This is a genomic window from Mesorhizobium sp. f-mel, assembly GCF_053850215.1.
Map to the genome: position 1 here is coordinate 801,502 of NZ_JBSPTO010000001.1, position 82,337 is coordinate 883,838.

Below are 82,337 nucleotides of genomic sequence, written 5' to 3' on the forward strand. Positions count from 1 at the left end.
GCCGCCGCCTCCCGCAACCAGATCGAACGAACGCTGCGCGACACCGCTGAGCGCCGCGACCGTTTCGCCCGCCAGCTCGCCGATGTCGACCGGGAATTGTCCGACATCGCTTCGAGGGTCGCCGGCCTGCCCGATCCCGCCGAGAAGCGGCTGCTGGTCGAACAGGCCGTGGCGCTGCTCGAGGAGACCGAAGCCGCAGCGATTGCCGCCGAACAGGCTGTCGCCGAGGAGCGCGCGGCGGAAAGTGCTTCCCGCCCGCCGGTTCAGGATGCAAAGGCCGAGCTGGCGCGGATTGAAACTGAGGCCCGTACACTGGCCAAGATCCTGAATGCCGCGAGCGGCGACCTCTTCCCCTCTGTCCTGGAGCAGATCAGCGTCGAACGCGGCTACGAGACGGCGCTGGGCGCCGCCCTTGGCGAGGATCTCGACGTGCCGCTCGACCGCAGCGCGCCGGTGCATTGGGGGCAAAGCGAGATCCAGCCCGGCGACGCCGCTCTACCCGAAGGCATCAAGAGCCTTGCCAGCGTGGTGCGCGCGCCGGCGCAACTGGCCCGCCGATTGGCGCAGATCGGCATCGTCGAGACCGGCGACGGAAAGCGGCTGCAGGCGCTGCTTGCTCCCGGGCAACGGCTGGTCAGCCGCGAAGGGGCGCTTTGGCGTTGGGATGGGTTCACCGCCAGCGCCGACGCGCCGACCGCGGCCGCGCAGCGGTTGGCGCAGAAAAACCGGCTGGCCGAGCTCGACGCCGAGGCGGTCCACGCGACCCGCATCCTGCGCCAGGCCGAAGAGGCTCTTGCCCATGCCGAGCAGGCGCTTGCCCGGGCGAGCGAGGCCGAGCGCTACGCCCGTCAAGCCGGGCGTGATGCCCAGCATGGGCTGGACGCCGCCCGCAACGCGCTGGCCGAGGCCGAGAAGGCCGGCGGCGAGCTGTCGAGCCGACGCGCCGCACTTGACGAGGCCCGCGCGCGTATCGTCGACAGCCATGAAGAGACGGCGGCAGCATTCGTCGAGGCGGAGATGCTGCTGCAAAGCGCTCCCGACCTCGGTGATCTGCAGTTGCAGCTCGAACAGTCGGCCGCCAACGTCGCTCGCGACCGCGCCACCCTTGCCGATGCCCGCGCCGTCCATGAAGGCTTGAGGCGGGAAGCCGAAGCGCGAACGCGCCGCCTCGACGCCATCGGCCAGGAACGCCGCAACTGGCTGGAGCGCGCCGAAAACGCCTCGACGCAGATCGCGGCACTCGGCGAACGCAAGGCCGAGGCCGAGGCCGAGCGCGAAAGACTGGCCGACGCACCCGACGAGATCGACGCCAAGCGGCGCGCCTTGCTGTCGCAGCTTGCCGAAGCCGAAAGCCTGCGCCAGGCAGCCGGCGACCGGTTGCAGGAGGCGGAGAACAAGCAGTCCGACCTGGACAAGGCCGCGACATCAGCAATCCAGTCGTTGGCCGAGGCGCGCGAAACGCGCGTCCGCGCCGAAGAGCGGCTGACCGCTGCCGACGAAAGACGGCTGGAGGTCGAGGCGCGCATTCAGGAAACGCTGAACACGCCGCCGCATCTGGTCATCCGCCACACCGGCCTGGAGGCCGACAGCCCGATGCCGGAGATGACTGAGATCGAGCGTCAGCTCGACCGGCTGAAGATCGAGCGCGAGCGCCTGGGCGCCGTCAATCTGCGCGCCGAGGAAGAGCAGAAGGAATTGTCCGATCGGCTGGAGACCATCGTTTCCGAACGCGAGGACATCATCGAGGCCATCCGCAAGCTGCGGCAGGCGATCCAGAGCCTGAACCGCGAAGGCCGCGAACGGCTGCTGGCTGCCTTCGACGTGGTCAACGGTCATTTCCAGCGGCTGTTTTCGCATCTGTTCGGCGGCGGGACGGCGGAACTGCAACTGATCGAGTCCGACGATCCGCTCGAGGCCGGTCTCGAAATCCTTGCGCGGCCGCCCGGCAAGAAGCCGCAGACGATGACGCTGCTTTCCGGCGGCGAACAGGCGTTGACGGCGATGTCTCTGATCTTCGCCGTGTTCCTGACCAATCCCGCGCCGATCTGCGTGCTCGACGAAGTCGACGCACCGCTCGACGATCACAATGTCGAGCGTTTCTGCAATCTGATGGACGAAATGGCCGCCACCACCGAGACACGCTTTGTCATCATCACGCACAACCCGATTACCATGGCCCGCATGGACCGGCTGTTCGGAGTGACCATGGCCGAGCAGGGCGTCAGCCAGCTCGTGTCGGTCGACCTGCAGGCGGCCGAGGCCCTGCGCGAGGCAAGCTGATGCGTCGACAGCACAGCTTGTCGGTGGCGCCTATTGGCTGTAGCACGAGCTGAGACGGTCCTTCATTCGGATGTAGCATTTCGATGTTGCGCATGATCCTTTCGAAAATCGATCTCTATTTCGCGATCACGTGCCAGCATATGCATGGAGAACCTTGGTGCCCATACTTGTCACCGGAGCCGCAGGATTCATCGGCAGTCATGTTTGCCATCATCTCCTGAGCAGGGGAGAGGCGGTCGTCGGCGTCGACAATATGAACGACTACTACGACCTGGCGCTCAAAAAGGGGCGTCTCGCCCGCTTGCAGCCTCACAAGGATTTTTCATTTCATGAGATCGAGATCGCCGAACAGGGCGCGCTCGCTACCGCTTTGGCCGGACAAGGCATAACCAGGATTGTCCATCTCGCCGCGCAGGCAGGTGTGCGCCATTCACTCGACAATCCGAGGCTTTATATCCGTTCCAACGTCGTCGGCCATCTCGAAGTGCTCGAATTCTGTCGCGCGCAGCCCGCATTCGAGCATCTGGTCTATGCCTCGTCGAGTTCGGTCTATGGCGGCAACCGCAAGGTGCCATTCAGCGAGACCGATCAGGTCGACAGGCCCGTCTCGCTCTACGCCGCCACCAAGAAGTCAGATGAATTGATGAGCCACACCTACGCCCATCTCTTCGGCGTTCCGCAGACTGGACTGCGGTTTTTCACCGTCTACGGCCCTTGGGGCCGGCCCGACATGGCCTATTGGATATTCACCAAGGCGATGCTCGAGGGCAAGCCGATCCGAGTGTTCAATAATGGCGAGATGTGGCGGGATTTCACCTATGTTGACGATGTGGTGCGGGCGGTCGTTGCCGTGCTCGACAAGCCGCCCATGGCCGAGGCCCCACCCAGCAGGATTTACAATGTCGGCAACAACCGGCCGGTGCGGCTGGGCGATTTCATCGACACTCTGGAAAGACTGCTCGGTGTAAAGGCGATCCGCCACAGCGAGCCGATGCAGAGCAGCGACGTCGAGCGGACCTATGCCGACATGACGGCACTGGAGCGCGATTTCGGCTTCAAGCCGAGCGTTTCGATCGAAGATGGTCTGAAGAAATTCGTCGACTGGTACCGGTCCGAATGGGTTGCAGGATCAACGACAAGGTGACTGCGGCCTGAGTGTCGTCGTTGCCTGTTGGCATCCGCGTTTGCGGCCCCGCGACTTCGCTCCGGCCACTAACAGAATGGCATCATTGCCGCTCGATCATCGCCTTAGCCCGGCCATGAAGGTCTTTACTCTGGCAGGGTCGACCTGGTTCCACCAGACGCCGTCATGCTTCAGTGCACTGGCGACGATGACGCCATCGACGATGCCAAGGATATCGTTAGCATTGTCGGGCGTCACGCCGCTGCCGACCAGCGTCGGTAGGCCGGCGGCCTCCTTGATCATGCGGATGTAGCTCAGATCCGCAGCGTGCCCGGTGCGCTGACCGGTCGCAATGATGGCGTCGGCGTCGAAGAAGACCAGATCCTTGACCAGTTCCTCCACTGGCCGGTCGGCAACGATGGCGTGTGCGCCATGCTTGACATGAGCATCGGCGAAAACGCGGATGCCGTTGGCGCGAAGCTTGGCGCGGTAGCGCGCCGCGCGACCCGACTCGCCCTCGACAAAACCCTCGTTGGCGACATAGGCGTTCGCCCATTGATTGACGCGGATGAAACCCGCGCCGGCGGCACTGGCGATCGCAAGGGCAGGGATCGCGGCGTTAGCGAGCACATTGATGCCGACCGGCTTGCCGAGTTCGCGGCGGATACGGTCGGAAACGACCGCCATATAGGCCGCTGTCTCCGGTCCGATATCGTCAGGTTTTGCAAAGGGGATGTCGCCATGATTCTCGACGATCACGCCGTCACATCCGCCGTCGAGATAGGACCTCGCATCATCGAGACCCCGCTGATAGATCGCCTCGACCGCCTCGCCGTCAAAGCGCGGCGAGCCAGGAAGCGGCGCAAGATGAACGACACCGATCACCACCTTGGTGCGGCCGAAAAGTTCTACGAGCGCGTCGGCGCCTGATTGGCCGAGTTGGGTCATGAGAGCTCCGTTTCATCGATGAGCGCCGCCATTTCAGGCGCGGAAGGACAGGATATCAATGTGCCCGGGCGAGTCACCGCAATTGCCGCGGCCGCGAGCGCGAACTTCAGCGCTGAGGTAACCGACATTCCTTTGGAAAGCCCGCCGGCCAGACAGCCGCAAAACACATCGCCGGCGCCGCTGGTGTCGAGCGCTTCGATGCGGGGCGCCGGCAAACGAAGCGGTGCTTCCTGGTCCGGGCCAAGCACGAGACAACCTTCCGCGCCAAGTGTGATCACGACTGTTCCGGCGCCTTTGGCCGCGAGCGCGTCGGCCGCAGCTGCCATATCACCCTCGCCGGTCAGTGCTTTCGCCTCGGATTGGTTCACGACCAACAGCTGCGCCAGACCGAAGTCAGGCAAAGCCGCCGCATTGATAGGACTGGCGTTCAGGACGGTGCGCGCGCCATTTTCCTGTGCTGCCCGCAGGCAGGCATTTATCGCGGCGCCTCGCAGGTTTCCCTGACAGACGACGATGTCGCCGAACGAGATCCGTCGCGCAAGTGCCGTTTGCGCGATCGGATCGAACGCTTCGCTGCAGGCGACACCGCTGACGATGAAGTTCTCGCCGCCGGCCTCAATGACGATGGTCGAGCGGTCGCTCGGCAGGTCGAATTCGCTCACCTCGAGGTCGGACAACTCCCTGTCGAGAGAGGCTCGGATCCATGCGCCTGCGCGGTCCTTGCCGAGCGCCGTCCAAAACGTCACCGCAGCACCCGTGCGCGCGGCCGCAACGGCCTGGTTTGCGCCTTTGCCGCCGAGGCCGTCGGCGTAGCTGCTGGCGTTCAAAGTCTCGCCGGCGGCGGGGAAGCGGCCGACGCGAAACATCGTGTCTACGCAGGCATTGCCCAAGACATGGACATGCATCGCTCAGCTCTCACCGGTCGCCCAGCTCAGCATCTGTTCGAACAGGGTTTTGTAGCCTTTCCAGGCGATGAACTCCGGTGGCAGCCAATGCGGCCCGACATCGGATGTCCAGGCCACAGTGCGGCCCTTGCCATAGTGGCCGGCGACGAGCAGCGGCAGCGATCCGTAATCCGATGACACGGTTGCCAGAACTTCCGCCCCGTCTTTCAGCGTCACCTCGTTGAAGCCGAGCAGGATTGGCCAAGCCGAACCGAGACCCTTCAAGATCGGGTGGTCCGAGGAGCCTTTCAGAACAGGCGAAAACCCTTCCGGCACCTCGACGCGGTCGTCGAAGGCGAGGCAGTTCACCGGCAGCACCTCCTCGACCGGCGTCTTGCGATAGCGCGCGCCGCCATTAATGCCCTGGAAGCTATAATAGCCGCCAAACATCAAAAGCCCGCCGCCGTCGCGCACATAATCGCGCAGCAGGCGCAAACGGTTCGGCGTCGGCTTCGAGTGAACCCAAGTGTCGGGATGCAGAAGCAGCGTGTTGGCGCCGATGTCGGAGAGCACCACCGCATCATAGGCCGAAAGCGCCTCCATTGTTTGCGGAAAGCTGCGCTGCGCCTCATGCGCCGGCATGAAGGTCACATCGAAGTCGGTCGCCTTCAGCGCCGTCAGCAATTCGTCGGCGCCGGTGTGGTAGGTGACCGTCGGAAACTGGTCGAAGCCTTTGATATGGGTCGCGGTCGACACCCAGGATTCACCGGCTAGCAGAATCTTTTTCTTGGACATTTGAACTCCGTCGTAAGTCAGTTCCGCCGCGAGAACACAGCCCTCGGATTGGCGACCAGCATGCGGTCGATGGCCGGTTGCTCGACGCCATGCCGTTTCAGGCGCGGCACGAAATGCTTGAGGATATAGCCGTAGCCGAAACCGCCGAAGCGGGTCAGCATGATCTTGAGGAACACATCCTGCGACAGCAGCAGCCGGTCGCCGAAGCCGGCGTCGATAAGTGCCGCAATTGCCCGTGCATTCTCTTCATCGGAGGGCGATTGCGCGTCCTGATCGGCATAATAATAGTCCATGCCGATCATGTCGTATTCCAGGAAAGCGCCGCGCCGGGCGAGGCTTGTCTGATAGTCGAGATCGTTGTGGCTGGGGTTCATATGGCAGAGCACGGTGTGGCGAAGGTCGGCGCCCTCTGCCTCGACGACATCGAGCACCTCGTGCGCCAGCCGCTCCCAGCCGGGCAAATGGATCGACAGCGGCACGCCCGTGATGCGCGAGGCCCGCGCCGAAGCTCGCAGTGACTTTCGTTCCTCGGAGGTGAAGTCCTTGCTGACGCCGACCTCGCCGATCAGACCGGCCAGGATCGTCGGCTGCATCTCGCCGCCGCCGACATCGTTGACGATGAATTCGGTCACCGCGTCGACATCCATGGTCTTCAGCCATTCGGGATGGGTGTGCTCCAGATAGAAGCCGGTGCCCATGACGATCTTCAGGCCGGACATGCGGCTGATGCGGGCGAGCTTTTCCGCTTCACGGCCGATGCCGATATTGGTCGCGTCGACGACGGTGTGGCCGCCGAGCGCGCGATAGCGTTGCAGCTCAGACAGCGCCAGGTCGCTGTCGTCGAGCGAAACATTGTCACGGTTGACGTAAGGGTTCATGCGCAGTTCGCCGATGATCTCGATGTTCACGGGCTGCTCGGCGAGCGCCATGTCGTCGGGATGACAGGGGCATTTCCAGGTGCGCGCGCCGTCGAGCAGGATGTGCTCGTGCATCAGCGTAACGCCCATTTCTTCGACCGGAACGGGGCCGAGCACGGTCATCACCTGGCCGGATTCAACGCCGATCGCCAGCCGCTGCCTGGGAGCTGCGTCATCGAAGAGATCACTCATAGGCTCAACGGCTCCGTACGGCGCCGCGGAACAGGCGGAAGTTCAGCCAGATGGCGACCAGGATGATCGTTCCGGTCACGATCGGCGTCAGGAAGGGCGACAGATGCGCCAGGATCAGGCCGTTGCCGATGACGGCCACGGTAAGCGCGCCGAGCACCGTGCCGATAATCGTTCCGCGGCCGCCGAACAGGCTGGTGCCGCCAAGCACGACCGCAGCGATCACTTCGAGCTCAAAGCCTTGCCCGGCGTTCGACGATCCGGATCCGAGCCGGGCCGCAATGACGATCCCCGCAAGCGCTGCCGCGGCGGCGGAAATCACGTAAACGAAAAGCGTCGTCAGCCGCGTGTTGACGCCGGCGCGCCTGACCGCTTCGGCGTTGGCTCCGATGCCGGTCACGTAGCGGCCGAACGGCGTCTCGTTGAAGGCGATATAGGCGATCGCAAGGATCGCCAGCGCGATCAGCGCAGGCGCCGGCACGCCAAGAAACCAGGCGCGGCCCAGCACCGTGAAAGAGCTTCCCGGCTCGATCGGGATCGAGTAGCCGCCGGTGATCAGCAGCGCCACGCCACGGATCACCGAAAGCCCGGCAAGCGTGACGATGAAGGCCGGGATGCCCTCATAAGCAACGAAATAGCCTTGCACCGCGCCAAGCAAGGCACCCAGCGCAAGCATGGCCAGGATGACCGCCGGCCATGGCAGGCCCAGCTGCAGCATTGTCGCCGACAACGTTGCCACCAGCGCCAGCACGGAGCCGACAGAAAGGTCGATGCCACCCGTGGTGATGACGAAGGTCATCGCTGCGGCGACGATCAGCAGCGGGGCCGACTGCCGTAGGATGTTCAGCAGATTGGGCGACGTCAGAAAGGCGTCCGTCGTCACCGAGAAGATGACGCAAACCACAAGAAAGAACAACGCGATCGACACGACACTGCCATTGGCGAGCACCGCATCTCGCCATGTGCCTTCGCGAACCCTTCGAGACTGAGCGGAGTGGGTCGAACTCACGTCGCTCATGCTGGCGCTCCATCGCGATAGGCGCTGGTGGCCGAACGAGCGCTGAATTTGCGGCCCACGATCAGGTTGACGACATCTTCGATATTGGTTTCGCCGATCAGCCGCTCGGCGACGTTGCGTCCTTCGTACATGACCTGAATGCGGTCGCATACGAGGAACAGATCCTGAAGGCGGTGGGTGATCAGAATAACGCTGACGCCGCGGGCGCTCACGGCGCGGATCAGGTCGAGCACAGCCTCGACCTCGGCGACGGCAAGCGCTGCCGTCGGCTCATCCATAATCAGCACGGACGGCTCGAACGAGGCGGCGCGGCCGATCGCGATCGACTGTCGCTGTCCGCCGGACAGGTTCTCGACCTTGAGCCGCGTGTCGGCGATAACGATGCCGAGTCGATCGAGCATCTGGCGCGTCTGTTCGTGCATGCGCTTCTTGTCGAGAAAGGAAATGCCGGCGATGCGGCGGCGCGGCTCGCGGCCGAGAAAGAGATTGCCGGCGACATCGACCGTGTCGCAGAGCGACAGATCCTGATAGACCATCTCGACGCGCGCTGCACGCGAATCCGCCGGCGAGTTGAAGGTCACCGGCATGCCATCGATCTCGATCGTGCCGGCATCGGGAACCACCGCCCCCGACAGCACCTTGCTCAATGTCGACTTTCCCGCGCCATTGTCGCCGACCAGTCCCAGGACCTCGCCCGGCTTCAGCACCAGCGACACATCATCGAGCGTCTGGATGGCGTTGTAGCGCTTTGAGATGCCGCTCATCCGCACCCGATAGGTCTCGCTACTGCTCATCTTGGATCCCACGGGATTTGCAAAGCGTCCGCGGCGTAGCCTCAAGCGGCGCCGCGGACCGGCCATCGACGCAGTTTACTGGAACATCGCGCGGTATTGCTCGACATTCTCCTTGGTCACGATCGTCACCGGAATATTGATGATCGGCTCGACCGTTTCGCCCTTCTTGAGCTTGGTCAATGCTTCGACAGCGGCCTTGCCTTCGCCGGCAGGGTCCTGCTGGACGACGGCCACCACCCAACCATCGTCAATGCCCTGAATAACCTGCTTGGTCAGGTCCCAGCCGAACACCTTGACGTCGCCGGTGCGGCCTTGGCTGGTTACGGCCGAAACAGCGCCGAGCAACGCCGGCTCGCCGGTCGCATATAGCGTCGTCATGTCCGGATTGGCGGTCATCAAATTCTCCGAAGCGCTCATTGCGGTCTCCTGAACATTCTGGCCGTCGACCGTGTCGAGGAAGGTGATCGCCAAGCCGCTGTCAGTGACCGCCTTCTTGAAACCGTCGAGCCGCTGGTTCTGGATGAACGAATTAAGCGCGCCGACAATGCCGATCTTGGCAGTGCCGCCCATCTCCGACTTGACATAGTCCGCGTAGAATTTGCCGATATCCTCGCCAGCCTTGGCGTTGTCGACACCGATGAACGCAACGTTGTCGCCGTCGGGAATCTGCGCGTCGATGGCGATCACGGGGATGCCGGCCGCCTTCGCGGCGGTGATTGCAGGCTTGACGCCGTTCACGTCGATGGCGACTAAAATGATGCCGTCGACTTTCTGTGTGATGTAGTTCTCGATCGCGTCATTTTGCGCGCTCGGCACGTTGTTGGCATTGAAGATGACCAGCTTGGCGCCTGCGGCGTCGGCGGCCTTCTGCGCGCCCTCATTGATCTGGTTGAAGAACAGGGCCTGCTGGTTGATGTTGACGAGAGCGAACGTATCGGCGAACGCCGATCCCATCGCGGTCGAGCAAATGGCGATGACGGCGGCGCAACGGAAGAGAAGTTTGAACGGACGCATTTACGGTTCCCCTTGCTTGCGGGCCAAACCTGTTCGGCTGGTCCCATCGGTGCTTAGGCACGAGGCAAACATTCAAGAGACTTGAATATTTGTCAACGAATTTGATCTCTGAGCGCCGTCAGAACGTCGCCGGCGTGTTGACCCAGAAAATGCTGGCTCTCTCCTTGCCGATGTTGCGGTAATGGTGCGGCAGCTCCGACCTGAACACGAACGCATCGCCAGTGGCGAGATCATGGCTCTTGCCATCGACGATCAGCGTGATCCGGCCAGCGAGCACATAGCCGACTTCCTCGCCGACATGCTGGATGGGACCTTCGCTCTCGCCGTCCGCCTCGATATGATGGATATTGCACTGTAGCAGGTGACCGGGCGAATACGGAATGATGCGCTCAAGCGAAATGCCCTCGCCGCGCCTCAGCGCGTCGAGCGAGATCAATGGCCGCGCGCCTGCGCGGAACACGATCGCCTCGTCGTCGTCGACCTGTTCGAACATCCAGCCGATATTGGTCCCCAGAACTTCGACCAGGCGGTGAAGCATGGGCAGGGATGGCGAAGCCTTGCCGTTCTCGATCTTGGACAATAGGCTTTCAGAGCAGTTCGCAGCTGTCGCCAGCGTCTTCAGCGTCATGCCCCGTATCTGCCGGGCGAGGCGCAACCGCGTTCCAAGCCGCGCGGCATTTACGGTGGCGTCCGCTTCAGACTCTGGCCGTCGCCGATCGATTTTGTTCATCCGTTCGCCAACCATTCAACAGTCATGGGACAACTGTCGCGCGAGCAAAAGACAGCGGCGACCGATTTGCAAGCAATGATTTGTCAATTTCGACGCTGCAGTGCCTCGACCAGTCTTGATAGCACGGATAAAGCAACTCAGCGTCAAACACTCGCCTTCTATGGCGACATCGGCCGTCCCCCGATCAACCCAGCGCTGACTGGAACAAAAAGCGTTCCTGCGTTGTTCTCCAACCGTCCTGATGTTCGACGGCTGGTTCATACGCCGGCCAGGGGCAATCCTCGCGGCAGGCGCTTGGCCGGCACTCGAAGAAGGGATGGCGATGGATCCTGACGATCTCAACACGGAACGGATCGCCACTGTGTTCGGCGGAACAGGCTTTCTCGGGCGCAGGATCGTGAAGCGGCTCCTTGAAAGAGGCTTCACGGTCCGCGCCGCATCCCGCCACCCGGCTCGTGTGGGCCCGGTCTTTTCTTCGACTGCAAGGATGCCCGAAGCCGTCGAGGCGGATATATTGGATGCGTCCTCGATCGGCTCGGCCATTGCCGGATCACAGGCGATCGTGAATGCTGTCAGTCTTTATGTCGAGCAGGGTGCGCAGACGTTTGAACGCGTGCATGTGAAAGCTGCCGCTGATCTCGCCGCTGCGTCGCGCGATGGCGGGGTAGACCGGTTCGTCCAGATTTCGGGGATCGGCTCCGATCCTCAATCGGATTCGAAATATATTGGGGCACGTGGTCGCGGAGAAGAGGCGGTGGCGAGCGCATTTCCCGGCGCCTTCATTGTTCGTCCCGCCGTCATGACAGGACCTGACGACGTTTTCCTCACGACGATTGTGAGGCTGATACGTCTCCTGCCGGTCTATCCGCTATTCGGCGATGGTGGCACACGGCTTCAGCCGGTCTATGTGGCAGACGTCGCAGAAGCAGTGGGCCGGCTTATCGACGGGCGAAACCACAAGGGCTCATTTACACTCGAATTCGGTGGCCCGCGCATCTACACCTATAAGGAACTGCTGCGGGAGATCGCCCGACAGCTCGGTACCCACATCAGGCTGATGCCGGTGCCGTTTGCGGCGTGGGGCGCCTTGGCCGGCGTCGCGGAACTCCTTCCGGCCGTGCCCATAACGCGCAACCAGGTCGATCTTATGCGGCACGACAATGTGGCAGCAATCGGCGCGCCTGGCCTGAAGGAACTCGACATCGAGCCGCGGGGCATCGAGGAGGTGATCCGCTTGATCGATCGGCGCGCGTGACGCCGGCTCGCGCTCGTCTCCTGCTTAATGACTCTACGATCCTGACGGGAACCTGTCGCCATGCGGCGGGTTGGTCGAGCTTGAGCCAATGAAGAAGAAGGAAAGAACTATGGCCAGATGCGATCAATGCGGGAATGACTACGACAAGGCTTTCGAAGTGAAGCTAGCTGAGGAAACCTATACGTTCGACAGCTTCGAATGCGCGATCCACAAACTTGCGCCGCTCTGCCCGCATTGCGGGTGCCGGATCATCGGACATGGCGTCGAACAAGGTGACATTATCTACTGCTGCGCACATTGCGCCGCGGAGGAAGGTGCAAGCGCACTGACCGATCGCGCGCCTTGATGCAACACTACCAGGATGGCCCCCAAGAGGCAGGACCATCGCCGACACGGGCTTGTTCGCAAGCATGGAAGCTCAGCATTAAGAACCGTGTTAGCAAAACCGTGATCAGCGAAGGCAACAAAAGGGCGGTTTGGCCGTTCTGATCAGCCGCATTAGCGGCGGAGCATCCGAAGACATGACTACGCCGCAAATTCTGTCGTTCGCCGTCATCTTCGTGATGATGGCGGCGCTCGTTTGGGGTCGATATCGATATGATCTGGTCGCAGCCGCGGCACTGTTGCTTGCACTCGCGGTTGGCATCGTGCCTTTTGGCGAGGCCTTCAGCGGGTTCAGCGACGATATCGTGGTCATTGTCGGCAGTGCCCTGCTGGTGAGCGCAGGCATAGCCCGCTCGGGCATCATGGAAATCGCCATCAAGCGCTTTGTTCCCAACCTATCGGGCGTTCGGTCGCAATTGGCGCTGCTGGTGATCGTGGTCACGATCCTGTCTGCCTTTGTAAAGAATATCGGTGCGCTCGCTATCATGATTCCGATCGCCTTCCAGTTCGCGCGCCGGTCGAGCGTTTCACCCTCGATATTCCTGATGCCTATGGCGTTCGGATCACTGCTCGGCGGGCTCATGACGCAGGTGGGAACATCTCCCAATATCGTTGTGTCCCGTGTGCGGGAGGAGCTGACCGGCACCGCCTTCACAATGTTCGACTTTACACCTGTTGGAGCCGCCCTAGCCGCCGCCGGAACGATCTTCCTGCTGCTTTTCTATTGGCTGTTACCGGTGCGCGAAAAGCTCGGCGGTTCGCTGAATGAAGCCATCGCCATCAAGAATTACCTGACAGAGGCCCGAATTGTCAGCGAATCCACGGTACTCGGGAAAACCGTCGCTGACCTCATCAAGCTATCGGGCGGCGATGCTATCGTGACGTCGATCCTGCGCAACCGGACTATGCGGATGACACCACTGCCCGATGTTGTCCTCAAAGCGAACGACATCCTGCTGCTCGAGGGCGACCCAGAGGCGCTGGATCGCCTTGTCTCGCAGGGCAAGCTCAGCGTCACGGGCGATAGGGTCGGCAGTGACGACACGGCCAGCGAGATGATCGCTATCGAAGCCGTGATCGGTGAAAGCTCCCCTTTGATCGGCTGGTCAGCCCAGCGCCTTGCCCTTTACGACCGCTTCAATGTCAACCTCCTGGCTGTCAGCCGTCACGGCGAGCGCCTCGACCGTAGGCTGGCCGAAATCCAGCTAAGGCTCGGTGATGTCATCGTGTTGCAGGGCAATGCAGCGACGATACCCGAGATACTGCGTGAACTCGGCTGCCTGCCGCTGGCAGAACGGGCTATCCTGCTTGGTAGCGTGCGCAAGGGTATCGTGCCGGTCACGATCCTTGCTCTCGCTATGTTGGCGACTGCGTTTGGGCTGCTCCCCGTCTCCGTCGCGTTCTTTGCGGCCGCGGTCGGAATGGTGCTTTTCAGGGTCATTCCGGTCCGGGACGTATACCAATCGCTGGATGGGCCAATCCTCATCATGCTCGCCCTTCTCATTCCAGTGAGCGATTCGCTGCGCAGTACAGGGGCCACAGGAGTAATAGCCGGCGAGCTTGCCAGACTGGGCACCGTTCTTCCGGCGCCCGGCGCATTGATGCTCATCCTTGTCGCTGCCATGGCCGTTACACCATTCCTCAACAATGCCGCCACCGTTCTGGTCATGGCGCCTATCGCCGCCGAGTTCGCCCGCGATCTCGGCTACAGGCCGGAAGCATTTCTGATGGCGGTCGCCATTGGCGCCGGTTGCGATTTTCTCACCCCGATAGGCCACCAGTGCAACACACTCGTCATGGGGCCTGGCGGCTACCGTTTCAGCGATTATCCACGCCTGGGACTGCCGCTATCGTTCCTCGTCATCATCGTTGCTGTGCCGATGCTAATGATCGTATGGCCAATGCACCAATAGCCGATACACGGATCAATCCTGCTCGAGCTTTAGCTACCGATTTCGAGAAGGATAAGCCGCGATAGCGCCTCCGCATATAGGCCGCCGGGGTCGCCGCCGACAGTGATCTGCCCTTAGGCGCGGACAGCGGCTCCATGTCCGTGCTACGATTGCGTCGGTCGAACGACGCGTTGGGGAAGCATATGGCGAGCGAATATTGGGTAAGGAGGGGTGCCTGTTTGTGCTCGGGGTGGAAGCAGGACGGCGCTCCGAACATGCGCTCACCGGTCTAAGCCCACATGCAGTCGGACGCCCTCCTCTTGGCGGTTTTTGGAGCAATCGTGCTCGTTACCGCCTGGCTACCCCTGTTTCTCAGGAAGCTTCCGCTTTCGCTGCCAATGGTTTGCATCGGGATCGGGGTTCTTTTGGTTTGGTCGCCATTCTCTCCGCTCGTCGGGGTGAACCCACTCGAGAACCGGATACTAACCGAGCGCCTCACAGAGTTGGTTATCATCGTCGCCCTTATGGGGGCAGGCCTGAAGCTGGACCGGCCACTGAGTTGGCGGGGTTGGGAGTCGTCATGGCGCCTCCTCGGCATCGCCATGCCTCTGACGATCGCAGGAATTGCATTTCTCGGCTGGTCAATTCTCGGCCTTGGCCTTGCCGCTGCACTTCTGCTTGGGGCTGCTCTGGCGCCAACTGATCCTGTTCTGGCAAGCGACATACAGGTAGGTCCACCTCAATCTGGCAAGGAGGATGACGTGCGCTTTGCTCTTACTTCCGAGGCCGGCCTCAATGATGGAGCGGCGTTTCCGTTCGTCTTCCTTGCCATCGCGATTGCGCTGTCCAGTGCGTCCGGCGAGCCTTTCTTCACACGCTGGCTCGTCGTTGATGTTCTCTGGAAGATTTCCGCAGGCGTTGGCATCGGATGGCTGGGCGGTAAAGCTATGGGCTACCTGACGTTTCATCTGCCAAAACGGTCGGGTTTGTCAGAGACAAGAGACGGCTTTGTTGCGCTCGGTATCACCTGCCTTGCGTACGGCTCGACTGAAATGCTGCACGGCTACGGCTTCCTTGCAGTCTTCGTCGCGGCCGTGGCGCTACGGTCTGTCGAACGCCAGCACGAGTATCATGAGAGCTTGCACGACTTCGCGGAGCAGATTGAGCGATTGCTGATGATGGTCCTGCTGGTCTGCTTTGGGGCAGCCATCGCAGAAGGGTCGATTTTTGGCGCCTTGAGTTGGCAGGTGATCGTCACGACCGCCTTGGTGCTTTTCGTTGTGCGCCCGCTCGCGGCGTGGGTTGGGCTAATCGGATTTCAGACGTCATCACGCGAAAAGGCCGTGATTGCTTTTTTTGGAATACGCGGCCTTGGATCGTTCTACTACCTCGCATTTGCACTTGGGCAGGCTGAATTCGAGGGTGCGACAATTCTTTGGGTAACCGTCTGCTTCGCCGTTCTGAGTTCAATTGTTATGCATGGCGTTATGGTGACCCCGGTCATGCACCAGTTGGACCGCGGCCGACCACGCTCTTGGCTGAGGATGCCCCGAACTCGGCCCAGGTAGGCCAGACGCGAGCGGCAGATGGATCAGTGGCACCAAGTCAGTTGTGACGATCCAAGCATCTAAAATAGTCGACCTGAGTTGAATGGCCGTTGCCGATGCGCTGGCGGAGAGAGCGCTGGAATCACCGCAGGGACGGCGCAATGAGATTTATTCTTTTGGCAGCTACAGACGCTGTCGAAATAATGGGACTATCTCGACAACTGCACTGCACGGTTGTCCTAAAGGGTGAACTAAGCTGTTGGTTTCATTATAAGATGACTGGCTGGGGCGCCAGGATTCGAACCTGGGATTGTCGGTACCAAAAACCGATGCCTTACCACTTGGCTACGCCCCAACAGCGGGAACATGCCCGCTGTGCGCGGCCTTATAGGACGAGCCGACGGAAAGCTCAATGCCGAGAATAGCAAGTGCGCGGGACTGATCCACCGGTTCGCGCAGATTGGCGTTTGCATATCATCGTCTGCTGTCGGGCGATGGCGTCTATTCACCCCAGACGGCCATTTCATTGCCGGCCGGATCGACGAAATGAAACCGCCTGCCACCAGGGAATGAGAAAATCGGCTTGACGATCGTGCCGCCGGCATTTTCGACGGCGCCCAGGGTTTCTTCCAAATCCTCGGAATAAACCACGGGAAGCGGCTTGGCGGGCGCTTCGCCGGCATCAGCCTGGAACCCACCGTCAAGACCTTCCGAAAAGGCCGAATAGGTCGGCCCGTAGTCGGTGAACGACCAGCAAAAGGCGGCGCTGTAGAAAGCCTTGAGCCTATCCAGCGTTCCACCAGTTGCCGGCATTTCCAGATAATCGAGTTTTCCGGTCAGTTTCACGGTGTTACCCAGGGTTCCCGTTATGTTCTACTCAAATGGCCGCCGAGCCGCAAGTCTTTTCGCCATCGCTTTTTCTTAATCGATTGTAGAAGCCGGCCGGCTTTGGCGACGCCTTGCCTTTCGCACTGCAGCATCATATCGCTCGGATGGGACACGGCGAAATTTCGGCTTCGCCAATCTTTTCAATCTCCTGCAACCGGAGAGCAAGCATGACCAAATGGGTCTACACCTTTGGCGACGGCGCTGCGGAAGGCCGTGCCGGCGATAGGAACCTCCTGGGCGGCAAGGGCGCCAATCTGGCCGAAATGTGCAGCCTGGGTCTGCCCGTGCCGCCGGGGTTCACCATCACCACCGAGGTCTGCAACGCCTACTACGCCAACGGCCGCACGTACCCGGCCTCGCTGGAGGCGGACGTCGCGGTTGCGCTCGACCACATCGGCCGGCTGACCGGGCGCCGTTTCGGCGATCCCTCGAAACTGCTTTTGGTGTCGGTGCGTTCCGGTGCCCGCGCTTCGATGCCCGGCATGATGGACACAGTGCTCAACCTCGGTCTGAACGACGAGACGGTCGAGGCGCTGGCCGCCGATTCGGGCGATGCGCGCTTTGCTTATGACAGCTACCGGCGTTTCATTCAGATGTATTCCGATGTCGTCATGGGCCTCGACCATGAGGTGTTCGAAGAAATCCTCGAAGACCAGAAGGGCGGGCTCGGCCACGAGCTCGATACCGAACTGACGGCCATCGAATGGCAGGGCGTGATCGCACTCTACAAGGCCAAGGTCGAGGAGGAACTCGGCAAACCGTTTCCGCAAGATCCGCACGAGCAGCTCTGGGGGGCGATCGGCGCCGTGTTTTCGAGTTGGATGAACAACCGCGCCATCACGTATCGGCGCCTGCACGACATTCCCGAAAGCTGGGGCACTGCGGTCAACGTCCAGGCCATGGTCTTCGGCAATATGGGCGAGACCTCGGCCACCGGCGTCGCCTTCACCCGCAATCCTTCCACCGGCGAAAAGATGCTCTATGGCGAGTTCCTGGTGAATGCGCAGGGCGAGGATGTCGTCGCCGGCATCCGCACGCCGCAAAACATCACCGAGGCGGCGCGCATTGCCGCCGGCTCCGACAAGCCGTCGCTGCAGAAGCTGATGCCGGAAGCCTTCCAGTCTTTCGTCACCATCTCCGACCGTCTTGAAAAGCACTACCGCGACATGCAGGATCTCGAATTCACCATTGAGCGCGGCAAATTGTGGATGCTGCAGACGAGGTCCGGCAAGCGTACCGCCAAGGCGGCGCTCAAAATCGCCGTCGACATGGCGCGCGACAAGCTCATCTCAAAGGAGGAGGCCGTCGCCCGCATCGATCCGGCCTCGCTCGACCAGTTGCTGCATCCGACCATCGATCCGAAGGCGGCGCGCGATGTGATCGGCATCGGTCTGCCCGCGTCTCCGGGTGCAGCCACCGGCGAGATCGTCTTTTCCTCCAACGACGCCGAGGAGCTTAAGACGCAAGGCCGCAAGGCGATCCTCGTACGCATCGAGACCAGTCCCGAGGACATCCACGGTATGCATGCGGCCGAAGGCATCCTGACCACGCGTGGCGGCATGACCAGCCACGCCGCTGTGGTGGCGCGCGGCATGGGGAAGCCTTGTGTGTCGGGCGCGGGCTCGCTGCGCGTCGACTACAGAGCCGGCACGCTGATGGCGATGGGGTCGACGTTCCGCAAGGGCGACATCATTACCATCGATGGCGGTAACGGCCAGGTGCTGAAGGGCGCCGTACCGATGCTGCAGCCGGAACTCTCGGGCGATTTCGCCGCCATCATGGAATGGGCCGATGCCGTGCGTCGCATGAAGGTGCGCACCAACGCCGAGACGCCGCTCGACGCGCGCATGGCGCGTTCCTTCGGCGCCGAGGGCATCGGACTTTGCCGCACCGAGCACATGTTCTTCGAGGGCGACCGTATCGTTGCCATGCGCGAGATGATCCTGGCCGACACGGAAAAGGGCCGGCGAACGGCGCTCGCAAAACTCTTGCCCATGCAGCGCTCGGATTTCCTCGAATTGTTCGAGATCATGGCCGGCCTGCCGGTGACGATCCGCTTGCTTGATCCGCCGCTGCACGAATTCCTGCCCAAGACCGAGGAAGAGGTGGCCGAAGTCGCTGCTGCCATGAAGGTGTCGCCCGACAAGCTCAGGCAGCGCACCGAAGCCCTGCACGAATTCAACCCGATGCTTGGCCATCGCGGCTGCCGGCTTGCGGTTTCCTATCCCGAAATCGCAGAGATGCAGGCGCGCGCCATTTTCGAGGCCGCCGTCGAGGCCGGCAGGAAGGCCGGCGCGCTGGTGGTTCCGGAAATCATGGTGCCGCTGGTCGGTCTGGTGAAGGAGCTCGACTATGTCAAGGCGCGGATCGACGCCGTCGCCAAGAGCGTAATGGAGGAGACCGGCGTCAAGATCGATTATCTTACCGGCACGATGATCGAACTGCCGCGCGCCGCGCTCCGCGCCCATGTCATTGCCGAGGCGGCCGAATTCTTCTCTTTCGGCACTAACGATCTGACCCAGACCACCTTCGGCATCTCACGCGACGATGCGGCCTCATTCCTGGAGACCTATCGCCAGAAGGGCGTCATCGAGCAGGATCCGTTCGTGTCGCTCGACATTGAGGGCGTCGGCGAACTGGTGCGGATGGCAGCCGAAAAAGGCAGGGCGACGCGGCCGGAGATCAAGCTCGGCATTTGCGGCGAACATGGCGGCGATCCGGCATCGATCCATTTCTGCGAGGACGTCGGCCTCGATTACGTGTCGTGCTCGCCCTACCGCGTGCCTATCGCCAGGCTGGCTGCCGCGCAGGCGGCGGTACAGGCTGCAAAGAACGGTCGCGGGTAAAGGGGCACGACGCTGGCCGTGACCGTCCCACCGGATGATCGGTAAGGACAGGTCTCGAGCCGTCCCCGCTCAGGCTGGTTTGGCTTCGATCGTCACCTTGTTGGGATAGAACGCGCCGTGATCGCGGATTTCGATCATCTCGTCGAAAGGCTGCTCATAGGCCCACATCGCATCCTTGCCTGCTTCCGCGGCAGGCAGCACGCTCCAATAGCTCGCATCGCCCTTGTATGGGCAATGAGTCGACAATTCCGTCTTGCGAAGCTGGTCGAAATCGATGTCTTCGAATGGAATGTAGAGGACCCGGGGGTAGGGGGATTCGGTCAACACCTTGGCCCTCTTAGACGAGGCGATGACCGCGTCGCCGGCGCGTACGGTCACAGTTCCGATGTAGGGCTCGACAGTGATCACTTTACCCGGGTTGCTTTGAAAGCCGGGTGACGGATTGGCGATCTGGTCCATGAGGGGTTCTCCTTGCACGACCTAATGCATGTCGCCCAAAAGTGCGCAGCGGTTTGGGATAACGACAGGAATAAAAATAAGAACTTAAAGCGCGTCGCGTGAAGTCCTTTTGACGCGACGCGCTTTAAGGTGTGTCCGGCGTGCGCGCCGCGCAAGGCCCCCGTCGAATACGGGACTCAAAAACCATCGCCTTCGGCGTTGGCAGATCTCTCGTCAAACGACCTTGCCGTTGACCGATCAGGCGGCAGCCTGAAACGCATCCAACAGCCCGGCATAGGCGGCGGCGATACCGGCAACCGGATTGGTGCTTCTCGACGCGGTTTCGACCTTGAGTGCACCACCGCCGGTCGGCAAGGTAAGGAGCAGGAACTGGCGGTTGCCGCCATCGCCGACGCAAGCCGCGGCGACGTGCTGGCCTTCGCCTTCGTTCTGAACGCACATCTTGAACAGCAGCGTGCCGCCGACCGCCTCAAGCGCGCCGCCGACAACTTCGACGAATTCGTCTTCGGAAACGGTTTTGGCGTCCGGCACCAGATCGGTCAGGCTTTCGGCGAGCGTATCTTCGAGAGTTTTGTCTTCGAGCTGCGCGTCCATGCGAACCTCTTTCATTCGCCAATCGCACCCCTGCCCAATTAATCAAAGTTAACGCCGACGATGGCCGGATTGTGGCGGTTTTTCCCTGTCTTTTCGACCAATGCGCTGCTTCTGCCCGGTCATGGCTGGACAATATGCTTGTTCGTCCCACAATGGAACGAAAAACCAATGGGAGGAAAGAATGCTCGGACTGATGCAGGAATGGCCGCTGCTTTGCCACAAGCTCATCGACAACGCAGCCAGGCAGCACGGCGAACGCGAGATCGTGTCGCGCTCGATCGAGGGCCCTATCGTCCGGACCACTTACGCCGAAATTCATCGCCGCGCCCTGCGGGTCGCTGAGCGGCTCGAGCGTGATGGCTTTGGACTCGGCGACCGCATCGCCACTTTGGCCTGGAATACGGCGCGCCACATCGAAGCCTGGTACGGCATCATGGGTGTCGGCGCGATCTATCACACGCTCAATCCGCGCCTGTTTCCCGAGCAGATCGTCTGGATCATGAACAATGCCGAAGACAAGGCGATCTTCGTCGATCTGACATTCATGCCGCTGCTTGAAAAGATCGCCGGCGCGGTCAAATCGCTGAAGCAGGTGATCGTGCTGACCGACAAGGCGCACATGCCGCAAACGGTGCTGCCGAACGTCGTTGCCTATGAGGAATGGCTTGGCGAAGCCGACGGCGCCTTCACCTGGAAGACGTTCGATGAAAACACCGCCGCCGGCATGTGCTACACCTCGGGCACGACAGGCGATCCGAAAGGCGTCCTCTACAGCCATCGCTCGAACGTGCTGCACGCCATGATCGCCGCGATGCCCGACGCGATGGGGCTCTCGTCGCGCGACACAATACTGCCGGTCGTGCCGATGTTCCACGCCAACGCCTGGGGTCTTGGCCAGAGCGCGCCGATGATCGGCGCCAAGCTGGTCATGCCTGGCTGCAAGATGGACGGCGCCTCGATCTATGAGTTGCTCGACACCGAAAGGGTGACGTTCAGCGCCGCTGTGCCGACAGTGTGGCTGATGCTGCTTCAGCATCTGGAGGAGACCGGCAAACAACTTCCCTATCTGAAGAAGGTCGTGATCGGCGGCTCGTCCTGCCCGCGTGCGATCACAACGAAGTTCCAGGACAATTATGATGTTGAGGTCATCCATGCATGGGGCATGACCGAAATGTCGCCGCTCGGCACGCTGTGTACAATGAAGCCGGACTATGCCGGGCTTGAAGGCGAAGCCCGGCTCGACGTCCAGAGCAAGCAGGGCTATCCGCCCTTCGGCGTCGAAATGAAGGTGACCGACGACGACAACAACGCGCTGCCATGGGACGGCAAGACATTCGGACGCTTGAAGGTCCGCGGACCGGCTGTCGCGCGCGCCTACTATGGCGGCATCGGATCCGAACAGTTCGATGAAGAAGGCTGGTTTGATACCGGTGATGTCGCCCATATCGACCCGAGCGGCTACATGCAGATCACCGATCGCGCCAAGGACGTCATCAAGTCGGGCGGCGAATGGATCTCGACCATCGAGCTCGAGAATCTCGCGGTCGGTCATCCGGATGTGGCGGAGGCGGCCGCCATCGGCATCCAGCATTCGAAATGGGGCGAACGGCCGTTGCTTGTAGTCGTCCGCAAGCCGGGCCGGGAGCCGACCAGGACGGATATCCTCGCTTTCATGAACGGCAAGGTGGCGAAGTGGTGGATGCCGGATGACGTCGCCTTTGTCGACGAAATTCCCCACACCGCCACCGGCAAGATCCAGAAGACCACCTTGCGCCGGCAATTCAGGGACTATCGTCTGCCGACGGATTGACTGAGATGCTGTCTTTCTCCTTCCAGCCGCCGCTAAACGGCGCTAAACGCTCGTTCGGGTGGAGCAGTGCAGAAAACAATGGACATTCCCGAGCGACAGACGTCGAAGGCGGCCGGCTGGTCGCGGCGGACAGGCGCTTTTTCGGCGGTCCTGCTCCTGACCGTCTTCGTCGGCCACCGATATGAGCTTGTTGAAACGCCGGCCTTCCTTTGGGTGCTCGGTATTGTCGCGCTGCTTGCCGCCTTTGCGCTGTTGTTCGCCGGATTTGCCTTTTCGAGACTGTGGAATTTCGGCGACCGTGGCGGTCGCGATCTCACCGTCGGCACGGTGCTGGCACTGATGGTGCTTGCTCCCTTTGGTATCGCTGCCTACTGGGCAGCGACTTCTCCGCCACTCAGGGACATCTCGACGGATTTCGACGATCCGCCGGTGCTCGACACCAGCACCCGGACCGGGGACATGAACGCGCTTTCGCCACCGACCCCGGGCGAGCAGCGCCTGCAGACCGGGACCTATCCGCTTGTCACCGGACGCAGCTACAACCTGCCTTTCGATCGGGTTCTGGAGGCAGTCGAAACCGTGCTCGATCGTCGGGATTGGCAGCTAACGGCGCCGTTTCCCCATGCGATCGGGCAAAGCGAGGTGACGATCAGCGCCCTGGCCAAGAGCTTCATCCTCAGCCTTCCCGCCGACGTCGCCATCCGTGTGACCGACGATGGCGATACGGTCATCGTCGACATGCGTTCGGCCTCGCGTTACGGCCGCTACGACCTTGGCGACAATGCGGCCCGCATCGTGGATTTCCTCGCCGAGCTGGATCGGGAAGTCGCCGGCCAGGTCGGCACGGCCCCGGTCGAGTGATGTCCAGAGCATCTTGCAGCCAAGCGGTATCGCTCGGCGCCACAGAAACGCGGCTAATACAATCACGGGTTGCCGGAGACTATTCGACTTGTCTCGCCAGTCGCCTTGCATACATGGGCCGCCCCCCTGCAGTCGAAACGTACGTGCTCCGCTCGACGGGACGGTTGCGGGATTGCGGCGATCGGTTGCGCCGTGAAGCAGACTACTCGCCAGGGTCGAAGTCACCCTTTAGCAGGATTGTCTCCACCGGCCCCAGCGGATTAATGATCCGGCTCTCCAGGACTTCGATGAGTTTGCGTCCGACCCCCGCCATGTCCACGGAATGAACTCCAATCTTCGCCGGCAGGAAGCGTGCCAGCTGCGTGCTGTCACGCGTGACAATGTGGACGTCGCTCCCCGGCGCAAGGCCTCTTCTGCCAAGAGCGTGTAGCGCCCCTAGAAGGCCCAGTTCGTTGGCGCATGCCAAGCCTGTCGGTGGATCTGAACAAGCCAGCAAGCGATCGAACCAGGCTGCGCTCGATTCCATGGTGAACATGCCATGGCCGATCAGCGATTGGTCGATCGGAATACCGGCCTCGGCCATTGCCCTTCCATACCCGGCAAGACGCATGGCACTCGCCTGATCCTCCGGAACCAGCAGTTGCAGTGCAATGCGTCGACAGCCCTTATCCATGAGCCGTCGGGTTGCCTCGTAGGCAATCTGTTCGTTGTCGACATCGACATAGGGATACGGGGCATCCAGGTCGGTTCTTCCAAACGCGACGAATGGCATGCGTCTATCCAGCAGCAGCGTGACGCGCGGATCACCCGACACCAACCGCGTGATGATCAGGCCGTCCGTGCTTCGCGCCTGAAGCTGCCGCTGCACACTCTCGACGGGATCGTCGTCGGGAGTGGTGGAATAGATGGACAGACTATACCCGGCCTGCCGCGCCGCCAGCGTCATGCCTTCGATCAAAGGAAGCTTCAACAGATCGGACAGATGGTCTCGTGTCTCCATCGGGAGTATTGCCGTCAGCGTCAGCGTTCGACCGGTTTTGAGCGCACGACCATGATGATTTGGTAGATAGCCGACCCGCTTAGCCGCCTCCTTGACGCGGGCTATCGTCGAGGGCTGCACTTCCGGCCCATCCTTCAGAGCGCGGGACACCGTGGTCACCGACAGGGAAAGTTCCGCCGCGATCTGCTTTAGATTGGCCATTGTTCGCCCGACTTCATTTGCGAAAGCGCCGGCTGATTTGCTGACCGCCATAACGTTACCGGATTCGACATCCCGGTCAATCCAAACTGCCATAGGAAGCAGCTTGACTCCAGCGCATTCAGATGCAATCGTAACGTTACGATTACAAATAAAAGGCCATTTCGAGCAACATTTGATAAAAGTTGGGGAGGAGAACCTATGTCTTGGCTACGCATTTCCCTTGCAGCATTCGCAATCTCGGCTGCCTTGCCCGTCCATGCGCAAACAGTCACCATCACGACCGCAGGTGGCGATTATGGCAACGCCATGAAAGAGGCCATGTGGGGCCCGGCTGCAAAAGAGCTCGGATATGATGTCCGCGAGGAGACCCAGAGCGACGGCCTGGCCGCGTTGAAGATGCAGGTCACTTCGGGTGCGGTCGCGACCGACGTCATTCACCTGGGCTCACCGGAAGGCGCCCAGGCGGCCGCTCAGTCGCTGCTGGAGCCACTCGACTACATGATCATCGATCCCAAATCCGTGCCGGACGGCGCAAAGTCCGACTACTGCTATCCGTTCGATTCCTATGGCACCGTCATGTCGTGGAACACCAAGACCTATGGCGAGAACCCGCCCAAGACCTGGGCGGAATTCTGGGACGTTGCCAAATTCTCGGGCCGCCGCGCGTTGCGCGCCAATGCGCAGGACTCGATCGAGATCGCGCTTCTCTCCGATGGCGTGGCGCCGGCGGACGTCTATTCCGTGCTCAGCACGCCGGAAGGTCTGGAGCGCGCCATCAAGCGGCTTGAAGCAATCAAACCACATGTCGCCGTGTGGTGGACCTCGGGAGCTCAGTCCGCCCAGTTGCTGAAAGACGGTGAGGCGGATCTGGTCGTCACCTGGAACGGACGGGCAGAGACTGTGAAAGCAGATGGCGGCGCGGCTGACTACACGTTCAAGGGGTCGGTCATCGGCACGGACTGCCTTGGAGTGCCGAAGGGAGCGCCGAACAAGGAAGCCGCCATGAAGCTCATCGCAGCGATGACGCAGCCCGCGCGAGTTGCGAAGCTGACCGATTTCATTGCCTATGGCCCGGTCAATCCTGCGGCATATGAGGGTGGCCTCATTCCCGAGGATCGCCTGAAGACGCTTGCGACCGCGCCCGAAAATGCCGGCACTTCGGTGTTTTCGAATTCAGAATGGTGGGTCAAGAACGGCGAGGCTGCCCAAAAAGCCTTCGATGAGATGATGAGCCGCTGAGTCTCAGCTGCAAGGCTGGAGCAGATGATGAAGTCGCTCCCGATCACCATCGACAGCGTCAGCAGGGCTTACGGGTCCTACGTCGCACTGGATGATGTTTCGCTCGACATTCAAGCTGGCGAATTCCTCACGCTGCTCGGGCCATCGGGATCGGGCAAGACCACGTTACTGATGGCTCTGGCCGGTTTTGTCCGGCCGGATTCCGGTAAACTCTTGTTGGGCGATCGGGACATCACTCGCCTGGCGCCCAACAAACGGGACATCGGCATAGTGTTCCAGAATTACGCTTTGTTTCCCCACATGAATGTCCTGGCGAATGTCGCCTATCCGCTGGCGCTGCGCAAGACGCCCAGAGCGGAGGCGCGTCAGCGGGCGCTTGCCGCCTTGGCCCGCGTGAAGCTGGATGGTCTGGCGGAGCGCAATGTTGCCGCACTGTCCGGCGGCCAGCGCCAACGGGTGGCATTGGCGCGGGCAATCGTCTTCGAACCGCGCGTGATGCTGATGGACGAGCCGCTGTCGGCGCTTGACAAGAATCTGCGCGAAACCATGCAGTATGAGATCCGGCGCCTGCACGATGATCTGGCGATCACCACAATCTACGTGACCCACGATCAGCGCGAAGCGCTGATTATGTCTGACCGGATTGCGGTGATGAACTCCGGCCGCATCCAGCAGATCGATACGCCGCAGCGGATCTATGATCGTCCATCGACCCGCTTCGTCGCGGAGTTCATGGGCGAGGCTAACATTGTGGCGCCAGGCTCGGTGCGCAGGATCGACCGCGCCGAAGCGTCACGCGAAACTCTGATGATTCGCGCCGAAAGCTTCCATCTTGATGCGAAGCTCGTCGGGGAAGACGGAGTGGCTCTCGAAGGAATACTGCGCGCCAAAGCGTTCCGCGGCGAGAACTGGCTTTTGACGCTGGCGCTCGACGGTGGGCAAGAGGTTCTTGTCTGCATTCCGGCAGCGCTGGCCGGCGGCTGCGCCGAGCTTGCCGCCGGTCAGCGGATGACCGCATATGCACCAGCGGCGAAGGTTCACGCGATACCGGGAGCGATGGCGTGACCGTCACTCCGGATCCAGCGCTCGTGGCGGATGCGCGCCGCGAGCGGCGGTTTTTTCTTTCGCTTTCGCTCCCGGCGCTGTTCATCGTTGGACTGGCGGCGATACTGCCCATCCTTTGGATCATCCGGCAATCTTTCCTGACCACAGGGGGTGAGTACACTGTCGGCAACTACGCGAAGGTACTTTCGAGCGGACTGACATGGTCGGCGCTCGTCACAACCCTTGAACTGTCCCTCGGTACGCTGGCGATCTGCATTCTTCTAGGCACCCCGCTGGCACTCGCTTTGGCCAGCGCCAGACCAAGGGTGGCCAACGTACTGATGGCCTTCGTCATGCTGCCATTGTGGACCGCTATCCTGGTGCGCACCTATGGCTGGCTCGTGCTCTTGCGGCGTGATGGCCTGATCAACGCGGCTTTGACTGGTTCGGGCCTGACAGCGGAGCCTTTGCCGCTGGTCTATAACTTCACCGGAACGCTCATCGGCATGGTTCACTACATGCTGCCGCTTTTTCTGCTGCCCGTTTATGCCGCGATGCGCGATATCGACCCAAACCTCATTCGCGCGGCAGCGAGCATGGGAGCCACACTCGGGCAGGTCATCCGCACCGTCATAATGCCACTTTCGGCCGGCGGCATCTTCTCGGGTTCGATCATCGTCCTCATCTATTCCATAGGTTTTTTCATCACGCCGGCAGTGCTTGGCGGCGGCAAGGTAAATCCTCTCTCTACCCGGATCGAGCGTACGCTATCGACCTTTCAGGATTGGGGGTCGGCGAGCGTCCTTGGCATTCTGCTCCTCGTTCTCATGGCGCTGATCGGTGTGATGCTGCTGGCGGCACGCCGCCTGCTGGCCCAGAACACGGTGGAAACCTCCGCCCATGCTTGAAGCCTATCCGCAAAACAGGCTCGCCCGCATTGTCCTCTGGAGCTTTGCCGCTCTTGTCATGGCATTTCTGATGTTGCCGACGCTCGTGGTGGTGCCGCTTTCCTTCTCGGCTTCGAATCTTCTCGAGTTTCCGCCGCACGCCTACTCGTTGCGCTGGTACGAGAACTTCTTCGGCTCGGCGACGTGGATGGCTGCACTCAGGACGAGCCTCATCCTTGGGACATTGACGGCGCTGATCGCGGTGCCTTTCGCGCTGCTCGCCTGCATCTCAATGAATCGGCTGGGCGGGAAGACCGCTGCGACCATCCAGAGCGTCCTGCTCACCCCCTCGATCACCCCAGGAATCCTGCTTGCGATCGGCCTCTTTTTCGTGCTGGCGGCACAACGTCTGGTCGGAACGTTGTTCGGTGTGCTGGTCGGACATGTGGTGCTGGCCGTTCCGGTGGCGTGCATTGTGCTGTTGCCCGCCCTGGCTCGCTTTGACTGGAACCAGGTTCAGGCGGCGCGTAGCCTCGGTGCGAACTGGGCCAGAGCTATTGGCGGAATAATCGTTCCGCAACTTCGGATCAGTTTGTTGTCGGCGACATTGATGGCCTTCCTGACGTCGCTCGACGAGTCTGTGATTTCGATCTTCATCGCAAGTGGTCGCAACAGCACGATGCCGAAGCTCATGTTCGTGTCGCTGCGCGATCAGATCGATCCGACCATTGCGGCGATCTCGACATTGTGGACCGTCATCGTCGTGGCCGTCGTCCTGATTGTGACCCTTCGACAAAAATCCTGACCGAGCCAAAAATCCTGACCGAGATTGGAAGCATGCCTACAAATCATCACGCGGCCGGTGCTCCGGTGGATCAGTCAACTGACATACCTCAGGTAGGGTTGGCCATCATCACCGGGTCGGCAAACTGGGGGCTTGCCTTCCCGGAAGATGTCGAATTCGATGGCGTGCGCACGTTGCGGCGCGACATGAGTTTTGAAACGCCTTTCGGTCGTACCGACAACTGGAAGCTGCTCGAGTTCGATGCCTCGATTACAGCCGAAGGGAGAGCGAAGCGGGCGCTGTGCATGTATTCGCACGGCAATCCCCGCGACCATATCGACCATTCCTGCCATCGCCGCGCGTTCTGGGTATTGATGAAAGCGGGTGTACGGCAAGTTCTCGCCTGCTCGACCGTTGGCGCCGTCAACAAGGCGATCCAGCCCGGCGACATGGTGGTGAACGCCGATATCATCGAACTGACGCAGACCCCGTTTTCACTGCTTCCTGACCGCCAGAGCTTCGACTGTTCGGGCAAGCAGATCGTATGTCCCAGATGTGCGGCGGTTCTGGTCGAAACGGCCCGCCGCCATTGGCCAGCCGAATGCCGCGTTCATGGCATCGAACAGCAGTTGGTGGCTGCCCATTGTTATGGGCCGCGACTGACAACCCCAGCCGAAGCCTTGGCGTATCGGGGAATGGGGGCGGATGTGCTCAACCATTCCATCGCTCCTGAGGCCACCTTGGCGCGCGAGATCGGCGCTTGCTTCGTGCCCTGTGCGTTCGTCACGGCGGGCTTCAACGACTATATGGACCGCAATCGCCAGAAATTGCTGCAGGAGGACGTGCTGCCCAATCTCTCCATGACAGCCTCGCGGGTCGCGCTGGAGACCGCCGCGCGACTTCCGGCCAGTCCGGAATGCTCTTGCCAGGGTCTGAAGTCGCCTCAACCAGAAGAGCGTTCCAGCCGGTTCTGAGCTTTCAGGAACGTAGTGCATGTCGCGCAAAAGTGTGCAGCGGTTTTGCGATAACGACATGCATAAAACAACAACCTAAAGCGCGTCGCGTGAGCCGGTCAAATGCGACGCGCTTTAGTGCGAGTTCGTGGCGGCCTCTTAGCCAGGCAGCCTGAATATGCCGTCGATCGCCGGGTCGCCGTCGGTGGTGATGAGGCCGCGGGCCACCAGGTCCTCGAGATGGGCAAGCACCGACAGGCCGGCAGCGCCGTGCAGGCGCGGGTCGGTATCTCTGTAGATCGCGGCGACCATCTCCTTGATCGTCCGGTCGCCGCTTCTGATCCGCTCCAGGATCGCGCGTTCGCGCATTCGGCGATGCGTCTTCAACTCGCGCATGAAACTGCGCGGCGCTGTCACCGGCCCGCCATGGCCGGGCAGCAGCACGCGGTCGTCGCGCTCGATCAGCCGATCCAGCGAGGCCATATAGTCGGCCATGGCGCCGTCCGGCGGCGCAACGATGGAGGTCGACCAACCCATGACGTGATCGGCCGAGAACAGGATACCGGTTCCTTCCAGCGCAAAAGCCGCGTGATTGGCAGCGTGACCCGGCGTCAGTACCGTTCTGATCGCCCAACCGTCGCCCTTGACCATCGTATCGTCGGGAAGCGCGATATTCGGATAAAAGGCGGTGTCGGCGCTGGCGTCGAGCGGATTGACCTCGCCTATGCGCAGTGGCCTGGCCGGCCGATGCGGACCTTCGGCCAATACAATTGCCCCGGTGTGCTGCTTCAGCCGCGCTGCCAGCGGAGAATGGTCGCGATGCGTGTGGCTGACGAATATGTGGCTGACCGACCTGCCTCCGATCACCTCGAGCAGTGTCTTGAGATGCGCATCGTCATCTGGCCCCGGATCGATCACCGCCAGCGTCTTGCGTCCGACGATGTAGCTGTTGGTGCCGTGAAAGGTGAACGGGCTGGGATTTTTCGCGGTAATCCGAAGCACGTCGGGCGCAACGGTCACGCCCTGGCCGTAGGACGGGTCGAAGTCTGTGTCGAATTTCAGCGCCATGGCGAATGTCGTTCAGCTCTGTTCTGGAGACGGCAAAACCGATTGCCGCATAACACGGAAGCCAATATAGGAAAACGCAAGGCCGCGATCTGCGGCAGTCGGATATGAGGAAGACCATGGCAATTGCAACGACGATGCGTCCGCTTGTTTCTCTCGCTCTGCCTGAAAAGGGCGCGGCCCGCCTGGCGATGCAGCTTTTGCTGGCGATCGTTGGAACGCTGGTGCTGACCTTGTCGGCCAAGACCAGAGTTTTGCTCGGGCCGGTCGACATCTCGATGCAGACCTTAGCCGTCTTTCTGATCGCCGCAGCATTCGGCATGCGCCTCGGCGTCGCCACGCTGCTTCTCTACATGGCGGAGGGCGCCATGGGTCTTCCGGTCTTCCAGGGCACGCCGGAAAAGGGCATCGGCGTCGCTTACATGCTCGGCTCTACCGGCGGCTATCTTGCTGGCTTCGTGGTCATGGCGGCGATCGTCGGTTGGGCCGCTGATCGCGGTTGGGATCGCCATCCGATCAAGCTCTTCAACGCGATTCTGGTTGCCGAAATCGTCATGATGGCGATGGGTTTTGCCTGGCTGGCGCTACTCATCGGCCCGGAAAAGTCATGGCAGTTCGGCGTCGTGCCCTTCATCGTCGGCGACCTGATCAAGGTCGGCCTGGCGGCGAGCCTTGTGCCAGCCGTCTGGTCGCTGCTGAAGCGCTCCTGAACTCTGGTCGATGGATCGGACGCGGCACTGATCGGCAACCACAGGGATGTGATTGCGTGGAATGGTCCCTGTTTCAGCGAGGGCCTGTCGAAACTTCTCGCCAACGCAAGCCGGCGCCAATTGGTCGGCATCTGCTTCGCAACACTTTGCTAACGATACCGTCACACAATGGTCAAATCGACCGATTAAGGACCAGAACAGCCAGCGATTCGTCGCGAGCCAGCGTAACCAAGCAGCTACACATCGACGTAACTGCCCGAAATCGATTCTCGCATAGCAAAAAAGAAAGCGGCTCGATCATCTATTAGGCACGGCTAAGGTTAATGGATCATTCGCGGGACTTTTTTAGACGAATCGCCTTGATTCTCGCGAGATAGCTGCTTGCTGGTACCTTCACGCTGTCGTAACCCTTGACATTGACCATGCCGAAAACCGCCGAAAGAGACGCGTGATTAGCCCGAAAGAAACAACGAGTAAGGCTGTTAAATCGTTGCGACGGCCCGCAGCCGGCACCGCAGCACGCTGGTATGCCGCCAGCGTATTTCCGGGAAAAGAAGACGTCGCCGAACGGCATCTCCGGATGCAGGGGTTTCACCCGTTTACGCCTCGCCGCGAAAAGACCACACGTCATGCCCGGCGCATCGAGACTCGACCGGCGGCATATTTTCCAGGTTACATGTTCATCGCCCTCGATGTCGCGCTGCAGCGGTGGCGCTCGGTCAATGGAACGTTCGGCGTGCGCTCACTCATCATGCAGGGCGAACGGCCCTTGCCGGTCCCGTCGGGGTTGGTGGAGCGGTTCATAGCTCTGACTGGCCGGGACGGCCTGCTTGATTTCAGCGGAGGCCTCGCTGCGGGCGCATCGGTTCGGATTCTTTCAGGTCCTTTCGCGGAGATGATCGGTCGCCTTGACCGGCTCGATCCAGCCGGAAGGGCGCGAGTGCTGGTTGCCATCATGAATGGCGAGATCCCTGTTGACATGGACTCAAGGGAACTCGTCGCGATCGCATAGCCGTAATCGACGCTCGGTTATGCGATGCAAGCTGTTGCAAGGTCGGCTCTCGGGTTTCACCCGGGAGTGCGGTAGCCATTGTTGGAGCCGAAGCATACCGGTAGAGCGAATGGCGTTGCCGCAGCTTGGTGTTGATTCACGCGCTGGGCCAGATCGTGGTTTGTCAAGCTGCCTATCGCGCGAGTGGAATACGGAGCCTGACAATCAATCTCAGCGGTTTGCGTTGAACATCTGAGAGTTCCTGGCTTATTTATCGGCGGACCCAGAGAGCGACCTGACGAACTTGAACACCACCACCATCACCCTTCCTAATCAAAGGCATCTTCTGCTTCGGATGCGCTTTCAGTTGCTTGGTGGGCTGACCTTCGCGATCTTGGTCCCCGCGCTGGTCCGCATGTCGTTCGACCAACAAGTAATCTTGCAATCAAATATGCAGGTTACAATTGTCGCGGCATTCATCGCTCATGCGGCGGGTTATTTACTTTACAAGCGCATCGGCAATTTTCCGGGTGTGGCGGCGGCTGGTTACATCTTACCCACCTTCGCCCTGACCTATGGCCTCGTGTTCGTCACCATCTTTTTCTTCAGGTTCGACTATAGCCGGTTCCAGGCCGCCGCGAGTTTTTTTCAGTCGACATTGTGGTATTTTGGGCTGAGTTTGGCCACGCGACGGCTCGACCCATACCGGTTGGCAGTAATTCCAGGCGGGGATGTCGATAGGCTGGAAAGCATACCAGGCGTCAGTTGGCACCGGATTCATTCGCCCGAGACGATTGTCGAATATGCGAGCGGTGTGGTGGCCGATCTTCGAGCCGACCTTTCGGATGAATGGGAACGGTATATCGCCGACCGCGCGCTCTCGGGAACGCCAGTCTACCACGTCAAACAAATCAGCGAGTCGCTCACAGGTCGAGTGGAAATAGAACATCTCTCCGAAAATACGCTGGGATCCTTGAATCCAAACCAGGCTTATTTGAAAATAAAGCAGGCTATTGATTGGTTTTCCGCGCTGTTTATCCTTGTCGTCTTCTCGCCGCTGCTCTTATTTGTGGCGATAGCAGTAAAGCTCGACTCCGCCGGGCCAGCCTTGTTTAAGCAAAAAAGAATGGGATACCGAGGAAATATTTACGAGGTCTACAAATTTCGGACGATGAAACTCAGTGCCGTTGCTGGCGATGAAAAGGACGAGGCCATCACAAAGGCCGGCGATACGCGGATCACTCGCTTAGGACAGTTCTTGAGAAAATCCAGGATCGATGAGTTGCCGCAAGCGATCAACATCTTGCGCGGCGAAATGAGCTGGATCGGACCGCGGCCGGAGGCACTCGTGCTGTCGAAATGGTACGAGGCTGAGCTGCCATTCTACCGATATCGGCACATCGTCCGGCCTGGCATTACCGGATGGGCGCAAGTCAATCAGGGCCATGTTGCGGCGGTGGACGACGTTCTGGAAAAACTTCACTACGACTTCTACTACATCAAGAATTTTTCGCCTTGGCTCGACGTGCTGATTGTGTTTCGTACGATCCGAACCATGCTGACAGGATTTGGTGCTCGGTAGAGCCGAAGAGGCTTACTGATTGCGGGAGGATCATATTATTCGCTTGGCAGACACTCACAATCGCGTTCCAGAAATCGCCGGAGAAGCACAATGACCAGGAAGATCGCACTCATAACCGGTATCACTGGCCAGGATGGCGCCTATCTGGCGGAGCTTCTGCTGGCAAAGGGCTATCACGTCCACGGCATCAAGCGGCGTTCGTCGTCATTCAACACCGGTCGCATCGATAATCTCTACCAGGATCCGCATGAGAAGGACGTAAGGCTGTCGCTGCATTATGGCGACATGACTGATGCCACGAACCTCATCCGCATCGTCCAGGAAGTGCAGCCAGACGAGATCTACAATCTCGCAGCACAATCGCATGTTCAGGTGAGCTTCGAGACCGCCGAATATACGGCGAATGCAGACGCGATAGGCACGCTACGCCTTCTCGAGGCCATCCGGCTGCTCGGCCTGACTAAGAAGACGCGTTTCTATCAGGCATCGACATCCGAACTCTACGGGAAGGTGCAGGAGATCCCGCAAAAGGAAACGACGCCCTTCTATCCGCGATCGCCTTATGCGGCAGCAAAGATCTATGCCTACTGGATTGCGGTAAATTACCGCGAAGCCTATGGCATTCACGCTTCCAACGGCATCCTGTTCAATCACGAGAGTCCGATGCGCGGCGAGACATTTGTGACGCGTAAGATCACGCGCGCAGCTGCCGCGATCAGCCTGGGCCTTCAGGACAAACTCTACCTCGGCAATCTGTCTGCCGAGCGAGATTGGGGTCATGCCCGCGACTATGTCGAGGGCATGTGGAGGATCCTTCAGCAGGACGTGCCCGACGATTATGTCCTAGCAACCGGAGTAAAGAACTCGGTCCGCCGTTTTGTCGAGCTTGCATTCAGCGAAGTTGGGACCGAGATCCAATGGGTCGGTTCCGGCATCGACGAAAAAGGCATCGATGCAAGATCCGGCGCTGTTCTGGTCGAGGTGGATCCGCGGTACTTCAGGCCGACCGAAGTAGAGCTTCTGATCGGCGACCCCTCGAAAGCGGAGCGCGTTCTCGGGTGGAAGGCAACAACCTCCCTGGCCACAATGGTCCAGGAAATGGTCCAGTCCGATCTCGAAACGGTAAGACGGGAATCCGAGCACCGGCGCTTGGACGAGGATCGCATTCGGGTTGCGGCACAGTAAGGAACGTTGGACCGAGTTGACATGAGAATCTCGGTTTTGACGGTCTGCTGGAACTCGGCCGCAACAATCAGGCATACGGTCGATAGCTTCTTTGCCCAGGATCATCAGGACAAAGAGTTGGTGGTCGTCGATGGCGGGTCATCGGACGAAACGCTGACAATCGTCCGGTCCTATCCGCAGGACCGGATTCAGTTGGTCAGCGAGCCCGATCGTGGAATGTATGATGCACTCAATAAGGGGCTGCGCCTCTATACTGGAGACGCAGTTGGCGTGCTGAATTCCGACGATTGTTTCCATGACCATACTGTGCTGACGCGAATTTCGGCAGAACTTGAAAAGGCCGACATCGTGCACGGCGATTTGGATTTTGTTGAAAATCATTTCAACAAGCGGGTCATCCGGCGTTGGCGTGCCGCCCCCAGACCCGCCAAGGGTTTCCGGACTGGTTGGATGCCGGCCCATCCAACATTTTACGTCAGGCGGAAGGTGGCGGAGACGGTCGGCACGTTCGACCTCAGTCTCAAAGTGGCATCGGATTACGATTGGATGCTGAGAGCGGTTGAGCTTCATGGGTTCGGGTCCGCTACCACCAACCATGTGTTGGTAGATATGATGGTTGGCGGGGCCAGCACACGGAGCCTCGGCTCCTATATCGGGCACAATTTTGAGGCCCTGCGGTCGCGGCGCCAATGGCTGCGCTCCGGTCCAATCGACTACGCGCTTGTTGCGAAGCCAATGCGCAAGCTGGGGCAGTTTTTCGGCATCAACAGTGCCGGAACCGCGAAGCAAAGCCGGCATGGAGTACGCTGAATAGTGGCTTCGGTAGGTGATATCCAGGCTTCGAAGGTCGGCCCAGAGGTGAAGCGCAACTACGTTCACGTGTCTGCGCCCGGTGGTCACCGCCAATTCTACCAGGATCTCTTTGCCGGCCTATTTGACCTCGAACCGGCAATGGGACGCATTGGACCTCGACTGTGGCTTGACCTGATTCGGGCTCGCCACCTCCTGTTCGCCACCATCGACGATGATTACGCTGGTTTTATAGCAGTTGCGTTGGCAAGATCGCTGATTGGGCGGCGGACGGTTGGGCTCTTTCTCAGGCCGTCCAAATGCTTCGAGAGCGGAAAGCTCGTTTATCGCCTCAAGAGATGGGCTTTCCGGTGCTTGCGGCATTTACCTCACCTGTCGCTCTTTACGATTCTGCCGTTCAAATTTGATCGCCGATTTGCTGAGGTCGCGCACGGGTGGGTACACGACCCTCAGATGTGGGACATGCATGACGGCGCGGCGCTTATCGAAACTAGCCAACTGTCACGCGAGGTGCTGACCGCAGCCGGCGGGCGCGCCATTTTGTGTTTCCTGGGCAGCGTGAGAAAGTCGAAGGGCTTCGAATTCTTGGCTGACATCGTCTCTGACCACCCAGATCTCGCGAAAGATGTTTTTGTGGTGGCTGTCGGGCGCGTCGACCCAGCCTGTGGCGACGACTGCGCTCGCCTGATTTCTGCCGGAGGAATGGTGGTCGACCGGTTCGTGTCGGACGACGAACTTCTGAGCTTGTACAAAACCTGCGATTTCGCCTGGTGCTGTTACGAGCCGGACTACGACCAGGCCTCCGGCATATTCGGACGAAGCGTACAACTGGGCACACGTCCGATCATCCGCAAGGGCGCGTATCTCGAGAAATATGCGCAAGAAGGCGCAGTTGCACCGGTGTGTCTGGTTTACGGCGATACGCGTGACGCTGCAGCCAATATCGCAGCCGCAGCAGCCAATCGATCCGACAAGCCCGGGCGGCTGGGCGAAATCGTCGGCAACTGGCGGGCCGATTTTGTGCAGAAAATCCGAGCGGCCCTTTGACCCGCGGGCGCATATGCGTCAACGCCGCTGAGCCGGGTATTTGGCTGCCTGCCATTTAAGTTCTGAGGATCGAGATAAAGGCTGATCATGTTACAATTCTTGGGTCCCAAGGCGAAGATATCATTGCGTGACGTGGGGCGGCGGTTCGGGTTTGACGTGCGCCTGAATGGCATCAATTCGCGCGATGACTTGCGTCTTGTGCATTTTCTTCACATGCACGAAATCGATCTCGTAATCGACGTTGGTGCCAACAAAGGCCAGTTCGGCACGATGCTGTTTGCGGCGGGGTTTCAAGGCTCGATGATTTCGTTCGAACCGCTCCCAGATGCGCATTCCGAACTCATGCGCACAGCAAACGCATTCGACCAGCGCTGGACGGTAGGACCAGCTGTTGCGCTAAGCGACACTAGTGGGTCGGCGACGTTCCATGTTACGGAAGCGTCGACGAGCAGTTCGTTGCACGAGCCACGTGAGTCGTTCGTGGAACATACTCCCCGCGTGGCCGTCGCCAAGCGGATCGAGGTCAAGACAGAGCGGCTTGATGCCCTCGCGAACACGATCGGCCTCGCTGGCAAGCGAGCATTCCTGAAACTTGACGTGCAGGGCGCTGAAGCGGCTGTTCTCGCAGGTGCTTCCGCCGTCCTGCCGCAACTGCGAGGCGTCCTAACCGAACTGTCGCTGGTCGAGCTCTATACAGGGCAGGCGACCGCGCTGGAGGTGCATCAACTCATTGGCGGCAGTGGGTTCGAATTGTGGGATGTCTGGCAAGGGTATAGAAACCCGCAGACGCAGCGACTAACACAGATTGATGCATTGTATTTTCGTCCAAGCCAGGCCTGAGACTTTGAACAATGAGCCGGCTGGTTCGAGAGTGAGCCCAGCTCCAATCAGGAGCTTTCCGACGACCCAAGCAACGAATGGAACGGTTGCCGCACGGATTGTCCTAACACCATGAACGTCGTTCAGATTGTTGGCTGCGCGCTCAATACTGGTGCGGGTCGAGGAATCCGCGCCGTGCACGAAGCCTTATTGGACGCAGGAATCCATTCACGCGTCCTAGGGAGGGTTGAGCGGGACCTCCCAGAGGACTTGTTCGCCAGAAGAGTTCCCTTGCTGCAACGTCTGCCTGTCGGCGTTAAGAACCGTGTCTACATGTGGCATTTGACGCGGCAATTCGGCGTGATCCCGCCGAATTTTCATCCCATCTCTCACGGCCTCCGCCTTCACAATACGCCGGAATATCGGAAAGCTGACGTTATCCATGTGCAGTGGGCCCACGCGCCCACGCTTGGGCCAGCATTCTGGCGTGCGATTAAGCGCGAAAAACGTCCGGTGGTCTGGACGCTTCGCGACATGTGGCCGTTCACCGGCGGCTGTCATTTCTCTGGTTCGTGCGAGAAATATGCCTGCGGGTGCGGCCAATGCCCTCTCCTGGGTGGAAAGGACGAGAGGATCACATCCGACGATGTTGCATTCAAGGCCGAGCACTACGGGCCGCAATCGGTATTCGTCGCGATCAGCAACATGATTGCCGAGCAGGCCCGAAGGAGTGTGGCCCTGGGTGAGCGACAAATACATGTAATCCCAAACAGTGTTCAAATGAGCCAGCTTCGCGCAGTGGACAAGGCGCAGGCGCGTAGCGCATTGGGACTCCCAGCGCACAAATTCGTAATCGCCTCCGGTGCTTTGAATCTGGCTGATCCGCGCAAAGGCGCGGATATCATGCGTCACCTGCTGAATGTTTACCGAGATAACAAAAACGTTCACTGGTGTTTGTTTGGCAAGGGACTTGCAGAACTGGCCGATCCGGTGCCTGAAAACTGCACAGGTTTTGGCCTCATCCGCGATGAAGTCACTCTTAACCAGATATATTCGGCGGCCGATGTGTTCGTGATGCCCTCACTTCAGGAATCATTCGGCAAGGTCACGGTCGAGGCGATGGCATGCGGAACTCCTGTCATCGGGCTCTTAAAAACGCCAGCCGAGGAGATCATCAGCCACGGGCAGACCGGATGGTTGGTAAAGCACGGTGACGCTGATGCAGTAGTGGCCGCTATCGAGACAGCACGGGCCCTGCCAATTCCAGCATTAAGGAATTTTGGAGTGAGCGCACGCGCCGCCGTGATCGACAGATACTCACCAGAGGCTATCGCCCGTCTCTATATCGACCTGTATGAATCATTGTTGACTGGCGATCAGGCATGACTCGCGCACCACGATATAGCGGCCCTGAAGGGGTGAGGATTGACGCGCACTCCGTCATCCCGGCCGGGAGCGTCGTTCACCTCCGACATCCCGCTAGATTGCCTGGCTGGCCGCGTACCATGCAAGGTCATGCGTTCTCCGGCACCCACGCATGTCGCGTCCGGCTACGCTCTGGTCGCCATGGCGCTCATGATGTTCAGAGTCCCAACCGACAAGAGCGCGGTGGAATGCTGTGAGGAAGGCGTCCGGTCGTTCCGATACAGGCTCGGTGCTAAGCAGTGAGCATCTGACGCGGGATCTCGGGAGACGCACGGCATCTGGAGGGTTCATAGCCCTTAGCGCCCAGGCTTTGATCCTTCTCACACAATTCGGCTACATGGCGCTGATGGCGCGGTTGCTCCAACCCGATGACTTCGGCCTTGTGGCCATGGCGGCGTCCGTTACGGCGTTTGTTGGAGTCTTCGCCGACTTGGGCCTCTCCATGGTGACCATCCAGCGCAAGGAGGTTGATCACGATACCACCAGCGCGCTGTTTTTCGTCAATCTTGCGGTCGGCTTCGCTCTCATGCCGCTGGTGTGGCTGACGGCGCCGGTCGCCACCTGGCTTTTCAATGATCCTCGCGTTTTTAACCTTGTCCTAGTTCTGGCGATTGCCATTCCGATCACTGCGGCCGGTGCGCAGCATAAGGCGCTATTGATTCGCAACATGCGTTGGATGTCGTTGCACGGTGTGAATCTCGGCAGCCTCTTGTGTGGATTTGCTGTCGGTATCGCTATGGCATGGGGCGGGGACTTCAAATATTGGTCACTCGCTGCCGCGACGCTCACAACGGCTCTTGTCGGCACGATTGGCCAGTGGGTGCTGTCACCGTGGCGTCCGACCAAGGTCGCCGATTGGAAGAATGCACGATCGGCCATTGGTTTTGGGATCAATTACAGTGGATCCCAGTTCACAAACTACATTAACCGCCAATCCGACAACGTGCTCGTCGGCTGGAAATCCGGTCCCCACGAACTCGGATTCTACACCCGCGCCTACGCACTGTTCATGTTGCCGGTTACGCTCGTCAGCGGGCCAATTGGCTCGGTTATCATTCCAATGCTGAGCCGCCTCCAAACCCAGCCTGACAAATGGGCGAGAACCTATCTCAGCGCCATGCGGCTTACACTCATGATAAACACAATATTGTGTATCCTCATCACAATAAATGCACAAGAGATCGTGGCGATTGCCTACGGGGAGAAGTGGTCAAAATCCGGCACTATTTTGATGATATTGTCGCTTTCTCTAATCACGAGCGTTTCAGGTCAGTTCGGTGGTTGGATGCTGGTCTCTGTGGGCCGGGTGCGCGAGTTGTTCGTGTTTTCAGTATTCTCATCACTTATCCGATTTGTATCCTTCCTATTTGCCATTCAATGGGGAGCCTTCGGAGTTGCTGTTGCATGGTCCATAACATCTTGGGTATTCACCCCGGCGCTTTGGCTTTATGCAACAAGAAATACCGAACTGAGATTCAAGGATCATCTGAAAGCGGCAGCGCCCTTCTTTAGTGCTTATATCGTGGTCGTCGCCTTGTTTCATGTTGGGACCTCATTTGCCGTCCTGTCTCTACTGGCTGAGGGCGGCCTCGTATTAAAGTCTGCCATCGCGGTGGTGGTCTATGGGGTCTTTGTTGTTGCTCCGTATCGTTTTGCCGGTCCCATGTTAGGCGACATGCGGCTCTTTCTGGACAAAGATGTACACTCAGAGGACGTAAAGCATTGAAAATCATCGTCGAAACCACCGTTTTCTTGAACGGCGGAGATGCTGCGATCCAGGTTGCAACAAAACGGATTCTTAAAGGCGCGTTCGGAGACGACACTGAGATCGTTTTTGCTGACATGGACGCTCAAGTTGCCGAGCGGTATTATCCCGACAACACCTTTATTTGCTTTCCCTCCGCACAGATTCTCAAGAGCAGAATCGTTCGATTGGTGAACAGGCTGACCAAGGGGTGGCTACAGTTCAATTTGATTTACTCCATTCTGATCGCCGTGATTTTTGTGGAGAGGCATTTTGGATGGTTGAAATACCCTGGGCATGGAGGCGCGATTGCCAAGGCCTTGCGTGAGTACATCGCGGCAGATCTTATTATTTCGACCGGCGGCACGTACCTTTCAAAGAAACATCGGGGGTCGGTTGCCCATCGTCTGCCAGAATATGAGAGAGACATTTATCTTGGAAAGCCGCCCATTTTTTTCACGCAATCGATGGGTCCATTCGGCGATGATCGCATCTTCCGCCGACTTGCGGGCGTTCTGAGAAAAAGCCCCCTCATATTGGTCAGAGACCGAAAATCCATGGCTTTTGCGAAGGAGCTTATCGGACACGCAGATAATATTGAGGACGTGGCAGACAGCGTGTTCATTTTGACCGATCAGGACAAGATCGAGAGACGGCGCGCAGCATCCCGGGTTGCGAGGCCGGGGCGGCGGCCGCGGATCGCCGTTTCGGTGCGACCCTGGGCGGATTTCGGGGAGCGAGACCGGGAGGTCGGCCGAGCGAAATACCACCAATCGGTAGCTCAAGCGGCCACATGGCTCGTGGAGGAGGCCGGGGCCGAAGTGACATTTGTTTCGACTTGCCAAGGGATTCCCGAGTATCGTTTCAGCGACTCGGACACGGCGCGCGATGTCTTGATGTATCTGCCGGACCACGTTCGCGACAGTGTCGTCGTTGATTCGCAGTTCAGGGACACTGAAGCATTGCTTCGCAAGATCGACGAATTCGACGGCGCCATCTGCACACGCATGCACATGTGCATTCTGTGTCTGTGTCGAGGCCTTCCGGTCTTGCCGATATGCTACGAGAGGAAAACGGCAGATCTTTTTCGATCGCTCGGTTTGGAGGAATACGTTACTTTCATCGATAAGATTGACCCGAATAGTTTTCGGAATCTTGTTGAGCGCTGGTGGCAAAACCAGGAATCGATAGCGGAAAAATCGTCGCAGGGGACGATCGCGTTGCGTGACAGTGCTCTATCCACGGTCGGTATTCTCAAAAACAGATTTGCGCCGACGGAGTTGCAGCCGGAGGCGGTGTCCTCATGATTGCCATCATTTCGCAATTCTTCAACACGCCTTCCGAGACATTCATTCGAGATCATGTCCGCTACCTTGCGCCCGGCAAGACTGTGCTCATCTGCCAAGAGCCGGATGGCGCCAATCAGTTCAATTATCCGGTTCTTTCCGGGATTCCGGGGACGTCACTGCTTAGCCAGCTGCCCAGCCTCATTGCCATTCCGGCACGCCTGTTCTGGCTAGCGTACGTCCGTGACGGAATCAGCAGGAGCGACGAGGACAGAGTTGTCGAATTTTTCAAGGCTCACAACGTGGAGGCCGCCCTTGTCGAGTATCTTACGATAGGTGCACTGTTTGCTCGCGCTTGTCGCCGCGCCGGCGTGCGATTGTACGTCCACGCCCATGGGGCGGATTCTACCGTGATGCCCAGGAAACAGACATGGCGACGTCGTTACCGGCGTCTCTTCGCCAGCGCTCGCGGGATCATCACGCCATCACGTTTCATCGCCGATCGTCTGGTTCAAATCGGCTGTCCGCATGAGAAACTCCACGTCAGTCCATGCGGAATTTTGCCCGAGCACTTCACCCCATCGAAGCGCGAAAGCGGTCGGCTTCTTGTCGTTGGGCGGTTCGTTGAAAAGAAATCACCGCACCTCGCGATCGAGGCGTTTGCCCGTATCGCTTCAAGGTTTCCCGAGGCACGACTTGATCTGGTTGGGGACGGGCCCTTGATGGCGCGATCTAAGGCATTGGTGGAGCAGGAGAACCTATCGGACCGTGTCATTTTTCACGGCTATCGAAGCACGGAATTTGTTCAGGGCATGATGCAGAACGCTGCAATCTTTGTGCAACATTCAGTGACGGCCCGCAACGGAGATATGGAAGGTCTGCCGGTATCGATCCTGGAGGCAATGGCGAGCGCACTTCCCATTGTGGCGACACGTCACAGCGGTATTCCAGAGGCCGTTGTCGATGGTGAGACCGGCGTCCTCGTAGAAGAGCACGATATAGAAAGCACGGCAAAGGCGCTTGCTAGGCTCCTGTCAGATCCGCAGCGTGCTGCCAGGATGGGGGATGCCGGGCGGCAGCGTGTGCTGGATCATTTCACGCAACAGCACACACGCGATCGCCTTCGACGTGCCATGATGCTGCCGGCCCTAGTGGAACCTCTCGACATCGCAGAGCGCCAAGTTCAATGAAGAATGCCGACCAATGGAAGCCCACCAAGTTCGTGCGGACCAGCAAGGGTGTTTGGCGCTCGAACCGCAATGAGGTACCGGCGCGATCGCGGTTGATCGCCGATCGATTGGCGTCCGTCTATGCCGCTGCGATCGCTACTCATGCCAAGGGCCGTCTCGCCGATCTGGGCTGTGGTGCCGTTCCGCTTTACGGGATCTACCGCGACTTTGTCAGTGAGGTGTTCTGCGTCGATTGGCCGGGCAGCACACATGGCGCCGCCTACGTCGACCTGTTCGCAGACCTCAACGAGCAGTTGGTCCTGGAGCAAGGGACTTTCGACACGGTCATCGCCAGCGATGTTATCGAACATCTGCATACGCCGCAGGCTTTGTTCGACAGTGCAGCCCGGGCCTTGAGGCCTGGAGGTAAATTGATAATCGGCGTGCCGTTTTTTTACTGGCTGCACGAGATTCCCCACGATTATCATCGCTACACCCGCTTTGCATTGGAGCGGATGACGACGAAGGCGGGACTAAGCACAATCGAGTTGTCATCCTACGGCGGCGTCACAGATGTTCTTTCCGATCTTGCCACGAAGGCGGTGGCGTCTCGGCCCTGGCTTGCCAGTTCGATCCATTGGCTGACCACGCTGATGCGTGCATTGCCGCCTATCAAGAAATTGGGGCTTGCGACTCGCGAGAGCATGCCGATGGGTTATCTTCTAGTGGCTGAAAAAGTATCAGCGCCACCGTCTGCGGGGGGAGGCTAAATATGCAGAGCCGCGAATTACTGCGCCTCCAACCAGTGTCGTCGAGAGCTATCGTGCCGAAAAGTTTTGATACGGTGGCGGCTGCCGTGAGGTTCGACTAGTCTCATGACTCAGAGAGCCAATATTCATTACGATACATCGGCCGATTTCGCTCCAGGAGGAACTGGTGGCCGATTTGCGCATTTGAGAGGTTACGTCGACCGGCGCATTTGGTTTTCTCCTGCAGCGGCCTTCGCGCTCGCGATCTGTGGCGTGTACGCTTTTGCCGGTCTGGTAAACAAGTTTGATCCAGAAGGAAATACCGGGTCGATCCTGGTAAGGTTAGCCATTGTTCTGATAACTCTCGGCTCATATGTACTTCTTCCAGCAAAGTTGAAGTCGTCAACGGCCGCGCTTATTCCAATGAAGTTATTTTTCATACTGTATACATGTAGACTCGTGGAGAATATTTATATATCTTCTATAAGTATATCTCCAGGAGCAATGATGGTATTTAGTGTTTTCTTAGTGACCGGTGTCGGGGCTACACTTGTTATAGCATCGATGGACAGGGCGATAAGAAATACAGATCTGATTTTTGTTATGAATGCCCTTTGTGTGATTTTTCTCTTTGGACTTTACTTAAACAGGGACGTTCTGTTCGTGAGTCAGGACGAAAGAATGACTCTCGACAAAATCAACCCGATAGCAATGGGGCACACGGCATTCGCATTTTTGATATACTTTTTCCTTGTCTTGGGAAAGACAAAAAAATTGACGATTCAATCCGCGATACTTGGTCCGATGCTATTGTTGGTTGTTGTGTTTTCCCGGTCTCGCGGTGCATACATTGCCGGCGCGGGGGCACTATTGGTCTACATATTGTTGCTTAAAGGCTCGAAAAGAGTGTTCGCCATATTGGGAGCATTGGTTGTCGCCATGGCAATTTTGGCGACCAGCGGCGTGGAACTCATCGACGTTGTCATTGCGAGACTTCAGACGATCAACGTGGATGCCGATCAATCGACGATGATACGCAGTCAATTGTTCGCTGGAGCCTGGTCGCAGTTTCTAGAAAGCCCGGTGTTCGGGCGTTACGCGGTCGAGATGCGGTTCAATTTCTATCCTCACAACATCTATCTTGAATCCCTGATGGCGGTTGGGGCGCTGGGATCATTGCCGTTTGCGGCTCACATAGTGTTGGCACTCAGATCGACGGTCGGTATCATTCGGTCCGGCAAATTCCCGCTCGCTGCGGTGCTGGCTGCGGTGCTATTTATCAGGGAAGCGATCGCCGGCCTGGCAAGCGGCAGCCTATGGGGAAATTCGCTCTTCTGGGTCACCTCCGCTCTGACAATATCGTTTTGGTATGGATACCAGGGATTTCTTGCCAAAAACCGCAATCCAGAAATTAAGGCTTACTAGGAGGCGGGCCTATTAGAGTTGAGTGTCCCTTAACCGATCAGTAGGCTGACAGTGAATTGAAGTGCTATTTCGATCGGTACCAGCGTTGGTTTCGTCCTCGATGTGATCGAACTTCGCCTGATTGGCTGCAGGCACTCGCGCCGTGCCCGCGGGACGCCGCTGGTCGGCCAACACGGACCGCTATCAGCGCTCCAGGACTCCGAGATTAAATTCCAACGGGAACCAACCATGCGCATTTTTCAAAATTCCGGGATCTCGCCGAGCTACCGGGCCAGACTCGCCGGACTCGTGGCGGGGGTTCGTGGGTTCGAGCCGCAGAAAGAAGTGTTTTTGAACGATCGCTACGGCGCGGCGCATATCCTGCTGCCGATGCACGCCGGCAGCCCTGATGCCTTTTTTACGAACGGAGACGACGAATCGCTGCAGCGGGCATGGGCCCTCGAAAATGGGCTGGGCCAAGATGCATCGCTGGCCGATATCCTTCTTGCCCAGATCGAGCATCATAAGACGGACATCTTCTACAACCTTGATCCATTTCGTTACGACGCCTCTTTCCTGCGACGGCTGCCGGGGCATGTGAAGCGAAAGATTGCTTGGCGTGCTGCGCCAGGCAGGATCGATTTTTCCGGTTATGATCTCGTCGTTTGCAATTTCCAGTCGATGCGAAGGCTTTGGGAAGAGCAGGGCGCCAGGACCGCCCACTTCTTTCCTGCTCACGATCCGGAACTCGATGCTGTTGCCGCGAACCGGAACAGGGACATCGATGTCCTTTTTTTCGGGGGCTACAGTCGTCATCACCAGCGCCGCAGGCAGATTTTGGAGGCTGTCGCAAGTCTATCCAGCCGCCGACGCGTCGTCTTCCATCTCGACCTGTCGCGTTATACGCCACTCGCCGAGACGCCGCTTGGCTGGTTCGGTCCCCTGCGCGCGGTGCGCCGGCCGCGCACTATCCGCAGTGTCAGCGCGCCTCCTGTATTCGGTCGCGCTATGTATGCCGAACTCGGAAGAGCCAAAGTCGTGGTCAACGCGTCGATCGATATGGCGGGTCCGGACCGTGGCAACATGCGCTGTTTTGAGACGATGGGCGCTGGCGCTCTGCTGATATCCGATTCCGGCAATTATCCCGCGCCGATGCGCGACGGGGAAACCATGGTCGTCTACGAGCAACCGCAGGACGCATTGGATAGAATCGAACAGCAATTGGATAGCGGGACCTGGGACGAGATCGGCCGGGCGGGGAACCGCGCAATTCGCGAAGAATACAGCAAAAGACGCCAGTTTGAGCGGTTTCTCGAATTGGTATAGCTGACGATCGATTAGTCTATGGGATCTTTCTCAGCTCCCGAAGGAAACTCAAAGTGGCCTGCCACCACTCCGCTTTTTCGTCCCATTTCGCTGGCCGATAGGGCGAATTGCTGCCGATGGTGCCCCATATAACGATTCCGTCAGCGAGCCTCCTGCAAGTGTCGAGTTGGGCATACCAGAGGTCGCCCGGCAGAAAAGCAAAAGTCTTGTGAAACTGCGGCCATAGAAAGCAGTAGACTGGCTTTCCTTGTGAAATCCTTCGTGCTTCCCCGATATTGGCTTGCGCATAGGCCACCCAAGCGTCCTTGTCGCCGTAAAATGTATACAGGGAGGGGAATAGCGCATCGACATAAGGGACGAGGGAGGATGCGATCTTGGTGTTTTGCTGCTTCCAATCGTCCAGTTCAACTGCGCCCTGATGGCCGATCGCTCTCCAATGGTCCCTGATCGGCAAGACAGCATAAAGGCCAAGCTTGACGCTCGGGTCTGCCTTTCTGAATGCGCTGAGCGTCTTCTGGTATTTCGCGATTGACGATGCTTGATCCGGCCCCTCCAAGGGCCAGCTTTCAATGTCGATATTGAGGTATTCGTTGCTCCTCGGCCGTGCCAGAGCTTTCTGCACTTGGCCGGCGTCAGGAACGTCATGTCCCAGAACATGAGGGTCTACGATCGTGAGATGCTCGAAACCGAACGAGCGGAAATCGGGCCCGCCGGCGAAGTTCATAGCCTCGAAAAGCCTGAATGGGGTGCGCGTTTGCGCCGTCGCCGGCCATGAGCCGGCTAGAAGGCATATCGCGCAGAATACTGTCTTGAAAAACATGATGCTCCGGGCCGTCAACGGGGTGAGTTTTACGCGGACGAAACTCGCGCGGTTCTAATTCTCGTGACCTGAACTTGACGAGTCTGGAAACGGTAGCTTAGCTGGACGCCTGGAACAACCTCCTGACCAAAGCGTGATCGACGCCGGAAATTATCCGCCTGGAGCGGTGGACGGGCGAAGCATCCAAGCCTATGACCGAACGTGCTGTCGCACGCGTCAAGCTGAGCCTTGCGGCGCTGTTGTGGGCGCATCTACAAATCTGACGAGAAGGTCGAGATCGTTGTGACAAAGAAGGTGCCGCCTTACGCAGTTGTCGCCGGAAATCCGGCGCGGTTGATCCAGCATATGGTTTCTCTCGATGCCTGAAGCGGCCATGACTTGGGAAGACGCCGTCCGCTGGTGCATGAGCGAGCCTTCGATGAAAGAACTCGCCCGCGCCGCCTATTTCGACGATCCAGTCGTGGCCGCGCAGCGCTATCACCAAAGCGCGGAGTTCGACGCGGTTCGCAGTATGATCCCGCGCAAGGTGGGCCGTGCTCTCGATCTTGGCGCCGGCAACGGCATTCTCTCCTATGCCTTGGCGCGCGAGGGGTGGTCTGTAACCGCTGTAGAGCCCGATCCGAGCGCACTCGTCGGTGCCGCTGCGATCCGGGCGCTTGCCGAAAGCACAGGCACGCCCATCGATGTGGTCGAGGCGTTTGGGGAGGCGATCCCGTTGTCCGCCGCAGGCTATGATTTGGTTGTCGCACGGCAGGTGCTCCATCATGCCCATGACCTTCCGGCCTTCTGCCGCGAAATGGCGCGTCTCTCTCGCGAAGGCGCGACGGTGCTGTCGTTGCGTGACCACGTGGTCTCCGGGCCGCAGCAACTCGAGCCTTTCCTGCGCGCCCACCCGCTTCATCATCTCTACGGTGGAGAGAACGCCTTTACGCTGGCGGGCTACCGCGCTGCAATCCAGGGGGCCGGGCTGACGATCGATCGCGAATTGATCTCGTTCCAGTCCGTCGTGAATTATGACCCAATGACACCATCGGAGATTCGCGAGAGGCTCGCCAAAATCTTTGGTCCGTTTTCCCCGGTTGTTCGCCTGGCCCTTTCGCCTGTGCCCTTTGGTGCCGTCGCCAGGGTTGCCGCCTCGCTTGATCGCCGGCCTGGGCGCTTGGTCTCTTTCCTTTGCCACAAGCACGGGAAGGACTGATTTCTTGACGCAATCAAAAGAGGCTAAGCCTGTCTGGGTGACCGGGGCCGGCGGTTTCATCGGCCTGCACCTCGCTCGTTTTCTTGGTCAAAAGGGCTGCCATGTCATCGGCTTCGGTCGAAAGGAAGCACCGGGTTTTGCGTTGGCCACCGGCGGCGTATTTTTTTCCGGAGCAATAGCCGTGGAAACAATGGATGCGGCTCTGGCAGCACATGGTCGCCCATCGGCCGTGTATCATTTGGCGGGTGGCGCGACGGTCGGCCAGTCGATTGCCGATCCCCTGAAGGACTTTGAACAAAGCGTTGTCTCTGCGGCTCGTGTCCTCGATTTCTTGCGCCGACGCGCACCCGATGCACCTGTCGTTCTTGCATCCTCTGCGGCCGTCTATGGCGGCGGCCATGCGGGTTCGATCAGGGTCGACGCGGCGCTCGATCCCTATTCTCCCTATGGCTATCACAAACGCATGGTCGAGGAGCTTGGCCGGTCTTATAGTGGCGCATACGGCCAGCCAGTCTCGGTGGCTCGCCTCTTTTCGGTCTATGGCGAAGGGTTGCGCAAGCAATTGCTCTGGGATCTCTGCGGAAGGCTCGCGGCAGGCGAAAGCGACATTGTGCTTGGCGGCACGGGTAGGGAAATGAGGGATTGGCACCATGTCTCGGATGTCGTGCGGTTGATCCATCGCATTTTGCCTGCCGGCGAACCGCGCTTCGCCGTCTATAATGGCGGTGCGGGCGCTCCTGCGTCCGTCAGCACGATTTCCAGCATGGTTTTGGAGGCCTGGGGAGGGAACCATCGCCTCTCGTTCTCTGGAGAATCCCGGCCGGGCGACCCTGTCAATCTGATCTCGGATCCCTCCGGCGTCCCGGAGGGGCTTCAGTTGCAGGTGCCGCTCAGCAGGGGCATCGCCGGCTATGTGGATTGGTATCGCGCTGAAATTCTCGCCGAGCCGGTCGGTCATCTGCGACGCTCCGCGCCTTGATTACCGTCGGCTTCACTCTCATCGGCCGCGGAACTTGGTCAGGCGGCGAGTCCTATCTACGCAACATGCTGAGCGTCATAGCCTCTGAGTTGCGTGGTAAGGTGCAGGCGAAACTGTTTCTTGCACCTGAGCAGCATTCAAGCATTGGCGCGTCCTTCGATCATATGTTGGCTGCGCCTGCTATTGTTGATGACCGGGTCACGGGCGCCGGGCTCGGCAGGCGAGGGCTGATCGCACTTGCTGGCGGAAGTGACCGTGCCTTCGCGGATCTTGTCGCTGCGCAAGGCATCGATGTCGTGTTTGAAGTCGCCCAGTGGTTCGGCAACCGGTTTCCAGTGCCGGTCGTTTCCTGGATTCCGGATTTCCAGCACCGTCGTCTGCCGCACCTCTTTCCGCGTAGCGCTTGGTGGCGCAGGGATCTCGGCTATCGCCTGCAGACGTCCGGAAATCGCACCATAATGCTCTCGAGTGGGGACGCGCTGGCGGACTGCAAAAAATTCTATCCGGCCTCGCGCAACAAGACCGCTGTCGTGCGTTTCGCTATCGATCTCGATCCAGCCGCCATCCTGGCGCGTGCCGACGAGGCGCGCCAGGCGCATGGGGTGCCCGAGCGTTTCTTCTTCCTCCCCAACCAGTTCTGGGTCCACAAGAACCACAGGCTGGTCGTAGAGGCGTTGAAGCACATAGGCCAGATTGGAGCTTTGGACTCCTTGCCGCCGATAATCCTCACGGGACGCACCACCGATCCGCGCGACCCGACATTGTTCAAGCGCCTGATGGAGCTTGCGGAAACGCACCGGCTCGGAAGCCATTTTCGACACCTCGGATTGATTCCCTATGACGATGTCGTCGCCCTGATCGGTGCCGCAGACTATCTCCTGAACCCTTCGCACTTCGAGGGGTGGTCAACCACGGTCGAGGAAGCGAAGTCGCTGGGCACGCCGATGCTGCTGTCCGACATTCCACTGCATCGCGAGCAGGCGCCGGAATCGCTCTTCTTCGCACCCGATAGTGCAGAAGCGCTGGCGCAGCGACTCCTGGAAGCCGGGCAGCGCCCACGCTTAGCCCGCGACAGTGTCGCCGTGCTGCAAAGTCGGCAACAAATGCGCCGCCGAGACTACGCGGCAGCGCTCCTTGCTTTGTTTGAAAATGTCAGAGGTGTCACCCAATGACCGAGCGGATCGTCAGTTTTGTCATGAGCGGCGGCGTTGGCTCACGGCTGTGGCCGCTGTCGCGCGAGGACAATCCCAAGCAGTTCCACGATTTTTCGGGTGATGGCTCGATGCTGGCCAAGACGTTGCGCCGGCTGACGGCGCGGCCGGATGGCGAAACGCCGATTTTCCTGATAGCCTCGGAGCGGCACGCCGACCGCGTCCACGCCGACCTCGCTGGCCTCGACCTTTCCGGTGGTGGCCCCTTGTTCGAGCCGACCGGCCGCAACACTGCCGCCGCCGTTGCCTTGGCGACCCTGCGCACCTTGTCCGAATATGGCGACAGCCTGGTGCTGGTGGTGCCGTCCGATCATGAGATCACGACTGCACGGCAATTCTGGCAGAGCGTGGAAAACGGCACCGGCGCGGCGCGTGCGGGCCGGCTGGTGGTATTCGGCATCAAGCCTGGCCACCCCGAGACCGGTTACGGCTATATCGAGATCGCCGGCGAGAGGGATGGCATCTGCGATGTCTCGCGTTTTGTCGAGAAACCGGACCTCGCGACCGCGCAGAATTACCTGGCTGCAGGTAATTTCTACTGGAACACCGGCATCTTCCTGTTTCGCGCCAGCGCCATGCGCGACGCCTTCACGGCTTTCGAGCCCGAGATATGGCAGGCCACCGAAATTGCCTACCAGGCCGCGACATCAGATCTTTCCGGTCTGTATATGCCTCTGGAGCTCTACGCCGCCATTCCCTCGACGTCGATCGACTATGCGATCATGGAGCGCGCCAGCCACATCGCCATGGTGCCGGCCGGCTTCCGCTGGAACGATCTCGGTTCCTGGCAGTCGTTGCTCGATGTCGGCCCGTCCGACAATGACGGCAATGTCATCGTCGGCGATGTCGTCGCCATCGACTGCGAGAACTCCTACATCCGTAGCGACAGTCGCTTGCTCTCGGCCATCGGCTTGAAGGACGTTGCCGTCGTCTCGACCGCCGATGCCACTTTCGTCGCCCCGGTCAGCCGCAGCCAGAACGTCAAGAAGATCGTCGAGCAGCTCGAAAAGAGCGGTCGGCTGGAAACCAGGTTCACGCCCGCCGCCGATCGCGTGATCGAAAGCGGCGCCTGGCGGCGCCGTGTGCACCACTGGCTGTTTGAAGAGACGGTGCCGCTGTGGTCCACGGTCGGGGTCGATGAGCGCCATGGCGGTTTCCACGAGGCGCTCGGCTTTGACGCCACACCGCTGATGAAGCCCAAGCGCATGCGCACCATGGCCAGGCAAGTCTACGCCTTCGCTGTCGCCAAGGCCCGCGGCTGGGACGGGCCTGCCGACCGGTTGATCAGCCACGGCCTCGAATTCATGGCCAGAAACGGCCGCACCGACAATGGCGGCTGGGTGCGCACGCTCAATGTCAACGGCACGGTCGCCGACGCCGCCGAGGATGCCTATGATCATTCCTGCGTGCTCCTGGCGCTGGCGCATGCTCATATGGTCGGCAATCCTGATGCATTACGGCTTGCCGAAGAAACGTTTTCGTTTCTCGACGACCATCTCGAGGATCACCGCATGACCGGCTTTCTCGAAACGTCGAGCGGCGCGGGCGACCGGCGTTCCAACCCGCATATGCATTTGCTCGAGGCTTTTCTGGCCTGGCATCAAGCGACCGGCGAACTCGCCTATCTTCGCCGCGCCGCGCGCATCGTCGATCTGTTTCGCAGCCATTTCTTCGATCCGGAAAGCTGGACGCTGGGCGAATATTTCGACGCTGAGTGGAGACCGGCGGAGGGCGAGAAGGGTACATGGACGGAACCCGGCCACCATTTCGAATGGGCCTCGCTGCTGGTCGACTTTGCCGGGCGCAGCGGCCAGAGTGAACTGACCGGCTTTGCCAGAAAGCTCTATGCCTCAGCCATCGCCAACGGCCTCAATCGCGCCACTGGCCTTGCCTATGGTGCCGTCTCGCGGCAAGGTCTGCCGCTCGACCGTGTCTCACGCAGTTGGCCACAGGCGGAAGCGATCAAGGCGGCGATTGCGCTGGACGGTTCAGGCGGACCTGACCTCAAGCCCGAGATCGAAGCGCGTGTCGGTCGCCTGTTCCGTTGGCACATCGACCCGGCACCGCTTGGCCTGTGGATAGACCGGATCGACGAACGTGGCCGCTCGCTGGCGACCGATGTGCCGGCAAGTATCTTTTACCATCTGGTCTGTGCGCTGACCCAGTATCTCGACGGCACCATCGGCAAATCTCGATAGAGCGGTTGGCAGAATAAAAAGTCTCTTCGATTGAAACCGGTCTGTTGTTTTTCGAGCCAAACATCGGTTTTTTGACCAGATGTCGGGCCCATCAGCCGCTATCGATGCGACCAAACAAACGGTGTGTTGCGCGGGCGTTTCCGTTGGCGATAGAGATGCGTACTTGGCCATGGCGGAGTAGGATATTGTCGCTCAAGAAAATAGGCTTGCTTGCATTTGTTGCCTTAACGTTTGCGGTTGGCTTCTTTGTCATTATCGTGGAAAAAGGGACGCCTGTTCGTCCGCAACCCCCAAAGCGACAAGCGGCACTTGAGCCGTTTGAGGGCAAGCTTTCCGTCCAGGCAGTCGATGATCTTCGCGTCGCCGGCCGCAAGATTATGCTGTGCGGCGTGGCGTTTACCAAGCCAGGATCCATGCGTGCCATGGTAACGGAGGCAGCGCGCCGGGATTACCAAGGGCTCGCTCTGACCTGCAAGCCGGTCGGCACGGGGACACCTTGCGACGGCAATGTCGCCTCAAAGTTTGGTGACGCCATCGTTGTGCAGTGCCTCACGTCCGATGGCATGGATTTAGCGGCGAAACTTGCCGAGAATGGCATCTTGTGCGGACAGCCCGCGCAGGCCGGTTCGACCTACAAATCTTGCCTATCAGGTTCGTAGCTCACGGCTCGCCAACTGCCTGTCATAAAACGAAAGACAGAATGTGCGATAACGCCCCACGTAAAAACAGAGTTGGCCACAATCCCTGTACCAAGCATCGGCGCGATGGCGGCCATCAAAGGCCGCGAAATAAACTTGCCTTTCCTACAATTTCCAGCGGGGGCGGCGCGAAAATGGAAGATTCAAATCTGCCAGGTGAGTGTGTCCAATGAAACACAGCGGAAACCAAAAATACATCTCGCACTTGCGAAACAGGTTGGAATCAAAGCAGAAAGCTGTTACGCGCTTACTCAATACCTTAGTGCTTGGGCGGGGCCGAGGTACGGCGGGAAAAAAGGATCGAAACGAATGAACCTTACTGTAAAAATTGCGTTGGCCGGATTTGTCGCCTCGATCGGCTTCGGCCCGGTTTCGTCTTTCGCTCAGGACACGCCATGCACCTGTACGACACCCTATCAGGCAGCGGCGAATTCGATTGGTTCCATCGGGCACGCCAATGGCGACGTAATGGTTTCGCAAGCCGCTGGCTATGGCCCGGCCAAGGCGGGAAATGCTCTGGATTTCGGCAGCCGCGTAGTGGTCGGTGCCAGGGGATCGGCTTCCGTCAATGTCGGTGGCTGCAACCTGGACGTGCCTGCGAACTCAAGCCTCGACATTTCTCGTGTCGAGAACAATATCTGCCTGAAAGTTGTGGGCTCCGAGCAGACGGCTGCCGCCGTTAGCTCCGAGCATACGGGTCAGATTCCCCCGGGTGGCAACCAGTCCAACCGGTCCAACACCCCGCTCTATATTTTTGGGGGCATGGCTGGTGCGGCCGGTATTCTTGCCGCAACGCAGGATGATGGCGACGGCAACGGCGGCGTTAGCCCTTAGGCTCAGTAGAGGACATAGCAGAGGCGGGTGACTGCTCTGCTATGTTGCCGGCGCCTCTGTGCCGTAGCCTTGGCGCGTCGGTTGGAGTCGGGATATTGACGGAATTCGTCAACCATACCGCTCTATTGCTTGAGTTGAAGCTGAATGCGCTTCGTGCTGGGCGAGTTCGTCTCGCGCCGCTGGGTGGTGCTGTGACAGGTGGCGCGGCAGTGCTGGTTATCAGCTTGCAGAATGACGACAGCGCTGTCGGCGAATAGCTTGGATCTGGCATCTACCGCATTGCATGAGCTTGATAGATGCGTCATTCGCTATCGTGCGGGTGGCGCATTTGCCTATTATCGGGGAGAAGTCGTCACGTTGCTTCAGTGCGGCCACAAACGCCAATGATCGACCTGCATTCCCACATCTTGCCCGGTCTTGATGACGGCTCGCCCAGTCTTGCTGAATCGCTGGAAATGGCGCGGCTGGCGGTGGCAGATGGAACGACGCATATGGCGTGTACGCCGCATATCGTGCCAGGCATGTACGAAAACGGATCGGCAAATATTGCCCGAGCGGTTCAAGAGTTGGAGCAGGCGCTACGCCGCGCGGCAATACCGCTTGCTCTTTACGTTGGCGCCGACGTGCATATAGCGCCGGATCTTCCGGAGCAATTGGCGCTAGGTAGCGTGCCGACCTTGAACAGATCTCGTTATTTTCTCTTCGAACCGCCGCATCACGTTTTGCCCCCAAGACTGGAGGATCTTGCTCTGCGCCTCATAAACGCCGGGTTCATTCCGATTCTTACCCATCCTGAGCGGTTAACCTGGATCAAGGCAAATTACGACGTTGTCGAGAGGTTGAATGCAATCGGCTGCCTTGTTCAGCTTACCGCAGACTCGATTGTTGGTGCTTTTGGACGCACGGCGCTTTACTATTCGGAAAAGCTGATTGACGAGGGCAGGGTAGATATTATCGCATCGGACACTCATGGCGCCACCCGTCGGCCGCCTGGGCTTTCGCAGGCAGTCGCCGTTGCCGCGAAGCGATGTGGGGAAGACGAGGCCCGCAATATGGTGTTGAAACGTCCGGGCGAAATATTGGCGAACCGGCCTCTCGAGCCAGTCGGAAAGGCACGCTCGAAAAAGCCGAGCCCCGTCAGCGTTGGCCGTTTTGCAGGATTGGGTCGCTTGTTGAAGGGTGGGACCGCGTGATGGGCGTTTTTCATTTCGCAAAAAGCTATTCGGGCATGATATGTGTCTTGCTCGCTTCAGTCATGGTGGCTGCCTGCAGCAGCACCTCCTCACCGACATCGTCTTCGCCGACTTCGATCGATGCGCTGCAGTTGGCTTCAACGTCGGCGCCGCTTTCGGGCGGCGGTGCTCTGCAGGTCGTAAAGGATTTGCCTGCGCCGCAGAACACCCAGAACGGTAACGAGCAGCCTTTGTCTCCCAATGATGTGCTCGAGGTGAATGTATTCCAGGTCGACAATCTGAACAGAATCGTCCAAGTCGACGCCGGCGGGAAGATTTCGCTTCCACTTATCGGGACCGTCACCGCGGCAGGAAAGACCGTCCGCCAGCTGGAGCAGGAAATCGAAACGGCCTACGGCGCCAACTACCTGCAGTCGCCCGATGTGTCGGTTTTCGTGAAGGAATCGATTGGACAGCGCATTACCGTCGACGGTGAGGTCGACAAGGCTGGTATCTTTCCGGTGTCGAGCAATTCTTCTCTCATCGATGCGATCGCCCTTGCCGGAGGGTTCAACAATGTTGGAGACGCGAAAAAGGTCTTTGTCTATCGCAATGTCGGCCCAAATACGTTGGTTGCAAATTACAATGTGGAGCAGATTCGTGCGGGCAAGAGCCCCAATCCACGCATCTATGGTGGTGACAAGATTGTCGTCTTCGCCTCGAAATCGAAGATAGCGCTGAACAATCTCAAGGACGCCCTCGGTGTCGCCTCGAGTGCAGCCCGAATTGGCGTGCTGGTTCCATAGATGCTTTCCGTCCAGCCAAACACAGGCAACCTAGGATAATCTAGCGCTATGCTCGATCGTAACAGGCAGCATCAAATTGCAGGCCCAGGACATGGTCAAGCCTTGTCTCCCGACTTGTATTATGACGGTGCGCAAAACTATAGTTCGTATGGCCGCGATTATTCGGAGCAGGACGAGGGCTTCAATCCGCTCAGGCTGCTGTTTTACGTTGTCCAGTATCGGTGGCTGATTGTCATGATGGCAGCAGCCGGGCTGGTTGCCGGCATCGTTGTTACCATGATGCAGACGCCAAAATATCTGGCGACAACGCAATTGGAAGTGTTGGTTCCTTCGGCCAAGGTCTTCCAGGACATTGAGGTGGTTTCTGAAAGCAGCGACCTGCGGGCCTTTCAAACTGCCCGTGAAAAGCTCAAAAGCCGTGCATTGGCGCAACGAGTGGTGTTCCAACTGGGCCTCAGCGAAAAGCCGGATTTTCTGTTTCCGACTCCGAATTTCTCGCTTAGCAATATTTTCTATCGTGCGTTCGGAATTTCAAAATCGCCTTCCATAGAAGAGAAAACCCCGGAGGAACGTGAGAAGATCGCGATCGGTCGCGTTATGAAAGACCTCACGGTGACTCTTGTCACCAACACAAGCCTGCTGTCGATTGCGTTTGCCGACCAGAACCCGAAATATGCAAGTGACATAGCCAATCAGGTCGCACAAAGCTTTATCGATCAACGCCTCGATCAGACCAGCGAGACTTCCGACCTGGCACGGCAGTTCATCCAGGAACAGGTTCTGCAGGTAAAGCAAAAGCTTCAGAAGTCCGAAGAGGATCTGGTCGCTTATGCAAAGGATGTTGGCATTACGATCACCGGCGACGACAAATCGCTGATTGGATCGAATATCGAGGCCCTGAACACCGCGCTTGCGACAGCAATCCAGGAACGTCTCGATGCCGGACGAATGGTGGACCAGATAGACAAAGGTCGCGGGGCGAGTCTTGGCCCGGTCTTGGAAAGCGAAGGCCTGCAGAAGATCACCGATAAACTGGCGGATTTGACTAGCCAGTATCAGCAGAAATTAGGCATATTGAAGCCTGGCTTTCCAGAAATGCAGCAGCTTCAGGCGCAGATCAAGGAGCTGCAACGGCTTTATAACAATGGCGTTTTGACTATAACCGATTCGTTGCGGCAGAAATACCAGGAGGCTCAGAACAAGGAGGCCGACCTCAAGTCAAAACTTGCCGAGATGGAGAAGCAGCAGGTTATCTTCAACGATAAAAACATCAAATACACGATCCTGAAGCGCGAGGTTGATTCGAATAGGTCGCAGTATGATAATCTTATTGCCAAGCTGAACGAGGTCGGCGTCAGCTCTGAACTCAAGACACAAAGCGCGGCAATCGTCGATTTCGCGACACAGCCTAATAATCCTTATTCTCCGCGCCTGAGCATCAATCTTGCGGTCGCCTTGGCTCTTTTCTTGGCTCTGAGCGCATCAATTATTTACATCATCGAGTTGTTGAACAACACCTTTACCAATCCTGAGCAGATCGAGAAGGAGTTGGGATTGGCGATGCTCGGCATCTTGCCGCTAGTCGATGATCGGGAACTCATAGCCAGTATTACCGACCAGAAATCAGGATTGTCCGAAGCCTACCGTTCGCTTCGAACCTCGTTGCAGTTCTCCGGCGCCGAAGGTGCGCCGCGATCATTGCTGGTCACGAGTTCGGAGCCGTCGGAAGGCAAGTCGACCACCTCGTTCAAGCTCGCGCAGGACTTTGCAGCGCTCGGTGCAAGAGTTCTCATCGTTGACGGCGATCTTCGAAAGCCGAATCTTCATAGGCTATTTGGTCTCGACAACACAATCGGACTGAGCAATCTCCTGACAAACACCGTCCGCAAGGAGGATCTTGCGAGCATTTTCAGGGCGACGAAATATCCTAACGTGACCGTCCTGACCTCCGGAACGATCCCGCCCAACCCTGCTGACCTGCTCTCTTCGCCGAAGATGGCACTGATCGTTACCAATCTCGGCAAGCGCTTTGATCTTGTCATAATTGATGCCCCGCCGGTCGTCGGCCTTTCAGATGCACCCATCCTCAGCCGGCTTGCGGAGGGCACATTGATGGTCATTTCAACCAATCAGGTCACACGCAAGTCGGCGAAGACGGCGTTGAAGCGTCTGCGAGCTGCCGGCGCGAACGTGGTGGGAGCCGCGATGTCGAAGTTTGCGGTGAACAAGTTCGATTACAATTACGCCTATAAATATATGAATTACCAGTATTACGACTACGGCACGAGCACCCCGAAACTTGAGGGCAAAGTCGATGACGGAGCAGACCAGCCCGCTTTCGCGAAATCTCCGGCGTTCAGGCGTTTGGTTCGTCGCATCCGCTCTAGTGTTAGCGGCTTCGTCGATCGGGCTAAGTCGGTTTCTTGAAACTGAAACGCCGGCCGTTTCCCTCGCGCTGGATCCGTTGAACGTCAATGCCTTGATAGGCGGAATAACCGCCGACCTGAACGATACAAGCAACACTCCCGATTTCGATGCATTGCTCGCCAAGGCCGAAGGCGCGCTTCGCTTTGACGTGGCAGATGCGCGTCTCTACAGCCTGATTGGCGAGATCAAATACCGACAGGGCAAAAAAGAAGAAGCCTATGACTTCTTCGATCAAGCTCGAAAATTATCCAAGACCGAAATCCACGCGCTCCAGAGGTCCATTGGCCACTCGATCGAGACCGGCGATCTGTCGAAGGCTGTCGGCGAGATCGATATATTGCTGCGGCGATGGCCAGATCGATTTCCGGCTATCGCCGAGGGCCTGCCGACAATCCTCTCAAGCCCCGACGGATACCAGGCCGTTCTGGCAGCCATCAAGGCGGAGGCACCTTGGAGAGCAAGTCTGTTCGTTGCGCTTGGCAAAACCCCCGATGGGCTCGATTTCGCAAATCGGCTGCTGCTCGATTTGACGGGCTCAAGCGCGCCGCCAAACTCGAGCGAATTGTCCCGGGTGATCCACGAACATATTCGTCAGAAGAAATTTGAACAGGCGTATCGGTTGTTTCTTTTCAGCCTGTCTGATCAGGAACGGAAGTTGGGCGGATACATTTTCAACAGTACCTTTGAACCGGTACCCAGTGGTAAACCTTTCGATTGGCAAGTCGGCGAGCAGTCAGGTTTGGAAGTTACCTTTGTAACATCTCAGGATGCGGTCGCAGGTGAGGGTGGTGCGACGATTCGCTTCCTGAACACGCCCGTCAAGAACGCTTCTCTTCAGCAGTATATTGAACTCCCTCCAGGTTCGTACAAGATTTCTCTTAATGCCTCTGCAAGGAACCTGAAACTTCCAAAGGAATTATTCTGGTCGATCAGGTGCTTGGGTCCATCTGGGGAAATAGCGCGGTTCAATATTCCCGAGGGTACATACAATCGTCAGGCACTGAGTCAGGATTTTTCGGTTGGACCGGCTGGGTGCCCCATGCAATTGTTACGGCTGGAGACGGCCGCCATTGCTGAGAGCTGGCGATTTCGCTACGTCGGTACGTTGGTAATGCACAAATTGAGCATCGAGAGACTTTCATCTTGAGCGACCGGCCATCGGAATGGGATAAATATCTCCTTGGATCGGTTCTGTTTATATCGCTGCTGATCGGCGGGGGGACTGCAAGCGGCCTCTATACGGATACGCTGATTGAGGTCGCGGCAATCATCACGGCGGCGGCTGTCTTTTCACAGACCTCTGGCCAAAGAATCCCGTATACAATTCTGTGGCTGCTTATCTTCGCTGTGGCGTTGGTGATTTTACAAATCGTTCCGTTGCCTGCGGCCATACTCAACGGGTTGCGGCCGGAGCTGTTGCTCGGAGATTCATGGCTGGCGGGACAGAGCGGATTTCGCTTCGTCAGCGTCGGAGTCGGACGGACGATCGAATGTCTGTTGTATCTGGTGGCGTCAGCCGCGTTTTTCTTGAGCGTATTGCGCTTGCGCACCGAGCAGGTTCAAGGGCTTCTGCCTTTCTTTTTTATGGGCGTTATCTGCAATGGGTTAGCGGGAGCGATTCAATATTCGCTCTCTGACGACGTCGCCGTAGAGGGATTGTTGCCTTTCACGATCAATGCCGGGCTTTTTGCCAACGAGAATCATTTTGCGGCATTACTTTTTGTTTCTATCCCCTTTGTCGCTTATTATGGTCTGTTCCGAGGACATCTTTTGTCCGGATCGCTCGGGCTGGCCACGCTTTTGCTGCTCCTTTTGGCCGTCGGTTCGCGTGCCGGCGTCCTGATCGGATTAGCGATCACCGTACTATCCATAGTCTTTCTTTCAGCACGTTCGAGGGTGAGCGGACTCAGCATCCTTGCAGTTTTCATAGGACTTTCGGTCTACACGATAGGCGCGTGGACTAGGATCGATGCCGAAGTGGTTGATCCGGCTTTTGGGCGAGGAGAATTTGCGCGCACCACTATTGAGGGAATCAAGGAGAATTTGGCTACTGGCGTTGGATTTGGGAATTTTCAGAAGGCCTATCAGATATATGAAAAGGAAGGGATGATTTTCAAGCAATATGTTAATCATGCCCACAACGATTACCTTGAAATAGCCTTCGAGGGTGGGGTTATTGCAATTCTATTGATGATGTTTTATTTAATATTACTTCTTGCGGCGCTTGTCAGAATTCGCCGAGATCCACTTCAAAAGGCAGCTTTCCTCTCGGTATCTTTCCTTCTCATCCATTCACTCGTCGATTATCCATTGCGGACCGAAGCGCTTGCAATGACGTTTGCCTATATGAACGCCATTATTTTCCACAAAGGATTTGCGGATCGTTTGGCCCAGAAGAAAGAATTGATCGAAATCGACCATAACGGTGACAAGTTGTTTGTTCCCATCGGGACTTCGTCGTAGCGCCTCTTGGCGACGGCTCTGCGAACTGCCGTTCGCGACCGACGGGTCGCTCTTCCAAATTCTAGGGACCGGTATAGCGACTGATCATGGATTTCGAGCGCGGCAGGGCCGGACTGCCATCAAAATCGACAGTGCTGCTCGATCCACCACTCGTAAACCGCAGGCCACCACTCGTAACCGCAGGAAGTGTAGCCGAGTTGGCGCTGATCTCGGCCCGTCCAGGAATATTTTTCTTGGGCCACCAAGCCATCAGCCCGTTGAGCAGGAATTTCCGGGTTCTCGCCCCAGCGTGGAAAATTCATTCCCGAACCACTCCAGGGCAAGCCTGTCCCGCATTGTTATAAACCATGGCGATCTGCTAGAACGCCTGCACGAAAATGAGATCGTCCAGAAGTGAAGCTTGAACCGGGCCGCTGAAAATTGCGCCTGATGCATCGATGCAAGGTCTGGATTGGCACGAGAGAACGCTTACAGTCCATGAATATCGCGCTTACGCACCTTCAGCGGCTCGAGGCTGAATCCATCCATATCTTTCGCGAGGTAGCGGCGGCCTTCGCCAAGCCGGTCATGCTCTATTCCGTCGGCAAGGATTCCTCGGTGCTGATGCATCTTGCGATGAAGGCGTTTTATCCGGCCAAGCCGCCCTTTCCCTTTCTCCACGTCGACACGACCTGGAAATTCCGTGAGATGATCGCCTTTCGCGATCAGATGGCGCAAAAGCTCGGTTTCGATCTCCTGGTCCACGTTAACGAGGATGGTGTGCGCGACAACATCAATCCCTTCGACCATGGCTCGAATACGCACACCCATGTGATGAAGACCGTTGCGCTGCGGCAGGCGCTCGACAAGTACGGCTTCGATGCAGCCTTTGGCGGTGCCCGTCGCGACGAGGAGAAATCGCGTGCCAAGGAGCGGATCTTCTCCTTCCGCAACGCCCAGCACGTCTGGGACCCAAAGAACCAGCGGCCGGAGATGTGGAAGATATTCAACACCCGCATCGCGACTGGTGAATCGATCCGGGTGTTTCCGTTGTCGAACTGGACCGAACTCGATATCTGGCAGTATATTCTCCAGGAAGACATCCCGATCGTGCCGCTCTATTTCGCCAAGGAGCGACCGGTCGTCGAACGCGACGGCATGCTCATTCTGAAGGATGACGACCGTATGGAACTGCGTCCCGGCGAGACGGTTGAGAACCGGCTGGTGCGGTTCCGCACGCTCGGCTGCTATCCGCTGACCGGCGCGATCGAATCCGACGCCGATACGCTGGAGGCCATTGTCGGCGAAATGCTGACGGCGCGCACCTCCGAACGACAGGGCCGCCTGATCGACCGTGATGAAGCCGGTTCGATGGAAAAGAAGAAGCGCGAGGGGTACTTCTGAGCATGCGCCACATCATGGCCAAGAGTCTCGCCTCCACCGACGGCATTCGTGACTATCTTGCGGTGCAGGAACGAAAGTCGCTGCTGCGCTTCCTGACCTGCGGTTCGGTGGACGACGGCAAGTCGACGCTGATCGGGCGCCTGCTTTCGGACACCAAGCAGATTTTCGAGGACCAGCTTGCCGCGCTTGAGCGTGATTCGCGCAAGCACGGGACGACGGGCGACGACGTCGATTTCGCGCTGCTGGTCGATGGCCTCGAGGCCGAACGCGAGCAGGGCATCACCATCGATGTCGCCTATCGCTTTTTCGCCACGCCAAAACGCAAATTCATCGTTGCCGACACGCCCGGCCACGAACAATACACGCGCAACATGGCAACGGGCGCGTCGACCGCTGATCTGGCCATCGTGCTGATCGACGCTCGCCAGGGTGTGCTGCGTCAGACAAGGCGCCACTCGATCATCGCTTCGCTGCTCGGCATCCGGCACATCGTGCTCGCCGTCAACAAGATCGATCTCGTCGGCTTCGACAAGGCCGTGTTCGAACGCATCATCGAAGACTACCGGCAATTTTCGCACAAGCTCGGCTTCGAGACGATCGTGCCCATCCCGATGTCTGCCCGTTATGGCGATAACGTTACGGGCCGTTCCGATAGGACAAACTGGTATTCCGGCCCGACGCTGATCGAACATCTCGAAACCGTCTCGGTTGACGAGGCCGCGGTCGAGTTGCCTTTCCGGTTTCCCGTCCAATATGTAAACCGTCCCAATCTCGATTTTCGCGGTTTTGCCGGCACGATTGCGTCCGGTTCCGTCTCAACAGGCGACGAGGTCGTTGTCGCCAAATCCGGCAAGTCCGCTCATGTAAGGCGCATCGTCTCGCATGGCGGCGACCTGAGCCAAGCGGTCGCCGGCCAGGCCGTCACTCTTGTTCTCGACGACGAGGTCGAGGTCTCGCGCGGCAATATGCTGGTTTCGCCGGCGGCGCGGCCGCAGGTCGCCGACCAGTTCGCCGCCAACATCGTCTGGTTCGATGAGCATGCGCTGCTGCCGGGCCGCTCCTACATCCTCCGGACCGAGACCGATCAGACCAGTGCCACCGTCACCGACCTGAAGTACCGCGTCAACGTCAACGACTTTGCCCATGAGGCGGCCAAGTCGCTCGAAATGAACGAAGTCGGCATTTGCAACATCTCGACGCGGGCGCCGATCGCCTTCGATACTTTCGCCGAGAACCGCACGACCGGCGCCTTCATCCTGATCGACCGCATCACCAACGCTACGGTCGGCGCCGGCATGATCCTGCATTCGCTGCGCCGCGCCGAAAACATCCACTGGCAATCGCTCGATGTTGGCAAGCACGGACGCGCCGATATGAAGAACCAGCGGCCAGCGGTGTTCTGGTTTACCGGGCTCTCGGGCTCAGGCAAGTCGACCATCGCCAACCTCTTTGAGAAGAAGCTGTTCGCCACCGGCCGCCATACCTACATCCTGGATGGCGATAATGTCCGGCACGGCCTCAATCGCGATCTTGGCTTCACCGACGCCGACCGCGTCGAAAACATTCGCCGCGTTGCGGAAGTGGCGCGTCTGATGGCCGATGCCGGGCTGATCGTCATTGTTTCCTTCATTTCGCCATTCAGCGCCGAGCGGCGCATGGCCAGGGAATTGATGGCCAACGGTGAGTTCGTCGAGGTGTTTGTCGACACACCCTTTGAGGAATGCGCCAGACGCGATCCGAAGGGCCTCTATGCGCGGGCGCTGAATGGCGAAATCAAGAATTTCACCGGCGTCGATTCACCGTATGAAGCCCCGGAAAACCCCGAAATCCATCTCAAGACACTCGGCAAGTCTGCCGAGGAGATGGTAGAGGCCCTGGAACTCTGGCTGAACGAGCGCGACATTGCTGAAAACCAATATGATAGCGGCGGCGGCATCTGACGAAGCGATGCTCGGCGTGTTCGAGCGCATCGCCTTAGCGGCGGGGCGAGAGGTGATGCGCGTCTTCGATGCCGGCTGCGCGGTCGACCAGAAATCAGACAGCTCGCCGGTGACCGAGGCCGATCGCGAGAGCGAAAAGATCATTCTCGCTGGGCTGCGCGCGGCTTTCCCCGATATCCCTTGTGTGGCTGAGGAAGAGGCATCGACCGGCATCGTGCCGCCCGACCTCGACGACGCCTTCTTTCTGGTGGATCCGCTCGACGGCACCAAGGAATTCGTCAACCGCAGGACCGACTTCACCGTCAACATCGCGCTCGTTCGCCACGGCGTGCCGGATATCGGTGTGGTCTTTGCGCCATGCACGGGACGCTTCTTTTCCGGCCGGCCGGGCAGGGCGGAAGCAATCGAAGTCAATGGCGACTACCAGATCATCGGCCGTCGGCCGATTTCGGCCAGAACGGGTGTGGCGCCACTGACCGTCGTCGCCAGCCGGTCCCACAATACGCCGGAGACCGAAGCCTATATTCGCACCGTGGGTGCTGCCGAGATCGTGTCGGTCGGCTCGTCGCTGAAATTCTGTCTTGTCGCCGGTGCCGAGGCCGACGTCTATCCGCGCTTCGGCCGCACCATGGAATGGGACACCGCGGCCGGCGATGCGGTGCTGCGCGCGGCAGGCGGTATAACGCGCACACTCGATGGTCAGCCACTGGCCTACGGCAAGCGCAACCAGAGCGATGACGAGGACTTCGCCAATCCGCATTTCATCGCTAGCGGCAAGCCTGCGGAGCCCAGACCCGTCTAACGACCGTCTACGCGGCGGCGATTTGCGCCGAATTCGAGCCGATATAGTTGCGGATCGTCTCGATGATCCGGTCCTGGTCGGCCTCGCCCAGATAGGGGTGCATGGGCAGGCAGAGGATGCGCCTCGGCAGCTCCTCCGAAACGGTTAGACCCGTCGGCGTGCGCGGATAGTCGCGGTAGGCGATCTGGCTGTGCAAGGGCTTCACGTAATAGATGACCGACGGGATGCCCTTGTCCCCGAGATGCGCCTTCAGCCCGTCGCGCTTCGGCGTCTCGATGGCATATTGCGCCCAGGCCGAACGGCCACCTTCCAGGTTGCGCGCCGTCTTGACGATGTCGCCGAGGCCTTCGGCATACCGATTGGCGACCGCTTGCCTGGCAACCATCTCGTCTTCGAGAATGGCCAGCTTCTCGATCAGGATCGCCGCCTGCAGCGTATCGAGCCGCGAATTGATTCCGACGCGGACATTGTCATATTGGGTTTCGCCCTTGCCGTGGAAGGCGAACGAGCGAAGTTGCTCGGCCAGCGCATCGTTATTGGTGAACATCGCGCCGCCGTCGCCATAGCAGCCGAGCGGTTTTGCCGGGTAGAAGCTGGTCGAGCCGACCGCGCCGAACGAACCGCACATTTTGCCGTCGATCGAGCCGCCGATCGCCTGCGCGGCATCTTCGATCACCATCAGCCCTTCGCGGTTGGCGATCGCCATGATCGCCTCGTAGTCAGCAGCGAGCCCGAACAGGTCGACGGGAATGATCGCCCTTGGCTTCAGCCGGCCTTCCGCCTTGATCATGGCGATGGCCGCCTCGAGACTGGCGATGTCGATGTTGTAGGTCTGGGGATCGACATCGACGAAAACCGGCTCAGCCTTGGCCAGCGCCACCACTTCCGCCGTGGCGGCGAAGGTGAAGCTCGGCACGAACACCGCGTCACCTGGGCCGATGCCGGCCGCGAACAGCGGCAGCAGCAGTGCGTCAGTGCCGTTGGCGCAGGCTACCACATGCTTGGTGCCGATATAGGCGGCAAGCTTGTTCTCGAATTCGGTGACTTGGGGGCCGAGAATATAGCGCGCCTCGTCGACGACGCGGTCGATCGCTACTTTCAGCCTGTCGCGGATTCGTTCGCGCTGCGCGCCTAGATCGATGAACTGCATGTCGGCCTCAAACGGTACTAGCCAGATAACGGGCCGCTGGTATCAGACTTGGCGCGGCCGAGAAAGCCGCATGGGCAAAACCGCGAATTGCTCAAGTGTCGCAGCCTGTTACCCGCGATTGCCGGTGTGTCTTTGTAAGACGCCGGAAATCCGGGCTTCGTCGGGCAGGTCCAACCCTTTGCATCGCATCCTATCCGGTGAGGCGAAACATAAAGTGATCGATCGGCGCAATGCCTTCCAAAGGATCCGATCCGGTCAGGCGATTTCATGCCGCCAGGGCGGATTGGCACCGGCCCGCGACACGGTTACCGCCGCAGCCTTGGCGCCAAGCGCCAGCGCCTTGTGGATGGCGTCTTCCGCCAGATTGGCGATCGCCTCCTTCGACAGCAGGCCTTGCTCGTGCAGCGAGGCCAGGATGCCGGCGTTGAACGTGTCGCCGGCGCCGACAGTATCGACCACCTCGACCTTGTCAGGCACGACCGTGACCTTGTGATCCCTGGTGTAGCCGACGGCGCCTTCGCTGCCATGGGTCACGACGATCAGCGTCGGGCCGCGATCCAGCCAGTTGCGGACGACGTCCTCGTGCGAGCCGGCTTCGCCGAACCAGTTGAGGTCCTCGTCCGACAGCTTCACGATGTCGGCCATCGCCATCATCGAGCGGATGCGCCTGAGATGCTTGGCCTTGTCCGGTATGAAATTCGGCCGAATGTTGGGGTCGAGCATCATGGCCCGGTGGCTGTGCTCGCGCCGCATGAATTCCTCGTAGGCTGATCCGGCCGGCTCCGAGATCAGGCTGATGGCGCCGAACAGCATGGCTTCGATCTCGCTGCCGAGTTTCGGCAGATCGTCGATGGTCAGCATGCGTCCGGCTGTGTTTTCATCGTAGAACGTGTAGGTCGCCTGGCCGTTGTCCAGCCGCACGAAAGCAAGCGTGGTCGGCCGGGGCGATGTGTGCGCATAGGTGGAACTGACCTTGCTTGCCCCGAGCGCGTCCCTGAACTGGCCGCCGAACAGATCCGACGACAGGCCGGAAAAGAAACCGGCGGGTGCTCCCAGCCGGCCGAGCGCAATGGCGGTATTGAACACCGCGCCGCCGACATAGGGGGCAAAGGCCGGCTCGCCCTCCGTCGTGGTGCGTGGCAGCATGTCGATCAGGGCTTCGCCGCAACAGAGGATCATGGTTTCCTGGTCTCCGGCGGATAGATCACACCCTTGCGGATAATGATGTTGGCGTAGAGCCGCGGCTCGCTTGTCGCGACGATCGCGTGCGCGGACCTAACCCGTTGATAGAAGTCGGCGCCGGCAAGCGCAACCACCTTGCGGCCCGGAGCACGCTTGGCGCAGATCGCCTCCATCTCGTGATGAACGGGATCGGCAAGCAGGGGATTACCTTTGACCGACGCGCGAAACAGCGCCTCCGGCACTGCGTCATCGACAGGCAACACGCTGAGGACGGCGTCGAGCATCGGAACAAGATGATGACCGTCGGCGCGGATGAGCCGGTGTGCCTGCTCTTTCGCCGGGTAGTTTCCGTCTACAAGGGCGATCTCATCGCCATGACCCATGGCACGCAGCGTCGCCAGAAGCTCCGGACCGAGCAGCACCGGGATTCCGATCAGCACGCTCAGGCACTCCTGGAAATCATGGTCGAGCCGATAAGGAAGCGCTCGGAAAGCGGCAGGCTGGCGCCGCCCAGGGCACGTGCATGAATGCCGACAGTCCCCTCGCGAATGGCCGGAAGCTTCAGGCCTTCACCATCGATCTTGCCGATAGCTTCGACAACGGCATCGACGAGCCGGCGCCGCACCGCCTTCGGCATCCATCCGTCGATCACCGCTGCCTCGAAATCGATAACCGATGACGCCGCCACAATGGCATAGGCGAGCGCCTGCGAAGCGCAGGCGATCCAGTCGTCGAGCTCGACGCCGATCTCGCCCCAATCCTCCGGTGACGTCCACAGGTGCGAGGCCTCGATACCGCGTGCGTTAAGCGCCTTTTCCAGCATGGCAATCGAGGCCACGTCGATCAATTGGGCCGGCTTGCCGTCCGGTCCGGGCACCGGCATCGAACCCAGCGCGCCGGCATTGCCGGTCGGCCCGCCGAAAAGGTGACCGTTCAGCACGATACCGCCGCCGGCGAAGGCACCAATATAGAAATAGACGAAGTCGCGCGCCGCACCCGCCCGGCCGAACACCAGTTCGGCGCCGCAAGCCGAGGTGGCGTCATTCTGCAGGTAGACCGGGAATTCGCACTGCGCCTGGATGTCGGCGCGGATGTCGCGGTGGCGCCATTCGTCCATGACGTCGCGCGGCGCACCTGCCGTATCGGCCCAGTTCCACAATTCGAACGGCATGGCGATGCCAAGTCCGGCAATGCGCTTGTCCTGCGCCGAGGTGAGATCGCCGCGCATCGTCTTCATGCCGGAGGTGACGAATTCGACCGTCTCGCGCGGTGCCGGATAGCGGTAGGAATGCTGCAGCATCGAGCGCACGTTGCCGAGAAAATCGATCAGCACGAGTTCGGCGCTGCGACGGCCGATCTTCAAGCCGATGAAATAGGCACCATCGGGATTGAGCGCCATCGGAATGGAAGGTTGGCCGATCTTGCCGCGCAACGGCGCCTGACGGACAAGGAGGTTGTCATCCTCGAGCTCACGCATGATGACCGAAACCGTCTGGGCGGAAAGTCCGGTCATGCGCGCAATGTCGGACTTGGCCAGGCTGCCGTGCTGACGCACCAGCGACAGCACCAGCCGCTCATTGTGGTCCCGCATGCCGCTCTGGTTGGTGCCGCGGTGAATGCGGCTTTCGGCTGCCTCGGGCGAACCGTGCCTTGTAGTGCCGGTCTCCACCCCTGTTCCTCCCGTCGTTTCCCTCAACGCTTTTGGGCCAGAATGGGTGAACGACGCAGCGCTGTCAATAATAAATAAGAGTGATTTAATTATTGACAGAGACCTCGGTCTGGTATTCTGTTGGGGCAGGCGTCCACGCTGGGAGAAGTCGCTGGATGCTTTGTGCAGGTGCCGGTTGGCCGGCATCCGAAATGGTTCCACTGGGAGGAAAATCGTGACCAAGACAGCACTATTGAAGTCCACCGTGTTCGCCGCGGCCGGACTGGGTCTGATGGCGTTCACCTCGGCTGCGTCCGCCGCCGATGTCGGCGCCTGCCTGATCACCAAGACCGACACCAACCCGTTCTTCGTCAAGATGAAGGAAGGTGCGACCGCGAAAGCCAAAGAACTCGGCGTCGATCTTAAGGCTTACGCCGGCAAGATCGACGGCGACAGCGAGAGCCAGGTGGCGGCGATCGAAAGCTGTATCGCCGACGGCGCCAAGGGCATCCTGATCACCGCGTCGGACACCAAGGGCATTGTCCCGGCGGTGAAGAAGGCGCGTGACGCCGGTCTGCTCGTGATCGCGCTCGACACGCCGCTTGATCCGCTCGACGCTGCCGACGCGACCTTTGCGACGGACAATCTGGAGGCCGGCAAGCTGATCGGCGCGTGGGCCGCCGCGACGCTCGGCGACAAGGCGAAGGATGCCAAGATCGGCTTCCTCGACCTGACGCCCTCGCAGCCGACGGTCGACGTCTTGCGCGATCAAGGCTTCATGATGGGCTACGGCATCGACGTGAAAGATCCCAACAAGATCGGCGACGAGGACGATCCGCGTATCGTCGGCCACGACGTCACCAACGGCAACGAAGAAGGCGGCCGCAAGGCGATGGAGAACCTTCTCCAGAAGGACCCCGGCATCAACGTCATCCACACCATCAACGAGCCGGCAGCCGTCGGCGCCTACCAGGCGCTCAAGGCCGTGGGTCTCGAAGGCAACGTGCTGATCGTGTCGGTTGATGGCGGCTGCCCCGGCGTGAAGTCGGTCGCCGAGGGCGTGATCGGTGCGACCTCACAGCAATATCCGCTGCAGATGGCGGCACTCGGCATCGAAGCGATTGCCGCTTTCGCCAAGGACGGGACGAAGCCCAAGCCGACCGAAGGCAAGGATTTCTTCGACACCGGCGTCAACCTCGTGACCGACAAGCCCGCTGAGGGCGTGAAGTCCATCGACACCAAGGAAGGCCTCGCCAAGTGCTGGGGCTGATCCCGGTCTGACAGGCAACAGAACCGATCGGCCGGGGACTTGATCCCCGGCCGCTTCGGGTGGACGATGCGCTATCGCGAGCGCGAATAATTCCGGCGGCAGATCGGAAACAGTGGACGGGCGTCGGCGCGTGGCTGAAGCCGCATGGGAGGAAACATGGCTCAGGTTCAGGAATTCGAAAAGGCTCTCTCGAACAGCGAGACAAGCGTCGCTGCTTTTGACGAGCACGGCACGTCGATTGTCAAGCGCATCCAGCACTTCCTGCATTCCACTCCGGCTGCGGTTCCGCTGATCGTGCTGGTTCTGTCGATCGCTGTCTTCGGCGTCACGATCGGAGGACGGTTTTTTTCGTCCTACACGCTGACGCTGATCCTGCAGCAGATCGCCATCGTTGGTATTCTAGGAGCCGCGCAGACGCTGGTCATCCTTACAGCCGGCATCGACCTGTCAATCGGCGTGATCATGGTGATTTCGGCCGTGATCATGGGCAATTGCGCGGTCACCTATGGTCTGCCGACCTTGCTTGCCGTGGTGATCGGGCTTGCCGCCGGCTCGGCCTGCGGGCTGCTCAATGGCCTGCTCGTCGCCTACATGAAGCTGCCGCCCTTCATCGTCACGCTCGGCACCTGGAACATCGTCATGGCCACGAACTTCATCTATTCGGCCAATGAGACGATCCGCGATGCCGACGTCGACGTCCAGGCGCCGCTGCTGCATCTGTTCGGCCTGAACTTCAAGGTCGGCACGGCGGTGCTGACGTTCGGCGTGATTGCCATGGTCGTGCTGGTGCTGATCCTATGGTACGTGCTCAATCACACGGCATGGGGGCGCCATGTCTACGCCGTCGGCGACGATCCGGAGGCGGCCAAGCTGTCGGGCATCCAGACCAAGAAGGTGCTGATCTCGGTCTACACCCTTGCGGGGCTGATCGCCGCTTTCGCTGCCTGGGTCTCCATCGGCCGCAACGGCTCGATCTCGCCGTCCGCCGCCGTCACCGACTATAATTTGCAGGCGATCACCGCGACGGTGATCGGCGGCATTTCCCTCTTCGGCGGGCGCGGCTCTATTCTGGGCACGCTGTTCGGCGCGATGATCGTCGGCGTCGTTTCGATGGGCCTCAACATGCTGGGCGCCGATCCGCAATGGAAAGTGCTGCTCACCGGTGTGCTGATCATCGGCGCCGTGGCGATCGACCAGTGGATCAGAAAGGTTTCGGTGTAACCATGACCCAGGAGCCCATCCTCACCGCGCGCGGCCTCGTCAAGCGCTACGGCCGCGTTACCGCACTGAACAGCTGCGACTTCGATCTCTATCCGGGAGAAATCCTGGCCGTGATCGGCGACAATGGTGCAGGCAAGTCGACGCTGATCAAGGCGATCTCGGGCGCCGTTGTCCCGGACGAGGGGATCATCGAGTTGGACGGCAAGCAGGTGCTCTTCAAGTCGCCCATCGAGGCCCGCGAAGCCGGCATCGAAACCGTCTACCAGAACCTGGCGCTGTCGCCGGCGCTGTCGATCGCCGACAATATGTTCCTCGGTCGCGAGATCCGCAAACCGGGTTTTCTGGGCGACTGGCTGCGCATGCTCGACCGCCCGGCAATGGAAAAGCGCGCCCGCGACAAGCTCACCGAACTTGGCCTGATGACCATCCAGAACATCAGCCAGGCCGTGGAAACGCTCTCGGGCGGCCAACGCCAGGGCGTGGCGGTGGCGCGCGCCGCCGCCTTCGGCTCGAAGATGGTCATCATGGACGAGCCGACGGCGGCGTTAGGCGTCAAGGAGAGCCGCCGCGTGCTCGAACTGATCCTCGACGTGAAGAAGCGCGGCCTGCCGATCGTGCTGATCTCCCACAACATGCCGCATGTCTTCGAGGTGGCCGATCGCATTCACATCCATCGGCTGGGCCGTCGCCTCTGTGTCATCGATCCCAAGCAATATACGATGTCCGACGCCGTCGCCTTCATGACCGGAGCGAAGCTTCCGCCGGAGGCGGCGCTGGCGGCCTGATGCATGTCGCCCAAAAGCATGCCCTCGGGCGCGAACCGAGCGCAGCGGTTTTGGGACAACGACATGCACATAAGTAAGAACTTAAGGCGCGTCGCAGAGGCCCCCAAACGCGACGCGCCTTAAGTTGCTAGGTTGCCGCAGGTAAGCTTCCCCGCGGCAATCTAACTCGATTGAACGCACAACAATATGCGCTAGCATAGGCTGGGAGGAATGGTGAAAGCCGGTATGATCATGGCAACCGCACGAGAGGCAGCATGACGCGCGCGATGACATCCAAAGCTCCCATTCTCGAAAACTCCGATCCCAAGGCGCTTGCCGATGAAGTCTTGAAGGCCCTCAAATACAGGCTCGGCAAGGGTACCAGCGTCGCGACGCAATACGACTGGCTCACCGCCTCGATCAAGGTCGTGCGCGACCATATCGTCGATCATTGGATGCAGGCGACGCAAGAGGCCTACGCCCATCAGGAAAAGCGCGTCTATTACTTGTCACTGGAATTCCTCATCGGCCGCCTGATGCGCGACGCCTTCTCCAATCTTGGCCTGATGGATAATATGCGCGAAGCGCTGCGGTCTCTCGGCGTCGACCTCGACCTCATCGCGGCCCTCGAGCCAGATGCAGCGCTTGGCAATGGCGGTCTTGGCCGGCTCGCCGCCTGCTTCATGGAAAGCATGGCAACCGTCGACATTCCCGCGCATGGCTATGGCATTCGCTACGCCAATGGCATGTTTCGGCAGGAAATCCATGGCGGCTGGCAGGTTGAGCTGCCCGAGACCTGGCTCGATCACGGCAACCCTTGGGAGTTCGAGCGGCGCGAACGTTCTTTCGAGGTCGGTTTCGGCGGCTCGGTCGAATCGATCACATCGAAGGACGGCAGGCTTGAGCGCCACGTCTGGAAGCCGATCGAACATGTTCTGGCGGTTGCCTACGATACGCCGGTGGTTGGCTGGCGGGCCAACCGCGTCAACACGCTGCGGCTCTGGTCCGGCATGCCGATCGATCCGATCCTGCTCGACAAGTTCAACGCCGGCGACCACATCGGTGCGCTCGCCGAAAGCAACAAGGCCGATGCCTTGTCGCGCGTCCTTTACCCTGCTGATTCCCACAAGGCCGGTCAGGAGCTGCGGCTTAGGCAAGAGTATTTCTTTTCCACCGCATCGTTGCAGGACATTATCCAGCGTCATCTCAGCCAGTATGGCGACCTGCAGTCGCTGCCCGACAAGGCGGCGATCCATCTGAACGACACCCATCCGGCCATCGCGGTGGCCGAGCTGATGCGCCTGTTGATGGACGTCCACGGTATGGATTTCGATCAGGCCTGGAGTATCACCAAGCGCACTTTCGGCTACACCAACCACACGCTGCTTCCCGAAGCGCTCGAAAGCTGGCCGGTGCCGCTGTTCGAGCGGCTGTTGCCGCGCCATATGCAGATCGTCTACGCCATCAACGCCGAAGTGCTGCTGGAGGCGCGCGCCTCCGACCAGTTTTCTGACGAGCAGATCAGCCAAATCTCGCTGATACAGGAAAATGGCGAGCGCCGGGTGCGCATGGGCAATCTGGCCTTTGTCGGCTCGCACTCGATCAACGGGGTCTCTGCCCTTCACACCGAGCTGATGAAGGAAACGGTGTTTGCCGAGCTCCATAGGCTCTACCCCGACCGCATCAACAGCAAGACCAACGGCATCACGCCGCGGCGCTGGCTGATCCAGTGCAATCCCGGTCTCACCGCGCTCACCCGCGAGGCGATCGGCGACCGCTTCCTCGACGATATAGACGCAATCAAGGAGCTCGATGGTTTTGCCGACGACGCCGCCTTCCGCGACAAGTTCGCGGCAGTCAAGCGGGCGAACAAGGCCAAGCTTGCCAATCTCGTCGCCGACCGCCTCGGCATCAAGGTCGATCCCTCGGCGCTGTTCGACATCCAGATCAAGCGCATCCACGAATACAAGCGCCAGCTCCTGAATATCCTCGAAACAGTCGCCCTCTACGACCAGATCCGCTCCCATCCGGAGCGCAACTGGATGCCACGCGTCAAGTTCTTTGGCGGCAAGGCAGCGCCCAGCTATCACAACGCCAAGCTGATCATCAAACTCGCCAACGACGTCGCCAAGGTCATCAACCGCGACCCGGCCGTTCGCGGCTTGCTCAAAGTGGTGTTCGTGCCGAACTACAATGTCAGCCTGGCCGAGATCATGATGCCGGCCGCCGACCTTTCAGAGCAGATATCGACCGCCGGCATGGAAGCCTCCGGCACCGGCAACATGAAGTTCGCGCTGAACGGTGCGCTGACCATCGGCACGCTTGACGGCGCCAATGTCGAGATCAAGGAATGCGTCGGCGACGACAACATCTTTATTTTCGGCCTGACCACCGAAGAGGTCGCCGAGCGGCGCAGCAACGGCTACGATCCGCGATCGGTGATCGGAGCCTCTCCCGAACTGGCGCAGGCCGTGGCTGCCGTTTCGTCGGGCGTCTTTTCGCCTGACGATCCGGAACGTTATCGCGACCTGATGAACGGCCTCTATCAGAGCGACTGGTTCATGGTCGCCGCCGATTTCGATGCCTACGCCGCCACCCAGCGCGATGTCGACGCCGTCTGGCGCAACAGCCCGGATTGGTACGCCAAGGCAATCCGCAATGTTGCCCGCGTCGGCTGGTTCTCGTCCGACCGTACGATCCGCCAATATGCGAAAGAAATCTGGAACGTGCCGGTCTGATATGATTGCATGAGACCACGAACAACGTGGTCCGGGTGCCGGGGAGGGTCACTGCCTGATGAGGAAGCCACGCGCGACCGCTGCGACAAGCGGGCCGGATGGACTGGCTTCAGCCGGTGATGTCGCGGCAATTGTCGCCGGCACGCATAGTGATCCTTTCGCTGTCCTCGGTGTGCACGAGGTTGACAACAGCTTTGTCGCCCGCTGCTTCGTCCCTCATGCCGAGTTCGTCACTGCCTATACGCTGACCGGCAAGAAAGCCGGCGAACTCTCCAGGCGCGACGAAGGCGGCTTCTTCGAGGGCAGCCTGTCGCTCAGAAAGCGTCAGCCGCTGCGCTATCACGCGCGCAATGCCGGTGGTGACTGGTGGCTGACCGATCCCTATTCGTTCGGTCCGGTGCTCGGTCCGCTGGACGACTATTACATCGCCGAAGGTTCGCACCTCAGGCTGTTCGACAAGCTTGGTGCGCATCTCATCGATCACGAGGGTGCATCCGGCGTGCATTTCGCCGTCTGGGCGCCCAATGCAAGGCGCGTCTCGGTGGTCGGCGATTTCAATGAATGGGATGGCCGCCGGCATACGATGCGCGTCCGCCGCGACACCGGCATCTGGGAGTTGTTCATTCCCGACATCGGCGCCGGCCGGCCCTACAAATACGAGATCATCGGGCCCGATGGCGTGAGGCTGCCGCTGAAGGCCGATCCGTTCGCTTTCAAGTCCGAACTGCGCCCGGCCACCGCTTCGGTGACGGCGCTTCCGCCGGCGCATCAATGGGGTGACGAGGCGCACCGCAATTTCTGGCGCAACGCCGATCCCAGGCGCGAGGCGGTGTCGATCTATGAGGTCCATGCCGGCTCCTGGCAGCTTCACGACGACGGCAGCTTCCTGTCATGGGACGAACTGGCCGGCCGGCTGATCCCCTACGTCGTAGACACGGGTTTCACCCACATCGAATTCATGCCGATCTCCGAACATCCCTATGATCCGTCCTGGGGTTACCAGACGACCGGCCTCTACGCGCCGTCGGCCCGCTTCGGCGATCCGGACGGTTTTGCCCGGTTCGTCGACGGCGCCCACCGCGCCGGCCTCGGCGTCATCCTCGACTGGGTGCCGGCACATTTTCCGGTGGACGCGCATGGCCTGGCCAATTTCGACGGCACCGCGCTCTATGAGCATGCCGACCCGCGTAAGGGCTTCCATCCCGACTGGAACACCGCGATCTACAATTTCGGCCGGCGCGAGGTCGTCTCGTTCCTCGTCAACAATGCGCTGTTTTGGGCCGAGAAGTACCACGTCGATGGTTTGCGGGTCGATGCCGTCGCCTCGATGCTCTACCTCGACTATTCGCGCAAGGCCGGCGAATGGATTCCCAACGAAAAGGGTGGGCGCGAGAACCTTGAGGCGGTCAGCTTCCTCCAGAGGATGAACAAGGAGGTCTACGGCCATCATCCTGGCGTGATGACGATTGCCGAGGAATCGACCTCATGGCCAAGAGTTTCGCAGCCGGTGCATGAGGGCGGGCTGGGTTTTGGCTTCAAGTGGAACATGGGATTCATGCACGACACGCTGGAGTATTTCTCCAAGGAGCCAATTTTTCGCAAGCATCATCACAGCGACATCACCTTCGGCCTGGTCTACGCCTTCAGCGAGAATTTCGTGCTGCCGCTCTCCCATGACGAGGTCGTGCACGGCAAGGGGACGCTGCTCGGCAAGATGGCCGGCGACGACTGGCAGAAATTCGCAACGCTGCGCGCATACTACGCCTTCATGTGGGGCTACCCCGGCAAAAAGCTGTTGTTCATGGGGCAGGAATTCGCCCAGCGCCGCGAGTGGAGCGAGGCGCGCGCGCTCGACTGGAACCTGCTCGATTTCCAGGCCCATCGCGGCGTCTGGCAGACGGTGCGCGATCTCAACTATCTCTACCGCTCACGCCCGGCGTTGCATGCTCGCGATTGCGAGCCGGAAGGCTTTTCCTGGCTGATCGTCGACGATAGCGCGAACTCTGTCTTTGCCTGGCTGCGCAGCGCGCCGGGCGGAAACCCGGTTGCCGTTATCTCCAATTTTACACCGGTGCCCCGTGACGATTATCGCGTGCCGCTGCCGACGGCTGGAAGATGGCGCGAGATCATCAACACGGACGCCACCGACTATGGCGGTTCCGGCAAGGGCAATGGCGGTGCCGTCGAGGCTCGGGCGGAAGGAGGAGGCATCTCGGCGACGATCCTGTTGCCGCCACTGTCGACGATCATGCTCGAATTTGCTCCGGACTAAGCGATGTCTCGCGTAACTTGGGAGGATAAAAATGGCAGAGATAAAACGGACCCAGCCGCTGGCGCGCGATGCCATGGCCTATGTTCTGGCCGGCGGCCGTGGCAGCCGCCTCAAGGAATTGACCGACCGGCGCGCCAAGCCCGCAGTCTATTTCGGCGGCAAGACGCGCATCATCGATTTTGCGCTCTCCAATGCGCTCAATTCCGGTATTCGCCGCCTCGGCGTCGCCACTCAGTACAAGGCACACTCGCTGATCCGCCACCTGCAGCGCGGCTGGAACTTCCTGCGGCCCGAGCGCAACGAGAGCTTCGACATCCTGCCGGCCAGCCAGCGCGTGTCGGAAACGCAATGGTATGAGGGCACGGCCGATGCCGTCTACCAGAACATCGACATCATCGAGGCCTACGGGCCCGAATACATGGTCATCCTGGCCGGCGACCACGTCTACAAGATGGACTACGAGCTGATGCTTCGCCAGCATGTCGACGCCGGCGCCGACGTCACCGTCGGCTGCCTCGAAGTGCCGCGCATGGAGGCGACCGGCTTCGGCGTCATGCATGTCGATGCCAAGGACACCATCATCTCCTTCATCGAGAAACCCGCCGATCCGCCCGGCATTCCCGACAAACCGAATTTTGCCCTGGCCTCGATGGGCATCTACGTGTTCAAGACCAAATTCCTGATGGAGCAACTGCGCCGCGACGCGGCCGAGCCGGGCTCAAGCCGCGACTTCGGCAAGGACATCATCCCCTATGTCGTCGAGCACGGGAAGGCGATCGCCCATCGCTTCGCCAAATCCTGCGTGCGCTCGACGGCCGAGAACGAAGCCTACTGGCGCGATGTTGGGACGGTCGACGCCTATTGGGAAGCCAATATCGACCTCACCGACATCACGCCGGAGCTCGACCTCTACGACCGCGACTGGCCGATCTGGACCTATGCGGAGCTGAAGCCGCCGGCAAAGTTCGTGCATGACGAGGATGGCCGCCGCGGCTCGGCTGTGTCGTCGCTCGTCTCAGGTGATTGCATCGTCTCTGGTGCTTCGCTGAAGCGAAGCCTGATCTTCACCGGCGCGCGCATCAACTCCTATTCGACGCTCGAGGAAGTCGTCATGCTGCCAGACTGCCAGGTCGGCCGGAACGCAAGATTGAAGCGCGTGGTGATCGACCATGGCGTGAGGATACCGGGGGGGCTGGTGGTCGGCGAGGATCCCGTTCTCGACGCCAAGCGCTTCCGCGTTTCCGAAAAGGGCATCTGCCTCGTCACGCAGGCGATGATCGACAAACTGGGATTGCAATGAATGCAGGTACTGTCGGTCACGCCCGAAATATTCCCTCTGATCAAGACTGGCGGGCTTGCCGACGTGACCGGCGCGTTGCCCGTCGCGCTCGCCGGCAAGGGCGTGACGATGCGCACGCTTGTTCCCGGCTATCCTCAGGTGATGGACACCTTCAAGAAGAAAAAACCCGTTCACCAATATCCGCTGCTGCAGGGCGGCAAGGCGTCGGTCCATGCCGTCCAGATTGCCGGGCTCGACCTGTTCGTGCTCGACGCGCCGCATCTGTTCGATCGCCCCGGCGGTCCCTATGGCAATGCCACCGGCGCCGACTGGCCGGACAATTGGCGGCGTTTCGCGGCCTTGAGCCAGGTTGGCGGCGACATCGCCGGCGGCGCCATCTCGGGCTACCAGCCGGACATCGTCCATGCCCATGACTGGCAATCGGCGATGACGCTGGCCTATATGCGCTACGGCAAGGCGGTCGGCACGCCGTCGATGATCACCGTCCATAACCTCGCTTTCCAGGGTCAGTTCGGCGCCGGCATTTTTGGCGAGCTTGGCTTGCCGGCGGCGGCCATGGCGCTCGACGGCGTCGAATATTATGGCGGCGTTGGGTTTCTCAAGGCCGGCCTGCAGGCCGCCTGGGCAATCACCACAGTCAGCCCGACCTATGCGCAGGAGATCCGCTCGCCGCAATTCGGCATGGGGCTCGATGGGCTCGTCAACATGCGATCCGTCGATCTCTATGGCATCGTCAATGGCATCGATACCGAGATATGGAATCCTGAAACCGACAAGCATCTGGTCTCCAACTACACGGCCAAGACATTGAAGGCGCGGCATCCCAACCGGACCGCGGTCGAAGATCGTTTCAACCTCGACCGCGACGACAGTCCGATCGTCTGCGTCATCAGCCGGCTCACCTGGCAGAAGGGCATGGACATACTGGCGACGGTGATCGACGGGATCATTGCGAGGGGCGCACGCTTGGCGATCCTGGGGTCCGGCGACGCCGGCCTCGAAGGCGCGCTGTTGGCCGCCGTCGCCCGCCATCGCGGTCGCATCGGCGTCGTTGTCGGTTACGACGAGGGGCTGTCCCACACCATGCAGGGCGGCTGTGACGCCATCGTCATCCCGTCGCGTTTCGAGCCTTGCGGGCTGACGCAGCTTTACGGCCTGCGCTATGGCTGCGTGCCGGTCGTCGCCCGCACCGGCGGCCTTGCCGACACGGTCATCGACGCCAATGAAGCGGCCGTTTCGGCAGGTGTGGCGACCGGCTTCCAGTTCGCGCCCGCCGATGCTGGCGCCTTGCTGCACGCCATCCGCCGGTTGGTGGAAGCGCATGCCAACCCCACGATCTGGGCGTCGATGCAGCGGCAAGGCATGAAGGCCGATGTGTCGTGGGATAAAAGCGCAGAAAAATACCTCCAACTCTATCGCTTGCTGCTTTCAAAAAGGGCTGTCTGACGCATGATACGCACCGTCGCCACCAAACCCTACTCCGACCAGAAGCCCGGCACTTCCGGGCTGCGCAAGAAAGTACCGGTGTTCCAGCAGGAGCACTATGCCGAGAACTTCATCCAGTCGATCTTCGATGCGTTGGACGGGTTCGAGGGCAAGACCCTGGTGATCGGCGGCGACGGCCGCTTCTTCAACCGCGAAGTTATCCAGAAGGCCATCGCCATGGCGGCGGCAAACGGCTTCGGCAAGGTGATGGTCGGACAGGGAGGCATCCTGTCGACGCCGGCCGCTTCCAACATCATTCGCAAATACAAGACCTTCGGCGGCATCATACTGTCGGCCAGCCACAATCCGGGCGGCCCGCACGAGGATTTCGGCATCAAATACAATGCCGGCAATGGCGGGCCGGCGCCGGAAAAGGTGACCGACGCGATCTTCGCCAAAACCAAGGTAATCTCCAGTTTCAAAATCGCCGACATCGGCACGGTCGATCTCGACGCGATCGGCACGGTCGAGGCGGGCGGCATGACGATCGAGGTGATCGACCCTGTCGCCGACTATGCCGAGCTGATGGAAGGCCTGTTCGATTTTGATGCCTTGCGCGCACTGTTCAAATCGGGTTTCCGCATGCGTTTCGACGCCATGCATGCCGTGACCGGCCCCTACGCCAAGGATATCCTGGAGAACCGGCTCGGCGCACCGAAGGGGACCGCCCGCAACTTCATTCCCCTGCCGGATTTCGGCGGCCACCATCCCGATCCCAACCTGGTCCATGCCAAACACCTCTATGACGAGATGATGGGACCGGATGCGCCGGATTTCGGCGCTGCTTCCGACGGCGACGGCGATCGTAACCTGATCATCGGCAAGGGCATTTTCGTCACTCCGTCGGATTCGGTGGCCATGCTCGCCGCCAACGCCCATCTGGCGCCGGGCTACAAGGCCGGCCTGAAAGGCATCGCGCGCTCGATGCCGACCAGCGGCGCGGCCGATCGCGTCGCCGAAAAGTTCGGCATCGGCATCTATGAAACGCCGACCGGCTGGAAATTCTTCGGCAACCTGCTCGATGCCGACATGGCAACGATCTGCGGCGAGGAAAGTGCGGGAACCGGCTCCAACCATGTCCGCGAAAAGGACGGGCTGTGGGCCGTACTTTTGTGGCTCAATATCCTTGCTGCCCGCGGCGAAAGCGCCAAGCAGATCGTCACTGAGCACTGGGCCGCCTATGGCCGCAATTACTACTCGCGCCACGACTATGAGGAGGTCGAGACCGACCGCGCCAACGCGCTGGTCGACGAGTTGCGGGCGAAACTCGCATCACTGCCCGGCACCAGCGTGCGTGGCATGAAGATCGCCAGCGCCGATGATTTCGCCTACCACGACCCGGTCGACGGCTCGATAGCCAAGAACCAGGGCATCAGGGTGCTGTTCGAAGGCGGATCGCGCGTCGTCTTCCGTCTTTCCGGCACCGGCACCTCGGGCGCGACGCTGCGCGTCTATATCGAGCGCTACGAGCCGGACAAGTCCAGGCATGATCTCGACACGCAGGAGGCGCTTGCCGATTTGATTGCGGCAGCCGATGATATTGCCGGGATTCGCAGCCATACCGGCCGCGCCAAGCCGAGCGTGATTACGTGAAGCTGGCGCGGCGCGCCTTTCCTTCTCCCCTTGTGAGGCCTTTGCAGAGAAGGCGTATGGACGTCGGGTTGGGGGCATCGGCCTCCTTTGGGGGCCGGCGAAGCGCTGCTTGGCCGTTCGGCAAGACATTTGCCA

The 82,337-nt window shown here is 59.7% G+C and carries 69 protein-coding genes and 1 tRNA gene (1 of these 70 running past the window's edge); 51 read left to right on the forward strand and 19 right to left on the reverse strand.

The features are described from left to right. Positions 1–2,280, forward strand: the 3' portion of a protein-coding gene (gene smc, locus ACWUKX_RS03715) for a chromosome segregation protein SMC (protein WP_456003941.1). 1,179 nt of this gene lie to the left of the window's left edge; 2,280 of the gene's 3,459 nt are visible here — the last part of the coding sequence; its start codon lies off the left edge, out of view; the stop codon is at positions 2,278–2,280. Between the two features lie 157 nt (positions 2,281–2,437). Then, entirely contained in the window at positions 2,438–3,424 is a 987-nt protein-coding gene (locus ACWUKX_RS03720; protein WP_456003943.1) for an NAD-dependent epimerase/dehydratase family protein, read from the forward strand. Between the two features lie 96 nt (positions 3,425–3,520). Here the strand turns inward: ACWUKX_RS03720 and ACWUKX_RS03725 are convergent, their stop codons facing one another. The 8 genes from ACWUKX_RS03725 to ACWUKX_RS03760 all read right to left on the reverse strand — a co-directional run bounded on the left by ACWUKX_RS03725 (position 3,521) and on the right by ACWUKX_RS03760 (position 10,692). Further along, positions 3,521–4,351: a BtpA/SgcQ family protein gene (locus ACWUKX_RS03725; protein ID WP_287094205.1), complete on the reverse strand. Its 831-nt coding sequence runs from the start codon at positions 4,349–4,351 to the stop codon at positions 3,521–3,523. Continuing rightward, positions 4,348–5,256: a PfkB family carbohydrate kinase gene (locus ACWUKX_RS03730; protein WP_456003945.1), complete on the reverse strand. Its 909-nt coding sequence runs from the start codon at positions 5,254–5,256 to the stop codon at positions 4,348–4,350. The genes ACWUKX_RS03725 and ACWUKX_RS03730 overlap by 4 nt, the downstream gene beginning before the upstream one ends. Positions 5,257–5,259: 3 nt before the next feature. Further along, positions 5,260–6,030, reverse strand: a complete 771-nt coding sequence (locus ACWUKX_RS03735) for a glutamine amidotransferase (protein WP_029355679.1) — start codon at positions 6,028–6,030, stop codon at positions 5,260–5,262. A 17-nt stretch (positions 6,031–6,047) separates the two neighbouring features. Then, the gene (locus ACWUKX_RS03740) at positions 6,048–7,139 is read right to left on the reverse strand and encodes a phosphotriesterase family protein (protein WP_065006248.1); all 1,092 of its coding nucleotides are present in this window, start codon (positions 7,137–7,139) and stop codon (positions 6,048–6,050) included. A 4-nt stretch (positions 7,140–7,143) separates the two neighbouring features. Further along, complete coding sequence (locus tag ACWUKX_RS03745; protein WP_456003947.1) at positions 7,144–8,154, reverse strand: ABC transporter permease; 1,011 nt, start codon at positions 8,152–8,154, stop codon at positions 7,144–7,146. Further along, positions 8,151–8,948 carry an ATP-binding cassette domain-containing protein gene (locus ACWUKX_RS03750; RefSeq protein ID WP_455839137.1) on the reverse strand — a complete coding sequence of 266 codons (798 nt, stop codon included), beginning with the start codon at positions 8,946–8,948 and terminating at the stop codon, positions 8,151–8,153. Before ACWUKX_RS03750 ends, ACWUKX_RS03745 begins: the two co-directional genes overlap by 4 nt. Positions 8,949–9,023: 75 nt before the next feature. Further along, entirely contained in the window at positions 9,024–9,962 is a 939-nt protein-coding gene (locus tag ACWUKX_RS03755) for an ABC transporter substrate-binding protein (protein WP_029355684.1), read from the reverse strand. Between the two features lie 118 nt (positions 9,963–10,080). Further along, on the reverse strand, positions 10,081–10,692 hold the full coding sequence (locus ACWUKX_RS03760) for a cupin domain-containing protein (protein ID WP_456003949.1): 612 nt from the start codon (positions 10,690–10,692) through the stop codon (positions 10,081–10,083). A 322-nt stretch (positions 10,693–11,014) separates the two neighbouring features. On the opposite strand from ACWUKX_RS03760, the gene ACWUKX_RS03765 reads away from it, so the two are divergent. The 4 genes from ACWUKX_RS03765 (at position 11,015) to ACWUKX_RS03780 (ending at position 15,791) form a co-directional block, all read left to right on the forward strand. Beyond that, a complete protein-coding gene (locus tag ACWUKX_RS03765; RefSeq protein ID WP_456003951.1) occupies positions 11,015–11,947 on the forward strand; it encodes a complex I NDUFA9 subunit family protein in 933 nt (310 codons plus the stop codon). An 88-nt stretch (positions 11,948–12,035) separates the two neighbouring features. After that, positions 12,036–12,293 (forward strand): hypothetical protein, encoded by a 258-nt coding sequence (locus ACWUKX_RS03770; RefSeq protein ID WP_240992546.1) that lies wholly within the window; start codon positions 12,036–12,038, stop codon positions 12,291–12,293. A gap of 175 nt (positions 12,294–12,468) precedes the next feature. After that, the gene (locus ACWUKX_RS03775; protein ID WP_456004107.1) at positions 12,469–14,244 is read left to right on the forward strand and encodes an SLC13 family permease; all 1,776 of its coding nucleotides are present in this window, start codon (positions 12,469–12,471) and stop codon (positions 14,242–14,244) included. Between the two features lie 278 nt (positions 14,245–14,522). Further along, positions 14,523–15,791: a cation:proton antiporter gene (locus ACWUKX_RS03780; RefSeq protein WP_456003953.1), complete on the forward strand. Its 1,269-nt coding sequence runs from the start codon at positions 14,523–14,525 to the stop codon at positions 15,789–15,791. A 259-nt stretch (positions 15,792–16,050) separates the two neighbouring features. On the opposite strand, the gene ACWUKX_RS03785 is transcribed toward ACWUKX_RS03780, so the two are convergent. After that, a tRNA-Gln gene (locus tag ACWUKX_RS03785) sits at positions 16,051–16,125 on the reverse strand. 146 nt (positions 16,126–16,271) lie between these two features. After that, positions 16,272–16,616: a VOC family protein gene (locus ACWUKX_RS03790; protein ID WP_456003955.1), complete on the reverse strand. Its 345-nt coding sequence runs from the start codon at positions 16,614–16,616 to the stop codon at positions 16,272–16,274. A gap of 209 nt (positions 16,617–16,825) precedes the next feature. Between ACWUKX_RS03790 and ppdK the strand changes: the two genes are divergently transcribed. Further along, the gene (gene ppdK / locus ACWUKX_RS03795) at positions 16,826–19,504 is read left to right on the forward strand and encodes a pyruvate, phosphate dikinase (protein ID WP_456003957.1); all 2,679 of its coding nucleotides are present in this window, start codon (positions 16,826–16,828) and stop codon (positions 19,502–19,504) included. Positions 19,505–19,573: 69 nt separating this feature from the next. On the opposite strand, the gene ACWUKX_RS03800 is transcribed toward ppdK, so the two are convergent. Next, positions 19,574–19,963: a DUF427 domain-containing protein gene (locus ACWUKX_RS03800; protein WP_029355697.1), complete on the reverse strand. Its 390-nt coding sequence runs from the start codon at positions 19,961–19,963 to the stop codon at positions 19,574–19,576. Between the two features lie 237 nt (positions 19,964–20,200). Beyond that, positions 20,201–20,557 (reverse strand): hypothetical protein, encoded by a 357-nt coding sequence (locus ACWUKX_RS03805; RefSeq protein WP_455839142.1) that lies wholly within the window; start codon positions 20,555–20,557, stop codon positions 20,201–20,203. A gap of 181 nt (positions 20,558–20,738) precedes the next feature. Here ACWUKX_RS03805 and ACWUKX_RS03810 point away from each other — a divergent pair, with 181 nt between their 5' ends. Both ACWUKX_RS03810 and ACWUKX_RS03815 read left to right on the forward strand, forming a co-directional pair. Then, complete coding sequence (locus ACWUKX_RS03810) at positions 20,739–22,367, forward strand: fatty-acid--CoA ligase (protein WP_456003959.1); 1,629 nt, start codon at positions 20,739–20,741, stop codon at positions 22,365–22,367. Between the two features lie 78 nt (positions 22,368–22,445). After that, entirely contained in the window at positions 22,446–23,228 is a 783-nt protein-coding gene (locus tag ACWUKX_RS03815; RefSeq protein WP_456003961.1) for a DUF1499 domain-containing protein, read from the forward strand. A 202-nt stretch (positions 23,229–23,430) separates the two neighbouring features. Here ACWUKX_RS03815 and ACWUKX_RS03820 read toward each other — a convergent pair whose 3' ends face one another. Next, complete coding sequence (locus ACWUKX_RS03820) at positions 23,431–24,522, reverse strand: LacI family DNA-binding transcriptional regulator (protein ID WP_456003963.1); 1,092 nt, start codon at positions 24,520–24,522, stop codon at positions 23,431–23,433. Between the two features lie 105 nt (positions 24,523–24,627). Here ACWUKX_RS03820 and ACWUKX_RS03825 point away from each other — a divergent pair, with 105 nt between their 5' ends. From ACWUKX_RS03825 to ACWUKX_RS03845, 5 genes are read left to right on the forward strand one after another with little or no spacing between them, the layout of a single operon-like run. After that, on the forward strand, positions 24,628–25,668 hold the full coding sequence (locus ACWUKX_RS03825; RefSeq protein WP_455839146.1) for an ABC transporter substrate-binding protein: 1,041 nt from the start codon (positions 24,628–24,630) through the stop codon (positions 25,666–25,668). Positions 25,669–25,695: 27 nt separating this feature from the next. Further along, complete coding sequence (locus ACWUKX_RS03830) at positions 25,696–26,733, forward strand: ABC transporter ATP-binding protein (RefSeq protein ID WP_456003965.1); 1,038 nt, start codon at positions 25,696–25,698, stop codon at positions 26,731–26,733. After that, complete coding sequence (locus ACWUKX_RS03835) at positions 26,730–27,620, forward strand: ABC transporter permease (protein WP_456003967.1); 891 nt, start codon at positions 26,730–26,732, stop codon at positions 27,618–27,620. The genes ACWUKX_RS03830 and ACWUKX_RS03835 overlap by 4 nt, the downstream gene beginning before the upstream one ends. Beyond that, on the forward strand, positions 27,613–28,404 hold the full coding sequence (locus ACWUKX_RS03840; protein WP_456003969.1) for an ABC transporter permease: 792 nt from the start codon (positions 27,613–27,615) through the stop codon (positions 28,402–28,404). Before ACWUKX_RS03835 ends, ACWUKX_RS03840 begins: the two co-directional genes overlap by 8 nt. Before the next feature lie 32 nt (positions 28,405–28,436). Further along, positions 28,437–29,357 carry a phosphorylase family protein gene (locus tag ACWUKX_RS03845; RefSeq protein ID WP_456004109.1) on the forward strand — a complete coding sequence of 307 codons (921 nt, stop codon included), beginning with the start codon at positions 28,437–28,439 and terminating at the stop codon, positions 29,355–29,357. A 138-nt stretch (positions 29,358–29,495) separates the two neighbouring features. Here ACWUKX_RS03845 and ACWUKX_RS03850 read toward each other — a convergent pair whose 3' ends face one another. After that, on the reverse strand, positions 29,496–30,404 hold the full coding sequence (locus ACWUKX_RS03850) for an MBL fold metallo-hydrolase (RefSeq protein WP_456003971.1): 909 nt from the start codon (positions 30,402–30,404) through the stop codon (positions 29,496–29,498). 116 nt (positions 30,405–30,520) lie between these two features. Between ACWUKX_RS03850 and ACWUKX_RS03855 the strand changes: the two genes are divergently transcribed. From ACWUKX_RS03855 to ACWUKX_RS03920, 14 genes are all read left to right on the forward strand, one after another. Beyond that, positions 30,521–31,111 carry a biotin transporter BioY gene (locus ACWUKX_RS03855; protein ID WP_287383922.1) on the forward strand — a complete coding sequence of 197 codons (591 nt, stop codon included), beginning with the start codon at positions 30,521–30,523 and terminating at the stop codon, positions 31,109–31,111. 448 nt (positions 31,112–31,559) lie between these two features. Beyond that, a complete protein-coding gene (nusG, locus tag ACWUKX_RS03860; RefSeq protein ID WP_456003973.1) occupies positions 31,560–32,123 on the forward strand; it encodes a transcription termination/antitermination protein NusG in 564 nt (187 codons plus the stop codon). 283 nt (positions 32,124–32,406) lie between these two features. Continuing rightward, complete coding sequence (locus tag ACWUKX_RS03865) at positions 32,407–33,684, forward strand: sugar transferase (RefSeq protein WP_245316150.1); 1,278 nt, start codon at positions 32,407–32,409, stop codon at positions 33,682–33,684. Between the two features lie 90 nt (positions 33,685–33,774). Then, positions 33,775–34,869, forward strand: a complete 1,095-nt coding sequence (gene gmd, locus ACWUKX_RS03870) for a GDP-mannose 4,6-dehydratase (protein ID WP_029355725.1) — start codon at positions 33,775–33,777, stop codon at positions 34,867–34,869. A gap of 21 nt (positions 34,870–34,890) precedes the next feature. Further along, entirely contained in the window at positions 34,891–35,679 is a 789-nt protein-coding gene (locus ACWUKX_RS03875; protein WP_456003975.1) for a glycosyltransferase family 2 protein, read from the forward strand. Positions 35,680–35,682: 3 nt separating this feature from the next. After that, positions 35,683–36,726, forward strand: a complete 1,044-nt coding sequence (locus ACWUKX_RS03880; RefSeq protein ID WP_456003977.1) for a hypothetical protein — start codon at positions 35,683–35,685, stop codon at positions 36,724–36,726. A gap of 132 nt (positions 36,727–36,858) precedes the next feature. Beyond that, positions 36,859–37,566: an FkbM family methyltransferase gene (locus ACWUKX_RS03885; RefSeq protein WP_456004112.1), complete on the forward strand. Its 708-nt coding sequence runs from the start codon at positions 36,859–36,861 to the stop codon at positions 37,564–37,566. A gap of 111 nt (positions 37,567–37,677) precedes the next feature. Then, a complete protein-coding gene (locus ACWUKX_RS03890) occupies positions 37,678–38,931 on the forward strand; it encodes a glycosyltransferase (RefSeq protein ID WP_456003979.1) in 1,254 nt (417 codons plus the stop codon). Between the two features lie 268 nt (positions 38,932–39,199). Continuing rightward, entirely contained in the window at positions 39,200–40,696 is a 1,497-nt protein-coding gene (locus tag ACWUKX_RS03895) for a lipopolysaccharide biosynthesis protein (RefSeq protein WP_456004114.1), read from the forward strand. Next, positions 40,693–42,021 (forward strand): polysaccharide pyruvyl transferase family protein, encoded by a 1,329-nt coding sequence (locus ACWUKX_RS03900; RefSeq protein ID WP_456003981.1) that lies wholly within the window; start codon positions 40,693–40,695, stop codon positions 42,019–42,021. Before ACWUKX_RS03895 ends, ACWUKX_RS03900 begins: the two co-directional genes overlap by 4 nt. Next, on the forward strand, positions 42,018–43,190 hold the full coding sequence (locus tag ACWUKX_RS03905; RefSeq protein WP_456003983.1) for a glycosyltransferase: 1,173 nt from the start codon (positions 42,018–42,020) through the stop codon (positions 43,188–43,190). The genes ACWUKX_RS03900 and ACWUKX_RS03905 overlap by 4 nt, the downstream gene beginning before the upstream one ends. Beyond that, complete coding sequence (locus ACWUKX_RS03910) at positions 43,187–43,939, forward strand: class I SAM-dependent methyltransferase (RefSeq protein WP_456003985.1); 753 nt, start codon at positions 43,187–43,189, stop codon at positions 43,937–43,939. The genes ACWUKX_RS03905 and ACWUKX_RS03910 overlap by 4 nt, the downstream gene beginning before the upstream one ends. Positions 43,940–44,599: 660 nt before the next feature. Continuing rightward, entirely contained in the window at positions 44,600–45,343 is a 744-nt protein-coding gene (locus tag ACWUKX_RS03915) for an O-antigen ligase family protein (protein WP_456003987.1), read from the forward strand. Between the two features lie 228 nt (positions 45,344–45,571). Continuing rightward, entirely contained in the window at positions 45,572–46,648 is a 1,077-nt protein-coding gene (locus ACWUKX_RS03920) for a glycosyltransferase family protein (RefSeq protein WP_456003989.1), read from the forward strand. A 16-nt stretch (positions 46,649–46,664) separates the two neighbouring features. Here the strand turns inward: ACWUKX_RS03920 and ACWUKX_RS03925 are convergent, their stop codons facing one another. Beyond that, positions 46,665–47,468: a hypothetical protein gene (locus ACWUKX_RS03925; protein WP_287151171.1), complete on the reverse strand. Its 804-nt coding sequence runs from the start codon at positions 47,466–47,468 to the stop codon at positions 46,665–46,667. Between the two features lie 418 nt (positions 47,469–47,886). Here ACWUKX_RS03925 and ACWUKX_RS03930 point away from each other — a divergent pair, with 418 nt between their 5' ends. The 15 genes from ACWUKX_RS03930 (at position 47,887) to cysQ (ending at position 65,579) form a co-directional block, all read left to right on the forward strand. After that, entirely contained in the window at positions 47,887–48,666 is a 780-nt protein-coding gene (locus ACWUKX_RS03930) for a class I SAM-dependent methyltransferase (RefSeq protein WP_456003991.1), read from the forward strand. A 4-nt stretch (positions 48,667–48,670) separates the two neighbouring features. Beyond that, the gene (locus ACWUKX_RS03935) at positions 48,671–49,645 is read left to right on the forward strand and encodes an NAD-dependent epimerase/dehydratase family protein (protein WP_456003993.1); all 975 of its coding nucleotides are present in this window, start codon (positions 48,671–48,673) and stop codon (positions 49,643–49,645) included. Next, positions 49,642–50,817, forward strand: a complete 1,176-nt coding sequence (locus ACWUKX_RS03940) for a glycosyltransferase family 4 protein (protein WP_456003995.1) — start codon at positions 49,642–49,644, stop codon at positions 50,815–50,817. The genes ACWUKX_RS03935 and ACWUKX_RS03940 overlap by 4 nt, the downstream gene beginning before the upstream one ends. Further along, the gene (locus ACWUKX_RS03945; protein WP_456003997.1) at positions 50,814–53,054 is read left to right on the forward strand and encodes an AGE family epimerase/isomerase; all 2,241 of its coding nucleotides are present in this window, start codon (positions 50,814–50,816) and stop codon (positions 53,052–53,054) included. Before ACWUKX_RS03940 ends, ACWUKX_RS03945 begins: the two co-directional genes overlap by 4 nt. A 185-nt stretch (positions 53,055–53,239) precedes the next feature. Further along, positions 53,240–53,713 (forward strand): hypothetical protein, encoded by a 474-nt coding sequence (locus ACWUKX_RS03950; RefSeq protein WP_456003999.1) that lies wholly within the window; start codon positions 53,240–53,242, stop codon positions 53,711–53,713. Positions 53,714–53,818: 105 nt separating this feature from the next. Beyond that, a complete protein-coding gene (locus ACWUKX_RS03955) occupies positions 53,819–54,586 on the forward strand; it encodes a hypothetical protein (RefSeq protein WP_456004001.1) in 768 nt (255 codons plus the stop codon). A gap of 95 nt (positions 54,587–54,681) precedes the next feature. Continuing rightward, positions 54,682–54,843, forward strand: coding sequence for a hypothetical protein (locus tag ACWUKX_RS03960; RefSeq protein ID WP_156768181.1), 162 nt, complete (start codon positions 54,682–54,684; stop codon positions 54,841–54,843). Positions 54,844–54,969: 126 nt separating this feature from the next. Next, a complete protein-coding gene (locus ACWUKX_RS03965) occupies positions 54,970–55,779 on the forward strand; it encodes a tyrosine-protein phosphatase (protein WP_456004003.1) in 810 nt (269 codons plus the stop codon). Further along, positions 55,779–56,564, forward strand: a complete 786-nt coding sequence (locus tag ACWUKX_RS03970; protein WP_456004005.1) for a polysaccharide biosynthesis/export family protein — start codon at positions 55,779–55,781, stop codon at positions 56,562–56,564. Before ACWUKX_RS03965 ends, ACWUKX_RS03970 begins: the two co-directional genes overlap by 1 nt. 48 nt (positions 56,565–56,612) lie before the next feature. Further along, positions 56,613–58,991: a GumC family protein gene (locus ACWUKX_RS03975; RefSeq protein WP_456004007.1), complete on the forward strand. Its 2,379-nt coding sequence runs from the start codon at positions 56,613–56,615 to the stop codon at positions 58,989–58,991. After that, the gene (locus ACWUKX_RS03980) at positions 58,879–60,138 is read left to right on the forward strand and encodes a tetratricopeptide repeat protein (protein ID WP_456004009.1); all 1,260 of its coding nucleotides are present in this window, start codon (positions 58,879–58,881) and stop codon (positions 60,136–60,138) included. Before ACWUKX_RS03975 ends, ACWUKX_RS03980 begins: the two co-directional genes overlap by 113 nt. After that, on the forward strand, positions 60,135–61,454 hold the full coding sequence (locus ACWUKX_RS03985; RefSeq protein WP_456004011.1) for an O-antigen ligase family protein: 1,320 nt from the start codon (positions 60,135–60,137) through the stop codon (positions 61,452–61,454). The genes ACWUKX_RS03980 and ACWUKX_RS03985 overlap by 4 nt, the downstream gene beginning before the upstream one ends. A 477-nt stretch (positions 61,455–61,931) precedes the next feature. Beyond that, positions 61,932–62,837, forward strand: coding sequence for a sulfate adenylyltransferase subunit CysD (cysD, locus tag ACWUKX_RS03990; RefSeq protein WP_095492359.1), 906 nt, complete (start codon positions 61,932–61,934; stop codon positions 62,835–62,837). 2 nt (positions 62,838–62,839) lie between these two features. Beyond that, positions 62,840–64,777, forward strand: coding sequence for a sulfate adenylyltransferase subunit CysN (gene cysN, locus ACWUKX_RS03995; protein ID WP_456004014.1), 1,938 nt, complete (start codon positions 62,840–62,842; stop codon positions 64,775–64,777). A 7-nt stretch (positions 64,778–64,784) separates the two neighbouring features. Then, a complete protein-coding gene (gene cysQ / locus ACWUKX_RS04000) occupies positions 64,785–65,579 on the forward strand; it encodes a 3'(2'),5'-bisphosphate nucleotidase CysQ (protein WP_065006319.1) in 795 nt (264 codons plus the stop codon). A gap of 7 nt (positions 65,580–65,586) precedes the next feature. Here cysQ and ACWUKX_RS04005 read toward each other — a convergent pair whose 3' ends face one another. The 4 genes from ACWUKX_RS04005 to ACWUKX_RS04020 form a co-directional block, all read right to left on the reverse strand. Further along, entirely contained in the window at positions 65,587–66,729 is a 1,143-nt protein-coding gene (locus ACWUKX_RS04005) for a DegT/DnrJ/EryC1/StrS family aminotransferase (RefSeq protein ID WP_456004016.1), read from the reverse strand. Between the two features lie 255 nt (positions 66,730–66,984). Beyond that, on the reverse strand, positions 66,985–67,908 hold the full coding sequence (locus tag ACWUKX_RS04010) for a carbohydrate kinase family protein (RefSeq protein WP_455841059.1): 924 nt from the start codon (positions 67,906–67,908) through the stop codon (positions 66,985–66,987). Continuing rightward, complete coding sequence (locus ACWUKX_RS04015; protein ID WP_029355783.1) at positions 67,905–68,351, reverse strand: RbsD/FucU family protein; 447 nt, start codon at positions 68,349–68,351, stop codon at positions 67,905–67,907. Before ACWUKX_RS04015 ends, ACWUKX_RS04010 begins: the two co-directional genes overlap by 4 nt. A gap of 2 nt (positions 68,352–68,353) precedes the next feature. Further along, positions 68,354–69,580 carry an ROK family transcriptional regulator gene (locus ACWUKX_RS04020; RefSeq protein WP_095518361.1) on the reverse strand — a complete coding sequence of 409 codons (1,227 nt, stop codon included), beginning with the start codon at positions 69,578–69,580 and terminating at the stop codon, positions 68,354–68,356. Positions 69,581–69,851: 271 nt separating this feature from the next. On the opposite strand from ACWUKX_RS04020, the gene ACWUKX_RS04025 reads away from it, so the two are divergent. The 8 genes from ACWUKX_RS04025 to ACWUKX_RS04060 all read left to right on the forward strand — a co-directional run bounded on the left by ACWUKX_RS04025 (position 69,852) and on the right by ACWUKX_RS04060 (position 82,202). Then, positions 69,852–70,829, forward strand: a complete 978-nt coding sequence (locus ACWUKX_RS04025; protein WP_240992868.1) for a sugar ABC transporter substrate-binding protein — start codon at positions 69,852–69,854, stop codon at positions 70,827–70,829. Between the two features lie 156 nt (positions 70,830–70,985). Continuing rightward, the gene (locus ACWUKX_RS04030) at positions 70,986–72,050 is read left to right on the forward strand and encodes an ABC transporter permease (RefSeq protein WP_456004018.1); all 1,065 of its coding nucleotides are present in this window, start codon (positions 70,986–70,988) and stop codon (positions 72,048–72,050) included. Positions 72,051–72,052: 2 nt separating this feature from the next. Next, positions 72,053–72,835 (forward strand): ATP-binding cassette domain-containing protein, encoded by a 783-nt coding sequence (locus tag ACWUKX_RS04035; protein WP_023802796.1) that lies wholly within the window; start codon positions 72,053–72,055, stop codon positions 72,833–72,835. A 254-nt stretch (positions 72,836–73,089) separates the two neighbouring features. Continuing rightward, positions 73,090–75,552: a glycogen/starch/alpha-glucan phosphorylase gene (locus tag ACWUKX_RS04040; protein WP_456004020.1), complete on the forward strand. Its 2,463-nt coding sequence runs from the start codon at positions 73,090–73,092 to the stop codon at positions 75,550–75,552. 58 nt (positions 75,553–75,610) lie between these two features. Beyond that, entirely contained in the window at positions 75,611–77,824 is a 2,214-nt protein-coding gene (glgB, locus tag ACWUKX_RS04045) for a 1,4-alpha-glucan branching protein GlgB (protein ID WP_029355798.1), read from the forward strand. A 31-nt stretch (positions 77,825–77,855) separates the two neighbouring features. Continuing rightward, a complete protein-coding gene (glgC, locus tag ACWUKX_RS04050) occupies positions 77,856–79,124 on the forward strand; it encodes a glucose-1-phosphate adenylyltransferase (protein WP_456004022.1) in 1,269 nt (422 codons plus the stop codon). Beyond that, positions 79,125–80,570: a glycogen synthase GlgA gene (gene glgA / locus ACWUKX_RS04055; RefSeq protein ID WP_456004024.1), complete on the forward strand. Its 1,446-nt coding sequence runs from the start codon at positions 79,125–79,127 to the stop codon at positions 80,568–80,570. 3 nt (positions 80,571–80,573) lie between these two features. Next, on the forward strand, positions 80,574–82,202 hold the full coding sequence (locus ACWUKX_RS04060; protein WP_456004026.1) for an alpha-D-glucose phosphate-specific phosphoglucomutase: 1,629 nt from the start codon (positions 80,574–80,576) through the stop codon (positions 82,200–82,202). Positions 82,203–82,337: the final 135 nt, after the last annotated feature.

Bases quoted from the DNA above. Each gene is read 5' to 3' on its own strand.
- ACWUKX_RS03980 (WP_456004009.1), top strand. From the start codon at position 58,879: ATGACGGAGCAGACCAGCCCGCTTTCGCGAAATCTCCGGCGTTCAGGC.
- ACWUKX_RS03730 (WP_456003945.1), bottom strand. From the start codon at position 5,256: ATGCATGTCCATGTCTTGGGCAATGCCTGCGTAGACACGATGTTTCGC.
- ACWUKX_RS03780 (WP_456003953.1), top strand. From the start codon at position 14,523: ATGCAGTCGGACGCCCTCCTCTTGGCGGTTTTTGGAGCAATCGTGCTC.
- glgB (WP_029355798.1), top strand. From the start codon at position 75,611: ATGAGGAAGCCACGCGCGACCGCTGCGACAAGCGGGCCGGATGGACTG.
- ACWUKX_RS03850 (WP_456003971.1), bottom strand. From the start codon at position 30,404: ATGGCGCTGAAATTCGACACAGACTTCGACCCGTCCTACGGCCAGGGC.
- glgC (WP_456004022.1), top strand. From the start codon at position 77,856: ATGGCAGAGATAAAACGGACCCAGCCGCTGGCGCGCGATGCCATGGCC.
- ACWUKX_RS04010 (WP_455841059.1), bottom strand. From the start codon at position 67,908: ATGATCCTCTGTTGCGGCGAAGCCCTGATCGACATGCTGCCACGCACC.
- ACWUKX_RS03770 (WP_240992546.1), top strand. From the start codon at position 12,036: ATGAAGAAGAAGGAAAGAACTATGGCCAGATGCGATCAATGCGGGAAT.
- ACWUKX_RS03840 (WP_456003969.1), top strand. From the start codon at position 27,613: ATGCTTGAAGCCTATCCGCAAAACAGGCTCGCCCGCATTGTCCTCTGG.
- ACWUKX_RS03735 (WP_029355679.1), bottom strand. From the start codon at position 6,030: ATGTCCAAGAAAAAGATTCTGCTAGCCGGTGAATCCTGGGTGTCGACC.
- gmd (WP_029355725.1), top strand. From the start codon at position 33,775: ATGACCAGGAAGATCGCACTCATAACCGGTATCACTGGCCAGGATGGC.
- ACWUKX_RS03740 (WP_065006248.1), bottom strand. From the start codon at position 7,139: ATGAGTGATCTCTTCGATGACGCAGCTCCCAGGCAGCGGCTGGCGATC.
- ppdK (WP_456003957.1), top strand. From the start codon at position 16,826: ATGACCAAATGGGTCTACACCTTTGGCGACGGCGCTGCGGAAGGCCGT.
- cysD (WP_095492359.1), top strand. From the start codon at position 61,932: ATGAATATCGCGCTTACGCACCTTCAGCGGCTCGAGGCTGAATCCATC.
- ACWUKX_RS03915 (WP_456003987.1), top strand. From the start codon at position 44,600: ATGACTCTCGACAAAATCAACCCGATAGCAATGGGGCACACGGCATTC.
- ACWUKX_RS03825 (WP_455839146.1), top strand. From the start codon at position 24,628: ATGTCTTGGCTACGCATTTCCCTTGCAGCATTCGCAATCTCGGCTGCC.
- ACWUKX_RS03965 (WP_456004003.1), top strand. From the start codon at position 54,970: ATGATCGACCTGCATTCCCACATCTTGCCCGGTCTTGATGACGGCTCG.
- ACWUKX_RS03910 (WP_456003985.1), top strand. From the start codon at position 43,187: ATGAAGAATGCCGACCAATGGAAGCCCACCAAGTTCGTGCGGACCAGC.
- ACWUKX_RS04060 (WP_456004026.1), top strand. From the start codon at position 80,574: ATGATACGCACCGTCGCCACCAAACCCTACTCCGACCAGAAGCCCGGC.
- ACWUKX_RS04035 (WP_023802796.1), top strand. From the start codon at position 72,053: ATGACCCAGGAGCCCATCCTCACCGCGCGCGGCCTCGTCAAGCGCTAC.
- ACWUKX_RS03755 (WP_029355684.1), bottom strand. From the start codon at position 9,962: ATGCGTCCGTTCAAACTTCTCTTCCGTTGCGCCGCCGTCATCGCCATT.
- ACWUKX_RS03890 (WP_456003979.1), top strand. From the start codon at position 37,678: ATGAACGTCGTTCAGATTGTTGGCTGCGCGCTCAATACTGGTGCGGGT.
- ACWUKX_RS03905 (WP_456003983.1), top strand. From the start codon at position 42,018: ATGATTGCCATCATTTCGCAATTCTTCAACACGCCTTCCGAGACATTC.
- ACWUKX_RS03765 (WP_456003951.1), top strand. From the start codon at position 11,015: ATGGATCCTGACGATCTCAACACGGAACGGATCGCCACTGTGTTCGGC.
- ACWUKX_RS03920 (WP_456003989.1), top strand. From the start codon at position 45,572: ATGCGCATTTTTCAAAATTCCGGGATCTCGCCGAGCTACCGGGCCAGA.
- ACWUKX_RS03760 (WP_456003949.1), bottom strand. From the start codon at position 10,692: ATGAACAAAATCGATCGGCGACGGCCAGAGTCTGAAGCGGACGCCACC.
- ACWUKX_RS03945 (WP_456003997.1), top strand. From the start codon at position 50,814: ATGACCGAGCGGATCGTCAGTTTTGTCATGAGCGGCGGCGTTGGCTCA.
- ACWUKX_RS03805 (WP_455839142.1), bottom strand. From the start codon at position 20,557: ATGGACGCGCAGCTCGAAGACAAAACTCTCGAAGATACGCTCGCCGAA.
- ACWUKX_RS04005 (WP_456004016.1), bottom strand. From the start codon at position 66,729: ATGCAGTTCATCGATCTAGGCGCGCAGCGCGAACGAATCCGCGACAGG.
- ACWUKX_RS03830 (WP_456003965.1), top strand. From the start codon at position 25,696: ATGAAGTCGCTCCCGATCACCATCGACAGCGTCAGCAGGGCTTACGGG.
- ACWUKX_RS03955 (WP_456004001.1), top strand. From the start codon at position 53,819: ATGGCGGCCATCAAAGGCCGCGAAATAAACTTGCCTTTCCTACAATTT.
- glgA (WP_456004024.1), top strand. From the start codon at position 79,125: ATGCAGGTACTGTCGGTCACGCCCGAAATATTCCCTCTGATCAAGACT.
- ACWUKX_RS03775 (WP_456004107.1), top strand. From the start codon at position 12,469: ATGACTACGCCGCAAATTCTGTCGTTCGCCGTCATCTTCGTGATGATG.
- ACWUKX_RS03975 (WP_456004007.1), top strand. From the start codon at position 56,613: ATGCTCGATCGTAACAGGCAGCATCAAATTGCAGGCCCAGGACATGGT.
- ACWUKX_RS03810 (WP_456003959.1), top strand. From the start codon at position 20,739: ATGCTCGGACTGATGCAGGAATGGCCGCTGCTTTGCCACAAGCTCATC.
- cysN (WP_456004014.1), top strand. From the start codon at position 62,840: ATGCGCCACATCATGGCCAAGAGTCTCGCCTCCACCGACGGCATTCGT.
- ACWUKX_RS04040 (WP_456004020.1), top strand. From the start codon at position 73,090: ATGACGCGCGCGATGACATCCAAAGCTCCCATTCTCGAAAACTCCGAT.
- ACWUKX_RS03970 (WP_456004005.1), top strand. From the start codon at position 55,779: ATGGGCGTTTTTCATTTCGCAAAAAGCTATTCGGGCATGATATGTGTC.
- ACWUKX_RS03930 (WP_456003991.1), top strand. From the start codon at position 47,887: ATGAAAGAACTCGCCCGCGCCGCCTATTTCGACGATCCAGTCGTGGCC.
- ACWUKX_RS03745 (WP_456003947.1), bottom strand. From the start codon at position 8,154: ATGAGCGACGTGAGTTCGACCCACTCCGCTCAGTCTCGAAGGGTTCGC.
- ACWUKX_RS03925 (WP_287151171.1), bottom strand. From the start codon at position 47,468: ATGTTTTTCAAGACAGTATTCTGCGCGATATGCCTTCTAGCCGGCTCA.
- ACWUKX_RS04030 (WP_456004018.1), top strand. From the start codon at position 70,986: ATGGCTCAGGTTCAGGAATTCGAAAAGGCTCTCTCGAACAGCGAGACA.
- ACWUKX_RS03815 (WP_456003961.1), top strand. From the start codon at position 22,446: ATGGACATTCCCGAGCGACAGACGTCGAAGGCGGCCGGCTGGTCGCGG.
- ACWUKX_RS03750 (WP_455839137.1), bottom strand. From the start codon at position 8,948: ATGAGCAGTAGCGAGACCTATCGGGTGCGGATGAGCGGCATCTCAAAG.
- ACWUKX_RS03725 (WP_287094205.1), bottom strand. From the start codon at position 4,351: ATGACCCAACTCGGCCAATCAGGCGCCGACGCGCTCGTAGAACTTTTC.
- ACWUKX_RS03855 (WP_287383922.1), top strand. From the start codon at position 30,521: ATGGCAATTGCAACGACGATGCGTCCGCTTGTTTCTCTCGCTCTGCCT.
- ACWUKX_RS04025 (WP_240992868.1), top strand. From the start codon at position 69,852: ATGGCGTTCACCTCGGCTGCGTCCGCCGCCGATGTCGGCGCCTGCCTG.
- ACWUKX_RS03820 (WP_456003963.1), bottom strand. From the start codon at position 24,522: ATGGCAGTTTGGATTGACCGGGATGTCGAATCCGGTAACGTTATGGCG.
- ACWUKX_RS03875 (WP_456003975.1), top strand. From the start codon at position 34,891: ATGAGAATCTCGGTTTTGACGGTCTGCTGGAACTCGGCCGCAACAATC.
- ACWUKX_RS03845 (WP_456004109.1), top strand. From the start codon at position 28,437: ATGCCTACAAATCATCACGCGGCCGGTGCTCCGGTGGATCAGTCAACT.
- cysQ (WP_065006319.1), top strand. From the start codon at position 64,785: ATGCTCGGCGTGTTCGAGCGCATCGCCTTAGCGGCGGGGCGAGAGGTG.
- ACWUKX_RS03800 (WP_029355697.1), bottom strand. From the start codon at position 19,963: ATGGACCAGATCGCCAATCCGTCACCCGGCTTTCAAAGCAACCCGGGT.